We start from the raw sequence: 114,076 nt of genomic DNA on the forward strand, positions 1-114,076 counted from the left end.
GAATTAGCTTCCAGACAAATAGAAGCACAAATTCATAAACCAATTACAGTAGAAAATCTTGGGATAAACGGCCTTACTACAGATCGTCTCGCTAAAAAAGTTCAATCAGAAGATGTAAAGCAAAAAATTAGAGCTGCAAATATAATTACGATTAATATTGGAGGAAATAATTTATTTCGCTTAAATCGTGATGTCGGTGTTATAGATGGTATTAAAATGTTAAATAAAGAAAAAGCTCATTTTGAAGCGGATATAAAAACTATTGTAAAGACAGTTCGAGATCAAAATCCGAACGCTTTACTCATTCTCTCAGAACTCTATAACCCGTTACAACTCGATGACTCCATCGCAAGTTATGCAGACATGTTTTTAGACGGATGGAATGAATCCGTTTATTCCATTTCAAAAGCAAATCAACCGTCTATCGTTTTACCAATTCGTAAATTAATATCGAATGATAAAAAAGATTTACTATTTGACCAAGTGCACCCAAATGATAACGGCTATGCGATTATTGCTAATACATTTACAAAGCAAGTGTTATCCTACAAATATTAAAGCTGCTGTGAAACAATTCTATTTTTATACCATGTCTTTTTTGTTACAATGAAAGTGGAAGGGGGCCTTTATATGGAATCACGCGAGTGGGAACGTATTGTTGATCATCTTCTTTCGCTAGTGCCTCTTTTTTATCGCAAATTTATGCTTCCTGGAGAATTTTCTTCTCAAAGACATATGCCGCCATCACATACACAAGTATTACTACTTTTGCATGAAAATGGCACATTAGCAGTTTCCGAAATCGGCAAGCGGCTAGCGATTTCAAGGCCTAACATGACACCTCTATTAAACAAACTTATTCAAGAGGAACTAATAGAGCGTCATTATAGCGAAAAAGATCGACGGGTCATTTTAATTTCTCTAACAGCTGAAGGGAAATTATTAGTAAATCAGTATCAGCAATTCATTTTAGACAAACTAAAAGAAAATTTCCAAACATTATCTGAGGAAGAGCGCGAAAAGCTCATTCAATCTCTTCAAACCATTCAAAATTTAATTTTGAAAACAAACGCATAAAGCTGCTTCTAAATAGAAGCAGCTTTATGATTCATAATAATTACCGTAGTATACATTTGAATATGGCCATGTCGTTAAATATGGTTTTTGATCTTGCGTCGATTGTTGTGGTGGTATTTGTGGCAATTGCTGAAATTGTTGCTGTTGATACACTCCAACTTGCTGTCTCAGATCGTTTACCGGATAATAATTTATATATGGGTATACTTGAGGTACATAGTAATAATACATCCATTCTCTCCCCCTTTTTCTTAAACATATTCAAAGGAGAAAATGAATGTGCCATTCTTTATATTTGTACAAGTGGTTCTCTCACTTTTTTCTTTCTGTTCTTCAAACGTAACTTACGATTCTTTTCATATAAATAATGCACAACGAAATATGAAACTACACCGAATACAACTCCTAAAATTGTCATTCCAATTAATACATATACTTCACTCTGTAATAAGCTCTTTAACATCGTAAAAATGTGACTTGAAAACAAGTCCGATATCGTAAATGGTTCATGATGTATTTGTTGTACATGAAATGGATAAATCATTTTCCCTAGCGCATACGCAAGCGGAAATAAAAACACTGGGAGAAACGATATTTTCCCAATAATATTGCCAATAACTGCAGCAGGAAATGATCCTTTTGCTAATCGAACGATTGGATAAAATATTACATATACGAGCGATGCTGTATAAATTACTAACATTTCTAAACCAAAACCAATAGCAAAACCTAACGACACTTTCTTTGCTCCTTCTGGCGATCGAAGCAACTTATAATATTGAAACTTTAATATTCTCCACATCCGCTGAAAAAACGAATATGTTTGCTTAGTTGTTTTCACTCTCATCATCTCTTTAACTATATTTTATATGTAGTATGTCCTTACACGCACTGAATAACAAATTTAGTTTTCTCTTTCTATTATAAATGATATAAAAATGATTAACCAAATATACATCCGACATTTTAATATAAAAAACCTTCCTTTTAGGAAGGTTCTTCTACATTATTAAATAAACTTACTAATAATGCTTTTTGAGCATGTAATCGATTACCAGCTTGCTCAAAAACGATAGACTGTGGTCCATCAATAATTTCTCCTGTTACTTCTTCTTCACGATGAGCAGGTAAACAGTGTAAGAAACGATATGTTTGCTTTGCATGCATAACAAGTTCTTTATTGATTTGATAAGGTTGAAATAAAGTATATTTCTCTTCTTCTCCATCTTGCCCCATACTCATCCAAACATCAGTATAAATAAAATCTGCTTCCTGTACCGCTAATTCAGGATTATGCAAAATTTCAATTTCAGCGCCTGTTTCTTTAGCAATCGCTAACGCTTTTTTAACAATTTCCTCATTCGGTTCATACCCTACGGGTGTTGCCACAGTCATATTCATTCCGACTTTTGCACTCGCTAACAGTAACGAATGACACACATTATTCCCATCACCTACAAAAGCCAATTTAATTCCTTTAAATGTATTCACTTCTTCATATATCGTCATTAAATCTGCTAATGCTTGACAAGGATGATGATCATCCGTTAATCCATTAATAACAGGAATGCTCGATTCTTTTGCCAACTCTTCTACATCCGCGTGTGAGAATGTACGTATCATAATCCCATCAATATAATGAGACAGTACTTTCGCAGTATCAGAAACGGTCTCTCCTCTTCCGATTTGCATCTCCTTCCCACTTAAAAACATTCCATGTCCTCCGAGCTGTACCATTCCTGCTTCAAAAGATACACGAGTACGAGTTGAATGTTTATCAAAGATAAGCCCTAATATTTTACCTTGTAATAAAGGCTCTTGCTTATTCTTTTTTAAATATATAGCGAACTCAATTAAAGAAATAATTTCTTCTTTCGTTAATTCTTCTAGTGTTAAAAGATCTTTCGTATTTAATTTCGGTACTTGTACAGTTGACATGAAATTTCCCCCTTATATGATTGATACGTTTTTTGTACAAACTACTTTTTTTATCATATATACTGCCTGTTCTAACTCTTCATTCGTTACAATGAGTGGCGGTAATAGTCTTATGACATTCGGCCCTGCTTGTAATACGAGTAGCCCGTCTTTTTCAAGTTGTTCTATAAAATTTGAAACTTCATGCTTATATTCGATTCCAATCATAAGCCCCTTGCCACGAATATTTTGAATACATTCGACATGACATAACTCTTCTTGCAATCTCTTTAATACGTATTCGCCCTTTTCCTGTACGTCTTTTAAAAAGGATGGTTCCTTGCTTACCTGTAACACTTCTTTCGCAGCAGTCATCGCAATATAATTCCCTCCAAAAGTTGAACCGTGTGATCCCGCATTAAAAGAAGAGCCCAGTTCTTTCCTACCAATTACTGCTCCAACGGGAATACCATTTCCAAGAGCCTTAGCGATAGTAACGATATCAGGTTTTATTCCCATTTGTTCGTAAGCGAATAGTGTTCCGGTTCTTCCTATACCCGTTTGTACTTCGTCTATAATAAATAGAGAACCGTACTTATTACATAATATTTCGATTTCTTTCAAAAAAAACGAATCAGCTAGTATGACTCCGCCCTCTCCTTGAACAACTTCTATCATTACTGCCGCAACTTCTTCATTCATTACTTCCTCTAATGCTTGTATATCGTTAAAAGGGATATGTAAAAAAGACGGAAGTAGTGGACCAAACCCTTCTTTCACCTTATCTTGACCTGTTGCACTCATCGTTCCAAATGTTCTACCGTGAAAAGACTGCTCACATGTTACGACTAGAGATTTTCCAGTATGCTTACGAGCTAGCTTTAAAGCTGCTTCATTCGCCTCTGCCCCGCTATTACAAAAAAACACATAATCTAATGCTGTATTTTCTGTTACTAACGATGCAACCTCTTCTTGTAAGGAGTTTGTAAATAAATTCGATATATGCCATATGTCTCCAAGTTGCTTTTCAACCGCCTTTACAACAGTAGGATGACAATGTCCTAAATTACATACTCCAATACCGGAAGTGAAATCTACATATTGCTTACCATGTTTATCAATAACTTTCGTTCCATTCCCCTTTACAAACTCAACGTTTCTTCTTCCATACGTTTGAAAAAGATGACTCGTCATACAATACTCACGCCTTTCGTTACCGTCGTTCCGATACACTCGCCTGTGACCTCAGTAAAATCCTTTGTACCATTCACAATACTTACCTTTTGTACTCCCATTTTTAATGATGTAAGTGCCGCCTGTACTTTCGGAATCATCCCGCCTGTAATAACACCTTTTTCTATAAAAGTTGCAATCTCAGACTCATCTGTTTTCTTTACCAATTTCCCTTCATGTAATATCCCATCTACATCTGTAATGAAAATAAGTTCTTTTGCGGATAGCGCATCCGCAATCCCAGCTGCAGCAGTATCCGCATTTATGTTATACACCTCATTACCATTTATTCCGATTGGGGCAATAACAGGAATATAATTCATATCTATTAATTTTTTTAATAAGGTTGTTTCTACATAACTTACCTCTCCTACATATCCTATTTCTTCGCTGACAGGTTGAACTTGAAGTAAATTACCATCACACCCTGAAAGCCCTACGGCCAGTAAATTATTCTTTTGTAAATTCATTACAAACTTTTTATTTGTACTACCACATAGCACCATTTGAACAACATCCCTCACTTCTTTTGGTGTTACTCGTAATCCATCTCTTTTTTCCACTTTGATATGACACTCTTTTAATTTGGCATCAATTTCTGGGCCACCACCATGGACAATCACTACCTTATACTTCTGTTGCAATTTCTTTATACAACCAAAAAACACATGATTTAATTGATCCAACATGCTACCGCCGCATTTAATTACGATATAATCACTCATCTTCTCTCTCCTTATGTACGATAACAAGCGTTTATTTTTACATAATCATAACTTAAGTCGCATCCCCAAGCTGATCCGGTCTCTTTTCCTACATGTAAATACACATCAATAATAATTTCATGTTCTTTTAATTTCTTTTTCATTTCCTCTTCAGAAAATATTTGAGGTTCACTATTTTTTAGCACAACGATAGATTGAAGAGTAATATCAATTGTATTTGGATTAATCGTTACTTCACTTTGTCCAATACTGCTAATAATTCGCCCCCAATTTGGGTCTTCACCGTGTATTGCGGTTTTCACAAGACTTGAACCAACTATTTGCTTTGCAATTTTCTTTGCCTCTTCACTCGCTTTAGCCCCTAGCACATTTACTTCTATTAACTTCGTAGCACCTTCACCATCTTGTGCAATTTTTTTTGCTAAATCTTCACATACCTTCTGTAAAGTAAATACGAAAGTTTCCCAATCTGTGTGTTCCATATTGATTGGTTTCGTTTCCGACAATCCACTTGCCATAACGATGACCATATCATTTGTAGAAGTATCTCCATCTACCGTAATTTGGTTAAATGTATGATTCGTAATTTGTGATAATGCTGTTTGCAATACTTCATGCTCTATATTGGCATCTGTTGTAATAAAACTAAGCATCGTTGCCATATTCGGATGAATCATTCCTGAACCTTTAGCAACACCAGCGATAGTCACTTCTTTTCCATCAATAATCATCTCATAACAAGTTTCTTTCGTTATAAGATCCGTCGTTAAAATTGCTTCACAAAAAGAATGAGCTTCACTTACTTCTTTTGTCGGTATAAGAGATGTAACTCCCTTGCGAATGCTATCCATCGGTAATAGTACTCCAATTACACCAGTTGAAGCGACCGCAACGTAATTTTCTTTCATCCCAAAATGTTCTGCCCCTAATGCGCGCATCTCGTAAGCGTCTTGCAAACCTTTCATTCCTGTACAAGCATTTGCATTTCCGCTATTAACGATAATTGCTTGTAATTTCCCTTCAGTTGCTATACTATCTTTCGTTACTTGCAGGGGTGCTGCTTGTATTTGATTTGTTGTATAAACAGCGGCGCACGATGCTGGTACGTCACAAACGATTGCACCTAAATCCTTTTTCTCCTTTTTCAAACCATTGCTAGTACCGATTGCCGAAAAGCCTTTCGGCGTTACAATTGAACCACTTTCTAATTTTGTAATAGACGCTACTTTAATCATCATGTCCCCCTTATGGATAAAGCGGCATATGCTGTAAACCTGTTGTCTCTTCCAATCCCGCTAATACATTTGCGTTTTGAATCGCTTGCCCAGCCGCACCTTTCATCATATTGTCTATAACAGAAACGACCGTAACTCTTTCTGTTCTTTCATCGTAAGCTACCCCAATATCACAATAATTTGAGCCCCTTACTTCTTTCAGACTTGGAAATTCTCCATGAGAGCGAACTCGAACGAAAGCTGAGTATTCATACGTTTCTTCATACAATTTTTGAAGCTGCTCTATTTTCATTTCCTTTTTCACTTTCGCATAAAGTGTAATCATAATCCCCCGTGATATCGGTATTAAATGTGTACTAAACGTGATTGGCTTCATTTCACTATTCCACTCTGCAAGCATTTGCTCAATCTCAGGAATATGCTGATGCTGATTAACTTTATAAATGTGTAAGTTATCATATAACTCAGGAAAGTGAGCCATTGTTGTTGGCGTTTTGCCCGCTCCAGATACTCCTGATTTCGCATCAATAATAATGGAATCTTCTTCAATTATGCCGCTACGCATTAACGGCGCTATCGCTAATAATACAGCTGTAGCAAAACATCCTGGGTTTGCAATTAAATCTGCATTTTGAACCTCAGACCTTTTCCATTCACTTAGCCCATATACTGCTTTCCTAAGAATTTCTTCTTGTGCAGCTGGCCTTTTATACCACAGTTCATATGATGAGGGATCTATCATACGAAAGTCTCCAGATAGGTCAATTACTTTTAAACCTACCTGTAATAATTTTGGAGTTAATTCTGCCGATACACCTGCTGGGGTTGCTAAAAATACAATTTCTGCTTCCTTCTCTATTTCCTCCACATCAATTTCTTGTAACGTATGGACAAGGATATTTCGAAAATGTGGATATACATTCGCTATACACTCACCAACTTGCGAAAAAGAATGGAGAGATGATATCGAAAAATACGGATGCTGCTCTAATAACCGAATTAATTCAATACCTCCATATCCAGTTGCTCCAATAATTGCGACTTTCATAAGTTCCTCCTCATATTGATTCTTTAGATTAAGTATGATTATAATATTGTATATTTATAGAGTCAATTAAATATTTATAAATTTTTAAAACTAAAAAAACTTAATTTTACTAGAAAAACAATATACTCAACCGAATTTTTATACAAGAATAGTGCATGGTAGTTTTTTCATTTCACTTCAAGTACAATAAAACAATACATACGTACATACAGGCGGGGAAAAATATGAACGAAAAGTTAATTGAGAAAATGATTATAAAAAGTTTTCAGCAATATCAATGCAATCCTGTATCAAAAGAGGATCAGGAAATGTTAGTAAAACATATTCAAGTGATTATTCATTCGAATAATGAAATTGACGTATACGAGGCAATTGAGGATACCGTTTACGATTATGTGACTGGAAAATAAAAAAAATAGGAGATTTCCATATGGAAATCTCCTATTTTTTACTTAATGATTTTCCTGCTACACGTTCAAATAAACCAGGGAATAACGCATAGAGCTTAGGCCCCATTCCCATCCACTTCGGCAAATTCACTTCACGTTTTTTCGTTTGCATCGCCTTTACGATTTGTTCTGCTACATATGTTGGTTTTAACATGTAACGTCCCATATTTTTTACATATGTACCAGATTGATCAGCTATTTCAAAAAAGTTCGTATCTATCGGTCCTGGGTTAATTGCTGTTACATAAATATCTGTATTCGATAATTCCATGCGCAAACTATTCGTAAACCCTAATACGGCATGTTTCGTTGCTGCATACGCACTCGATTTCGGAGTTGCAATTTTCCCAGCAAGTGAAGCTATATTAATTATATGTCCTTCATTTCTTTTTACCATATAAGGTAATACCGCTTTCGTACAAGCTACTAGTCCAAATACATTTACTTGGAACATATCCTTTACTTCATCCATTGATGCCTCTTCAAACGTTTTAAAAATACCAAAACCCGCATTGTTTACCAATATATCAATACGTCCCACTTCTTGTAATACCTTTGAAAAAACAGATTGTACTTTCGTCTCTTCACTTACGTCTAATACATAATAATAGCAAGGCGTATTATAAGTTTTTTTTATTTTGTCTGCTAACGCTTGTAGTTTCTCCTCTGTTCGAGCCATTAATACTGGAGTCGCTCCCTGCTCTGCAACTTGCATTGCAACTTGCTCTCCAATTCCACTAGAAGCGCCTGTAATGACGATTACTTTTTCTTGTAAGCGTCCTGTCATTGCTGTCACCTACTTTGCATAATAAATCAATTGTTGCGAAGATTCATCAATCATCACTTGTTGATTATATGCTAAAAAGTCTAATTGTCCAACAGTTTCGGAGATAGTAAGCGGCAATTGTTCTTTATATAATACTGGAAATAGCTTCACACATACTTCAAATGCTGTCATCGGTTTTTCCTTTAATAACTCAAGTACTTTAAATGCACGTGTTTCTTGCTTTTGTAACCTCGTTTCAATAAGTTGTTTCACATTTAGAACATCTTCCCCATGCCCTGATAAAATACGTGAAATATTCATTTCACTTAAACGTTTTAACGTTTGATTGTATTGTAGCAATGGACGTGCTCTTTCCGTTTGCCCTTCATATGGTGGTTCTAATATTGGATTTGAAGAAATATGACTAATGAGAGCATCCCCACCAATTAATATCCCATCGGATTCTCTATATAAAGAAATATGAGTAGAAGCATGACCTGGGGTTTCAATTACTGTAAACCCAGGTAAAGAATCAATACGATCCCCCTCTCTCACAGTATGTGTTAACGATCTATTACAAGAATATTTAAGTGTCCTTGTCGTCAATAATGCCTCGTCATTCAAAAATGCTGCTGGAACACCGAACTGCAAGGCTGTCTCTCTAAAAAACTCATGATACCGCTTTAAAAACTCTGGATTTTGCGTGATCCACGGCTCATTCCAAGGGTGTCCAATAATATTCGTTTTCTCAGAAAATATATTTAAAAGTCCACAATGATCCGCATGATGATGCGTAATCACTACCGTTTCAATATCTTCTATCGTATAACCTAATGCACCTAATTGACTTTCTAACGCATTTTTTGCCTCTTCTGTATTCGTCCCTGTATCAATTAATGTTAATGTCTCCCCCTCAACTAAAAACACATTCACAGTCTCAACTGCAAATGGCACAGGAATCTCCATTCGGTGAATCGCCGTCATGCTTAGCCCCCCTGACTCTTTCCGGTTCAAAAATGAATACCTCTTCAGTTTACAACTTCTACATAAATTTGTCATTATTTTCAGATAAAAAGAGGTGTTTTCTATAAAAAACCGAATGTATGTACATTTATAAGTATTTCTAACCAAGTTTAAAGGAGGAACATCATGTCTATTCAAAACATATCCTTTCTCGGTGCAGGCTCTATTGCCGAAGCGATTATTGGTGGATTGTTACACGCAAATGTAGTTAAAGGAGAACAAATTACCGTAAGTAATCGTTCTAACGAGACAAGGTTACAAGAGCTACATACAAAATATGGTGTCAAAGGTACGCATAACAAAAAAGAACTACTTGCTAATACAAATATTCTTTTTCTAGCAATGAAACCAAAGGATGTTGCAGAAGCGCTTACCCCTCTTAAAGAATATATAAATAAGGATTTGCTTATTATTTCGTTATTAGCAGGTGTTTCTACTCACTCGATTAGAAACCTACTTCAAAAAAACGTTCCGATCATTCGTGCAATGCCAAATACATCTGCCGCTATTTTAAAATCAGCTACCGCTATTTCGCCTTCAAAACATACAACAGCGGAACATATTCAAACTGCAAAATCTTTATTTGAAACGGTCGGTCTCGTCTCTGTTGTAGAGGAAGAAGATATGCATGCTGTCACTGCATTGTCTGGAAGTGGACCAGCTTATATTTATTACGTAGTAGAGGCGATGGAAGATGCCGCAAAAAAAATTGGTTTAAAAGAAGATGTTGCAAAATCGCTTATTCTTCAGACGATGATTGGTGCTGCTGAAATGCTAAAAGCAAGCGAAAAACACCCTTCTATTTTGCGAAAGGAAATTACATCTCCTGGCGGAACTACCGAAGCAGGCATTGAAGTATTACAGGAAAATAAATTTCAACAAGCACTCGTTTCTTGTATTACACAGGCAACGAAACGATCACATGATCTTGGAAAAACATTGGAACAACTCACAAAAGAAAAATAAAAATGGAGCTCAATCTTACTTGAGCTCCATTTTTTATCATCATATACTTTTAGTTATTACTCTTTCCAAAAATCTCTTCTTGTAGACGACGACCTGTCGGTGTTGCTGCAAGCCCGCCTTCAGCTGTTTCACGAAGTGCTACTGGCATCGTTTGTCCGATTCTAAACATTGCCTCAATCACTTCATCACATGGAATTGTACTCGTTACACCAGCTAATGATAAATCCGCTGAAATCATCGCATTTGAAGCACCCGCTGCATTACGCTTTACACAAGGTACTTCTACAAGTCCTGCAACAGGATCGCACACTAAACCAAGCATATTCTTTAATGAAATTGCCATCGCTGTAGCTGCTTGATCTGGTGTTCCACCAGCCATCTCAACTGCTGCTGCCGCTGCCATTCCACTTGCTGAACCAACTTCTGCTTGGCATCCTCCTGCCGCACCAGAAATACAAGCATTATTCGCAACTACCATACCGAAAGCTCCTGCTGTAAATAAAAATTCAATCATTTCTTCACGTGTAGGTTGTAATTTTTCTTTCAGTGCAAACAGTACACCTGGCACTGTTCCAGCAGAACCTGCTGTTGGTGTTGCACAAATAATCCCCATCGCCGCGTTTACTTCATTTGTTGCAACAGCTTTACTCACTGCGTCCAAAATCGTATCTCCAGATAAGCCTTTTCCGCTCTTCATATACGCTTGAACTTTTACAGCATCACCGCCAGTTAAACCAGTTGGTGATTTCACGCCGCGAATACCACGTTCTACTGCTTGTTCCATCACGACTAAGTTCTTTTCCATACCAGCAATTACTTCTTCACGTGAAATATGTCTTGTTTCCATTTCACATTGAATCATAATTTCTGCGATTTTTACATTTTGTTCTTTAGCTTGCGCCACTAGTTCCGCTGCGTTCCGAAACATGGTGTGTCCCCCCTGCAATTAATCCATAATAGTTACTTGACAAATATTTTGTTGCCCTTTTATTTCTTCAATCACTTCATCTGCTAACAATTCATCTGTTTCAATGACCATAAGCGCTCTTCTTCCTTTTTCTTTACGAGAAACGCTCATTGTACTAATGTTAATCTCGTGTTTCGCAAGAATGGAAGCTACAGCTGCGATAGCACCAAAGCGATCGTTATTTACAATAAGTAGTGCTGGACTCGTGCCTGTTAATTGAAGATCGAATCCGTTTAATTCTACAACTTCAATTTTACCGCCACCAATTGAGCAAGCAACAACTTCAATTTCCTCTTCACCTTTATACAGACGAATTTTCGCTGTATTTGGATGCGGAGCATTTGCATCTTCTTCAATGAATTCCACTTCAATCCCGCGTTCTTTTGCAATATCTAACGCACTTGGAATACGTAAATCATCTGTTTCAAATCCAAGTATTCCACCGATTAGCGCTACATCCGTACCGTGACCACGGTATGTTTTTGCAAATGAACCATATAATGAAATGCTAACTCTCTCTGGCTCATGACGAAACAGCTGACGAGCAACTTGCCCCATTCTTGCCGCGCCTGCTGTATGTGAACTTGATGGACCAATCATAACCGGACCAATAATATCAAACACTGAGCGGTACTTCATCATAACTCCCCCTAAACCTCTATGAAAAAAATTTATTCTACTATTTTATTAAGCTGCCACATTTGTTGCTGTTCCAGTTCTACCACGAATTTGTTCCGCTATACGAATTGGATAGTTTTTGAATAAAATGAACCAATATCCTGAAATAATACCAGATACCATAATACATAAGAAATATAGCATTACTTTCATTTAAAACGATATAAGATAACCAGCAATAAATCCTGGTAGCAATCCAAAGTTTAACACAGAAGCCATTGCAAGCATAGCATAAACAGGTGATATAACCATTGTTAATACAACTAAATTTGCACCCGCTACTCAACCTAGACTACCTGCTGATGTTCTGAACTCTTTTAAAGAGTGGTATACCAATTAAATCCCCACCAACTTATTATTAAAAAAGCTTCTACTAAAGCACTTGCAACAGCTACACTAGCTAATCATACCGTTTAGCTAAAAAGTAAAAAAGACTTAGTACAAATAATGATATCTTTCCTATTATAATCTCCATATTACTCTCTCATGTTTTAGTCAACTTCACTTGTTACGACAATGACTAATATGCATGTGACTTATAATAAATTGTAATCTGCCCTCATTATAGCTTGTTTTTTATAAAACGCTTACTTTTGTTGAATTTTAAAAGTTCTGAATAAAAGTCCCTTTCTGCTATTTGTATTACTTGTATGTCATCTGACTTATATAACAGTTTTTCTAAATAATCATTATTACGTATTTTTATCCTATATATTCAAACCATTCTAAGTTTCTGTATCATCCAAGTTTAAGTATAAAATAATAACAGTTTTATTTTTAAAATTTTTTAGACATAAAAAAATGGTAACCTAATGTTACCATTTTTCCAAAAATCATTATTTTTCTACTGGAAATGATTTTAAATCTGTCGCTATTTCTGTATTAGGAAATAACTCTCGTGCCTCTTTCAATAATTCCTTATATGTATCTCCTTGATAACGAGAACTAATGTGAGTTAATATTAATCGTTTCGCATTTGCATGAAGTGCAATGCTCGCAGCTTGCTTAGATGTGGAATGAAAATAATCATGCGCTTGTTGTTCATCGTCTGCCGCAAAAGTTGCTTCATGAACAAGTACATCAGCATTTTGTGCTAGCTCTCTACTCGCTTCGCAATATCGTGTATCACCTAAAATGGTAATAATTCTTCCCTTTTGAGGCGGACCGATAAAATCTTTTCCATTTAGTATCGTACCATTCTCTAATTCAACTACTTCTCCATCTTTTAAACGCTTAAAGATTGGCCCTGGTTTCACTCCCATTTCGAGCAATTTATCGACTAAAAGAACACCTTGTATATCTTTCTCTACAATACGATATCCAAAACATTCAATGCCATGTGACAATTTTTTCGTTTCTACATAAAACTCATTATCTTCAAACACAGTACCTTCTTCTGTTATCTCAACGATTTCAAGTGGATATTTCACATGTGTCGTACTTACTGATAATGCCACTTCAATAAATTGTTTAATTCCTTTTGGTCCGTACACTGTTAATTTTGTTGTTCCACCTTGAAACGAACGGCTACCCAATAAACCCGGCAATCCAAAAATATGATCGCCATGTAAATGCGTAATAAATATTTTTTCAATGCGGCGTGGACGTACAGACGTATGTAGTATTTGATGTTGCGTCGCCTCGCCACAGTCAAATAACCAAGTCTGTCCTCGTTCTTCTAACAACTGCAAAGCAATTGCTGAAACATTCCTTCCTTTTGAAGGAACACCTGCACCAGTTCCTAAAAATACAAATTCCACTTTCTTTCCTCCAGCTCTTTATATAATCTATCTTTCATCTTACGGAATGTTATTTCAAATGGCAAATTGAATTTACATAACCAATCATCTAGACAACTATATAACACGAACGTTATACTCAAAAAATTTAGCTATCGTTCGTGTTTTGTGGTAAAATGATTGTACTACATTTTAAGGGAGCGTTTTATTATGAAAGAAGTATTTCGTTTACAAACTGATTTTTCATCTTCATTTGATCGCTGGGTAAGTTCTTTCGTGTCTGATCACCCAGCACAATTAGAATGGACGACTTTAAAAGAATTAATCCATGAATATACAACATCACATACAAATGAGACATTACCAACATATATTTCTTCAGCTTTAACATATTACGCACAACGCGTTTCAACAACAAATAACTCAGAAATTGTTATTTTTGAAAATCCTACAATCTCATAATCTATTATAAAAAGCACTGTAATGAGTGCTTTTTATTTATGTTCATTATTTTTTATTTTTCCAACTTATTCTCAAAAAATACAACTTATTTCATACTATATACCCTTCATAAATCTATTTGATTTTTCAAAAAAACAGATTAAAAAGATATTGACACTACGATTTTACAGTGCTAACATTCAACATGTAATTGAATATGGTCTCTGTTAGGTGAGGCTCCTGTATAGAGAAACGCTGCTGCCCAAAAATGTCGAGAGACGCCAATGGGTCAACAGGAAAGGTCGGAATGAAGGCCTTTTTTAACGTAGCTGGTTTCAGTACCTATGCTATACAGTGCTAAAACTCAACGAGGGAGAGGTGCATGTATTTTGTCATACACAAAAACTGTTTTTAGCTATGTTTACTAACAGGCTTTCGTGTGGACGTTTTTTAACTGTGAATTCAGACCTTTACTCGTTGTGAGTAAAGGTCTTTTTTATGTCTTTATGCACCTGACTATGAAACAAACATAGCATATTCAGAAACTATTAAATTGGACGGAGGTGAGGAACAGTGGCAAGTGATGATTCGGCCCAGATACCCATATGTTTTACGTTCATATTTCATCATGTAGGTAGGAAAGAAGCTGTTCCTCCTAATTTTAAATAGTCGAGTAACAGATTGTTTCCTCCTTCATGACAAAGGAGGAACTACCGATGTTAAATTTACAAAGACAAGAAGCAAAGCATGCTTACGATCAAGATAGCATGCAAACAAATAACAAAGTATTAGTGGAAGTTGCAACACAAGATATAAACTCTGCATTAAAACTTCTAGAAACTACAGAAAATGGACTCTCTAAACAAGAAGCGTCCCGTAGACTTTCTTTATATGGTCCGAACGAAATTGCTCATAATAAAACATTGCCGTGGTACATTCAATTTCTGCTGGCATTTAAAAATCCATTTATTTTTGTTTTATTAGCTCTTGGAGCGCTCTCTTTTTTCACAGATGACATGCAAGGAACAATTGTCGTATCTGTAATGGTACTTCTAAGTTCAACGATTCGCTTTTTACAAGAATTCCGCTCTCAAAAAGCCGCGGATAAATTAAAGGCTATGGTTCGAACAACCGCGAGCGCCTTTAGAATAGATGGATTTGTACACGAAACAAAAAACGTAACGAATTTAAATCGAAATTATACAATAGAAATTCCAATTGAAGAACTTGTACCTGGCGATATTATTTCACTTTCAGCCGGTGACATCGTTCCAGCTGATGTGCGTATTTTATCGGCTAAAGATTTATTTGTTAATCAGTCTTCATTAACCGGGGAAGCACTTCCTGTAGAAAAATACGAAAACTGCTACCATACAGAAAACAAGAATATCTTACCAAAAAATATGAAAAAAAATTTCAATCCACTCGATATGGAAAACCTTTGCTTTATGGGTACGAATATTGTAAGTGGTAGCGCAAAAGCGGTTGTCGTTTCAACAAGTACCGATACGTATTTCGGCTCTTTAGCGAATAAAGTAATCGGGAAGCGCGCAGAAACAAGCTTTGATAAAGGTGTAAACAAAGTAAGCTGGCTCTTAATTACATTCATGCTTATTATGGCGCCCATTGTCCTTCTCATTAATGGATTCACAAAAGGTGATTGGCAAGAAGCTTTCTTCTTCGCTATCGCTATTGCAGTTGGTCTTACACCTGAAATGTTACCAATGATTGTAACTGCTAATTTAGCTAAAGGTGCTGTGAACATGTCTAAGCAAAAAGTTATTGTAAAACAGCTAAATTCTATTCAAAACTTAGGCGCGGTGAACATTCTTTGTACAGATAAAACTGGGACATTGACAGAGGATAAAGTTGTTCTTGTTAGACATTTAGATCCTACTGGTAATACATGCGATCGTGTATTACAGTTTGCATATTTAAATAGCTTCTATCAAACCGGATTGAAAAATTTAATAGATAAAGCTGTTATTGAGCATACAGAAGAAAAACAAAAGTTCGACCCTTCAAGGTTTCAAAAACTAGATGAAATTCCATTTGATTTTGCCCGCCGTCGCATGTCCGTCATCGTCAAAGACATCTCAGGTGAACATACAATGGTTTGTAAAGGTGCCGTAGAAGAAATTTTATCCATTTGTAACTACACTGAATCAAACGGAAAGATTGTTCAACTGACCGAGGAAATGCGCTCAAATGTCAAACAACTAAGTGAGACATTGAATGGCGAAGGTATGCGTGTAATTGCTGTAGCTTATAAAAAAGATAGAAAAATAAATGATAAAGAGTACACAGTAAAAGATGAAACTAATATGATTCTCGCTGGATATATTGGCTTTTTAGATCCACCGAAACCATCTGCAGCTGTTGCTATTCAAGCATTACAGAAACATGGTGTACAAGTAAAAATTTTAACTGGTGATAATGAAATTGTTACAAAAAAAGTTTGTAAAGAAGTTGGATTGGATATTGGTGAGCCTATCCTTGGCTACGAGATTGATTCTTTACCAGATAAAGCATTAGCAAAACTAGCCGAAGAAACAACAGTGTTCGCAAAACTAAATCAAATGCAAAAATCTCGCATTATTCGTGCCTTACAGGGGAACGGTCATACAGTAGGTTATATGGGGGATGGTATTAACGATGCCGTAGCACTACGGGATGCTGACGTTGGAATATCTGTTGATACTGCAACTGATATCGCAAAAGAGTCTTCCGATATTATTCTACTTGAAAAAAGTTTAACTATATTAGAAGCGGGTATTTTAGAAGGACGCACTACGTTCGGAAATATTTTAAAATATATTAAAATGACGGCTAGCTCTAACTTTGGAAATGTATTTAGTGTGTTAGTGGCAAGTGCTTTCATTCCCTTTTTACCGATGCTTGCCATTCACCTTTTAATTCAAAACTTGCTTTACGATATTTCACAGCTGTCTATTCCATGGGACAAAATGGATAAAGAATTTTTAGAAAAACCGAGAAAATGGGATACTGCAAACTTACGGAACTTCATTATTTGTATCGGTCCAATTAGTTCCATATTTGATATTATCACATACGTAGTCATGTGGAATGTCTTCGGTGCAAATACACCTAGCGAACAATCATTATTCCAATCTGGTTGGTTTGTCGTTGGACTGCTCACACAAACTTTAATCGTTCACACGATAAGAACACAGAAGATTCCATTCATTCAAAGTACTGCATCAGCACCGGTACTTTTATTAACCGCTTGTATTATGGCAATCGGAATTTATATTCCATTCTCACCGCTTGGTGCGGCCGTTGGTTTACAAGCATTACCACTTAGCTATTTCCCTTGGCTAGTAGGAATACTATTAGGCTATGCTTTCTTAACACAATTCCTGAAAAAAGTTTATATTAAAAAGTTTCATAGCTGGTTATAAAGTGAAACTTTAATCAGTGGGGGTCTTACTGCCCGCAAATAGCGGGATAAAAACGAGAATGAGTGGTACTCCCCACTCATTCTTAAAAACATCACACGTACTTATATGTATGGAGGTGACCATGATGGTATGGTATGACATTGTATTAAGATTATTTATCGCAATTATTATAGGTGCTTGCATCGGAATGGAAAGGCAATGGAGACACCGGATGGCCGGTTTACGGACAAATGCTCTCGTATCACTTGGTGCCTGTATATTTGTTTTATTATCCGTCATGCTTGATCATGATGCTAGCCCCTCACGTATTGCTGCTCAAGTTGTTAGTGGGATTGGCTTTTTAGGAGGCGGTGTGATTATCCGTGACGGTTTTAGTATTAGAGGATTAAATACTGCGGCTACTTTATGGTGTGCTACTGCTGTCGGTACTCTTACAGGCGCTGGTTTTCTCCTTGCAGCTATATTAGGTGCAGCCGGCGTTTTACTAGCAAATATACTACTTCGCCCGATCGCTCTCTTTATGAATAAAAAATCAAAAGAAGAATCACCTGAACAAACAAACTACTTCCTTTCTCTTACTTGTTCCGAAGAAAATGAAGCACATATTCGTTTTTTACTCATGCACATGGTAAGTACAGAAGGTCTCGGTTTAAAAGAGTTATATAGTGAAGATGTAGATTCTAAGCAAAAAGTCTGTATACAGGCTACATTACATTGCAAGACAAATGCGGCTATCTTAATTGAAAAAATAGTAAGTAGAATGTTATTAGAATCTGGCGTTACTGCTGCTGGGTGGAGGACTTCTTTAGATTTAGAAGCAAGTTAAATATGAAAGGTGTCATGCTATTTACTACTTCATGACACCTTCTACATAAACTTATTTTCTAACTTTTGTTGAAACGACTTCTCTTGCTTACGTAGTAGTTGACTACCTCGTTGTAAAAGCGGTGTTCCATACTTATCATTAATTTGATCAATGACAGCAAGTAGCGGTTCTTTTTTCGCATCCTCTTCAAATGAAAACAAATCTAATTGTTTCACCGATTCTGTCTTCCACTCTATTTCAGTAGCTGTAACACCTAATAAACGAACGGAATCACCGTCCCAATGTTGCTTCCATAAACGGGATGCTGCTTGAAAAATATCGCGTTCTTCCCAAATTGCATTTTTCAATTGCTTACTCCGTGTTACCGTTCGCCTATCATGGTATTTAATCATAATTTGAATATTATAGCTGACAAGAGTTCGCTTTTGTAATCTTTTACTCACTGATTTTGATAAACGTTCTAACATATCAAGTAACTCTTTCTCTTCATCCATATCCTTTGAAAAGGTCGTCGAATTACCGACACTTTTATGCTGTCCCATTTGACTCGGATCAACTTCTCTATTATCCATACCTTTTGCACGCCTTTGTAAATCAACACCGTGCTTTCCAATTTTAGCGCGAATGATATGCTCGTCTCCCTTTGCCAATTGTTCAATTGTCTGTATATGAATATCATTTAATTTTTCAGCTGTTTTCTCACCAATTCCATGCATGGCTCCAACTGGAAGTGGCCAAATCAATTCTGGAATATCACGTTTTCGAAGTACAGTAATACCAAGTGGCTTTTTCATATCTGAAGCGGTCTTTGCTAGAAAAAGATTTGGAGCAATTCCAATACTACACGGAAGCTGTAACTCTGTTAACAACGCTTGTTGAATCATCTTTGCTATTTCAAGAGGCGAACCGAGTGCATAGCAATCTGTAATATCTAAATATCCTTCATCTATAGAGACTGGTTGTATCTTTTCTGTAAAACGGGAAAGGATTTGAAACATTTGAAATGAAGCTTCACGATATAATGTAAAATTTGGATGCCTTACAACTAATTGTGGGCATAACCTTTTCGCTTCCCAAAGAGGCATCGTCGTACGTATTCCATATTCTCTCGCCTCATAACTACACGTTATAATAATTCCTTTTCTCTCTTTTTCATTTCCAGCAACCGCTAATGGCTTTCCTTGTAATGATGAATCATGAGCAATTTCAACAGATGCGAAAAAACAATTCATATCCACATGTAAAATAACACGGCCATTTTTCGGATACATTTCTCGCATAGTACTCCCCCCTCAAAAGAACATTCGTTCCTTCATTATACCAAATTCATGTACAATATAATAATTACTTATTCTTTTTATCCTTATTTTTGCTATACTTAATACGAAATATGGATATTATTGTAAAACGAGTGACTTATTATGAAATCTAATAGTAAACTTAACTCTACCTTTCTCATTATTATATTAATCCTCTTAATTAATTACTTACTACTCCCCATTTTTAATATTAATACAGCTGGACTCCTCCCTCGTTTACTAAGTATCGTAACAACTTATATACTGCCATGGATTTTCTTATATTGGTTTATCCGCCTAGTGAAAGCAGTTGAATCAAAATAAAAAAGACGTGTAAACCATAATTGGTTCACACGTCTTTTTTATTTTATTACTTCGCTACTTCTTCAATAATTGCAACAACTAATTCTGCTGTTTTCACTAATTCTTCAACAGGAATCTTCTCGTTTGTTGTATGAATTTCTTCATAACCAACCGCTAAGTTAACTGTTGGAATACCGTGTCCTGCAATTACGTTTGCATCACTTCCGCCACCACTTTGGTGAAGAGAAGGTGTGCGACCAATTTTTTCAGCTGCACGTTTTGCAACTTCTACAACGTGGTCGCCATCAGCAAATTTAAATCCTGGGTACATAACGTTTATTTCAACGTCTGCTTGACCACCCATATCTTTTGCAGTTGTTTCAAATGCTTCTTTCATTTTCGCAACTTGTTCTTCCATTTTCTCGTTGATTAAAGAACGAGCCTCTGCAAAGATTTGTACATGATCACAAACGATATTTGTTTGTGTACCACCTTCAAAACGTCCAATATTTGCAGTCGTTTCAGAATCAATACGACCAAGTGGCATCTTCGCAATTGCTTTCGCTGCGATCGTAATTGCAGATACACCTTTTTCTGGTGCTACACCAGCATGAGCTGTTTTCCCGCGAATAATTGCGTTCACTTTCGCTTGTGTTGGAGCTGCAACAACGATTTCACCAACTTTTCCATCGCTATCTAATGCGTAACCATATTTCGCTGTAATGCGCTCACGGTCTAATGCTTTTGCACCAACAAGTCCAGATTCTTCTCCAACTGTAATAATAAATTCAATTTTACCATGAGGAATATTTTTCTCTTTTAACACACGAATTGCTTCAAACATTGACGCTAATCCTGCTTTATCATCCGCACCTAAAATTGTAGTACCATCTGATACGATATATCCATCTTTAATAGAAGGCTTAATTCCATTACCAGGAACTACTGTATCCATATGAGAAGTAAAGTAAATTGTATCCACGCCATCTTTTGTTGCTGGTAAAGTACAAATTAAGTTACCTGCACCATGACCAGTTACAGACATTGTGTCATCTTCAAATACTTCTACACCTAAATCCGTAAATTTCTTTGTTAATACTTTGCAGATTTCTGCTTCAAATTTCGTTTCAGAATCTACTTGTACTAATTCCATAAATTCATTTACTAAACGTTCTTGATTAATCATAAGACTGCGCCTCCTGCACTACCATTATGTATGTAACACTACTAATTATAACAGAATTTCGCAAAAGTTTCGAAATACAAGACAAAAAACAGACGGTTTATATGTCTAGATAACCATCTGCTTTCGATTACTCATTTAACAATACCCAGCGCATATGATCTTCCCACACTCCATTTACCATTAACATCTTCCTAGATACACCCTCATACTGGAAGCCTATTTTCGTCACTACTTGTATAGATGCTAAATTACGCGGCATAATTGGTGCTTCTATACGATGTAAATGAAATTCCTCAAAAGCAACTGCAATTGCTTTTCTAAGCGCTTCTGTCGTATAACCTTTATTTAACTCTTCCTTATCTAATTTATAACTGAGTACACAAGATTGATAAATACCACGAACGATTAAATTAAATGAAATACAGCCAATTATTTTCGTGTCATCACCTTTTTTAAAAATCCATAGCCTAATGATCTTACCTTCTGTAAACTCTTTTCTATCCTTTTGTAGCTTTTTCTTTTGATAATCTAACGTAAAAAAATCCTCCGGTCTATACTCTTCCCAAGCTTTTAAAAATTCACGATTTCTGTCGTAATATTGAAGAATTTTTTCAGCATACGACTCATCGATTTCCCTTAAATGTAAGCGGCCTGTCTCATATATTTTCATCATCGTATCTCCATTCCTCAGCTTGCAAAACAAAAACTCACAATCTATCTTTTAATATATTCTCTATGCATACTTAAATTTCCTGTTATATTTTGCAACCCCTTCCCGAAATTTGTCCTTTCTCTCCCCTTGTCCACAGTTTCATTTCTCGTTACAATGAAGGTGTACTGATTTGCAAGGAGGTTTAACGATGCATAAAAAAGCTCAAAAAGTTATGGTTTATATCATGCTAATTTCTATGCTTGTAACAACATTACTTGCTGGCGCAAGTATGTTTTGGTAAAAAGGGCGATGTGTTCGTCCTTTTTTTACGTTTTACACATAATAAAATAAACCATCTCGACATCGAGATGGTTTATTTTATATAAAGCACAACCGCTACAATACTAAAGGAAAATGCCATTACTAACGCTATCACAAAACTCGTGTACTGTTTGTGTTGAAACGCCCCAATAACAAAAGTAAGATTAAGTAATGCCATCAATACAATCGCTACAACGTAAGAGCATATATTAAAAGTTGCCAATATGAATGTAATCACAAATAGAAAGCCAATAAAAAACTGCATATACGAAATTTTTGGATTCAAGTACATATGAGCAACCCCTTTACCTATTTTTATCCCGCATTAACGGGGAATAACCTCGCACTGATTAAAGTTTCACTTTATCTTTCTATATTTTCATTAACGCATGGTTATGTACACATGTCAAGACAACTTATGATAAAAGAAAAAGCCAACCTTTGCGTTGGCTTTTTCATATGCAATGGCACCTTTTTCTTTTGCCAATTGCTGAAATGTTTTTTTCGACTTCACAATCCACACTTTTGTTCCAATTGGAATGCGATCAAATAAATATTCCACATCGTTTTTCTTCATTCTTATACATCCTTGTGAAATATACTTTCCAATTGAACTTGGTTGGTTTGTTCCATGTATTCCATATTTACTCCCATCAGTTCCTCTTGCATTAAACCCAATCCACCTTGATCCAAGTGGATTTTTTGGTGAACCACCTGGAATATCTTTTGCAATATAGTACGGATCCTTCGCTTTCATTACAATATCAAAAGTTCCTTCTGGGGTTAATTCATTCGTTTTTCCTGTCGCTACGGGAAAAATCTTTTGAATTTTCCCATCGTCAATGTAAGCTAGTTTATTCGTCGCTTTATTTACAATAATGAAAGGATCTCCGGCACGTGGATTATCACCAAGAGGCCAAATCGGCGATAAAGAAAGACATAATATGAAAGAGAGAAGATACGGCATAAATAATTCCTACCTTCTATATAAGTTCTTTTATATTATCCTTTCCCTTAAAGCGACTTTTAATGAGTAAATATTGCTCCATTTCATATACAAGTTGAACAAGTTTTGCACGTATTTCAAATTCTTCACGTGTGACTGGTAACGGCATTTCTCTAAACAATTCTCTCATTTCTTGAAGCTGCCTTAAGGAAATAACACCTGTACTTTCAGGGCTAATTGCATTCCCAATATTTTCAACAACATCGGCAATCATATCAGCTTGTTCATATGTCCACGATAAAGAGGCTGCCAATGGTATCATTCGCTCTAAAATTTCGAATTGTTGCATGCGCATATTAAAGTAACGATAGTAATAATCATCTTCGCGCATAAATGCATTCTCAAGCTTCTTAAAAGATAAATCTCTTGCTTCATTTAGCATATTCTCGGTTTCAATGAGTTCTGCCCCGCTCCAACTACTTTCTCGATTTCGTAAATACACAACCATTTCAAACAATATCGTTTTAAAATTACTTTCTATTTTATTCCGATACTCTCTTAGCTTATTTTCACTACTTGGCATATACATGTTCACTAATAACGCCACACTAATTCCTATCGTTAATATAGCAATTTCATTTCCAACTATAAGCCATGTAATGTGTTTCAATGAATATAGATGCATAACAATAACTGAACTCGTGACGATGCCTTCTTGAATTTTCAACATAACTGCAGTCGGAATAAATGTAAGTAATAATACGCTAATTGCAAGTGGGGTATAGCCAATTGTTTCAAAAATGCAAAATGCGAATACCATTGATAATACACAAGCTAAAAATCGATGTACCGATACTTGAAGTGATTTACGCTTCGTATTTTGTACACATAATATAACTAAAATACCTGCTGAACTATAAAATTCTAACCCTAATAACTGAGCAATAAAAACTGCCGCTCCTGTCCCTATTGCTGTTTTTACTGTACGGTATCCAATTTTAAACATATCATTACTCCTATATGTATAAACGTATTTACAGTTAGTATAAAAAAAGGATGACACAATGTCATCCTTTTCTACTTATTATTCACATAACCTTTTCATATTACAATATTTTTTGTAAAAATTGTTGCGCACGTTCACTTTTTGGTGCTGCAAAAAATTGTGCTGGCGGACTGTCTTCTACAAGGTTTCCTCCGTCTAAGAAAAGAACGCGATCTGCCACCTCTTTTGCAAATCCCATTTCATGCGTAACAATCGCCATCGTCATTCCTGTCGTTACCAATGATTTCATAACTTCTAGCACTTCTTTCACCATCTCTGGGTCTAGCGCTGATGTTGGTTCATCGAACAGCATAACTTCCGGTTCCATCGCTAAAGCTCTCGCTATCGCTACACGTTGCTTTTGTCCCCCTGAAAGGCGATTCGGATACGTATCTTTTTTATTTAACAAGCCTACTTTTTCTAAAAGTTTCTCGGCTTTCTTTTCAGCCTCTTGTTTCGTTACTCCTTTTACATTGATAGGAGCATACGTAATATTTTCTAATACAGTCATATGAGGGAATAGGTGAAAATGCTGAAATACCATTCCTACATTTTCACGAACGTGCATTATATTCGTTTTCGGATTCGTTACTTCTTCCGTTCCAATCCAAATGCGACCATTTGTCGGTGCTTCTAACACATTCATACAGCGTAAAAATGTTGATTTCCCTGATCCGGACGGTCCGATAATTGCAACTACTTCCCCTTTTTCAATCGTTGTTGTAATGCCTTTTAATACTTCGTTTTTCCCGAATGATTTATGAAGGTTTTCAATTTTAATCACTTTTTTTCATTCTCCCTTCAATTGCCTTCCCGACTAATGTAAGAATAATGACTAGCGTATAGTAGATCAGACCAACAAATAGTAGCGGCTCAAGATATTTAAACGTTTCACCGCCTACAATGTAAGCGCGGCGCATTAAATCCGTCGCACCTATTACTGTGACTACAGCCGACTCTTTCGTAAGCGTCGCAAACTCGTTTACAAGTGCCGGTAATATATTTTTTAAAGCTTGGGGAAAAATAATATTTCGCATCATTTTTCCATATGGAATTCCTAAAGCCATCGCTGCTTCAGTTTGTCCTTTATCAACCGCTTGAATGCCGGCACGGATGACTTCTGACATATATGCACCTGAATTCAAACTAAATGCTAGTACAGCCGCTAAAAAGGCCGGTATCTCATAACCAATTATTTGCGGGACACCAAAATAAATAATCATTAATTGCAATACAAGTGGTGTACCACGGAAAATTGATGTATAAAGATCTGCCGCTATATTTAATGCTCGTATTCTAGCAATCTTACAAAGTGCTAATAACGTTCCTAAAATAAATCCTGCTAAAGCTGATACTGCTACAATTTTCAAAGTAACTTCTAGCCCTTTTAATATATACGGTATCGAAGGCGTAATCGCCGAAAAATCCAAGTTCATTCTTTTCATTCCCTTCACAGAAAAGTGAAAGGCAGCTTATTTTCCGCTGCCAAACCACTTCTTCACTAATTTATCCATTTCTCCGTTTTCTTGCATTTTTTTAATCACTTTATTAAATTCAGCTGTTTTATCACTGTTTTTCGGAAGGGCAATTGCTGCTCCTACTTCTTCTGGCGCTTCTTTAATTTCAATTCCTTGTAAATCTTTCATTTTCTCTAAATAATTTTTCGCTACTGTATCTTCTAAAATCGCCGCATCAAAACGACCCGCTTTAATTTCTTGTACAATTTCTGGTATACGGTCACGTCCCTCAGCTTTGAAATCAACTTGTTTTTTAAATTCCGCCGCCTTCTCTTCTTGAATAGATCCTGTTTGTACCCCTACTTTTTTCCCTTTTAAATCTTCTACTGATTTAATGTTAGAATCCTTTTTAGAAACAATCATGTTTTTCGCAACAAAATATATATCTGTAAAATCTACATTATTTTTACGCTCTGCCGTTGGCGTCATACCTGCCATTACAAAATCAACTTTTCCTGAGCTAAGAGACGCTAATAAACCACCAAAATCCATATCTTTCACTTTCACTTCATACCCAAGTTCTTTTCCGATATACTTTGCAATATCAATGTCAAAGCCAATAATTTCATCACTCTTTGAAGCTTCTACATATTCATAAGGTTTATAGTCTGCTGAAGTTCCCATTACAAGTACTTTCTTATTTCCGTTTTCTTCTTTTACGTCCCCATTACTACACGCACTAAACATACTTACAATTAAAATAAGTGCAAACGATATCGATAATAACTTCTTCATCTTTCTTCCCCCTAATAATGTATATTTAAAAGTTTAATAGAATATTTATTCGATGTTTGTATTGTATCAGCAGTTTTATTTTTATGCAATATATAAAATAAAAATAAATAAAATAACATTAAATAACGCATTCTCAATGCATAAAAAACTGCATAACAAAACAAGATGATGTATATTCCATCGTTTTGTATAATTAATAAAAAAAGCGGTACACCCACTTAATCGTGGGCGTACCGCCTTTTCACTTATTTATAGTTCTTCACAATTCTCTTCAAAATACGATTGTAATTTCGCAATAACTTGCATCGGTTCATGACCTTCAATTTCATGACGTTCTACCATCGTTACAATTTTTCCATCTTTTAATAAAGCAAATGATGGAGAAGAAGGTGGATACCCTTCAAAATATTCACGAGCTCTTGCTGTTGCTTCTTTATCTTGACCTGCAAACACCGTTACAAGATGGTTAGGACGTTTATCATAATGTACGGAATGCGCAGCAGCAGGGCGAGCAATACCACCTGCACAACCACATACAGAGTTTACCATTACAAGTGTTGTACCATTTCTTTTAAACGCTTCTTCAACTGCTTCTGGTGTCGTTAATTCTGTATATCCAGCAGAAACGATCTCTTCACGCGCTTGACGAACAACATCATTCATAAAAAAGTTAAAATTAATCAATCTTTTCCCTCCTCTAAATCTACCTATTTGTATCTTACCAGTTAATGTTTATGAAATACAAGTAAGTTTACTTGTATTTAAGCATAGAAAAGGTGTTAGAGCTCTTGCTCTAACACCTTTTCTCAATGACCACGATGTTTTTGCTTTGCTTTTTGTACTTTTATAAAACGTTTTCTCTGCTTTTCAGCTTCCCGTTTCTCTTTAGATTGCACTTTCTGTTCTTGTTTATGCAGTTCATAAGATAAACTAATTGCTTCTTGTGCCTTTGTAAAACGTTTTACATTTACTTCTTTTGCCGCTTCTCGTATGATACGTTTTATATTTTTTGGACGCTGTTTTTCTTTAACGTCCACACCACATTTTGCAACGTGCTGGAAATATGCTAACATTGGACCATTCACAAATATAAGTACTTCCTCGTCTGAAGGTTCCATTCCAAAAATATACCTCGCTCCATACAATTTCCCTTTTTCTTTATGCGTAATAATTCCTACAAAAAATTGACCGTCGTGATATACTGTCAAATCCATTGACAGCCCCTCCTTTAATAAAATTAGAAATATTGGACATCCCGGAGGGGAAGGTTACTGACATGAAATCATGCGTCTGGACTACCGACCAGAGCTGTGTTTTTATATTTCTTTCATTATTATATATTCATTTCCATAATTTTCATATATTCAACAATCATTTTTTTATGCGATCCAACAATATAGTCAGGTAGCTCCGTTACTGGAAAGAATTTAAGCTGAACCGCCTCTTCTTTATTCATAACAAAATGTCCTTCGTATTCATCCGTATAATAGGCTGTCGTTACAGATTGAAATTCATCACCGTTTGCTAATTTTGTAAAGTAGTTCGCTCCAGAAAACACATTGATTAATCGTAAGTTCTTTACTTCTATACCTGTCTCTTCATATACTTCACGGTAAGCTGTTTCTTCTGGTGATTCACCAAGCTCCATGAGCCCGCCAGGCAGCCCCCATTTTCCATACGGTTCTGTTCGTTGTTGCAATAATACATCTCCATGTTCATTTATAACGAGTACAACAGCACCAACTAAAATTAAAGGGCGATGACCAACTATTTTTCGTAATTCTTCTACATATCCCATCGTATCGCCTCCTTTTTCGTTGTCCACACTATTGTATCATATGTATGAAACGACAAAATGCGTATATTTTTCATTTTTTTAACAAAATATTTATTTTATGTGCTTCATCTACTGTAGCTAACATAATAGATTCGACTTCTGTACTCTCCTCTAGAAATTCTCTCGCCCACGCTTCTGTTTTTCCTAATAAAGCAAGAACATCTTTCTGAATCCTCCCATCCTTTACTAATACAAAAGAAACTGGAGATTTTTTTCCCGCCACTTTAAGATCAAGTCGCGAAACTGCTTCATATTCTGGATATCTAAATATAGAAACGACACCGTTCGCTTCCCATAATGCTAATTTGATTGTTTGAATATCGCTCACATTTCGCATACGAAGTTCCGAAAATAAATATTCCACGGTAATTCTCGCTTTTTTCAAATTGCTAAAATCAATGGAACCATTGTGTATAAGAATGATAGGTGCTGGCTCTAAAAAACGTCTCCATCTATCCCATTTCAGCATTAAAACTGAGCTTATAATATGAAGTACAACGAGTATGAACGTTGTAATCATCGAACCGAGTAACCCTACTTTTTCATCAGACAATGCGTTAGAAATATTCCCACCAAGCAATAGCACTAATACAACATCTAAAAAACGAAGTTGTGCGATAGATCTTTGCCCCATCGCTTTCGTAACTAATATTAAAAATACGTATGCTATTATAGCCCGTACAACCCATTCCATATTTGAAAGGTGCCGTGCCCCTTCAAAAATATGCATATGCATCATTCGCACCCCATCTCAAACTGCTAGTCTGTTTTAGTTTGCAACGTTTAAGAGCATATATGTAAAAAAGCTAGTTCGTTTTTACACGAACTAGCTTTTTTACTTAACTGAAAACATATATTTTTTATACGTTTTCCGTACCGATAATATGAGACCCATCATAATCATATTCGAGAACAAGGAACTTCCCCCATACGATAAGAAAGGCAATGCAATCCCTTTTACAGGCATTAATCCAACGATCATACCGATGTTTTGGAATATTTGAACCGTTAATATCCCAATTGATCCAGCACATAATAATGTACCGAATAAATTATCAGCAGAATAACCAATAATAATTGTTCTATATAGTAGTAATAGGAACAAGAACACAACTAACGCTGCTACGATAAATCCACCTTCTTCGGCAATTGTAGCGAAAATAAAGTCAGTATGCTTCTCAGGGATATAGACGTTCCCTTCGCCAAATCCTTTCCCTTCCATACCGCCACTACCTACAGCTAAAATCGATTGCTGCGTTTGATAACCTTGATCTGTATGTTCAAATGGATCTAACCAACCTAAAATACGTGATTGTTGGTGAGGTTTTAGTAAAGTAACTAACTTATTAAAGAAGAAATCCTCATACCTTACGTAAATAAATATTAACGTAGTTAATATGGTGACTGGAATAACTGTACATAACGCTATCAATTTCTTCTGAATACCTGACATAAATAAAATACATGCAATGGCAGCAGCATATAAGAACACCATCCCTGTATCCGGTTGGCTATATACAACAGCCATAGGCGGGAGGGATACTAGCACAATTTTACCTACTAATTTTAAGTCCGTTTGGAATGTCCTTGCCATATACTGTGCATTATGTTTCACTGCTATACTTGCTACTACGAGAAGCAATGAAATTTTGAAAAACTCAGACGGCTGAATTTGTCCAACTAGCGGAAATACAAACCATCTTTTTGCACCTAATTTTTCAGGTGTGAAAGTGGAAACTGGTAGTATTTTCAAAAGAATAAGTGAAGCAAATCCAACGATATAAAGTGGCCAAGACAATTTTTGTAATTGATCTAGGTCAATGCTTGCAACAAGCAATAACAATACAACCCCAATTATGTAGTTCAAACCCTGTTTCATCGCAAAGTTTGCCTCTCCATATTGGCCAGTTTGCTGACTGCTATATATAGCAGCTATACTCGTAACACATAGTGCACACAAAATTAAAATTAATTTTACATCTAAACTTTTTAGAAACTCGGTACTTCTTTTCATGACATCCTCCTGAAACATTGTTACAGCAAAATAAAAAACCAGGAGTCAACATTCTTCATGTTTTGACGACTGATTACACATTATCTATAAAACACTTATATAGAATAACTCTCTTTTTCATACAATACAATATATTATACTACAGTTTCGTCAGTAAGATTTGCCAAAAAAATTATTCTTTTCTTATTTTATATCCATATACCATATATCAGCAATGTATTTTCATAAATTCCTAATACATAATCGTTCATTGTAAGATTACTGGGAAAGATATTATACATATAGTAGGTTGTAGATGAAGAAATAAGATGATAAAAAGCTCGCATAAGCGAGCTTTTTATTAATATACAGATGTATTATTTTCTGACGTATTTTCTAAAATTTCTTTTACACGTCCTAAGAACTTACCACAAATTAAGCCATCTAGTACACGGTGATCAAGTGATAAACATAAGTTAACCATGTCACGAGCACCGAACATACCGTTATCCATAATTACTGGGCGTTTTACAATTGATTCAACTTGTAAAATAGCCGCTTGAGGGTAATTAATAATACCCATAGATTGAACAGAACCAAATGATCCTGTGTTATTAATTGTAAATGTTCCACCTTGCATTTCGTCCGCTTTTAACGATTTCGTACGTACTTTTCCTGCAAGCTCTGTAATTTCACGAGCGATACCTTTAATCGTCTTCTCATCCGCGTGTTTAATTACTGGTACAAATAGTTCTTCCTCTGTTGCAACAGCGATAGAAAGGTTAATATCTTTCTTCTGAACGATTTTATCGCCAGCCCACATAGAATTGATTTGAGGATACTCTTTTAACGCTTGTGCTACTGCTTTTACGAAGAAAGCAAAGAACGTTAAGTTAAAGCCTTCGCGCTTCTTAAAGTCACCTTTAATTGAATTACGGTATGACACAAGGTTTGTCACATCTACTTCAATCATCATCCAAGCGTGTGGCGCCTCATGTTTACTACGTAACATATTCGCTGCAATTGCTTTACGCACACCTGTTACTGGAATTTCGATATCGCCAGGCATTGTCGGTACAGAAACTGGTTTCGCAGCTTCTACTTTTTGCGCTACTGGCGCTGCTTTTGATGCTTCTGGGCGCGCTTCTACTACTGCTACAGCTTCCTCTTTTTTCGCACCTACTTGCGGAATGTTTCCAGATTCCACTAGTTTTAAAATATCTTTACGAGTGATACGACCATTTGCTCCCGTACCTTCTACTAAATCTAAATCAACGTTATGCTCGCCCGCAAGTTTTAATACCGCTGGTGAAAAACGTGGTTTTCCATCAGTTGGTTGTTTTACTTTCGGCGCTTTTTCAGGCGTAGTTACTTCTGCCTTTGGTTCTTCTTTTGTTTTTTCTTCTACAGCTGTTGCTGCTACTTCATCCGCGCCTTCTACTTGAATGACACAAACTACTTCACCTACAGCTAACGTATCACCTTCACCAGCGATTAACTCTTTCACAATACCAGTGAAAGAAGATGGTACTTCTGCATTTACTTTGTCAGTCATTACTTCTGCAAGCGGATCATACTTATTTACGTGATCGCCAACATTAACGAGCCATTTACTAATTGTGCCCTCTGTAACGCTCTCCCCGAGCTGAGGCATTGTAATATTTTCTACAGCCATGTATAGTCCCCCCGATTAAAATTCCGCAAGTTCACGCATTGCTTTTTCAACTTTATCTGGATTTACCATAAAGAATTTTTCCATTGTTGGTGCATATGGCATTGCTGGAACATCTGGGCCTGCAAGACGTGCAACTGGTGCATCTAAATCAAACAGACAATTTTCAGCGATAATTGCCGCCACTTCACTCATAATGCTTCCTTCTTTATTATCTTCTGTTACAAGAAGAACTTTACCTGTTTTAGAAGCAGCTTCTATGATTGCTTCTTTATCTAATGGATACACAGTACGTAAATCAAGAATGTGTGCAGAAATGCCATCTTGCGCTAACTTCTCAGCTGCTTGAAGAGCAAAGTGAACACATAATCCGTAAGTGATAACAGTAATATCATCACCTTCACGTTTTACATCTGCTTTTCCGATTGGTAATACGTAGTCATCTTCTGGCACTTCACCTTTAATTAAGCGATAGGCACGCTTATGCTCAAAGAATAGTACCGGATCTTCATCACGAATTGCAGCTTTTAATAAGCCTTTTGCATCATATGGTGTAGAAGGGATAACAATTTTTAAACCTGGTTGGTTTGCAAACATCGCTTCTACAGATTGTGAATGATACAATGCACCGTGAACCCCCCCGCCAAATGGCGCACGAATTGTAACTGGACAAGTCCAATCGTTGTTAGAACGATAACGAATTTTTGCTGCCTCAGAAACAATTTGGTTTACTGCTGGCATGATGAAATCAGCAAACTGCATTTCAGCGATTGGGCGCATACCATACATTGCCGCACCAATTGCTACCCCAGCAATTGCAGATTCTGCAAGCGGTGCATCAAGTGCACGATCTTCACCAAATTGATCGTATAAACCGTGTGTCGCTTTAAACACGCCACCTTTTTTACCAACATCTTCTCCTAAAACGAATACTTTCTCATCGCGTTCCATTTCTTCGCGCATTGCTAATGTAATAGCATCAATATAAGACATTACAGCCATGAAACGTTCCCCCCTATTCTGCGTATACGTGCTTCAATGCATCTTCAGGTGCTGCATACGGAGCATTTTCTGCATATTCTGTTGCTTCATTTACGATATGCATAATTTCGTCTAACATTTGTTTTTCAAATTCCTCAGTTAACACGCCAGCTTCTTTTAAATAAGCTGCAAATGTTATAATTGAATCTTTTTTCTTTGCTTCTTCTACTTCTTCTTTATCACGATAAACACGATCATCATCGTCACTAGAATGTGCTGTTAAACGATATGATACTGTTTCAATTAAAGTTGGACCTTCACCACGTCGACCGCGGTCTGCTGCTTCTTTTACAGCTTTATATACTGCAAGCGGATCGTTTCCGTCTATTGTATATCCAGGCATACCGTAACCAATTGCACGATCTGATACGTTTTTACATGCTAATTGTTTTTCAACCGGAATAGAGATTGCATATTTGTTATTTTCACACATGAAAATAACAGGTAGTTTGTGTACACCAGCAAAGTTTGCCCCTTCATGGAAGTCACCTTGGTTTGAAGAACCTTCTCCAAATGTAACGAACGTTACTAAATCTTTCTTCTCCATTTTTCCAGCTAACGCAATACCAACTGCATGTGGTACTTGTGTTGTTACTGGAGATGAACCTGTCACAATACGATTTTTCTTTTGACCGAAGTGACCAGGCATTTGACGACCACCAGAGTTTGGATCTCCAGCTTTCGCGAAAGCTGACAACATAAGCTCTTTAGCTGTCATACCAAACGCTAGTACAACACCCATATCACGGTAGTATGGTAATGCATAATCTTTCTCTCTATCAAGAGCGAACGCTGCTCCAACTTGTGCAGCCTCTTGTCCTTGACAAGAAATTACGAATGGAATTTTACCTGCACGGTTTAATAACCACATACGTTCGTCAATTTTACGTGCAAGTAACATCGTACGGAACATTTCTAATACTTGCTCATCACTTAAGCCAAGCTCTTCATGGCGCTTTTCTTTTACTTCTGCCATTTTTCATAACCTCCTAAATCCACATTTTTATGCGTGTAACGCTCTTCCATCTACAGCAAGTGCTGCTTCACCAATCGCCTCAGATAATGATGGATGCGGATGAATTGTATGTGCTACTTCCCAAGGTGTTGCATCAAGTACTCTTGCAAGACCAGCTTCAGAAATCATATCTGTTACGTGTGGTCCAATCATATGAACACCAAGAATGTCATTTGTTTCTTCATCAACTACAAGCTTTACAAAACCATCAGATTCTCCGTATACAAGCGCTTTTCCGATTGCGCGGAATGAGAACTTACCTACTTTTAACTTATAGCCTTTTTCTTTCGCTTCTTGTTCTGTTAAACCGACAGAAGCAACTTCTGGACTGCTATATACGCATTTTGATACCATAGAGTAATCAATTGGCGTAACTTCTTTCCCTGCAATATGTTCTACTGCAACAATTCCTTCGTGAGAAGCAACGTGAGCAAGTTGTAAGCCACCGATTACATCTCCAATTGCGTAAATATGAGATTCTTTCGTTTGATAAAACTCATTTGTTTGAATGTATCCTTTTTCCACAACGATATCCGTATTCTCTAAACCAATATTTTGCGTATTGGCTTGTCTTCCTACAGATACAAGCATTTTTTCTGCTTTAAATTCTTTATTCTCACCGTTATGTTCAGCTTGAATTGTTACTCCATTATCTTTTACCAATGTTTCTGGTAATACTTTTGCACCAGTCACCACTTTAATACCTTTTTTCTTGAACAGACGTTGCATTTCTTTTGAAACGTCCTGATCTTCTAGTGGTAAAATCGTTTTCGCATACTCTAACACTGTAACTTCTACACCGAAGTCAGCAAGCATAGATGCCCACTCAATACCAATTACACCGCCACCAACGATAATGATCGAACTAGGAAGCGTTTCCATTTTTAGGGCATGATCTGAAGACATTACATACTCTCCGTCTAACTCTAAACCTGGTAATGAATTTGGACGAGAACCCGTTGCAACAAGTACATTTTTTGGAATTAACATTTCATTCTCTTCTCCACTTGCAAGTTCAACTGAAATTGTCCCTGGCATCGGAGAAAAAATAGACGGGCCAAGAATACGGCCAATACCTTCAAACACATCAATTTTACCTTGTTTCATTAAATGTTGAACACCTTTATGAAGCTGCGTTACAATCTTCTCTTTACGCTCTTGTACTTTTGCAAAGTTTAGTTCTACATTACTTGCAATAACTCCGAACTCTTCGCTTTTTTTAGCAGTTGCGTATACTTCCGCACTACGTAAAAGAGCTTTACTAGGAATACATCCTTTATGCAAACAAGTACCACCAAGATTTTCTTTTTCAACAAGTGCTGTTTTTAATCCTAGTTGTGATGCGCGAATTGCAGCAACATATCCACCTGTACCGCCGCCAACGATGACTAAATCATATTCTCTTGCCATTATCTCAACCCCTAGCTACTGTTTGTTTTTCTCTTACCACATACTCTTTCGGCGCTTCTTCTTCACGTAATACACGAAGTGCTCCTTCTGCTAACGCTTCTAACTCATCTTCCCCTGGATGTACGATAACATCTGCAATCCAATCCACTCGTTCTTTTATTTCATCAACAAGTATTTTACTGTATGCAAGTCCACCAGTTAATACGATTGCATCGATTTTTCCGTGAAGTACAGCACTAGCTCCGCCAATCTCTTTCGCAACTTGATATGCCATTGCTTTATAAATAAGAGTTGCTTCAGGATCGCCTTTTTCAACCATTTGTTCTACTTTAATTGCATCATTTGTACCGATAAGACTTACAAGTCCACCTTGTCCGACAAGTTTTTTAACCATTTCGTCTCGGTAATACTCACCAGAGAAACACATCTCAACTAATTGTCCTACTGGTACTGTACCAGCACGCTCTGGACTAAATGGTCCTTCTCCGTTTAAGCCATTATTAACATCGATAACTTTTCCTTTTTTATGAGCACCAACTGTAATACCGCCGCCCATATGTGTAACTAATAAATTTAAATCCTCGTATTTGTGGTTTAATTCTACAGCCACTTTACGAGCAACTGCTTTTTGGTTTAATGCATGGAAAATACTTTTACGTTCCATACCAGCAATACCGCTTATACGAGCAATCGGTTCCATTTCATCTACAACGACAGGATCCACAATGAATGCTGGAATATTTAATCCAGAAGCGATTTCATATGCTAAAATGCCTCCAAGATTTGAAGCGTGATGACCGCTAAATCCATTTTTCAAATCTTCTAACATTGCATCGTTTACTGTGTATGTTCCGCCTTCTATTGGACGAAGTAATCCACCACGCCCACAAACAGCGTTCAATTTTGAAATGTTAATACCGTGAGAATGTAAAACTTCTAATATTGTTTCTTTTCGAAACTCATATTGGTCGATAATTCGTTTATATTTCCCAATCTTTTCTTCATCATGACGAATTGTTTCTTCTAAAACAGGTCTTTCATTATCAAAAACACCAATTTTTGTGGATGTACTACCCGGGTTAATAACAAGAATTCGATTTAAGGACAATGTTGCTACCTCCACTAATAAATTCAAAAGGACGTGGAAACCTCATAAGAGGTAACCACACCTTTTGTAAAAGTTATATATGAATGATTAGCGACGGCTAATAATGTCGTGACCGTTGCGTAAGTATGTGCTACGAGAGTTTTTCAAGCTTGCAATGCGCTCTTCAGCTAAACGATCTGCTGCTACATAAGTTGCTATGCCATCGCGTTTTGAAATTTCGATTACTTTTGCAATTGTGTCATAAATTGACTCAACACGTTTTAGCGCACGTTCTCTATTATATCCATATAATTCGTCTGCTACGTTAATTACGCCACCTGCATTAATTACATAGTCTGGTGCGTATACAATACCCATTTCATGAATGATGTCGCCGTGACGATCTTCTTTTAATTGGTTATTTGCAGAACCCGCGATTACTTTTGCTTTAAGTTGTGGAATAGTTTCATCATTAACTGTTGCGCCTAATGCACATGGTGCGTAAATATCACATTCAACACCGTAAATTTCATTTGGCTCAACTGCTGTTGCACCGAATTCTTCTACTGCACGTTGTACAGCTTCTTTATTAATATCTGTAACAATTAATTTTGCTCCTTCAGCGTGTAAATGTTTGCATAGATGATATGCTACGTTACCAACACCTTGAACAGAAATTACTTTTCCTTCTAGATTATCTGTACCGAACGCTTCTTTCGCAGCTGCTTTCATACCACGGTATACACCATATGCAGTTACTGGAGATGGGTTTCCAGAAGAACCGAATGAAGGTGAAATACCTGTTACAAAGTCAGTTTCTTCATGGATAATATCCATATCATCTACTGTAGTACCAACATCTTCAGCTGTAATGTAACGTCCGTTTAATCCTTGAATATAGCGTCCTAATGCACGGAACATCGCTTCACTCTTATCTTTACGTGGGTCACCGATAATTACTGTTTTCGCTCCACCTAGGTTTAAACCAGCTGCTGCGTTTTTGTATGTCATCCCTTTTGCAAGACGCAATGCATCTTCAATCGCCGCTTCTTCAGAATCATATGTCCACATTCTTGTTCCACCAAGAGCCGGTCCAAGTGTTGTATCATGAATTGCAATAATTGCTTTTAAACCTGATTCTTTATCTTGACAAAATACTACTTGCTCATAATCATATTTTTCTAAGTATTCGAAGATTTCTAATGTCATTGTCGTTTCCCCCTAATGTTTTACCCTTTTTGGTTTATTTTGAAGCAGTCGTAACTGCCAATGCTAATGAATATACTTTTGTTTCTGCTGAATCAGCACGAGATGTTAAAACTATCGGTGCTTTTGCGCCAGCAATCATCGCTCCTACTTTTGCATCTGCAAAGTAAACGAGTGATTTATAGAGCACATTTCCAGCTTCAATCGTTGGGACGAGTAAAATGTCTGCCTTACCTGCTACATCACTTACTATGCCTTTATGCTCTGCTGCGATTTGTGATACTGCATTATCTAAAGCAAGTGGTCCATCAACGATACAATTTTTAATTTGTCCGCGGCGATTCATTTGTGTTAACATCGCTGCATCAATTGTCGCCTGCATCGCTGGATTCACAACCTCTACTGCTGCAATTGGTGCCACTTTTGGCAACTCGATTCCTATTGCCCGGGCAACTTCTACAGTATTTTGTATAATAGCAGTTTTTTGTGTTACATCAGGTGCGATGTTCATCGCTGCATCTGTAACGAAAATAAGACGATCGTAATTTGGAACTTCAAATGCTGCTACATGTGAAAGCACGCTACCTTTACGTAACCCCCACTCTTTATTTAACACAGCCTTTAAAATATTCGCTGTTGGGATGTTGCCCTTCATAAGCACATCTGCTTCACCGTTTCTCACAGATTTAACAGAAAGCTCTGCAGCCTCAGCACTTGACGCTGCTGCAATCACTTCAATGTGGTCTGAAGTTTGTAAACCATGTTCTTGTAGCATCCCCATTATTTTTTCTTGATTTCCATATAGACGAAATTGAGCTAGCTGTAATTTAATCGCTTTCGCTACAGCTTCAATTACTTCATGATCTTCAGCTACTGCTACAGCTACAGTTTTTTTAGGCTGTCCTGCTGCTTGATCAATTAAGTGTTCTAACTTCATATTTTGTAATCAACCCTTTCCGTCGTCCCTCGTTTATTTATAAAGCAAATACCGTGCCAACTTTTTAAAGTGGTCTTACCAATAATGAAAACGCATTCAAAATGCAGTAAAATCAATACTTTGCAAAATAACGAAACATTCTGTCTTAATTTGTCGCTTTTTATATACCATGCAATAAATTGCACGGTACGCAATTTATTGCATGCTATTTTTTGCACACTCATACTTTTCTAGCTTGTAATATAGATTTCGAACTGAAATTCCTAATGCTTTTGCAGTTTTCGTTTTATTCCCATCAAATTTCTCTAGATATCCACGAATAATATTCCCTTCAAACTCTGTCACTAAATGTTCAAGTGGCTTTTCTTCTAATTCAGGTAATAAGTTATTTTGAGCTAACTCCGCCTGCTCTTCTTTATGCAAAGGGGGTAAATGCTGTACATCAATATATATCTCGTTATAATTCATAAAGATAATCGCTCGTCCTAAAATATTTTCAAGTTCCCTTACATTCCCTGGCCATTCATATGATTGTAGATAGGAAATAGCCGAATCAGTGAGCCCCTCTACATTCCGACCATAATCTTGGTTTATTTTTTGTATCAATCGTTCAGCAATTGCCGGTATATCTCCTTTTCGCTGACGAAGAGACGGAATTTGAATTGGAATTTTATTTAATCGATAATATAAATCCTCTCTAAACTCTCCTTCTAGAATAGCCTTTTCTAAATTCACATGTGTCGCTGCAATTACCCGAACATTAATAGGTATCGCTTTCGTTCCACCAACTTTTACAATTTCTTTTTCTTGCAACACGCGAAGGAGTTTCGCTTGCGTATTTGCAGACAACTCACCTATTTCATCTAAAAAGATACTACCGTTATTCGCTTCCTCAAAGAATCCGCGTTTCCCCCCTCTTTTCGCTCCAGAAAACGCACCCTCCTCATAACCGAATAATTCACTTTCTAACAACGTCTCCGAAATCGCCGCACAGTTTACACGGACGAACTTATTATATTTTCGATTACTTCCATTATGGATCGCATGTGCAAATAATTCTTTACCCGTCCCAGATTCTCCGCGTAACAATACTGTTGCCGGTGTATTCGCCCCAAGTTTCGCCTGCTCGATAGCTGCAGTTGTTTCATCTGAATTTCCGACAATATCATCAAATGAATATTTTGCTTCTAATGTACGAATAATCTGTCTCGCTCTATTCAACTCATTTGTTAACTTTTGAATTTCTGATACGTCACGAATTACACCGACGCTTCCTTTTAATATCCCATCAACAATAACGGGTGCTACGTTTACAATTACATCGCGCTTCTTTTGCCCAATCTTCATATGTATTCCGCGTACCGCCCTACGCGTTCGAAGTACTTTCATATGCATACTTTCACCTTCTACAATATCAGTTGTAGCCGGTTGTCCAAGAATATCTTCTTCTGTTAAACCCGTTAACTTCGTATAAGCAGGGTTTATAACTAATCCTCTTCCTTTCTCATCGACAACCGAAATTGCTTCTTCAGATGAGTTGATAATTGCCTCGAGTAACGTTTGAATTTCTTTTAAATCTGTAACTTCTTCCGCTAAATCTACAACTTCTGTAATATCTTTAAAAATCGCAAATGCCCCTTGAACCTCTCCTCCTTCTTTTAATATTGGAATACGTGTTGTAATAATTTTCTTTTCATTTTCTAACGTCAGTTCATAATTTACTTCTATTTGTTTCGTACGTATAATGCGAAGCAGCTTACTAGTTGGAATAACTTCTAAAATATATTTCCCTATCGCGTCTTCTTTTTTATATCCGATAATACGCTCTGCACTTTTATTAAAAAGACGGACTTGTCCCTCTTTATCAATTACAATCATACCGTCATGTGTAGAATTTAAAATTAATTCTCCTTGTTGCGTCTGTTCCTCTAACTGTCCAATTAAACCTTCCTTCTCATGCGCTAATTTTGTAACAATTTTCGCAATATCACCTGGAATGAGAAGAGTATCTTTATGCTTTTTCTCTAGTAAAACTTTATGTAAACCATCGTCACCTGTCATATCAAATATGACATCGATATGCATAGAAAGAAACGGAGTTACACTCTCTCCAATCACAATCCCATTTTCCTTAGCAATTTGTAATCCTTGCGCAGTCGGATTTATATCAATAACTCCTATAATTTGAAATATATTCGAACTTTGTAACAGATTCAGCAGTGTACTTCCACCTTCACCTGCACCAACAATTAAAACCTTTTGTTTCATACATTACACTTCCTCTCGAAGTATCTCTGCAAAATTTTTCACACCTTTATCTTACTCGCTCAGCCCCCTCTTGACAAACCCCCTTCTCATATAACATCATTGGAATATACTAAATAATCTGAAAAGGAGCGTTATGTATGCAGCGTTACCTTGCTCTATTATTAGCACTCATCCCTATTTCATTAGCTGTATTCGGCATTAAGTTAATGAGAGATACTGTGTTTGGGATTTTATTCCCCCCAATTTCTATACTATGGTTACAGTTTTTTATTGGCGCTCTCTGCTTCGCACTCGGGTTTTACATCTTTGGTGGCTTCGTCTTACACCGAGACCGTAAACGCAATAAAGTTCAAGCTCGCTTTAGAAGATAAAGTAAAACTTTAATCACTAGGGTTTTATCCATTTCTAACTGATGATGAGTCCTACAACAAAGAGCTTGATAAATAAAAAATGAGACCTTTATATTAGGTCTCATTTTTTTATCGGCAATAAAGTTCTTGCTGTTTCAGGATAATCGGTAATAATCGCCGAAATATTCATATCAAAATATTTACGCATAAGAGTTTCTTCATTTATTGTATAGGGGCGAACCTCTACACCACTTTCCATTGTTAGTATAGCTATGGCATCTTGAAGGTAACGATAATTAGGATGTACTGCTGTTGCGCCCATTTTTTTTGCATATGCCCACGGACTATGCAAACCTTCACGATATAAAATAGCTGTTTGAATATCCGGAGCCATCATATGACATTTTTTCATACTGTAGTGATTAAACGAAGAAAATACAACACGATCTTCTAGACTAAACTTACGTACAAGTGTTATAACCTCTTCTTCTAAACCTCTGTATGGGATTTTATTATTTTTAAATTCAATATTGAGTAGCAATTTCGTTTTGGCGAGCCATTCTAATACTTCTTCTAGAAGAGGTATTTTACAAAAACCTACTTTATCACCGAATTTATAACTCGCATCCAACTTACATAAATCCTCATATAAATAATTTCGAACCGCACCTTTTCCATTTGTTGTCCGATCCACTGTTTCATCATGAATGACGACAACCTTTCCATCTTTCGTTAGTTGAACATCAAGCTCAATTCCGTCCGCTCTAAAAGCCTCCGCCGCTTCAAATGAAACCATTGTATTTTCCGGATACGTTCCCGCTGCACCACGATGTGCAAATATAAGAGTCATCCTCACTCCCCCAATCTTATGCTATACTATACGAAAAAGGAGGTACTTCTATGAGACCATTACAAATTTCTCCAGACACTGCAGTTCGCTTATCAAAAGCATTAGGTGTGCCGCTCGAACAGCTCATGCATATGCCACAACACATTTTAATTCAAAAGCTAGTTGAATTAGAAAAACAAAATAAAGACGAAGAATAATATGGTCCTGTTTTGCAGGACTTTTTAATTTATCCTTACTACATATACTATCACAAGTACATCTTCCATACAGTGAAACTTCCACCAGATAAGTTATCTTGTCTTATTCTCCTACTGATCCCACAACTAATCGCTTTCTTACAAGCATTCTTTGAACAAAAAAATGAAAGAGCGTTGCCTCATGGCACCGCTCTTTCATTTCTCTATTGGAAATATATTAAACCTTTATCATTTATCCACTTTATGATTTATCGTTGTCTTATTATGCTCTGTTTTCACCCATGTATGTTGTTGCTTCCATTTAATTAGACCAACAATTTGAGCATAAACAAACGTATATGCGTAATAAAAGATAGAAAAACTCATTTGGATAAGTTTATACTTTCTATTTGTATCTACCTTAACTGCATAATACATACAAACAACAAATTGATACAGGAATAATATTAAAGAAAGAATACTCGCACCTAAAATCATCGCAACTAAACGTTTCCCTATTGCAGGGATATCTTGATATGATTGCGTCGCAACAACATATCCTAAAGCAATTAAAATACCTATCAAGGTTATTGTCATTTGAACTGCACGAGTCATTCCGAATAGATAAAACAACTGGTCAATAATTCTTATTTTCCCTTTTTCAGTAAACAGTTTTTTTACCATAGGTTTAAAGTTTGTAAATGCAACATACCAATGCCCTTGAGACCAACGCGTACGTTGTTTAATACTAATTTTAAAGTTATCTGGTTTTTCATCGTATACTCGAACAAAGTGATTCCATAATACTCTTCCATTATCTTTAACAATTTCCATCTCTAATTCTAAATCCTCTGTTAGCGAATCAAAACGGAAACCACCATGTTTCATTAAGTACTCCATTTTAACAATGAACCCAGTTCCACCAATAGCATTCGGTAATCCCAGACGATATTTTGCCAGCTGGAAGAAACGATTTGTTAAGTAATAGCTCATAGCATAACCAAGCGATAAATTAGTCGCTGAGTTTTTTGAATCTAAATAAATTTGAATCGCTTCTGGCTTATCTTTAGCAATGTACTGTGAATTTAACTCTTGTAAAACATTCGAATCGACATGATTATCAGCATCTAAAATCATTAAACAGTCATATTTTTCAGTCAGTTTATCAAATCCTAAATGACGTAACGCATATTGTAAACCTGCTGGTTTCCCTACGCCTTCACGAGGAAATAGCTGTTCACTTGTATTAACATATTTCATTCCCTTTTCTTCACAAATAGCACCTGTTCTATCCGTACTATTATCATTTACAACATAAATATCATACAAATCATCTCGGTATTGAATTTTTCTTAAATTATCAATAGTTGAACCAATTACTTTCTCTTCATTATGTGCTGCAACTAATATTAAAAACTTTGTCTTATCTTCAATTATTTCATAATCACGTTTCGCTTTACCAAATCCAAAAAAGGAAATGATTACATAGTATACCGTATTAATATTAACATATACTGTAATGATAAAAAACAATGCTAATAACACGGTAACTACTTTTCCGCTCAAAAATTCCATGTCCATCCTCCTAAAATCTTTCCAATATACACCATTATAGACTCTTAAATAATAATAATCTAGTTCGTTTCGTATTTCAAATAGTTTTTCTTACATAACGATGAAGATTAGTATCGTAAATAATCATAAAATACAGTGGAATTTTAGTCAGCTTTTTTTATCTATCTCCACTGACTATTATCCTCTATTAATTAAGCTTTTATTGTAATCTACCTTTCGCTAACCACCAAATCCCACTTACTAACATTACGTCTAAGCAAACTGTAAATAAAAATAAATGTTTAGCGAAATCCCCTTCTCCACTTCCAACAAATGGGACCACATAAGAAATCATGCCAATTATAGCTACCGCTGTAAATATGTCAGGAATAAGCCGCTCACTATGCGTCTTAGCTCTTCTGTATTCTAGCAAAATTCCTAGTCCATATAAAACGTATAAAAGAACAATCCATATGAATCCATTTGGATGATATTGCTCTTTCACATGACTCCATAAAGAAAATGTCTCCACTTGAGTAGCGGGAACTGGATTATCTTTTTTCTCATAATTACCAAGAAAAGCAACCCCATCAACGGACGGTCGGATAGTCCAAGCATATTCAGCTGTTGCCTCTAGTTTACTCCAAAATCTTTGTGGATGCGTCAAATAAAATTTGGCGATATCAGGGAATTTTATTTTATTATATAATTCTTTGTGCAATCTCGGGTCTTCCTGTGGTATCGCTGCATTAGACCAAAAATGAGTTCCTGCATTTACAGCAAGTTCTGGATCAACTCCAAGATCACGTAAATCTTGTTCTGGGTTTGGAGAATCTTTAAGAACCCCATAAAATACTGTTTGATATATATTAATTTTATCAATCCAGGCAGGTGAGCTTTTATAACAAATGAAAGATAAAATTAAAAGTAATGCCGTCATTGATACAATTACACTTCTCCATACTTTATCCTTGCGTATAAACCATAGTCTAATAGTAAGTAATGCTGCTATAAATCCTGCTGGTGTATACTGCGTTTTAGAACAAGCTAGCATTATTGCTGATATATAAAACAAAATAACTAACCAAATAGACGGATGTTTCTGACGCGCAAGTTGTATTCCTAATGCAATTGTTAAAAATAGAAACACATACGTTACAGCTTCACCATACATAGAATTAAAATATACTATGTATCCAATATCTGCAAAAACAACAATTGTTAACGTTACAAGAAAACCATTCACGATTTTATTATTCGTTTTATTCAGTTTGACAATTAGATATAGTGCTAGAAGAAAAATCATAATATATTCGACCGCTAGAACTCGTATATCAAACCAAGGTCCTGGTAATATTTTACCAATCCATAAAGCTGGAACCATGAGAAACAACTGCGAAGAAACATAATCACCTGCAGCTGGATTCACATAAGCATATAAATGATGGATAAATGAAAAGTATTTATCTACCCTCGCTTCATTTGGATCTGGATAAGCCAATCCAATTTGAATCATAATACGTTCAAAGTCACCATTGTCAGCGAGACCAACAATAGGCTTAATAAGTAATAAACCAATCATTACTATTGCCGCAACAACAACTGCTATAACTTCCCATTTTAACCACTTTGTCTGCATTTTCTGTCTCCTTTATAGATGTATAATTATTATGTCATCGTTTTTTGTCAGACAAGCATAAAATTAACACAGTCCTTTCCCCTCTTTCTAACTAAAAACCATGACTTCTTTTAGCGTGTTTTTTGATGAAAACCTGGAGATATTAAAAGTCAACATATTCATAATATACATATCTCTATAATCACCAGAGCATTCAAAATATAAAAACTAACCAAATTCTACATCATCACCCTAAAACTGTCAATTTTACATTTAGAACACCAGAACAACAATCTACTCGCTATAATTCTATTTTCTTTCAACAATAAATTACCTAATCCTATACATAAAACCCCATCTTATTACAAGATAGGGTTTAACAACTAATCTAAACTATTTTTTTATTATTGAAAATCGTAAACAATTTATACAATCCTAAAGAAGCCGGAATATTCATAAATGCAAAAGCCTCATAAGTATAATGAGGTGCCGTTTCCCATAGTAACAAGAAAGTAAGTATTCCTAGTATACTAACCATTGAGATCCGTATAACCTCTGATTCAGCTTCATCTTTCTGCTTATAAAAAATAACTGCTGCTAAAACAGCTAGATAGATAAATAACTTAAAAATATACGAATATATGGTAACCATTTTATACTTCGTTTCTTTATAGTTCGATACAAAATTTGTGACCGTTTCATCTTTCTGCTGGAACCATTCCCCAATACGATACATTGAAAATTGACTCGATACCCATTCTCTAGTTATTTTTTCATTTAAATGTTTTATATAACCCATTACGCCAAGTTCATTAAATCGCTGTACTATAACTTCTTTATTGTGTTCATTCAAGTCCTTCGTATTCTTCATCTTTTCATCATTAATATAATCTGAATCCGCCTGATTCCAGACACCATACGTATCTTTGTTAACGCCCATTTTTATCCAATGGGTGTATGGAATTTTTTCAATTTCATTATCGGTACTGAGATTCAGTTTGGTCGTTATACCTTTAAAACTTATAATGAGAATTAAACAAAATACAACACTACTTAACACCTTCAGAGAATATTTCTTACGAAACTTTAAAATATTTTCAATTAAAATCGCCAACGCTACGGCCAATGCTGTCGGTCTTATAATATAAGTACAAGCTGCAAAAACTCCCAATAAAACCCATAAAATAACCTGCATTCTTTTTGTTTCTGCCGTTTTCAAACACAAATACGTATACATCGTTGCTGAAATGAAAAATATTACTAATGTGTGTGTATAAAAAACTGGCGCCTGCCAATATATAAAAATATTTAGTACAGACAATACAATCGATATGTGAGCAACTTTAAAGTTTGTAATTTTCCTTACAATCAATACATTTAAAATAATACTCCCTGTTATACATGCTATTGGTAATATTTTCATTGCTACATCTACACTTCCGATTAATTTGGCAAAGTACCCTCCTAATAATACAATATGTGTATTATATGGATAAAATAAAAGCTGTCCCATCTCTAAAAAATAATTATCTCCATTAAACACAGAGACAATTCCTTCTTTAAGGATGGCATAATCTCCTACAACAGGGTTAAACGCTATAGAAGTAATAATTATTTCTACTGTCAAAATACCCATTATACCCAAGGCAATCACGACATTTGTATACGTTCTTTTCATTTTATTAATAATCCATTTATAATACATAAAGAAAAGCCCAAATAAAAGAAGTGTCGCTACTATAACAACGCCTACTTTTCGCGCAGTATACTCTTCAGTCGGATAAGGAAATTCTCCACTCATCCAAATTATTTTCGGGATAAAAAATTTACTTACTATCATTGAAAATACAGATAAAAACACCGTCATAACAATGATTGGATAAAATTGATTCACTATTTTTTTACAGACATTCTTTTATTCTCCTATATCTCCAGCATTCCCCAATTAATGATACGTTATCAAAATTGCACTGTCAAACCAACGTATTATATTACCTGTATAATCTGCTTTCTCTTAAGGTTTTTTACATATATTTAAACAACTTCCGCTATCCATTCACTAAATCAACTCACAATTTTGCGAAGACATTAGGTCGAAAAGCTCGATTGGTGAAGATTAATAATAAGTGCAGGATGAACACCATCTACTACCGCTGATTCTTCTTTTTTATCTATTTCAGCACTCGCATGTTTATCTGCTAGATTATCTGCAAGTCCTAACATTTGAAAAGTAACTGCAACAGCAAGAACTCTGATAGTTGTTACTATTCCTAGCCATGTTAATATTTTATTTCCCTTCCCCTTATCTGTGCCTTGTAATCCTTTCATAAAAAACCTCTTCTTATATGTAATATTACTAAAAAGTGGTTTTGTTTTCCATAAAATCAAATAACCCCCTTTCGTTAATTTCAAAAACTTTGACACATTCAAACTTACTACTCCATTTTTTCGTGACAAAATAAAAAGACCAACGAATCATAACATTCATTGGTCTTCGGATGAAAAGTTTATTTGTTTAAAATTAATATTGATTATAGATTTCAAAAACCCGTCAGCTTTGCTAAAAAATAAACCCTTTACTACTTCTACTCTCAGCTAGCCTTATGTTCAAGTCTCAACTTATCCGCAACCATTGCGATAAACTCAGAGTTCGTAGGTTTTGCTTTTGACATGGATACTGTATAACCGAAAGCTTTAAACGTTAATATGTAAGTATTTCTGAAGTTTTCTTTTCGCCCAATAAATACGTTAAATTTCACGCCCTTTATTGGTTTAGTTTTTGCTAATTCATTGGTAACATTACGTTACTAATTGTGTATAACAATATAATACATAAACACAGGGACAAACGTCAATAGAATTAAATGATATCCATGTACTGTTTCACGTGATTCTCTATTCAGCTTCTTGTTTTACCACTATCCCCCTACTCCTATAGTCTAAGTTGGTAAGTATTCGAAGCTTTCCCCTGTCCTACTGCAACAAACAATAGCCTCTGTTCTCTCAATCCTATTATTGCCTTTGACGTTGTATTGCGATTAGCACGTAAATAATCCTGTAACTAGTTATACGATAACTTCACGGGTGCTTTATCCGCTTCTAATTCTTTCATAATATATAGTAACAATAGTTCTGTTTTATCTAAGTTAGTGCGTTTGAATAACCCCAATAATAGACACCTTTCTTCCTTATTATATGTTTTAGTACTTACACAAATGACACCTAGCCTTCGATATAGAACAAATTAATTACTACAACAACAATGACTCCCATTAACTCTAGTGACTCCCCTCCTATTTTTCTAATAGTTTTCTCCCCTAATTATTCCTCTCTGGCACCGTGATAGTTGTGTCTTCTATATCTTAGGAGAAAAATATGCCGTTACTGTGCTGAATTTATTTTCAATAAACTTCATTCCTCTGATACCTAGAAAATTAAATAAGAGAATTTAAATATATATAAAAGTAATATAGAATAAAGATATTCTATATTTTAGTTTAGGAGGGAAAATATGCCGTTAGAACAAATTTTAGTAGATTCAGCAACGAGGGCAGTAGCCACTGAATCTACTAAATATCTATTTGAAATATTAAAATCCAAAATAAACAATGTTTTTGAAAGAAAAAAAATAAAATTTGAACATTACGATGAATTAGCAGAAAAATTTAATAGATACCTGGAAAACAGTGTTAATGAATATAGTACTATCCCAACTATTGCCTTGAAACACCGCAAAGTATATTTAGAACATGTATATCAACCATTAAAAATTCTCTCTTTAGAATTTGATAGTTATGCTAAACCTAATGATGCAGTGTTACTAGATAGTTATAATGACGATTTTTTTAAAAGTCACTCTAAGTTGCTAATAACTGATAGTGCTGGTATGGGCAAATCAACATTCTTAAAGTTTTTATTTTTATCTTCCATTAGACAACAAATTCAAATACCTGTATTTATCGAACTAAGAAGACTAAATATTAACCACAGTGTAATAGATGAAATATATAAAAAGATAAACTTTATATCTGCTGATTTCACAAAAGAACATATTATAGAATTGATAAAAGATGGGGATTTTCTCTTTTTCTTAGATGGCTATGATGAAATACCTGGAAATGATAGGGATAAAGTATCTTCAGATTTAAAACAGTTTATCTCCTATGGTAATAAAAACCGTTTTATTATTACATCTAGACCACACCATGGCCTCCATTTTTCGGATTTTGAAAAATTTGAAATTGTAGGTTTACAAAAGGAAGAATCATTTGAGTTAATAGAGAAATATGATAACGTTTCGGGTTACAAATTACATGAAAATCTTGTAAAAACTATTGATAACGCAAAAGGTCAGTTTGATGAATTTTTAGAAAATCCCTTATATGTTTCTCTTTTGTACCTTACATATAGAAATAAGCATGAACTCCCTTTAACTCAAGCATCTTTCTATCGTCATGTATACGATGCACTTTACTCTGACCATGACTTAACTAAAGAAGATGGTTATAAAAGACAGATATTGAGTGGGCTATCTAAAGATGAATTAGATTCTTTCCTACAACAATTTGCGTTCCAGTGTATAGAAGGTGGTATTAATGACTTTGAAAAAGACCATCTTTTAAATGCACTAAAAGAAGTACTTAAAGATAGTGTACTTGAAAGGAAAATTGAACCTTCTGAAGTCCTTGTGGATATAATACAAAATGTTCCATTACTAATTAAAGAAGGTTCCAGCTACAAATGGATTCACAAATCCTTTATGGAATATTTCGCCGCTAAATATATATCAATTGACCGTGATAAAGTAGAATTTCTAGAGGGGCTTTGGGAAAACCAACTTACTTATTTAGATGATTTCTCTAATTTACTAACTATTTACGCCGATATTGATAAAAAAACATTTAATGATATTTTTGTGAAAAGATTATTAGAAGATTTCATAAATCATGTAGAAGAGGAAGAACATACTGGGAATGTAAAGATATTAAAGCAACTCAATTTCCAAAAAGAGGTGCTTCTTGCAAAAAAAGGAGAAAGGAATAAAGGTGAGAAAGTTTTCAGGGCATTGTCAGACAATAGAAAGAACTTTATGGATAGGTATGGTATATTGCTTGTAAACAAAGAAATTGACTATAGCTTTGGTGGTATGTATTTTGCCATGTCTAATGATGATAAAGATTTGTCATTCGAAGTATCGGTACTACAGGGTGATATAAAATCTTTTTATAATCTAGAAGCCTTACTGAACATTCTTTTCGTAAAAAGATATCCTTTTGTACAATCAAATCTTAAACACATTTTACCTAAAGATATAAACGAAACAGTTTATAGATTTAGATATATTGAAGAAGGTGATTGGAGTACATTACACTTGGCACACAATATACCAGTAACAGGCACTGAAGCTGAGAAATATATCCCATTCATAGCAAGGGCTTTTCTAGATTGTCTAATCCTAAATTATGATGAAGCAAAGAATTATCTAGATGCACTAAAAACAAATCAAAAAAAGAGTATTTTAGGTTTTATGAAAAGAACAGAGAAGAACTAAATCATTATATTTGAAAATACCTTTCTGGCTAAGCGAATTATATTCCATAGTCTCTATAATGAACTTTTTCTCTTGCCCGTTTGCTTTTTTTAAAATTATCATATCCTGCATTTTCAATCTATACATAAGATTTAGCGATTTATATCTAAATTGAAACATCAATAAATAGAAAGTGTGTAGAGAATTTATTTCTACATACTTTCTTCAATTTAAATCTCTATCATACATGTTTAACTATATTACTATTACTTTTATCTTTACTTCCTTAATTAATCCTCGTCAACTTCTTCTACAACCACTTCAAACTCTTCTTCCGTAGCTGCTGTTAAAATTTTTTCTATTCTTTTAACCATTATTTCGTTTCTCTCTTCTTTAAACTGCTTAAGACATACTTCCAGCATTTCAAACATTTCTACAGACTTCGATATTAAAGCAAGATTAGCTAATTGTTCTTCATAATGCACATCATTAGCCCACAAAGTTAATATTTCTGATTCTTCTTCTAAAATTTCAGAGTATCCCTTTATTTCAAATACATTAAATACTTCATATTCTTGACTAACATCATAAATTCTCCATTTCCCTTTACTAAAACACCTTCTAATCCTATTAAGCCCCCTCTGTCCTACTGTAGTTCATCCTCTGATACCACATATATTTTAAAATCAGCAAAACTAAGGAACACAATTTGATTACCATTTTTTACTCGTTGGTAAACAGCTTGTTTCTTTGTAGGTTTGTCTATAAAATCTAAATGTTTTGTTCCATCTTTTTTCATAGCATAATAAATACCTTCACGTTCATTTATAAAATCTAAGGCTTCCTCAAATGTAGAAAACTTTTTAGCGTAGTAAGGACTGTTCATTGCTGTATTGAAGGCCCAATTATCTTGCATTAAGTTCAGTGCATATTGTATTTTTTCTAAAGGATTTTCCTTAAATAAGTTTTTAAAAAAGATAGTCTGTTCTTTAGATAGAAACATATCTTCTCTTTCTAGTATTTCATTTATTATATCTTTCTGTTCCTCAGTAAATTGAAGTAAATCTTTTTCATTAGAAATACTTATATAACCTCTTTTTGCTGTTACAACTGCAAGAACATCATCTTTATCTTCCTCATCTAATATTGTTCGTTGTATAACGTTTCCTTCATCATCTAAATCTTCAATGATTATACGCTTATTTCTTAACTCTGCTGGTATATCACTACCTGAAACGTTTATCCAGCCATTATTCCCAGCTTTCATAATCATATATGGTCTTTTTTCTTTTTTTAAAAACATACATTTCCCCTCATTTCTTCTTATGTAAAAATATTCCCATTTATAAATATAGCATGTGAAATGATATAATTAATAGAACTATGAAGATAAAGGAAGTGAACTATATTGGTAGAGATAAAAGATAGAGATAAACATTACAAAAGACAAAAATTTGTACAGCTAGCATTTTATCTATTCGAAGTATTTTTTCTTATTTTTTGTGTATTAACTATCTGTTCATTCATTGACAAAGGTTCTATGTTTGGCTGGCTAAAAGGAATTTCAGCATATGATTTTCTAGATAAAGTAATTACAATATATACACTTCATACATTAGCAGTATTTGCATACGTAAGATTAAAAATGTCTGCACGTGACGATGCAAATATTTCCATAAGTAACGTGATTTCCCACGCCCTGAATATGTGCAAATATGAGGTTTTTCCTAAGGAGATATTTGAACATTGTGAAGTACTTATGAATACTAAAAAAGGTCAAACCAGTATGTTAAATGGTGGGGACATAAAAAGAATAGAATACATTGTCGAACAAACCGAACTATTTGCAAATAAAACTATTTCACTGGCAACCTATGAATATAGATTGGAAAACTTAAGAATCAGATTAAATCATGCAACACAAACTAATAATCTAGCTTGGACAAACTCATTTCTTCTCAATTGGCTTAATGATAAATAAATTCCTATCTTTGCGAGTTTCCTAGACCTACTGCAAAAAAAATTCAGGAAACTGAGATATACAAAAGTCAAAAACTTAAACCACCCTTACCAGTGTAAAAGCGTTCTATTCCACATTAGTCTCTCACTAAAACTTGCTAAACCTCGTTAAAATATGGAACAAATATTAGGAGAAATGAAATAACATTGTAACAATGTACTGTACACTTTACATACTTATATAAATGGAAACAATAAGACACGGCAAGAGGAATTACTAGGATATTACTATAAAATAAAAAATAGACGTACAGCAATTCGACCCTTGCCGTACGTCTTTCCGTTCATTTTGCCGATAGAATCTTTTTAGATTTAACGGCATGAGGTCATAACATGATTTTGAGAAGTTTCTACTATATAAAATGAAAAAGACTGTCACAACCAGGCCCTCTTCTAATCTCTCACTATAACCACGAGTTAGCGTGATACATACATCTAGTGAAACTATTCATTTCGGTGGCTACGTCCATTAAACAAGCCAATTCAGTTGTTTTAAACTCAGTACCCTTAATTACAAATTGATTCTGTTGCTTATCGTACTCTAAGTTAACCCAGCCAGTATGCACTTCAGCATTTAAATCAAATACAAAGCCTTCTTTTTCTGTATATCTAACGTTGGCAAACCCTTCATTCTTCAATAGTCTCTCGATAGCCGGAATATTCATTGTTAAATTCGCCAATATAGACTAAAATAAGTGTGTGTGTTGGTGGAAAGTCTATATTGGCTTTCCTCCTTTTTTATTTACCGTGTTTTTCTATTAGTTCCTGCATTGCTTCATGTACTTTCTGATAATCGCTAGCACATGGGTATGAAGGCGACCTTCTACCAGAAACCTTGCCATCATAAACCATTTGAACCTTATATACCTCTACTGCAATACCGTCCCAAATTTCACTGCCGTATGACACTTTATATTCAGTGTTCGCTGGGTGGGCTTTCTGTCCTGTAGTAGCAGGAACTAATAAGGATTCGATTGGGTGGAATACTTTAGCCATTTTTCAACCTCCTTCCTATAGAACCTATAGACATTATAGAACTTATAAGAAAGGTAGTCAAATCATAATTACACAGGTGATTTTTATTAACATTAAATTAACAGACAATGACGAGTCTGGAAAAATTATAAAAAAATTATGTAGATGTCGGATGGGGCCTATACAGCCCCCCGGCCCCCTGGGTACGGTATTGCGGTTTTCAAGTTGCGAAATGCGTGCGAAATGGCACTTTTATATGCACCTGGGAAGGGCCTATATACCTAGTCCCACCTATCACTCTATAACACATCGAACGGAACACGCTGTTCGAATCGCTTCGTATCGTCACATACACATACACAATGCACCAACCATGCACCATCACATAGTGACATCACTTACTACAACGTACACCACTACAAGTACCACTGCTGCACACATACCTATAGCTATCACCTTACCCATACCTTTACTACATACCGGTGTCATATACTAACATATTCGACACCGTCAATCCCACATGATAAGATAGCACCATCAGTCGGTGTCATAATTCAGTACCATAAGTGCCCCGCAAAAAGGAGACGTTTATATATGAAATATGGTTACGCACGTGTTAGTACAGTTCACCAGGATTTAGAATCACAATTACAGACTTTAAACAGCGAGGGCTGTAAAGTTATTTATTCAGAAAAATATACTGGAAAGAATACGAACCGACCGGAATTCACAGCATTATTAGAAGTTTTAACAGAAGGTGACACGCTAGCTGTAACTAAACTAGACAGACTAGCACGTAACACTAAAGAAGGTATTGAGATTGTAGAAATGTTATTCGAAAGAGGTGTCAAGGTTCACGTTTTAAACGTTGGGCTACTAGAGAATACGACAATGGGCCGTTTCTTCCTACAAACAATGTTAGCGGTGGCAGAAATGGAAAGAAACTTAATCCTGGAACGTACTGCTGAAGGAAAAGAAATTGCAAGACAGAACCCGGACTATAAAGAAGGCAGACCTAACAAATACACGACAAAACAAATGAATCACGCTATCCAACTATTAGAAACTCACAGCTACACACAAGTAGTAGAAAAAACAGGTATCAGTAAATCAACCTTAATAAGAGAAGTAAAAAAAAGAAAAGCATCTGCACAATAGAAGCAGGTGTTTTTTTGCACAAACTTACTTTTATATAGTAAAAAATCAAAACCACTTCCCAGGCACAACATGCCCTACCAGGTTAAAGGGCATTCGCATTGTTACGGGATTCTATTCAGAATAATATTTTTAATACTGCCCAAACAATCCCGCTTTCATGTATTAGCTTCGTCAAGATTCGCTATACTTCGTTAAATATAACGTCCCCCCCTCTTCCAAGTTACGGCCAATCAACTTCTACTTTCATATCTGTTAATAGCATTCGTGCAGCCCACACAATAGCTTCAACGTCTTGGATATAAGCATCTTTTGGCCTATAATGTCTTGGCCCTAATGCCATTCCTTCACGTTCCAAGTAAGCAAGGCGTATCATTAATTCTAACGCCAAAATATCGTCACCTTCAATAGAACCTTGGAAAACAGTCACACTTCGATGTTCCCCGTCTTTTAATTCGTTTAATACTCCTGTAATTTTAAGCACCTGCAATCACTCTCCGTACTATAAATTTTTAGATAACTTTAGTATAAACTCATTACAGAAATAACAGCACTCTATAAATCCTTACACAGCTGCTACGAACAAAAAAAGAGACAGCCCTATTAAAGGCTGCCCCGAATTTTCGCACTAAAATCTAACATTTTCTTAATGTAGTAGTCCCCTGACTCTTCCGGTATAGACTCTATTGGTGTCGCTTCTAGTTTTCGTAGTGCTTCACGCCTAGCTTTATTTGTTTTTGCTAATTCAATAGCTTCTTTCGTTTCCCAAGGCTTCATTAGTTCTTCGCTTTCTACAAATACAACTTCTTCTTTCATCTTATAACCTCTCCTCTTTCCTGTTTATTAGAATGGAATTACTTTAATAGAACTTTTGATTACACATATTAAACGTAACAAAATATCATTCCAGACCCTACAAAGGGTATTCCTTATAATTTTAAAATTAACCGTGAATAACAGAGGGACCCAGCTGTAAATTTACGTGTGACCTATTTAAACAAAAAAGAAGCCCCGGACAGAACGGTAAAGACAACCGAACTATCTAGGGCTTGTACTTTATTAAAAATTTTTAAGGAAATTGGAAATCCAGATTACTTATTAGGCAAGTAAGCAATATCTTCTGGTGTATCTACACGCTTTAGAAATCTTTCAACCTCTTCAGCTGTTACACCTAAATAAACATCTTCATGATACGCCTTATCTTGATGACGTTTAGCAGACAGCAAAGGCAAGTAAGTTAAAGGCTTAGTTTGTCCACCTTCTCGCATTACTTCAGCAAGCTTTAAATCTACTGTATAGTACTCATGAAGCAACTTAGCTTCTTCTTGCAGTACTTCTAAGTATTTACGTTTCGCAACGGATAAACGATGATACACCGCTTTAGCATTCGAATCTCTTTCCTTATTGAAAGGTTCAACTAATGCCTTTGAGTCCAACGCCATACTAGTTACATAACGTTTACGAACATTAGCCATTACAACTAATTCTTCCTGTAATTCTCTGATTTCAGTGCTTAGTTTATCTACTAGAGTAGTGAGTTTCTCTGCTTCTTTTTCCTCGCCACTAACGTACTTCATTTCTAACGCTTTCGGCAATTCAACTTCACGCACATATTTAACTTCCAACGTCTTCTCTTGTAATGATGTTTCTGCTAGCTTAATCTTCTTATCAATGTTCGCCAATCCATCGTAAAACGATTTATGAAACGACTCTACTCGTCCTCTAATACTTCCTGTTTTGGCTTTTGTACTCGTTGATACAGTGCTTGACATATTAACTCACCTCTTTCCTTTTCGTCTTCAGAATCGACTAATACAATGTATGGAAATGCTTCTACAAGTTCCCTTGCTTCTTGCAGCGGTACATTCTCTGCTACGCTTCTATTAAATTTAATTCCTCTATATTCATATTCCTGTACTCTAATCTGTCCATTCTCTATTGGATGTCCAGGAATGACTAGTGTTACTTTCTTTTCATGCTGTTCGTAATACTCTTTGATATAATCAATCCGTGATTTTGACATATCTCTCGTCCTTTCTATCGGCTTTTAGTTTAGTTAAAATAGTTTAGTTACTTTTTCTTTTTTCTTCGCCATATTATGAACTAACATTAATTCAGCCGTTTCTAATCCGTACTCTTGAAACAAACTTAATAATTTCATCTTCTGCGACTTCGAGAAACTATCACCGTGAATATGGTATGCAATGTTCTCCTTAGTACATAACAACTCATGACTAAGCCGCGAGTATGATGTGTCGTAAATCTTACACAAGGCCTTCAATGTAGGTGAATCTAAAAAACGAATTAAGAATTCTTTTTCATTCATCTGTTTAACCCCCTCCCTTACTATTACTACTACTTGTGTAGCATTTCTGTAGTATATATAGCGTTACAAAGGGCTTGTGTACTACATGCCGCTATTCATTGTGTAGTTAATAGACATAAAAAAAGAGGTACTACTAGTGGACAACAAACCACTAATAACACCTCAAAACATGTATAACAATTAAACTAATCAATACGTTTAAGCGGCCCAGGCCGTTGCCAGCTTTTTAATTCCGCTATCCAGAAACCTTTTAACTTGCGTACGATATTTAATATCCAGCATTCCACCAATTTCATCTAATGTTTTAACATCTTCCATGATATATAGCTTTGCAACTTCTAATTCTTCACCTGTTAAAACTTCTTCAAGAAAAAGTTTAGTTGTTAAATCCTTCTCAAATTCCACGCTTCCCAATTTCAATGGTACCGCTTTGCCTTCTTCTATATCCTCTAAGTTCGCTTCTACTGATTTCGCAATATGAAAAAAATTTTTCCCTACTGGGGAATCTGAGACAAGTCCCTCTGCACGTAAATAGTCTATTATAACGGACCTGATAGCATTTTTAATGTGTTCATATAAATAGTACTCGCTTATCCAAGAATAATCCTCTACAGCCTCCCAGGCACGTTCCTGGGCTATTGAGTATAAATCACTGTAGCTTATCCTTGTAGACTTACCGAATTTCTTAAAGATTGTAGCTGCTTGTATCCTTGCTAAATTATCAATTAATGAATGTGAAGTTTGATAAAATGCTTCAAAAGGTTCGCCCGGTTCAATACCATAAGTCCTTTTAGCGTAAACTTCCCACTGTTTTTCTAACTCAAATATCCTATTACAATGTCTATAACGGATTACCCTACGTCTCTTTGTCTCCTGTACTCTTTGAATCTTTGTAGATTCTATCTTTTTTACTAATACCACAGTCATTTTTCAATCTCTCCTAATTTTTTAATTAAGTGTTACAAATCGAGGTTAATTTTCGAATTTAATTACATATCTTACTAACGGAAATAATACCTCTACACTTAATTAACGTAAGAGAAAGACAATACAGACGGTGTTAGAAATAAATTATGGGCCGAATTTATATTTTTATAATTGAGTGTTACAAATCGAGGCTAACTTTCGAATATAATTACATATCAATCAAATGGGAATAATACCATACACTCCCCAGAGACTAAGAGATAGAGACAGTATAGACGTGTTAATTAATTACGTTTTAATATATTTTGTACTCTAGTTTTATGAATCATTTTCATTTCTTCATCTAAAGCCGTTGCAACTGCTACAGTGCTAGTTAATCCCTTTTCTTTGTATCTTCTAGCAATTGATTGATAAACTTCAATATCCTCCAATTCGCTAAATTGAAGCCCCCATGCATCAACCACAAGTACACTCGATACTACAGGAAATCCCTCATTAACCATAGCTTGAACGCATTCTCCTTTATATTGAAAATAGCCAAGTGTGTCTTCACTTAATGTACGATATGCCCTTATAGCAACCACAATATTTTCCCCCTCTAAGTATTGTCAGCTTATCATGTAATATCGTCCCTACGTGATAAGCTGAATGCACTCCCTAGAACCGAACCGTAACGCTAACGCCCCTTACATTATTAATCTTCATAAATAAGCTGCATGTTTCCATTACTTAACTTCACTAATTTAAAGAACCCATGATTTTCAGCTTTTCTAACTGCGGACTGTATCTGAAATTCAGGTGCTTCAGGATGCTTTTCAATAATCTCTTTAATGATTTCCTCATACGTGTATGTGCCTTTATACGCATAAGACATAAACATTAACACTATGGCTAATTCAGTGTTAGACAAATCGTATTTATGATAATTTTCCATTAACTCTCTAGGTATTGGCGTAGATTCTCCGCCTTCTAACGCACTTTCTTCATGTAACTCTTTTGCCAACTCTAATTCGGATAATAATTTACTGGAAAGTAAGTAAACGTCAATCATACCTTTTCCTAAATCCGTGATATAAGTTTCTTTTTCATACAAACTATTTAGGACATCTTTCACTTTCTTTTTAGAAAGGCCTGTACGCTTACTAATCATATCCACTCTTATTTTCACATTAGAATTTTTAGAAGTATGTACAACATAACAGAGATACACATACACTAATAGTTCATCTATATCTATACGTCCTCTTTCAAAATCAATAAAAGGTACAACTGGTACTGGAAAGGTTTTTCCTTTAGTGAATTGAAAAACCATCGTATCACCTGTTTCATCATCAATCATTCCCTTGGTACCATGTAAGATATGTTCTACAAAGAATAATAATAGCGTTTTTTTAGCATTCTTCCCCAGTCTTTCTTCCAAAAAAATCCCCTCAGTTAACTCGCCAGTAATCTTAACATCCTTAACTGTCACTAACTTTCTCCCCCTTTAAGCATTGTCACCTCATTCTACCATTAATTCCCTCCTAATCTATCAGGTTATTTTTTAACCTATCAGTGTACTTCCTATATCAATTCTCTTGACTCGGACTATCTGTACATGTCGAAAAATTTAGGGAAGGAATTGTACCGCTAATCTTATTTATATCGCCTTAAAAATAAAAAAGGAAACATGGATTATCTCCACATTTCCTTTTTCAAGTTTCTATATGTTCATTAACAGTTGTTTAACAACTTCAAAAGTTGCACCAGACCCTAATACAGCAGAAATAATAACTTCAAAATTAACATGAAAGTACATCTCTGTTGTATCCGAATCTTTCTTGTAAAAGAACTTAAACATATACAGCACTCCTATTCAGATGTTTTAAAGGTTACCGAAACCGTCTCCTGAATGGTCGCTGATTGAATGAACTCCGTTTGCAATACCTGTTGTATACGTAATAAAACAAAATCTAAACGGTCTAATAATGACTCACATTCTATATTATTATCTCTCATCCCCTCAATACAAACAAGTGTTTCCATGTAAATTTTTACTATAATCCTAACTTTTATTTCATAATCTTCTTATCCAATCCTCCTTTTTCTTTTTCAACTCCTCTTTAGTGGCTGATTCATTACCATCAACATTTCCGATTGGATTATATAAGTTAATAGCATATAGTTCATAAATTTTTCGGTCTTTCCTATCACAATAAAAAACATCAACGGAATGAAACACATGATAGAACCTCTTTGTAGTACTACTTTTACCAGCCATATGTTTAGTAAGCCTCTTCCTTAAATTCAAAGACTCTCCAATATAAACAATTTCCCCACTTGAATCTCTCATAAAATAAAATCCTGAATTCAAATTTACTTTATGAATTTCTGATACAGGGATACTCAAAGAACTCTTAGGAATATCAATCTTTATCAAAATTATTCCCCCTCATTTCTAATCTAACTTTCTTTATAACCTAATCCTATGATATACTAATAATAAATCGGGGAATCACTCCCCTTCTATGTACTTATTTTTATTTATCTATTCATTTTGGCGTTTAGTCTTTTGAGACTAGACGTCCCTTTTTTATTTTCCCCTCTAATTCAGCATCTCGTACTAGCTTATTTGCTAATTTTCTTGCTTCATTTTTTAATTCTAGTTCTTATAATTCTTCCAATTCCTTTTCATTAAGTGTTCTTTCCTTCTTCATTTTTCGTAACTCTTTAAGACGTACTCTTACCCCACGTACTGTATCTTTATATGCCATCTAATTTCCATCTCCTTTAATTAGTTTAGTTCTTAATATATATTTATCGTTTAAGCCCCATTTCCCTCTATCGTAGCTAGCGGTAGTCACTTCAAGCGTCTTCTAGCCGTCGTTAGTGGTAGTAATTTCTTTTAAATCTTTTAAAAATCTATTGATTTTTGGTTTTTGGGGTTTCATACTGGACATTTCTTCTGGACACTTGCAATGACGTTTGGACATAGTAACCCCTTTGAAAAATTACGAGGTTAAAACGTCCAAACAATACTGGCATATTTCCCATTGTAGCCAATTGAGATGGTTGCATCGACGACGAACGGTTATAGCTTGTAAGAAAACTACTATACCGTCCGTATATAGCTTATCGGCTTTATATTACGCCGTACGGTGCGTGTCCACGCCCTACACCGTTCTCTTTCGAGTAATTTCGCTACATAACCCGCATATCCCCGCAATAAAGCACGAGAATAGCCGTGAGACAGGTTGCACAATCGCCGCTTACGAGTAACTGGTTAACTCCAGTCGTACAATTGTGTCCTGTTTGACCCTCCATTACTTTTAAACACTCTTTACCACTAACGTCTTGGTTATCATCGTTATTAGGGCTTGTATAAACCCCTTAGGCTTGTTTTATGCAAAGCTTGTGTCCTTTACTTCGCTTACGTCAGACAGTTGAATGCAACGACAACTGTTATCCGAGGGTATTCTCTGCATTGGCTACCCTGAACCCCGTTTATTGTAGGGCACACTTCACAGCGTTCCTTCGTGGGCACGGTATCCACGTTCGGAATTACCGCACACCAACGCTTTTAATTACCTAAAAAGGACAATAGGAAACCAAACCCCTTGCTATCCATTTTTCAAAAATGGTATAATACAAGTGCTGAATGTACGGAATATCCGTTATTTAATTGTTGTTGAATACACAAAATTTCCGTTATTTAGTTTTGAATTTAAACTTAACTTTTGGTCGCCTACTGCAATAGGCGGCTTTTCTCTTTGCTTTAAACTTTCAAGTGATTTAAGGGTGAATGTTTTTGATACTTCTTACCTATTTCTGAATCTGTAAAATCTAAATAAGCTTTTTGAGTTACCTCTACGCTAGAATGACCTAAAATACGTGATAATGAGGCCCAGTCTCCACCATTTAGAACATAATACTTGGCAAAATTATTACGTAGTTGGTGCGGGTGTATTGATACCCCCACTCTTTTCCCCGCTTCACGTAAAGATTTTTCAAAGTTTCGCACTTCTAATTGCGTTCCTCGAATTGTAGGGAACATATAATCACTATTTGAATAACGGTCTCGATACAATAACCACCGTTTTAAATCATTGGCCATTTTAAATGAGAAGTACGTGTAACGTTGCTGCTTATTTTTCGAGTTCTCAATTAAAATTGCTTTATGCTTAAAATCAATCTTTTCAGGACATAACTCTAAACACTCTGATATTCTCATTCCTGTATCCAGTAGCAAACGAGTAACAATCCAATTACGATAACCATGAAACGTAGTCACATCAAAAACTCTTAATACGCGTATGATTTCGTCTTCCGTCAACAAAGGTTTTTGCTTACGTTTCGGTTTAATGTTTTGAATGCTTTCAACAGGATTTATTTTAATTTCTCGTTCTACTTGGAATAAAAAATTAAAAAACACTTTGATATTACGTAAATAGTTAGCAATCGTTGTATCGCTTAGTGGCTTTTTGTAATCCGTCCGGTTATGCGGGCGATTAATATCATTAGCTATTGTTGTAGAAGCCACGGTGTACTTTCCACGTTCCTTTAAATACTTAATATACTGCCCAATGTGTACGGCCTTTACCTTTCCCGCTTCCTCCACTTGATACGTCTCTCTCATGTACAATAAAAATAAATTTAGAGTCTGGTCATAGCTTTTCAGCGTTTTAGTCGATAAGTTTTTACTTGAACAATACAACATAAAATTATCTAACTGTAATTCAAATTCAGTCAAAACAAAAAACACCGCCTCTCATTAGTTTGATTTACAAACCAATAAAAGACGGTGTTTATTAAAATGCATTAACATTATTTGTTGGTACGAAAAGAAGTTTGTTGGTAACTTTACATTACCGCTAAACAATCAAAAACACTGTTATATCAACATTTACGAAGCCTTATGTTCAAGTCTCAACTTATCCGCAACCATTGCGATAAACTCAGAATTCGTAGGTTTTGCTTTTGACATGGATACTGTATAACCAAATAAGGACGAAATAGAATCAATATTTCCACGGCTCCACGCTACTTCAATCGCGTGACGGATTGCACGCTCGACACGGCTCGCTGTTGTATTATATTTCTTTGCAATATCTGGATATAATACTTTCGTAATAGACCCTAGTAATTCGATATCATTGTACACCATAGAAATCGCTTCTCGTAAGTACATGTACCCTTTAATATGAGCAGGTACACCAATTTCATGAATAATACTCGTAATACTTGCATCTAAGTTTTTCGGTTTTCCATCTATTGTTGTTGCTGATCGGAAAGATGGTAATGGACGTTTAATAGTAGCATTTGCCTTGCCACTCACTTGACGAATATGACTAGTTAAATTCTCCATATCAAATGGTTTTAATATGAAATATGAAGCACCTAGGTCAACTGCTTTTTTCGTCACATCTTCTTGTCCAAATGCTGTTAACATAATTACGCTAGGCTGTCTTAACCTTTCAATATGTCGCATTTTCTCTAGTACAGCTAAACCATCTAAATGTGGCATAATAATGTCTAAAACGAGTACATCAGGCTGCTTATCTGTTAATAAGTTTAAACACTCTTGACCATTATAAGCAGTACCGATTACTTCCATATCATCTTGAGCAGCTACATAACTCTCTAGCATTGATACTAATTCTTTATTATCATCCACAAGACATACTTTAATTTTCTCCACAGCTTTTCCTCCCTTACCGAATCGATTCTCCGACATGTGTATCCTTCTAGGCTACATGAATTGTTCGACAATTGTGTGAAAATTCCCTTTTAAAGTTTGTTACTTTCCGATAAAATCACAAAAAAATATGTTTATCGTTCATTTATTCCCTTTCGCAACACATTCCATCATAGAAATACAACGAAACGTTCAACCCTTTGCTTATATTTTACAACAAAAAACATCTCTTGCGGAGCTTTTACAAAATTTCAACGAATTTTTCAATAGAAAAGCGAGCTAATGAATAAATTAGCTCGCTTTTTTTTCTTGATCATAAATATTAATTCCAGCCTCATGTAACATCCATTCAATATGAACACCGTACCCTGATGTTGGATCATTGACAAATACATGTGTAACGGCTCCGATTACTTTCCCGTTTTGTACAATTGGACTTCCACTCATCCCTTGTACGATACCACCTGTTTTTGCTAATAAACGCTTATCTGTTACTTTTATTACCATACCTTTTGTAGCTGGAAATTTTTGCGGTACCGTACTAACAACTTCAATATCAAATGCTTCTACTTTATCTTGATCAATAACTGTTAATATTTTTGCCGGTCCTTCTTTTACTTGATGAGATAATGCGATAGGCATTGCTTTATCCATTACGCCGTTTGTCATATTTGTATTTAATTTTCCAAAAATACCATACGGACTATTTATTGTAATATTGCCAATCACTTCACGATCTGGTGAGAACCTTGCTAACTTCTCTCCTGGATTCCCATGACTACCTCTTTCAATCGATGTAACTGTCGAACGCATAATTTGTCCATCTTCAACTTGAATCGGCTTTTTCGTATCATTATCAGAAATGACATGACCCAGTGCTCCGTATTTCATAGAATCTGGATGAACAAATGTCATTGTTCCGATTCCAGCTGCCGAATCACGAATATATAAGCCAATACGATAAGACGATTCCCCACTGTCTTTTTGTGGTGTTAATTTCGTGCGAATGTATTTTCCATCTCTTAACAAAACAAGGTTAAGTGGTTCACCTGTTTCACCACTACTATGAATAAATGGTGCGACATCACTCATTCTTTCAATTGTTTTACCATTAATTTCAGTAATCATATCTCCAATTTGCACACCAGCTGTTTCACCAGGAGATATTTTACCTTTTTCAGTTTGAATTAAATGATGGCCTACAACAAGTACACCTTTTGTGTTTAATTTCACACCAATTGATTGTCCACCTGGAATAACTTTAAAATCTTTTAATACTTTCACATTTACTTTTTTTACTGGAAAACCAGCGATTTGGAACACCATGTCCGCTTCACCATTTTGATGAGAATTTACCATAAGTCCTTGTTTTTGTTCATTCGAACTCACTGTAAATACATGGCTATTTGTAGATGAAGCTTTAAAAACTGGTAATGAAGCTATTTCTGATTGTTGTCCTTCAAAAACAACAAGTTGCTTCGGGGATGAAATAAACGTCCGAAGCGGCTTAAAACATCCAATAAAAACTAAAGAAACAAGGAGACAAAGACCTATTATTTTTCGAAATCTTTCTAATTTCAATTTGTTCACTCTCCTCGCTCCTACCCCACATTCAGCCTCTTGGCTTCACTTTTTAATCTCTCCTTGCAGTGCTTTATTTATAACCGGAAGAATTAAGAAATCTTCATTTGAGAAAAAAAGCTATCCATTACTGGATAGCCTCTGCTGTCTGTTTAAAATGATGCGCTTGCGTAAGTAACTCTTTCGCATGTTCTGTCGTTAAATCTGTAATTTCCACACCAGAAATCATTCGAGCTATTTCTGTTACTTTATCCTCCATAGTTAAAACGGTAACTGATGTAATTGTCCGATCATTCGCTACCTGTTTTCGAATAAATAAATGCGAATCCGCCATTGAAGCTACTTGAGGTAAGTGCGTAATACAAAGCACTTGTGAGTTTACTGATACACGATAAATTTTTTCCGCAATAGCCTGTGCAACTCGACCACTCACACCAGTATCCACTTCATCAAAAATAACAGATGCAATACCTTGATGTTTAGAAAAAATACTTTTTAAAGCTAAAATAATACGAGATAACTCTCCACCAGAAGCGACCTTTGAAAGTGGTTTTAACGGTTCACCGGGATTCGTTGAAATATAAAACTCCACGTGATCATAGCCGTCCGCCGTAAGGTGCACCGGTGCGCCTTCCACAAGAGGTTCTTCTGCATTTCCTTCTCTCTTCATGATTCTCACTTCAAATTTCGTTTTTTCCATATATAGTTCTTTTAATTCTTGATGAATAGCATTTGTAAGATGCTCTGCAAGTTCATGACGCATATTACTTAACAACGTTGCTTCTTTCAGAATAACACTTTCTAATTCCTTTAACTGCTTCTTCGTCGCTTCAATATGAACGTCTTTATTTTCAATCGTAAAAATTTCTTGCTCAATTTTATCAGCATACGCTAAAATCTCTTCTACATTATTTCCATATTTTCTCTTTAGCATACGAATTTCATTTAAACGTGTTTCAATTTCATCTAGACGATTCGGATCATATTCCATCATATCGAGATTTTCTCTAAGTTGATACGCAACTTCTTCTAATAAGTAATAGCTATTTGCAATTGAATCATGATTTTCTTGATATACTTCATCTAAATGTGTAATACTCTCCATTTGTCCCATTGCACTTCTTACATTATCTAATCCTTGTCCGTCAGCACTTAACGAACGATATGCATCACCTAACGCTTTATAAATCTTTTCAAAATTAGAAATTTGCAATCGTTCCTCAGTTAATTCATTTTCTTCATCCATCTTTAAATCAGCCTTACGGATTTCTTCATGCTGAAATTGAATTAAATCTAAGCGATGTGCCATTTGTTGTTCATTTTCACTTAACGATTTCAATTGTTTTTTTAATTTCTCATAGTCAGCGTAAACAGTTTGATATATATCCAACTGTTTAACAATACGCTCCCCATCAAAATGATCGAGCATAAACAGATGTCGCTCTTCATTCATTAAGTCTTGCGTTTCGTGCTGTCCATGAATATCAACAAGCGTTTTGCCAATCTCTTTTAATATACTAAGGGTAACAAGTTTCCCATTTACACGACATACACTTTTTCCGTTTGCAGCAATATCACGCTTCAAAATAATCATGCCGTCTTCTATTTCTATATCTAACTCTTCTGCCTTTTCAATACATGGATGCTTGTCGTCTTCCACATAAAATAACCCTTCTATCTCAGCTTTTTCTGTTCCGTATCGAACAAATTCCGCTGAACCACGGCCACCTACAAGTAAACTAATCGCATCAATAATAATCGATTTTCCAGCTCCTGTTTCACCGCTTAAAACTGTTAAACCTTTTTGAAAAGAAATATTTAATGCCTCAATAATAGCAAAGTTTCTAATCGATAATTCCGATAACAATGCCCCATTCACCTCGTTATAAACTAATCCCCTACTAAGGGCTTTTCTCAGTTCTTTATTCAAATAGTCATACTATATGTTTGTATGTACTCTTCTAACCCGCTCCATTGTACCAAACATTCGTTTTACGGGTCAATCCACCTATTTTCTAATTTTATTCAAACAAAATATTATATTACAATTAAAAATTCACATTTTTAACCGCTAAAAAAATCCTGTTCACTTTCCACTTTACAGAGGAAAGCAAACAAGATTTTTTTGTTACAACATATTTAAGAAACGATCAGAGACAACACCTGTATCCTCAGGTGTACGGCAAATAATTAAGCAAGTATCATCACCACAGATGGTTCCGATGATCTCATCCCACTCTAAATGATCAATAAGTGCTCCAAGTGAATGAGCGTTACCAGGCAATGTTTTTAGCACAAGCATATGTCCTGCCGTGTCTAATTTTACAAATGAATCCACTAGATTTCGTTTTAATTTTTGTAACGGGTTAAACCGTTGATCTGCTGGCAAGCTATATTTATAGCGACCATCATGTAATGGCACCTTCACTAAGTGCAGTTCTTTAATATCGCGCGATACTGTTGCTTGCGTTACATTAAATCCCTCATTACGTAAAATATCAACTAATTCATCTTGTGTTTCGATTTCTTTGTTCGCAATAATTTCCCTGATTTTAATATGGCGCTGACCTTTATTCATACATTTGCACCTCACACTATCTCTTACCATAGTTTAAACATTGGTATACTTCACTTATTTATGTTAACTTATAATTCGTTACTTGTACACAATTGTTTTTACAATCATTATACAATTACAGCAAAAAGAGGAACAACATATGTTATTCCCCTTTTCCTTTTTGTTTTAGAACGTCATGCGCTTCTGTAACAACTTGCTCAATAGAAATTGGAGAATGATTTTTGCCACTCTCATCACGTTCACCATGCCATTTTAAATGAATTAAGAATTCAATATTACCATCTCCACCCGTAATCGGTGAGAATGTTAAACCTTCTACATCATAGCCTTCTTTTAAAGCAAAATCGACAATCATTTCCACGACAGCTTCATGCACTTTTCTATCACGAACAATGCCTTTTTTCCCAACTTGCTCTCTTCCAGCTTCAAACTGCGGTTTAATTAACGCTGCTACATCACCGTTAAGCATAAGCATTGTTTTTAAAACTGGCAGTATTAGTTTTAATGATATAAATGAAACATCTATACTAGCAAATTGTGGTAAACCACGCTCTAAGTCTGCTGGTGTCACGTAACGGAAATTTGTACGTTCCATTACGACAACACGCTCATCTTGACGCAATTTCCACGCCAATTGATTATATCCTACATCTAATGCATAAGATAGTTTCGCTCCATTTTGAAGCGCACAATCTGTAAAGCCACCAGTTGATGAACCAATATCTATCATAACTTTATCTTGTAAATCTAGATGAAATGTCTCCAGTGCCTTTTCAAGTTTATAACCACCACGGCTTACATACGGCATAACTTGTCCCTTTACCGTAATCTCTGTATCTTGTGGGATCTTCTCTCCTGGCTTATCGAGTCTCATCTCATTCGCATATACGAGTCCAGCCATAATAGCACGTTTCGCTTTCTCACGTGTTTCTATAAGCCCTCGCTCTACTAATAGTACATCTACTCTTTCTTTTTTTGCACTCATTTGTTACGCCCTTTTTTGTTTTGATGGAATCATTGTATGAATACGGTCTACAACAGCATCTGTCGTTAAACCAATTTCTTCTAATAATTTTGTTACACTACCGTGCTCTATGAAACGATCTGGAATACCCATTCTTTCAATTAATGCACTATGGTATCCGTTCTCAGATGCAAATTCAACTACTCCAGTTCCAAAACCACCGATTAAACAAGCTTCTTCAATCGTTAAAATCGGTATATTTTTTCCTAAGAGATCATGTAAATACGCTTCATCCATTGGTTTAATAAAGCGAGCGTTCACTACTTTCACTGAAACTCCAGCCTTTTCAAGACGCTCTGCTGCTTCCATTGCCATTGGAATTGTCGTACCAAATGTTAAAATAGCTGCCTGCGTACCTTCTTTTAACGTTTCCCATGTGCCGATTGGAATTGCCTTTAATTCTTCGTCCATATGAACGCCAAGACCATTACCACGTGCATAACGTAAAGCGATTGGTCCATCTTCATATTGCATCGCCGTATACACTAAATGTTGCCCTTCATTTTCATCTTTTGGCATCATTATTACCATATTCGGTAAATGACGTAAAAACGAGATATCAAATACACCTTGATGTGTTTCACCGTCTGCTCCTACTAATCCAGAGCGATCTATTCCGATGAAAACATTTAAATTTTGACGACATATATCATGAACAACTTGGTCATATGCTCTTTGTAAAAACGTTGAATAAATTGCTAAGAATGGTTTCATCCCTTGCGTTGCCATACCTGCTGCCATTGTTGTAGCATGCTGTTCTGCAATACCTACATCGATCATACGATTCGGGAATTCCTTTTGGAATTTCTCAAGTTTCGATCCAACAGGCATTGCAGGCGTAATTGCAACAATACGCTCATCTTCTCTCGCCAACTTAAGTACTGTTTCACTAACAACAGCACTCCATGCTGGTGCAACTTCCTTCGGTTTAACGAAGTCACCTGACTCAATTTTATACGGGCCTGTTCCATGCCAAGTTCCAATTACGTCACTCTCAGCTGGTTTATAACCTTTTCCTTTTTTCGTAATCACATGAACAAGTACTGGACCTTTTGTTTTCTTTGCATATTGCAACGTTTCGAATAACTTTTCATAATCGTGCCCATCGACTGGACCTAAATATGTAAAGCCTAACTCTTCGAAAAAGACGCCTGATACTAGTAAATATTTAAGACTATCTTTTATTTTCTCTGCTGTTGCAGCCACTTTTCCACCGACTGCTGGGATTTTTTTCAATATATACTCTAGTTCATCTTTTACCCAATGGTATTTTCCTGCGGTACGTAAACGACCAAGTACATTATGAAGCGCACCAACGTTTGGTGCAATTGACATTTCATTGTCATTCAAAATAACAATCATGTCTGTTTTTTCATGCCCAATATGGTTCAATGCCTCTAAGGCCATTCCACCTGTTAAAGCACCATCTCCAATGATTGGTATAACATATTCTTTCGTTTTCTTTAAATCACGTGCTAAAGCCATTCCCATTGCAGCAGATAGTGATGTCGAGCTATGACCTGTTTCCCATACATCGTGCTCACTCTCACAACGTTTTGGAAAACCACATAGACCTTGATATTGCCTTAATGTACCGAATTCCTTCGCACGTCCTGTTAAAATTTTATGTACATAGGATTGATGTCCTACATCCCATAAAAATTTATCTTTCGGACTATCAAATAATTTATGCAGAGCAATTGTGAGTTCTACTACACCTAAGTTAGGTGCAATATGTCCACCTGTTTGAGAGAGCTCTTCAATTAAAAATTTACGAATATCCTCACTCAATCCCTCTAGTTCACTGATAGACATATCTTTCAAAAAACTAGGGTTTTGAATTTGCGTTAGATCCACATGGATCACTCACTTTCATTTCATAATCTGTCAACATGTCAAATATTATAAAAAACATTTACACAACACAAGAAATTTTCTTTTCTATCCTTTATCTTACCCTGCTATCAACTAGTCTATTGTGCCCTAATCCTATTATAAACCATATTTCTTTATGCGTTGAAAAAAATAGCCGCTAACACGAAGTGATAACGGCAATGTAATCTACATATATTTTTGCCAATAACAAGAAAAGAAAAACCTTTTCCTACATTTATATCATAAAATGATGAATGACTCAACAAATGAAAACGCTGTTATATTAGTTATTACGTTTTGCAATCAAATCGCAAATAGATAGTAAATATTCATCTTGTAATTGCAAGGAGCTAATCGCATCTTTTGCTTTTGCAATTGTTTCTTCTAAAATATTCTTTGCTCTATCTACAGTAAATAACGTCGTATATGTGCTCTTTTCGTTGGAAACATCACTACCAATCGGTTTTCCAATCTCTTCTTCGGTTCCTTCTACATCTAAAATATCATCTCGAATTTGGAAAGCTAGGCCAATATTTTTTGCAAACTCAAGTAACTTTTCTTCCTGCTCTTTTGTAGCATTAGAAAGTATCGCTCCTGCAAGTACAGCGAATTCAAGTAGTTTCCCGGTCTTATGCTTATGAATATACTCTAACTCATCAATCGTAAGTTGTTTCCCTTCAGCTTCCATATCCGCCACTTGTCCGCCAACCATTCCTTCCGGCCCAGCTGCTTTTGCAAGCTCAAGTACAAGTCTTACTTTTTTTTCAGCAGAGATTTCTTTTTGCTCATATGCCATAACAATTTGAAAAGCATACGTCAACAAACCATCTCCTGCTAAAACTGCCATTGCTTCACCAAATACTTTATGATTCGTGGGCTTTCCTCTTCTTAAATCATCATCATCCATACAAGGTAAATCATCATGAACTAACGAGTATGTATGTATCATTTCAAGAGCACAAGCTGCACCTACTCCAAGATTTCTTTCTTTCCCAAACGCTTGTAATGTTGCAAATAAAAGTAACGGGCGGAGACGTTTTCCACCCGCTTCCAAAGAATATGCCATCGCTTCCCGAAGTACATTTGGACATTGTAATTCATTTGCATAGCTTACAAGCTTCTCTTCTACGAAAGTTTTACTTTCTTTCAAAAAAGTATCAAAAGCGATTGTCACTATGCTTCATCTCCTAAAGCAGTAAACGGTTCAAGCTCTCCATCTTCTCCAAGAATAACTGCCATTTGTTCTTGTACGTTCTTCAACTTCTCATCGCAAAGCTTAGATAATTCCATACCCTCTTTAAAATAAGAAATCGCTTCTTCTAAAGGTACATCACCTTGCTCTAGCTTAGATACGAGATGCTCAAGTTGCGAAATTGCCTCTTCAAAACTCACTTTATTTTCCATTATTCAATTCACGCTCCTCTATGCCTGATACGCTACAATCTAGTATTCCATCTTGTAATTGAACTGAAACAGCATCTCCAAGGCTGACATCTTTCACACTTTTTAACACTTGCTTCTCTTCATCATATACAAGCCCGTACCCTCTCATCATTACTTTAAGCGGACTTAATGCTTCAAGTTTTTGAGCAGCTCTTACAAAGGCAAATTCTTTCGTTTGAAATAATGTTTGCATTTCACGTTGTAATTGCTTTTGCAACGTTTCAATCGCTACCTTTGTTTGTATAATTTTTTGAGACGGGTGGTGCTTCTCTAAATAAAATGAAAGCTGTTTTAACTGATTCACCTTTTTATCAATGTAGCGCTCTTTCGCTAAAACAAGCTGTTCTAACGCTCTATCTAATTGCTCTTCCTTTTGTTCATATACTTGTCTTGGATAACGGAATGCATAAGATTTTTGCAATACTTGTAATTTTTCTTCTTTTTTATGTACTAACTCTCTCATTGCTCTTTGCAATCTTAGAGTTCTTTGTAATACCTTTTCTTGTAACTCTATAACGTTCGGTGCTGCTAGTTCAGCTGCTGCAGTCGGTGTTGGTGCACGTAAATCGGCAACAAAATCTGCGATTGTAAAATCTGTTTCATGCCCTACTGCTGAAATAATAGGAATTTCGCTCTTAAAGATTGCTCTTGCAACCACTTCCTCATTGAAAGCCCATAATTCCTCAATAGAACCTCCCCCGCGCCCAACAATTAATACATCTATATCTCCCATTTCATTCGCTGTACGAATCGCTTGTACAATCGAGGGAGCTGCTGACTCCCCCTGTACAAGTACTGGAAATACAATAACCTTCCCAATTGGATAACGACGTTTAATCGTTGTTATGATATCACGAATCGCAGCTCCTGTTGGCGACGTAATTACCCCTATTGTTTTAGCATAAGGAGGGATTATTTTTTTATAAACTTGAGAAAACAATCCTTCTTCCTCTAAACGAACTTTTAATTGTTCGTAAGCCAAATGCAAATTTCCGACTCCGTCAGGTTGCATGTCTTGAATATAAATTTGATAAGAACCACTCGCCTCGTAAACAGAGATTTTCCCTTTTACAAGTACCTTCATCCCATTTTCAGGTCTGAATTTAATATTACGATTATGACCCGCAAACATAACCGCTGCGATTCTGGCATTTTCGTCTTTCAATGTAAAATACATGTGACCACGACTATGATTTTTAAAGTTGGAAATTTCACCTTTTAACCAAACAGACTGTAAATGCGGGTCATATTCTATTTTTGTTTTTATATAGCGTGTTAATGCTGTAACGGTTAAATATTGTTTCTCCATTTCTCTCTCCTCATAGCCGACTCAAATTATTTACAAACGACACCTGCGCGTTTGGCAGATTCAACAGTATTATGAAGAAGCATTGTAATCGTCATTGGACCAACACCCTTTGGCACAGGCGTAATGTAACCCGCAACGTCTAACACGTTGTCAAAGTCAACATCACCACAAAGCTTGCCTGTTTCTAATCGATTCACACCAACGTCAATTACAACCGCGCCTTCTTTCATATAATCAGCTGTTACCATTTTAGGTCGTCCAACAGCTACGATTAAAATATCAGCTAACTTCGATAATTCTTTAATATTTTGCGTCTTAGAATGACAATATGTGACAGTTGCATTTTCATTTAAGAACAATTGCCCCACTGGTTTGCCGACAATATTACTTCTTCCAATTATTACAACATGTTTTCCCGAAATATCAAGATTCGTTTCTTTTACTAATTCTACAATACCATGCGGTGTACATGGAAGGAATGTATCTTGTCCCGTCATCATACGTCCCACGCTGATTGGGTGAAATCCATCTACATCCTTTTCTGGTGAAATTCTTTCAATGATAGCTTTTTCTTCAATATGTTTTGGTAAAGGTAATTGCACTAATATGCCATTAATGCGGTCATCGCCATTTAAGCGATCGATTTCAGCAAGCAAACGTTCCTCAGTAATCGTTTCAGGAAGTTCAATTAGCTCAGAATAAATTCCTACTTGTTCACAGCCTTTTTCTTTTCCTTTTACGTAAGAACGAGATGCTGGATCTTCTCCCACTAAAATCACTGCTAATCCTGGTACAATCCCTTGCTCTTTCAACTTCACAACTTCTTCTGTTAATTGTGCTCGTTTTTTCTCCGCAACTTCATTTCCTTTGATGATTACTGCTACCATTTTAAGATTCCCCCTTAAAGAAATTACAGTGTATCTTTTATATTAGATAAAACGCCGTTAATAAAACGACGAGATTCCTCATCCCCAAATGTTTTAGCAATTTCAATTGCCTCGTTAATTGTTACGTTGTGTGGAATTTCTTCCATGTACTTCATTTCATACACAGCTACACGTAAAATACTGCGATCAACAATACTAATACGCTCAAGCTTCCACTTTTTTAAGTTTTGACGAATTGCTGCGTCAATCTCTTCTTTATTGTCTACAAATCCTACAACAAGTGATTCTAAAAACTCATTTGTTTCTTCACCTTCATCTAGCGTATTTTCCACCGCTACCTTCGGTTCTAATTCACCTGTAATATCCATTTGGTATAATGCTTGCATAGCTCTTTCTCTAGCCGTCCTACGTTTCATTGTAACTCTCCTTTATGCTTCAAGTCTTTCCTTATGCTTTGTTATATTATTATAATTTATAAGCCGTCAATTCACTTACTCTTACAGTTTTCATTGATTTTCCAACCTTATAATACAATGATAATAACACAATTTATCGTTTCACACACGGGTTACAAGGCTGAAAAATAATAAAAAGATTAACTTCAAGTTCCATATCTTATCACAATGTACGTTTTTTGGAAAAACGAAACATTTTCTTTTTCATTTCTTATTTTTTGAAATAGTATAACAATTAGAGGGTTGTAATTTGTGAAGAAATGAAACGATAAAAAAGATGCCTATGTTACTAGGCACCTTTTTCATTCTTACACTGGTTCAATTTCTGTTTTTTGTGTTTCGAATGTTACGCCAACGATGTGAACATTCACTTCTTTTGGCTCAAGTCCTGTCATTGTAAAGAGTGCTTGGCGAATATTGTCTTGAATCTTTTGTGCAACAACCGGAATTGCTACACCAAAATACATTACAACATAAAGGTCAACGATAATATCTTCGTTTGCTAATTCAACCTTTACACCTTTACCATGATTTTTCTTACCTAACTTCTCAACAACATCTGTAGCAAAATTACCACGCATTGCCGCCACACCTTCTACCTCAGCAGCTGCAATACCTGCAATTACTTCAATTACTTCTGGTGCAATTTCTACTTTACCAAGAGTTGTATCTTGACCCATATCTAACATATGTTCAGCCATGAAAAAAACCTCCTTTAATGTATCACTGCGTCACAAGTTCATGCTCTTCCAAAAACTTCGTATTAAACTCACCTTTTACAAAATCAGGATGATCTAACAATTGCAAATGGAACGGGATTGTTGTATGTACGCCTTCAATGACAAACTCACTGAGTGCACGCTTCATTTTTGCAATTGCCTCTTCACGTGTTTTTCCGTGAACAATTAATTTAGCAACCATCGAATCATAGAAAGGTGGGATTGAATATCCCGGATATACAGCTGAATCGACGCGAATACCAAATCCGCCTGGTGGTAAGTACATTTCTACTTTACCTGGAGATGGCATAAATTTTTTGGCAGGGTTTTCCGCATTAATTCGGCATTCAATTGCCCAACCATTAAATTGTACTTCTTCTTGCTGTAACGATAACTTTTCTCCAGAAGCAACAAGAATTTGCTCTTTAATTAAGTCCATTCCTGTCACCATTTCAGTAACCGGATGCTCAACTTGAATTCTCGTATTCATCTCCATGAAATAAAAGCTTTTCGTTTTATATTCATAAATAAACTCAACCGTACCAGCACCTGTATAATCAACCGCTACCGCCGCTTTAACTGCCGCTTCACCCATCTGCTTGCGAACATTTTCATCAAGTGCAGGTGATGGACTTTCTTCTAATAGTTTCTGCAAACGGCGCTGAATTGTACAATCACGCTCTCCTAAATGAATGGCATTTCCGTGTGTATCTGCCATTATTTGAATCTCAACATGGCGGAAATCTTCAACGTACTTTTCTAAGTATACACCAGGGTTCCCAAAAGCGGTACTAGCTTCTTGCTGTGTAATTTGAATTCCTTTTACAAGCTCTTCTTCATGACGTGCAACACGAATACCTTTTCCGCCGCCACCTGCAGTCGCTTTAATAATAACTGGATATCCAATTTGATTTGCAAGCTCGATCGCTTCCTCGGTATTTTTTATAATCCCTTGTGAACCTGGTACAATCGGAACCCCTGCTTTTTCCATTGTATCACGAGCAACGTCTTTTGTGCCCATCTTTGAAATAGCTTCTGGACTTGGACCGATAAAAATTAAGTTACATTCACGGCATAACTCTGCGAAATCTGCATTCTCTGCTAAAAATCCGTATCCCGGATGGATAGCATCGCAGCCCGTTAACTTCGCAACGCTAATAATGTTCGTCAAATTTAAATAACTTTCTTTTGAAACTGTTGGTCCTACACAATACGCCTCATCTGCAATTTGTACGTGAAGTGACTCTTTATCTGCTTCTGAATAAATCGCAACTGTTTCAATATCCATTTCTTTACAAGCACGAATAATTCGTACAGCAATTTCCCCACGATTGGCTATTAATACTTTTTTTATCATCACAAAGACTCCCTTATTACGCTTTCACAAGAAATAGCGGTTGTCCATACTCAACAAGCTGTCCGTTATTAACAAGAACCTCAACAATTTCGCCCTCTACATCAGCGTCAATTTCGTTAAATAACTTCATAGCCTCGACAATACATACGATAGAATCTTTCGATACCCTGTCTCCAACACTTACATATGGAGGTGTATCAGGTGAAGATGAAGAATAGAATGTACCTACCATTGGTGAGGTAATCTTATGTAGGTTTTCATCTTGAACAGCTTTCTTCTCTTCTTGTTTTGGTGCTTCTACTTGCGCTGCCGCTACTGCTGTTTCAACTTCAACAGATGCTACTGGTTGCATAGCTTGTTTCGCTACAGGTGCTTGCATCGCAACAACTTCATTACCACGCTTTTTCATTTTGATTGTTGTACCGTCTTTTTTGTATTCAAATTCATCAATATTAGAGCTATCAATTAATTTAATTAATTCACGAACTTCTTGAATTTTAAACATGTAAAATCCACTCCCATACTCTTGTTTGTCCCGTTTTTACAGATTCTCATCACTAACACTAGATTGACTGTAAAAATACGATGTATTCTATTAGAAAATTTATTTTATTTACTAATAGAAATATTTACTATTTCCATCTTACGATAAATTTTTTAAACATTCCAATTTATATTTCTTTATAATAAATCGAAACTCCTGTAAAAATATTATTCCAATAAAAAATTTATTACCTAGTAATAATACCAAGTTTCACACGAAATTGGCAAGACCACTTCCTAAAAAACATTCCTTACCTTTTCAAAATGCTACACAGTAAACATCTAATTGCCGCTCCACTCTTCACCACATCTACGGTTCATAACATATTTTTACCAAATATTATTTTTTTGTTTACACGCCGTTCATCATTCCTTCATATAAGAATAGTATGTTCAAAGTGTAGAAAATATATTGTATCGAGGTGTGGACATATGATATGGCTCATGCTCTTCTTACCTGCCGTAATGGTTTGGGCATTCGTTCTCTTCATCCACGTCAAATCTGGAAAAAGTAATCATCATCACCATGAACCGCTAATTTTTTATTCACAACGTATTTCTCCATTCCGAGTTGAACATAGTAAAAACACATACAAAGACGAAATAGAAAAAAACTATCGAAAGTGATAGCTTTTTTCTATTATTATTTTTATCTAATTATTTTGAAGTACTCTATGTTCTTATTTACAAACAATGCGATTAGTAAAAATTAATAATCCGTGGGGGAAATCCCCCACGGATTAAAATTCTACTTATTTTGCTGATGGATCAAATTTCACACCTACATCTTTAGAACCGCCTTCACTTCTTACAAGCTGTATAATTTTGTTCGCTTCTTTTTGTGAATGTTTCGCTGCCTTCACTGTTACTCTAATGTCAGTTCCATCAGCTCTTACAAGGGCATCTTTATATCCTCCTTGAGCTTTAATAACTGTTTCAAGTAAACCTTCTTTTGTTTCCATTGTAGCGATTGCATCCATACCATCTTTCGCCTTACTTCTTTCTTCAGCAGTAGCGTTAGAAGACTTTATTACATTTTGTAATTTTTCTCTTTCAGCACTACGCTTATCTTCCATTTGCATACGTAAAGCTGTGAAATTCTCATCACTCGATTGAACTGATACATTCCCCTCTTTTTTACTTGTTTCTTTTTTAGCATTTTCTTTTTTATCTGTCTCTTTATTTGTTGTCTCTTTATTTGTTGTCTCTTTATTTGGTGTTTCCTTGCTTGGAGTTTCTTTTGTTGTTTCTTTATTTGGCGTTTCGTTTGTTACTGCTTTGTCAGTACCTTGTTTTTCTTGTCCAATCTTTTCACCTGTTGCCGGCGATGCTGTATTCATTTTGTCAGGAGTTGTTACGTAATACACAGATAGTACAACAACTAAACTTAACATTGTTAATAACCAAACCGTTTGTTTTTTTAACACTTTATTTCCTCCCTATCAATTTTTCGGTGAAACTGAAACACGATGGGCTGGTACATCTAGCAGCCTTATCACAGCTTCTTTTACCATTGCTTTAACTTGTATATTATCCACTCCTTTTGCTACGACGAGAACACCTCGTACTTTCGGTTTCTCTGTCCGTAAAACAACGGGAGTTTCTTTATCACCTTCACGTATAATGACAGTCTTTTCATCAAGAGACTCGTCCTCTACTTCCCTCTTACCGCCTGTTTTATCTGTTTCACCTGTTGTTTGTGAGCGTTTCACTGTATTTTTTTCTAAAATTTTTTCTTCAGATGAATCTAAATTCACCTTAATCGTTACGTCTTTTACTCCTGCTATTTCTTCTAAAGCAGCTTTTAATTCTTGTTCATACGCTTTTTCATATTTTTCTACATTTGACATACTATCATTACTTTTTTGTCCGAAAGTTGGTACGTCTTTTTCTTGGTTTTGAGTTTTTTGTTCTTTAAATACAGGTACTTCTTCTTTTTTACTTGAAAAGAGACTACTAGAAAACATAAGCAAAATTCCAAGTATGAGTAGGACAAGTAAAAACTTAGGTGTTACCTTTTTCCCCTTCTCGTTGCTTTCTTTTTGATCCCCATTCAATAAGTTTCGAAAAAATGAGAACTTCGAATTTTTATCTTTATTGTCCATTTACTCTACCTGTCCTCCCTTCCGTTTGAACTTGGATTTGTTTATTCTCTAGTTGCCACCTGCTTGAAAAGAAATCTTTCATTTCTACATTCGTTTCTTCTACCTTTTTTGGAGGTTCATTCGTATTAATTTCAATTGGCTTTACTGTTTCAATTGCGTCATTTTTACTGCGTTCTTTTTCTTTCAACGTCACAACAACAGATTGAATATCTTTGGCTGACTTTACTTCTTCTACCCTTTCCGTTGCGACTATTTGTATTTCAGAGACTGTCATACCATACTTTTTCTCAAACTCTTTTCCTACTTCTTTTTTCATTTTGGTAGCCATCTCTTCTAAACTATATGCACGTGTTAGAGCTTGTATTTCTTTTTTCTTCGAATCTATTGAATTTTTTACAGATCCCTCTGCTACATACTTTTCTTCATTAAAATTTGCGATTACTTCATTTACATCTGTTTGCAACAGTTTAAAAAGAGGTGTTAAAATTAATACAACTAATAGTAGACTTACGACGAATTTAACGTATTTTTGCAAATTCGAGTTTGGAAGAATAAGATGAAGCATTGTCGCTAAGAGTAAAAAAACGATAATATTTCTAATCCACTCTGTAACAAATTGCATACTCTTCACCTCCTATCGCATCATAAGCGTAATGTTCCCCGCAGCAATAATAATTGTGATACTTAAAAAGAACATAAATGATACGATAGCTAAGCAAGCAAACACGTAAATGATGCTTCGTCCAATGATATCTAAACATTGAATAATTGCTCCTCCGCCAACTGGTTGCAATACTGCTGCTGCGAATTTATAAATAAACGCGATACAAAAAATTTGAATCGCTGGAAAAGCGACAATTAAACATAAAATAACGAGCCCTATAATTCCGACTGTATTTTTTAATAACCCCGACGCACTAATAACAGTATCCGCTGCCTCTGTAAACATCCTTCCAACTACAGGAATAAAGTTCCCTGTTACAAATTTAGCAGTTTTCACAGCTATCCCATCAGCAACCGCTGTCGCTGTTCCTTGTACAGATAATACTCCTAAAAAAATCGTTAAAAAGATCCCGATAATCCCAACGCTAACGTTTTGCAGAAGCTTGGACAATTTCGTAACTTTATATTGATCACTCATCGTACTTACAATACTTAATATCGTTGCAAGTAATAAAAGTGGTAGAACGATGTAATTCATAAGAAGCCCACTCGTATTCATTAAGAAAATGATAATCGGATGAAAAAACGATACAGATACAACACCGCCTCCAGTTGCTATGAGTGCAAGCAAGATTGGTAATAGCGCTAATATGAAATCTACCATTGTTTGTATCGTTTCTCTTGCATATGTCATAACCACATAAAAACTATTTAAAGCAAAAATAATAAGCACCATATATACAACTGCATCGGCAATTTTACTTACACTACTCTTTGAAAAGGCAGATTGCAGTGATTGCAACAATGCACTAAAAATTGTGAGCATAATGAGTGTTCCAAGTAGCTTTCCATTTGCAGCAAGCTCGTGAAACAAATATTTTAATAAACCTAGCATCCATTCTTTTATAGAGAATTCTTTTTCTCCCTTTACAAACTCCATAAAGCTTCCTTTTTGACTCTCTGGTAAATAACCTCCATATTTTGTAACAAGCCCGTCCCAAAATTGCTTCACATCTTCAATTCCGAGCTTATCCAATTGTTGATCAACGACGTTTGTTTCTACAGGAGAAGCTTGTACAACAACCGGTAAAGAAAAGAAAAGGAAGCAAGCAAATAGCAGCTTAGCTCCAAACTTCCTCAACATTCACTCCCCCTTATCCCGTCGGTAAAAATCCGAGAATAGTTTCAATTACGACTGTCAAAATAGGAATTGCCATAACGAGAATTAAGATTTTACCAGCTAGTTCAATTTTCGAAGCGATTGCACCTTGCCCAGCATCTTTTGTAATTTGCGCTCCAAACTCAGCGATATAAGCAATCCCAATAATTTTCAGTAACGTTTCTACATAGACGTTGCTAACTTTCGCTTCACTCGCTACTCTCTCAATCATTTGTAAAATAGAGTGAATTTGATCGATTAAAATAAGAAACATTACGCTACCTACAAAAACAATAAATAACGATGTAATGCTAGATTTATGCTGATTCAAAACAGCTGCTAAAAACGTAGCAACGAGGCCTAATCCGACAATTTGTATAATTTCGATTCGAACCGCCTCCTTTACTGGAAGAGAAAGACACTTTTAATCTTGTCGAACAACGTATTAATTAAAAATGCAACATGGAATAGAATGACGACAAAACCGACAAGGATAACCCAATTTGCAATATCCTCTCGTTTTAATTCTTTTAATACGGTATGAATGAAAGCTAAAACAATGCCGATTCCGGCGATTTGAAATATTAATCCAACATCAATGGACATCGCCTTTCTCCCTCCTATAGCAGTAAAATTACGATAAGTAGCCCCGCTAGTACCCCTAAGCTCTTAATCATTTTTTCATATTGCAGTTGTAACGCTTTCGCTTCTTCTTCCTCTCTCTCTAAATGTGTAATACATAATCGAATATGTTTTTGTTGTGATTCACGATCATGTTGTCCAAGTGTTTCACCAAATTGCTGCAAGATTTCATACTCGGTTTGTTGAAATGCTGTTAACTTCCAATTCTCTTTCAAACTTTCTATCCAAGCTTCCCTTACTGTTTGTTCCCCGTTTTCTAGTTTTTTGGCGAAACTTTGAAATATCCAATTTAATGGCTTGGGCATTTGTTTAACTAATCGTTCGGCGGCTTCAGATAAAGGTGTGTGTCCATACATAATTTCTGCCTCTAATGATTGGAGTGCCGATTTTAATAGTCTAAGTTGCCGCGGCCTCTCACTATATCTTTTTGCGTATGAAAACCCGAAAAAAGTGCTGACCGCAACGATTAACACTGCACCAATTATTTTCACCATACGCCCCCAGCCTTTCGATTCGGTAGTACTGGTTTTCCATATCTATCTTTCACTTGCATAACTGTTCCTGGGCCTCTTGCTTTTGATAACTCCACAAACCTATCAAATATACCAAGCTCCAGCACTGCCTGTAGCGATGGACGTTTCACAACATCATCATAAGAAAACCCGTGTGCACTTATAAAAAGCTGGACCCCTGCATGCACCGCCTCCATAATTGCTTCACTATCTTCTTTACGTCCAATCTCATCTACGATCAAAACATCTGGACTCATAGAACGAATCATCATCATCATTCCTTCAGCCTTTGGACATGCGTCTAACACATCTACTCGTGTACCAAATTCATACTGAGGGATTCCTTTCACACATCCAGCAATTTCTGACCGCTCATCAACAATCCCCACTTTGCAAGAAGGAATTTTCGACGTACCAACCCCTTGACTCATGCAACGTGCTACATCTCTTAAAAGTGTCGTTTTCCCCGTTTGCGGCGGGCCAATTACCATCGTGTTTAACCATCTTGATTCATATAAATACGGCAAAAGCGGCTCAGCTATTCCTATTTTTTGACGAGCAATACGAATATTAAATGAAGAGACATCACGAATCATTTTCACTGTACTTTTCTCTGTAATGACTTTTCCTGCTAGGCCAATTCTATGTCCTCCTCGAAGTGTCACATACCCACGTTTCAATTCCTCTTCCATCGTATAAATTGAGAATTGACTTAACTTATTCAATAAGTAACTTGCATCTTCTGCTGTAGCGATATAGTCATAAAAAAACACCTCTCCATGCGCAATACACTCTAGCGGTCTTCCAATTCGAATACGAATTTCCTCTAAAGTATTGTATTGCTTACAACTTTCAACTAACTGTTTCATCATTTTTGGTAAAACCTCTAATACTTCTTTCATAGGCTTCTCCCCACTATACTCGACTTACTATTTCAACAATGCGATAAAAATGCAGCCAATTCCAAGTGCCAGAAAAAAGAGTTTCAAGAAAGAAATTTCGCTCGCTACACTCGCTATGCCTATTGTCATTGTTAAAATTAATACGGTCGGTCCAACAAACGCCAACATACCATTTATAAACAATGCTTTCTTCGCATCATTCACGTAAAGCATAAGCAAAGCGGCGAATATTTCCGCGCTACCCGAAAACAACCGAAGTAACCCCATTACGAGCACGGATGTTTCCATTGCCGCTAGCCACTGTTTCATTCTCCCACCTTCTCCCGTAACGGTTACGAATTCTACATTCCAAAAAAGAATATATTTGTACAACCATATGCAGAGGTTGTCTATTTCAGAAGTAAAAACATAATTTTTCTCTAACACCTTTATTTAAATCTGAATATTCGTGTTTTTTAATGGTATATTATGGTATATTTAATTTAAAAGGGGTATAGACGATGCAGCACGTTACTTTATTACCACTTGATTTACGCTATGCAAATGTGCTTTTTGAGCTATCAAGTGAACCACACGTAAAAAATGCATTAGGAATACAGGTAGAAAAAGTCGAAGACACGAAAGCATTTCTTCTTTTTGCAATAGAAGAAGAGCGCCAAAAGAAGTCTTTATCGAGAATGATTGTAAATGAAGAGAATGAAATACTTGGCCTCACCACACTTAAACATATTAATTATGGGAAGAAACAATCTCACATTGGTAGTTGGCTTGGCTATCCATATTGGGGTAAAGGGTATAATGAGGCAGCTAAAAAAGAAATCTTTAAAATCGCTTTTTTAGACTTACAACTTACATACGTATTCACTGGTGCTAAAACGACTAACATTCGCTCGTTAAAAGCACAAGAAAAACTACCTTACATTTCATTGCATGTGAAAAACAAGTTTCCAGGCGAACATGCTGCACTGGAGAAAGAAGTAAAATCACCTTGCGTACTGCATGTCGTATCGCGTAAGAAATTTTTAAATTGGCTGGACGTACAAAATGAGGGGGGAAAATATGAAGGTTTTGAAAATTAGTTTAACAATTGTAGTAGAATTAGCTCTTATTTATCTTTTTTCATTATTGGTCGGTTGGTCATTTATAGAGACCTTTTTCCTTGGCAGTCTAGCAATATTTGCAATTATGTGGTTAATTATTATGAGTAACCATAGAAATAACATTACAGATCACGCAATAAGTAAAACATTAACTGGTGTTGAGACTGGTGAAATAAAACCATTTCAATTCATTTTCACACCATATATAGCGGGTACTCTTTCACTTGTTTTAGTTAGTTTTGTTGTCACCGCAATTTACTATATGCCCTATTTTCTATAAAAAAGCACTCGTGATAATCACGAGTGCTTTTTTACTATGCACGAGAAACGTATTTACCTTCACCAGTGTTGATGATAAGCATTTCGCCTTCGTTAATGAAGATTGGTACTTGTACAACAAGACCAGTTTCTAATGTAGCTGGTTTTGTTACGTTAGAAGCTGTGTCACCTTTAATACCAGGCTCTGTTTCTGTAACTTTTAATTCAACTGTGTTCGGAAGTTCAACACCAAGTACTTCACCTTGGTATGTCATAATAGATACTTCCATGTTTTCTTTTAGGAATTTTAATTCGCGCTCGATTTGGTTTTCACCAAGTTCGATTTGCTCATAAGTTCCGTTATCCATAAATACATGAGCCTCACCGCTCGCGTATAAGTATTGCATACGACGGTTTTCGATGTGTGCTTTTTCTACTTTTTCACCTGCACGGAATGTTTTCTCTTGAACAGAACCTGTGCGAAGGTTACGTAGTTTAGAACGAACGAATGCAGCACCTTTACCTGGCTTTACGTGTTGGAAATCAAGTACTTGCCAAAGGGCATTGTCCACTGAAATTGTTAAACCTGTACGAAAATCGTTTACTGAAATCATGTAAAAAAATCCTCCTGTGTATTACAAAATAATAAGTTCTTTTGGTGATTTCGTAATTACTTCATTACCTTCACTCGTTACAATGATATCATCTTCAATACGTACGCCGCCAATACCTGGAATATAAATACCTGGTTCTACTGTTACAGCCATACCTGGTTCAAGTACTGTATCAGAACGGAACGCTAAACCTGGCGCTTCATGGATTTCAAGGCCGATTCCATGACCAGTAGAGTGTCCAAAGTATTCACCATATCCTTTTTCCGTTATGTAATCACGCGTTAATGCATCTGCCTCGCGGCCTGTTAAACCAGCTTTAATACCGTTTACACCACGTAATTGTGCTTCTAAAACGACATTATAAATTTCTTTTAATTTATCAGATGGTTCACCGACTGCAATTGTACGAGTAATATCAGAACAATACCCTTTGTAATAAGCGCCGAAGTCTAATGTAACGAAATCTCCTGTTTCTATCACTTTTTCAGATGCCACGCCGTGCGGTAATGCCGAACGAAGACCTGAAGCAACGATAATATCAAACGAAGAAGATGTTGCTCCTTGTTTTCTCATGAAAAATTCAAGTTCATTTGACACTTCAATTTCAGATACTCCCGGGCGAATGAATGATAGAATATGCTCAAAGGCAGCATCTGCAATCTGTGCAGCTTCCTTTAATATCTTAATCTCTGAATCAGTCTTTATCAAGCGTAACTTTTCTACAAGCCCAGAAGTCGGGATAAATTCAGCTTCGATCGCCTCATTATGCGTTACGTAAGAGCTATATGTAAGAGTATCCTGCTCAAAGCCAAGCTTTTGAATTCCAAGTTCTTTCACTTGCTTTGCAACTTCATCAATAATTAATCCTGCATGCTGCACGATTTCATATCCAACAGCTTGTTTACTAGCCTGCTCTACATAACGAAAATCCGTAATAAATTGAGCACGCTCTTTTGAAATAAGTACAACTCCAGCTGTTCCAGTGAAGTTAGCCATGTATCTACGACTATGTTCATTTGTTAATAAAATACCGTCGATACCAGCCTCAGCAAATGCGCTTCTTAATCTTTCGATTTTCTCCATGACTTTATGCCTCCCTTAATTTCTCCATTAATGCAAATAACGCTAACTTATAGCCATAAAAACCAAATCCAACAATTTGTCCTGCACAAACAGCCGCCGTCACAGATTCGTGACGGAACGATTCACGCTGGTGAATGTTAGAGATATGTACTTCAATAACAGGAATCGAAATGCTCGCAATTGCATCTCGAATTGCATAGCTATAATGCGTAAATGCTCCAGGATTTAAAATGATCCCTTCATATATATCTTCAGCCTCATGAAGACGATCGATAATCGCACCTTCATGATTCGATTGGAAACATTCTAACTCCACTCCCATTGTTTTTGCTTCTTGCTTCATATCTGCTTCAAGTGTCGCTAACGTGCCCTTTCCATATACATTTACCTCACGAACACCGAGGCGATTTAAGTTAGGACCGTTTACGAGGAGTAACTTTTTCATATTCTTAAAACTCCTTAATATTAAATATCTATACAACATTTTAACATAGGAGTTACTTATTTGAATAGTTCGTCTTCTCTTCTCCTTCTTGCTCCGCTTTATTACTATTTACTGCGTAAGAAACAGAGTATGCAATAAACACACCATACAATATAAAAATACATATTGTCGTCACAATCGTCTCTTTCGGCAAATTGAACGCACTTTTAATAACAGGTGCCATTAAACCCATTCCGAAAAACAGTAACGCCCACCAAAATAGCCCATAAATAATCCCTGGAATGATTCCTTCAAATTTCGCCAAAAACGCTTTATACAAAAAGGAAATCAAGATTGAAAGAAGTCCCATGCAAACAATTCCTGACAGATTGCCCCATATCCCTTCTTTCCAACTCCCAAACGCAAATGGTAACAGTAAATAATTAGGTCCCGCTTCCGTGAATGAAAATATATGAAGGAAATACCATATTCCTCCCCAAAAAATTCCACCAAACAAACCGATTTGCACATAATTCCTTGTTCCTAATTGTTCTTGACTCACATCAACACCTCCGCTCAATAGTATGCCCGAAACTATTTTGAAGCATGTTTAAATACTGCGAAATTTGTCTATAAAAAGAATAAGAAATGTCCGACTCTCGTAACATTTTCTCTTGTCATATACTTGTATTTGTCGATAAAATAAAGGAAACTCGGTGATTGTCTTATTTCAAAACGACAGAACCCAGTATGACAATTGCCTCTTTTTCTACATAAGAGAGAAACAAATACAGGTTGGTGTTAACATGGCAGAAGAGTCAAAACAAATATATGGCGGGCAAGCAGTCATAGAAGGAGTTATGTTTGGCGGTAGAGAATATACTGTTACAGCGGTTCGTCGTAAAGATAAATCGATTGAATTTTATCGATTACCACGCGTTCGTAATAAAGCATTATCTATCCTAAAAAAAATTCCATTTTTACGAGGTATTGCCGCCATTGTGGACGCAAGTGCGAATGGAGCAAAGCATTTAAACTTCGCTTCAGAACGATTTGATGTCCACCCAGAAGATGATGAACAAATTGCAAATAAAAAAGAAGAACAATCAAAATTAACGATGGTATTAGGAGTTGCAGCAGTTGGCGTTTTATCTTTCATATTCGGTAAAGTCATTTTCACAGCAGTTCCTGCACTATTAGCTGAATTAACGAGACCGATTTTCCCATCTCATACAGGGCAAATCATTGTCGAAAGTGTCATTAAGCTCATGCTACTATTGAGCTATATATACTTTATTTCTTTAACCCCACTTATTAAACGGGTATTTCAGTATCACGGTGCAGAGCATAAAGTAATTAATGCTTATGAGAATAATCTTCCTATGACTGTAGAAAACGTCCAAAAGCAAACCCGCCTCCATTATAGATGTGGTAGTAGCTTTATTATATTTACAGTCATTATTGGAATGTTTGTTTATTTCCTCGTTCCTACAGATCCACTTTGGGCACGAGTAATAAACCGAATTTTATTAATTCCAGTCGTTCTCGGCATTTCGTTTGAAGTACTACAATTTACGAATCGATTGCGAGACATTCCTGTATTACGCATACTTGGATATCCCGGATTATGGCTGCAACTATTAACAACGAAAGAACCAACAGATGATCAAGTGGAAGTAGCTATTGCATCGTTTGAAGAATTATTACGTTTAGAAAACAAACAATAATTATTTAAAAATGGTGTTCAACTCCTCTCCTCATCGTTAATATACTAATTTTAATATATGTTTTTAGGAGGTGTTCCTTATGAACGGTCGTTCGTTTACTTTCGCTATATTTGTGCTTATAATCGGATTAGCAATATTCGGCCTTGTTTCATCTGTAATTACAAATCCAATGGGTGTATTAAGAAATATCGGGTATATGTTACTTGTTGTCGGTATCTTTTACTTGCTATACAAGATGTTTACTAATTCCAGTGGTTCTGCAAATTCGCAAAGCTCATATAAGCGCGCTGCAAAACAATCGAACCGCAAACATGGGAAACAAAATGTAGCACCCCTAAGCAATTCATTCTTGAAACGAAATACTTCTGATGACAAGGGCAAAAAGGGTAATTCTCCATCGTTGAAACGAAAAAGAAAACAATCTCATTTAACTGTCATTGAAGGTAAAAAGAACAAAAAGAAAGACCGTGCTTCCTTTTAGGAAATACGGTCTTTCTTTATACTTTCAAGCACTTCTTTCAAAGTTTTATCTATCATACTTTCAATTCGAAGGTGATGATTTTCAAATGGTAAATTTCTTGTCACATCATTTGGAACAACGACGCATTTTAATCCTGCCGCAACCGCTGCTTTCAATCCATTTAATGAGTCTTCAAATACAACAGCTTCTGATGGTTCAATTCCTAATTCCTCTATTGCAATTCGATAAAGTGCTGGATCTGGTTTTACCTTTTCAACATCTTCTCTCGTTTTAATTACTTCAAAATAATCTCGAATCTGTAGATCTTCTAAAAAACGAACAACCCATTCTCTAGATGAACTAGAAGCTAATGCGATTTTCAATCCCATTTCTTTCGCTTCTTCTAAATATTCTTTTACCCCATCACGCGCTTCTGGTATTTTCATTTTCTCTTTATGTAAAGTCGTCACCTTTTCTTTTAGTGCACGCTCGTTAAACTTTTCTTTTAATTGTTCCTTTAAATATGCATAAAGTACATTATCTGTCGTTCCAATACATTTCGCAAATTCCTCTAAAGGTAACTCTCCGCCGTACTCACGAACAGCATCTCTGAAAGAGTGAAACCATATTGTTTCTGTGTCCACAATTAATCCATCAAAATCAAAAATAATTGCTTTCATAATTCTCCCGTCCTTTTCGATTGAAATAAAAAAGGAAACGCCATCCGTTCCCCTTAATTACTTTTCTCTTCATTTGCTTTTTGAACACCACGAAGTGTTTCTACTCGAACCTCATCTTGTTCAAAATATTGTACTAAATCACCGATACGGTCAATTGCTTCCCAACTTAAATGATGTTCAATCCCTTCAACATCATTGTAAATCTTGCTTTCATCCAAACCAATAATACGCATAAACTGCTCTAGCAAGTCATGACGATATACGAGACGTTCTCCGATTTTTTTACCTTTTGATGTTAATACAAGCCCTCTATATTTTTCATAAATTAGATATTCATCTTTGTCTAATTTTTGCACCATTTTTGTTACAGAGGATGGATGTACACTAAGCGCTTCAGCAATATCAGATACGCGGGCATAACCCTTTTCATCAATCAACAAATAAATTTGTTCAATATAATCTTCCATACTAGGGGTAGGCATCGGTTTCCTCCATCCAATTTCATTTTGCTTATTCCGAACGAAGCAATCAATAAAATGATACACCAGAAAGAATAACGTGACAAGGTAGAAACGAGCCTAAATCTGCAAAAGAGAAAAGAACCCGCATTCAAATACAAGTTCCTTTCATGTGAAATATTGAATTTCTGCGTCAGGAAAAAAGTGACGAATATATCCTCGAATCGTTTCCTCCAATACTTCTGCATCATCTTTTTTATAGACGTATTTCCCAATACCGTATCGTCCCCATTTATATTTCCGCTTCTCTTCGTCCATTTCAAGTTTCGTATTCGGATAACGCGCTTGAATGACCTTTTTTGCCGGCTTCGTAAAGCGATGCTGAATTAATTCAAACGTTAAATTTGGTATCACCATATCTTTCAAGGCATTGTATAATCTCTCAAACAATTCACGATACCCCTCTTCCCATCCTTCATGCATATAAAGTGGCGCAACTATAAAGCCAAGTGGATAATTAGCCCCTGCCACTTTACGAGCAGCCTCAATTCTCTCTTCGAACGGCGATGTCCCCGGTTCAAAATTTTTAATCACATAACGTGAATTAATGCTAAATCGAAAACGCGTTTTCCCATTATGCTTTGCATCTAATAAATGATCAACGTGCGAATATTTCGTAACGAAACGTAAACGCCCATGCTCACTTTCTCCCATAAATTCGATCGTTCGCTTTAAAGCATGCGTTAAATGATCAATTCCAACGATATCTGATGTACACGCCGCTTCAAATCTTGTTATTTCTGGTGCCCTTTCATCCATATATTGCTGTGCCTTCTCAAATATTTCATCTAGATTCACATATACACGAACGTAAGGTTTACTACCAAGCGTCGTTTGCAAATAACAATAATGGCAATGTCCCATACACCCTGTTGCAAGCGGAATTGCATATTCAGCTGACGGCTTTGACGTATCAAACTTTAATGTCTTCCTCACCCCAACGACAAGCGTTGCCTTTGCATTGCGATACTTTTGCAAATCATTTTCACCTGGCAAATTTCTAATTTGATTATGGGATGTCGTTTCACGAATTTCTAATCCCATCTTCGTAAACTTCTCATACAGCTCTTTTCCAAGTGGATATTCGAGTGCCTTCGGTTCAAAGTAAACAAGTTTTGGCATAAACGGTTTCATATACTTCCCTCCTCTCGTTAGTATGGAGAACACGGAAAAATTAAAACGCATTAAAGTTTTCCACTTCAGTAACTTGCGTTGCAAGTTACTGAATGTTATAATTTGGATAACAGCTACCTTGCAAGGCAAGTTACCTGAATAAAAGGTGGGGAAATCATGCATAGCCAAATGTTAAAAGGTGTACTCGAAGGTTGCATCCTATACATCATTTCGCAAGAAGAAGTGTATGGATATGAGCTGAGTACAAAATTAAATAAATACGGCTTTACATTTGTCAGCGAAGGAAGCATATATCCGTTATTGTTACGTATGCAAAAAGAGAGGCTAATTGAAGGAACATTAAAAGCTTCCTCACTCGGTCCAAAGCGAAAATATTATCATGTAACCGATAAAGGAATAGAACAGCTTGAAGAATTTAAACAAAGCTGGGGAATGGTTTCGACAACGGTGAACAACTTATTACAGGGAGAGTGATAGGGATGAATGCGCAAGACATGATTGAATTGAACAACAAAAAACGCGAACTTCTAACATTTGAAAACGAAGCTTCTTATGGCGATATGCTAGTATATCTTCGGTTATCTAACGTACCTGAACAACAAGTAGAAGAACTATTATTAGAAATATTAGATCATCTCATCGAAGCACAAAGAGAAAATAAAAATGCTTATGATATTTTCGGCAATGACTTACAATCTTATTGTGATGAACTCATATCGGCTTTACCAGCTCAAACAAAGTTAGAAAAAACTTCTTTAATCGGTTTTGTTATTAGCTTACTTCTTGCTATACAGTTTGGAATGGATGCACTTGTTTCGACTTTCATTTTAATCTTCAGGAAAAATATCGAACAATTAAGCCCAGCTTTTAGCATCCCTGGAACCACTTTGTTCGTTTCACTTATTATACTAGGCATACTTTTCATTTTATATTTATTAAAGCGCTATTCCTTTGATCAAAAGATGAATTGGAAAAGAAGGATTCTATTTGGATTTGCATTTGCTACTCCATTTTGTTCAGCTGTATTTTTAAATGTCTATTTTAAAAAACAACCTTATCTCATTTACCACCTAACCTTTTGGCAAAACGCCTTAATTGCTATCTTATTTTTCATTTTATATAAATTACTATACAAAAAATCAAATTTTTAACAGCCTTTCAAAAGGCTGTTTTTCTTCTGTCTAATTTTACAAATTGAAAAATTTCATAAAGAAAATAAGAAAAATGCAAAATAATTAAAGTTAATTGTTGACGTGATGCTTTTATTATCGGTATCATAAATCTTCGTGAGCAATTATTTTTCGTTATACGATTTTTTTATTATTACTGAATTTTTGAGAGGAGAAATTAGATGTCAGTTAAGAAGAAAACGCAAGTACGCACCGGCAAAATGGTACGTGAACTAATGTTAGCAGACGAAGATGTAAATGCTTCGCTAATTATGGTATACAGTGAAAACGGTGTAAACGCAGAAATTAAAATCGAGGGCTTAACGCCGAAATGTAACGAAGAATTATTTTTGAGCGGAAACGTGGATTGGAACAAGAGTGTTATTTATAAAATTGTTGATTTCACTGGAAACGCTGAAGTTGGTAAAGTTACATTATCAGCGATGAACAAAAACAATGTTTCTCTAGAAATAGAACGCGTTATGTGGAGTAAAGAAAATAAAGAGGCTGCTGGTCAAGAAGAAACACCGGTAGAAGCCACACCGAAAAAAGAAGTAGTTGTAGAAGCTCCAAAAGCAGTTACACCTGCTCCTAAACCTATTACGCGTGTAGAAACACCTGCTATGGCCCCTAAGCCTACTCCGGTACCGACGCCGAAGCCAGTAAGCGTAGAAGCAGCTGTAGAACTAACTACTCCAGCACCTGTGAAAAAAGTAGTCCCGACTTCAGTTACAAAGCAAGAGACAGTACCGGTTGCTCCAGCAAAACCGAAACAACCTGCTTTGACTGAAACAAATTCAAAACTACAAGAAAATTATGTGAAACTCGTGAAAAAGACAATTGAAGTTTGTCAAGATTACGAGCTTGGCATCGACATAGATGATTCTATTGAAGGCTTAAAAGAAGAACTACAAAGCCAAGGTATTAGCGTTACATTTGACAAAGAAATTATGGACGTTGTAAATCGCCTTCGTTCTTTACAAGATAAAGGAATCAAAGTAGAAAAAGTACTTAATTTACTATAAAAAAATAAGAGATGGCAATTGCCATCTCTTATTTTTTATAATTCCATTCCTTACTTTCATACTTTTCTTTTGCTAACGTTTGAACTTCATGTAACTGTTCTTCTGTTAATTCATATGGCACAAGCTCTATATCCAATCCTTTTTCAAACCCAACCTCGAACGCTTTAATTAACTGTTCGATCGTAAATGTACGGTCTGTCAATTTATTAATTGCTACCGCTTTAGAAGAAAACATACTTTTCATACGTTCTTTCACACGTTCATTTGGGAATAAAAATAGGTCGTATAGTTCGTCTAAATCTATTTCTAACGGAATCGATCCGTGCTGTAAAATAACACCTTTTTGACGTGTTTGAGCACTACCTGCGATTTTTCTTCCTTCAACTACAATTTCATACCAAGATGGCGCATCAAAACATACTCCTGAACGCGGATTTTTTAAATTCTCACGATCCGCCTCTGTTTTCGGAACTGCATAATACGCTTCTAATCCTAATGCCTTAAAACCGTCCAATAAGCCTTGCGAAATAATGCGGTATGCTTCCGTAACTGTTTTTGGCATATTTGGATGATCTTCAGACACAATAACACTGTACGTTAATTCTTTGTCATGTAGTACACCCCTGCCGCCTGTTTGACGACGAACGAACCCATATTTCTTTTCGTTAACTACATCCATATTTATATCTTTTTCAACACGCTGGAAATACCCGACTGTTAATGTTGGTACTTCCCATTCATAAAAACGAATTGTTGGTTGCATCTTCTTTTCACTTTGCCAATTTAATAAACATTCGTCTAACGCCATATTAAACGCTGGTGAACATTGACCAGAGTTAATATAACACCATTTTTCTTTTCCCATCCTACACCTCATATAACCAATTATTTTTCACATTCTCTAGTCTACCAAATTCGACAAAATTTGTGAAAGAATACGAAATTTCTCCTTATATACAAATGAATCTGTTGCATAAATACATATGGGCATTATAATATTGAAAGTAGGATAAGAAAAAAGGGAGCGATAGAACCGTGTCAACAACTTGGATTATTTTATTAGCCGTAATCGTAGCGTTCATCGGTTACACTGTATGGATGTATTTCTATCAGAAAAAATTAATTAAAACTCTTACAGAAGAAGAATTTCGCGCTGGCTACCGTAAAGCACAGCTTATCGATATTCGCGAAGCAGACGAATATAACGCAGGGCACATTTTAGGTGCACGTAACATTCCGTTATCACAAATTCGCCTTCGTCATAAAGAACTTCGCCAAGATCAACCTGTTTACTTATACTGCCAAAGCGGATTCCGTACAGGCCGTGCAGCTCAATACTTAAAAAAACAAGGTTACAAAGATTTCTACCAATTACAAGGTGGATTTAAATCTTGGACAGGTAAAATTAAAAAGAAATAACATACAAAAACTAGCTGCATGCTGCAGTTAGTTTTTTATTTCATATTGTTTGCAATGTAATATAGATTCTTTTTTATTACATCTGCATCGTTCTCTTCTACATTACGATATAATAACTGATATTCAATCCCCTTTTCTTTCCATAGAAGCGTAGCAAATTCCTCTCCTCTCTCGAAGTCATCTTTATTTTTAAAATAAGCAGACGCTCCATTATTCAATTTCATTTGTTCTTGAAATCGCTTTTCTTCTACAAAATCCGGAAAACTGTAAGGGAAATTTGCAACAGTTAGCTCAATATACTCATGTCTACCTTGCTCCTGTTGTTTATATTTAATCGTTAAGACAGCATTCTTCTTTTCAATCGTTCTTACTTCACCCAACACATCACTCGTAATGTCATACGGTAAAAAGGTAGGAACTTTAAATTTCGCCGGAAAATATTTTGGAAGTTCTTTTAACGGAATCGGATCCGTAACGCGATCTGTAGCCCCACCTGTTGTTCCCACAAATGTTTTTTCTTCTTGCATCGTTTGCTGAAATGAACATGAGCTAAGTAATACACTAGAAAACACGAAACAAATGATTCCTTTTTTCAATTTGTTTCCGCCCTTTCATACCGCCCTCTTAACGAACAAAGCGTTTATATGTTGTTCATATTCGCTTGAATGCCACACTCCACCTTTGAAAACTTTCCTCGTTATTCTCACACATTTTGACAAAACTGCTTTCAAACAAACAGAAAGACTTCGCTATTCTTACGCCCAAACGAAATGGTTACGCGAATAACAGAAGTCCTATTTATAACATAGATTGTGAAAAGCTTTTCAGGTCAAGATTTTTTCATTCTACTTATTTTCCCTTTATAATAAGTAAAGAGGTGATGCATATGGCCAATATAAAACAAATCGCTAAAACTGCTGGTGTATCTATATCAACCGTTTCCCGTGTCTTAAATAATCACCCTTACGTAAAAGAAGACAAACGGAAACGAGTTCTAGAGGCGGTTGAAGAATTAAACTACGCAAAAAATATAAATGCTATTCATTTAATAAAGGGGAAAACATATACAATCGGGGTTATGCTCCCTTTCATTAATGTCCCTTACTTCAGTACCATTATTGAAGGAATCGGAAACGAAGCGTTAGCAGCTGGATATCACATTAATTTATGCCAAACAAATTACGATAGTATTGAAGAAATTCGTGTTCTTGAAATGATGAAAATGAAACAATTTGACGGGATGATTATTTGTTCTCGAACGAGTTCATGGGAACAAATCGAACCTTTCGCAAAATTCGCCCCTATTATTTCATGTGAAAAAATGAACCACCCCCTCATTTCATCTGTCTACGTAGATCATTATGAAGGATTCCGGCTCGGTACTGCATATTTACTAAGTAAAGGCCATGAAAAAATTGGAATTTGTTTAGCAAGAAAAACGAGTGTAAATTCTATGGAACGTGAAAAAGCGTTTGCTGATACACTTCATAACGAAGGTCAAACGTTACATCCTGAATGGATTTTTCATCAATGCTATACAATGCAGGACGGAGCACAAATACTCCACCGTATTTTACATATGAAAAATCGTCCAACTGCTATTTTCACAGCGAATGACCAAGTAGCTGCCGGTTTATTAACAGAGGCAAAGAAACACGGTGTTCGCGTCCCTGAAGATCTCGCTATTTTAGGATTCGATAACCATGAAATTTCAAAGGCGTTAGAAATTTCGACTATTGAACACCCTGGTCTTACGATGGGATCACGTGCTTTTACCTTATTCCATAAACAGATGCAGGACGAACAAATAACCGGGAACTCAGAAGAACTTCCATTTCATTTAATTGAGCGAAAAACAGTCTGAAAAGGAGCGTTAACTATAGCACTCTTTTTCAGCTTTTCACCTATTGACTTTGTGTTTTTTATCTCATATAATAAACCTAACGAACGGTAGGTAGGGGATGAAAATGACAGCAAATCGCATTAAAGCTGTAGCACTTTCTCATTTCGCACGCTACGGCTATGAAGGAACTTCATTGGCAAATATTGCCCAAGAAGTTGGGATTAAAAAACCATCGATTTACGCACACTTTAAAGGAAAAGAAGAGCTATATTTCATATGCTTAGAATCTGCTCTTCAAAAAGATTTGCAGAGCTTCACAGGCGATATCGAAAGCTTTTCCAATTCGTCCACTGAAGAATTGCTATTAAAATTATTAAAAGGCTACGCAAAACGATTTGGTGAAAGTGAAGAATCAATGTTTTGGTTACGAACTTCTTATTTTCCGCCTGATGCATTTCGCGAACAAATTATTAATAAAGCAAATGTACACATTGAAAACGTCGGAAAACTTTTATTCCCGGTATTTAAAAGAGCAAGCGAACAAGATGAGCTGCATAACATTGAAGTAAAAGACGCCTTAGAGGCTTTTCTATGCTTACTCGACGGTCTTATGGTTGAACTACTATACGCAGGTTTAAATCGTTTTGAGACACGTTTAGACGCTTCTTGGAAAGTATTTTGGCGCGGACTTTCAAACTGACGGATTGCTCCTTTGCAATGCGTCGTTTTTAAGCCCTTTACCTAACGACTGGTAGGAAGGAGAAATGACATATGGCATGGATTTATGTAATCATCGCTGGTATTATTGAAATCTTTTGGGTGATTGGACTAAAAAAAGCGGAGGCACCACTTGAGTGGGCTGGTGTTGCGCTATTAATTACAATTAGTTTCGTCTTATTATTTAGAGCTTATAAAGATTTACCTGTCGGCACTGTATACGCAGTCTTCACAGGAATCGGAGCGGGCGGAATCGTTCTTACAGAAATTTTCATCTTCGGAGAACCGTTCTCTATCGTAAAAATTTTATTAATCGGTTTAATCTTCTTCGGAGTAATTGGTTTAAAACGAGTAACAGAAGAAAAAGAAACGAAGGAGGCCGCATAAAATGGCTTGGGTATTTTTAATTCTAGCTGGTATTTGTGAAATTATTGGTGTACTCTTTATGAAAGTAGCCACTGAAAAGAAAGGCTGGGCACCAAAAGTTATTTTAATCGCTAACTTCGGCGTAAGCTTCTTCTTCTTATCCCTTGCGATGGACACATTACCGATGGGAACTGCTTACGCGATTTGGACTGGAATCGGAACTGCCGGAAGTGCACTTCTAGGCATTCTTATTTTCCGAGAATCAGCGGATTGGCGTCGTCTTGCCTTCTTAAGCTGCATTCTATGCGGCGCTGTTGGCTTAAAACTATTAAGCTAACGTGAGGTGAATGTCATGTGGAGAGAAAAAGGAAAACAAATGTTAGCATGGATCACACTCGTGATCGCCATTCTACTGCAAGTAAGTTTTCATATAATAGAATGGTTGTTTCATAAAGTATTATCCATTCTTGCATTCCTTCCGAACATGACACTTGAAATTTTATCTATCGTTTGGTCCATTATCGCCTCCATTGCAATCGTAATTATATGGAGTATCGCCAAGCTATATAATAAGTTATTTAAAAAGGACAGTTACTCTGAAAAAGAGTAACTGTCCTTTTTTATATAGATTCAGACTTTCTATAGAAGTTTGATGTGATAAGACAAAGCAGACCAACTACGACAACACTCATACCAATTCCTTTATGCAAACTAGGAAATAGCATTGGTATATCCGAATAAAAGTTTGCTAATATGCAACCAATTGAAACTAAAAGTATTCCTATTCTATATAACCATTTCCTTTTGTTCATCATTCTCCCTCCTAAAATTTTTCATACACTCCTTCCTTTTGGACATACTACCTAAAAAAGGAGTGGATCCTATGCAAAATTCTATACATAAACAGATCCTATTTTTATTTTTCCTCTTTCTCATTCTCATTATCGTTTTCAGCTTTATATTACATACTCCAAAAGATGTTGTACCGAATAGCCTCTCTGTTTATAAACTCTTACTTTCATATTGTCGATATTGAAGAAGGTGCCTTTTATGAGGCACCTTTTAAAATTCTCTCTTCTCATACAATTTCATTGAAACGAAGGCAGATACTATGAACATGCATATTGAACTAACGAATAATAAACTGTTATATAGTTGGATTTGTTCCAGGTTGATTTCAAAGAACATAGTACAAATGGCTGTCGGTGCTATTAGCATGAAAAGCGTAATAAAAATAGCTTTTTTATATGCTAGCCAAAATGATATCGGTAAAGCCAAGCTTAAATATATTAAAATAAAGCTAATACTAGCAACCATTGTCGTTTCAATAAATTCAAATAGGTTAACCCCATTCTTCATTCCCATCGTGAAACAACCGACTATTACACTTATAAAAAGAATAATAATTGCTACTATATATTTCGCATACACAATTTGTTTTCTCAATATTGGTAAACTATTTACTATCACTTCACTCTCATTTTTACTATCTGCTTCAAATGTTTTTACTGTTGCCCCAATTGTAATAATTACTGACATAATTATGAACAGATTTTCCGTATCTGTTAAGGCCATATAAAAGAAAATAGGATACAGTATGTACCAAATTAAAAATTTCCATTGAATGATGAAATCTTTTAAAATTAATTGCTTAATCATGTATTACACCTCCTAACATGAAAATGCCACTTCTATAACTCTGCCTCTTGAAACATTTTCATTGAGAGTAACATTGATATGACTATACTTACTAACACTCCGATACCAAGAACACTCATCGCTACTGTAGCATCCTCAGAGTGAAGTACTTTTAACATAATTGTTTTATCACCAAAAACATTACACATAAGGCCAATCATACCTATTAAAGGAAAAATCATAATTACATACAAGACAGTAGTAGCTTTATTTCCTCCGATGTAATTAGTAGGTATCATTATCACACAATAAATCAAAGTTGCTACTATTGCTGAAAACATTGCATATCCAGGAATGACTATATCTCTGTCCAACAAAATATTTCCTAATATTACGACTATAAAAGTTGTACTCAAACCGACTATAATAAATAATGTAGTTGAAATATATTTAGCTATAACTATCTCTTTTCTCGTTATAGGCAAACTCACTAATACTTTTTCTGTTTTACTTTTTTCTTCATAATAAAAAGAAATATATATAATCATACTACATGTCATAAATAATCCTATTGCAATCCCCATCGGTTCTACAGAATTCCTAAAAATCGATAAAACGGGTATTAAAAAATAGAAAGGAATCATCTTCTTCTGTAAGAAAAACTCCTTCAAAATTAACTGTTGCATATGAATTCTCCTCTCTATAAATCACGGGCTCCATAAATTTTAATTGTTAGAAACATAGAAGCGATATAAATACTAACTAATGTAATGAATCCAACTATAAATACACCAATATGCATAGGATTCATAATCCACTCAATGAATGAAGGTGCTATTCCATTGATCTCATCACTAATAAATATCCAAAGTATCCCTCCGACTCCTATTGAGGCTGCTGATACTATACTTCTTACTACCTTCGACTTTGTACCATAATAACTAGGGAAAAACGTGACAACCAAAAATACGGCGTAAACAGCTCCATTTATTACTTCATACCACGGAATTTCAATGTATAGATTAGGATGATATGCACCGATATCACCGATGACCACAATGCCTCTTATAAGAAAAACAACTAACATCGTAGAGAGCATGCCACCTACAATAAATATTGCACAGGAAATATATCTAGCAATTATGATATCCTTTCGACTTAACGGTAAACTATTTATTACAATGTCACTTTTATTCCTTTCATCCATATAGATTAGCGTCATAACGGAGGAAAGGGTTATAAATAGACAACTCATCGGAAATAACAATTCACTCCCGGGCTCAAGTAAAAAGAACATAAGGGGCATAATAAGATTCACTAACCAAGTTACCCGAAAAAAGAACAAATCTTTATAGATGAGCTGACGCATAGGCACCTCTCCCTTTCGCAGTGTAAACGATAATATCATCTAATGTAGGCTTTTCTAGTACAACCTCATTTCCAAACCAATCGATAATTACTTGTTTATCCTTCGCTAAACCTTCAAAACCAAATTTATTTTTTCGTAATCCAACAAATAGCTCTTTTCCTTCTCGATCCAATAAATCATTACTTCCCTTTACGATTACGTAGCTCTCCATTAATTCATCTTTCTCACCAGTAAATATAATTTCCCCATCGTTGATAAAAGTAATATAATCTGCGATGCGCTCTAAGTCTGTTGTAATGTGCGTTGAGAATAATACAGATACTTCATCTTCCATTACAATTTCTTGCAATATATCAAGCAATTCACTTCGAACAACTGGGTCCAATCCTGCTGTTGGTTCATCCATAATAATAAACTCTGCATGATGCGAAAGCGCGATGGCAATCGCAAATTTCATTTTCATCCCTTTAGATAACTCTTTAATTTTTTTATACTTTGGAACTTGTAATCTCTCCATATACGATTGATACTGACATTCGTCCCACTTTTTATATAGCGGTGCAATAATACGCTTCATTTGTTCACACGTTAAATCTTCGTAGTAATGATTTTCATCATATACAAAGCCGATATTTTGTTTTATTTCCTTTTCTGCTTTCTTATTGTCCTTGCCAAAAATTTGTATATCGCCGCTCTCTTTTCTAATTAAATTCATAATCATTTTGATCGTCGTACTTTTCCCAGCACCATTCGGTCCGACAAATCCCATAATATATCCACGTGGCAGCGTAAAACTTATATTTTTCACTGCAAAATCTTGATATCTTTTACAAACGTTTTTTAGCTCTAACATTCCTTATTCCCCCTCATATAAACACGCAATCATCTGCTGTAAATCTTCAAGTGAAAGCTGCAACACTTTACTTTCTCTCACAATTTCTTCAGCCTTACTTTCCAATAAACGTAAGCGCTGTTCTTTTAATAGTTCATTGTTTTTACGTGAAACATAAGTCCCCTTCCCAGCAACAGTTTCTATATATCCTTCTTTTTCAAGTTCCTCGTACGCACGCTTCGTTGTAATTACACTAATTTGTAATTCCTTCGCTAAGCTACGAATAGACGGCAGTTGGTCTCCCCCCTTTAAACCACCATTTAAAATAAGCTGGCTTAATTGTTTCCTTATTTGTACATAAATAGGGTCTTGGGAAGAATTCGAAATAATAATATTCATGTTTTCCTCCAGTGTGTATATACTGTATATATCTTATATATACAGTATATACACACCATCCTATTTTTGGCAAGAAAAAAAGACCAACATTTTCCTGTTGGTCTTTCGTATATGTATCACTTTTCAAAGCGATCTAACATTTCGTCTCTCATTCCGAAACTAACAACCGCAATTCCTACATACATAAACAGAAGGAATGCCGGATGAACTGTATTGTACCAGCTGCTATCAACAATTAAATAAATCGTTAACGCCACAACAAGAACAAACGCTAAAATAAACATATAAAAGTGTCTTGTACTACCCATGATAAACTCCTCTCTACTCTCTGCACCATTCAACAGTATATTTTATCGAATAATTCGATATGACTCAAGGTTAACTTTCTTTTATGTAATCAAGTTCTACCTTTACAATGTCCTCACATGCTATTGAAATGATTGTTCCTTGTTTATCAATCGCCGTCACTTCTCTATTATCCATTACACGATGTGCTACTCTTTCTAACACTTTTCCTTGGTCTCGATAGCAAAATTCTTTTACATCTTTAATTGTTTCTCCATTTTCTAAATGGTATACCATTCTATAACATCGATATCCCACACTTTCACCCCCGCCTTGCTCGTTTTTTCACATATACATAAAAATGAGTAATTTTTGCCTCATCACATCTTCTTAATTTCAATAAAATTCTAACAAAAATAAATACTTTTATCAAACCGACTTTTTCAACAAAACTACCTATAAAACTACATCTTTACACAATTATGAAACAAAAAATATAAAGTTTTAACATTTTCTTCACTATTTCTGCATAAAGTGAAACTTTAATCAGTAGGGATTTTTGTTCATCCCCACTGATTATTAGCCTTCACCAATCGGGCATTTACGGACAGTTTATCTCCCACCTGGCTTCTTTGCACCAGCTAAGTTTTGAGTTGGGAGTTTTACTGTCCACAAATAGCGGGACAAATTCTCCAAACAAAAAAAGAACCCGCATGTAGCGAGTTCTTTTTTATTCTAATCAAACTTGTACAGGAGCAAGCTTTTCATAACGTAAAACAGGTTTACGAGCAGCCATCGTTTCGTCTAAACGTTTAATAACTGTAGTGTGCGGTGCTTCTTGTACAACTTCTGGATTTTCTTCTACTTCTTTAGCGATTTGAATCATCTTATCAATGAAACCATCTAACGTTTCTTTTGATTCTGTTTCTGTCGGTTCAATCATAATACATTCTTCCACATTTAATGGGAAGTAAATTGTTGGTGGGTGGTAACCGAAATCAAGCAGACGTTTTGCAATATCTAATGTACGTACACCAAGTTTCTTTTGACGACGACCTGATAATACAAATTCATGCTTACAATGTCTATCGAACGGAAGATCATAGAACGGCGCTAATCTTCTCATCATATAATTCGCATTTAATACAGCATACTCAGTTACTGCACGTAGTCCATCTGGACCCATAGAACGAATGTATGTGTATGCACGAACGTTAATACCGAAGTTACCATAGAATGGTTTCACACGCCCAATTGCTTCTGGACGATCGTAATTGAAGTGGTAGCCATTTTCCGTTTTCTCTAAAATTGGTTTTGGTAAGTACGGAATTAAATCCGCTTTCACACCTACTGGACCAGAACCTGGACCACCACCGCCATGCGGACCTGTAAATGTTTTATGAAGGTTTAAATGCACAACGTCAAATCCCATATCTCCTGGGCGCGCTTGGCTTAATACCGCATTTAAGTTTGCACCATCATAGTATAATTTACCGCCTGCATTATGGACGATTTCAGCCATTTCTAAAATATTTTCTTCGAATAGACCTAATGTATTGGGATTTGTTAACATAAGTGCTGCTGTTTCTTCGTTTACAACACGTTTTAAATCTTCTAAGTCAACAAGACCATGTTCATTCGATTTTACTGTAATTGTTTCAAAACCAGCTACAGTTGCAGATGCTGGATTCGTTCCGTGAGCAGAGTCAGGAACAATTACTTTCGTACGGTTAAAGTCACCATTTGCTTCATGGTAGGCACGAATTAACATTAAACCTGTCCATTCTCCGTGTGCACCTGCTGCTGGTTGTAATGTAACAGTATCCATACCTGTAATTTCAATTAAATGCTCTTGTAAGTCGTACATTAATTCCATTGCACCTTGTACTGTCTTTTCATCTTGAAGTGGATGAATATTTGCAAATCCTGCAAAACGAGCTACATTCTCATTAATTTTCGGATTATATTTCATCGTACAAGATCCAAGTGGATAGAATCCAGAATCCACGCCGTGGTTACGGTTTGAAAGTGCTGTATAGTGGCGCATAATGTCAAGTTCAGATACTTCTGGTAGCTCTGCATCTTCTACTCGAATATAATCGCTCTCAAATACATCTTCTAGTTTCACTTCTTCTACATCTAATTTGGGTAAGCTATATCCTACGCGTCCTTCTTTAGTCACTTCAAAAATAAGTGCTTGGTCTTGGTTCTTCATTGGATAGCCCCCATTTCGTTTACAAGTGTGTCAATTTCCTCTTTTGTACGAAGCTCAGTTACTGCTAACAGCATATGATTTTCTAATTCTTTATAATCACGGCCTAGATCATAACCACCGATAATATTCTTTTGTAGTAATGCGTCGTTTACTTCTTTCACTGGACGTTTGCAATCTACAACGAATTCATTGAAGAATGGTCCAGCAAATGTAGCTGTGAAGCCTTTCGCTTCGAATTGACGTTTTGCATATTGTGCTTTAGAAATATTTTGACGTGCCATTTCTTTCACACCTTGTTTTCCAAGTGCCGTCATTGCAACAGAAGCTGCTAATGCATTTAACGCTTGGTTTGAACAAATGTTAGATGTCGCTTTGTCACGACGAATATGCTGTTCACGTGCTTGTAGCGTTAATACAAATCCACGTTTACCATCTGAATCTACCGTTTGTCCGACAAGACGTCCTGGAATTTTACGCATAAATGCTTTCGTTGTTGCAAAGTAACCACAGTGTGGTCCACCAAACTGTGTTGGAATACCGAATGGTTGTGCATCACCGATTACAATGTCAGCACCGAATTTCCCTGGTGGTGTTAATGCGCCTAATGATAACGGATTTGAAGAAACGATAAATAATGATTTTTGTTGATGAACGATTTTTTCAATATCAGCTAACTTTTCAACTTGTCCGAAGAAGTTTGGATATTGAACGATTACACAAGCAACTGTATCGTCTACTTCGCTTTGTAATACGTCTAAATCTGTTACACCATCTTTATGATTAATTTCAACAACTTCTAGATGTTGACCTTTTGCATAAGTTTCAAGTACTGCTCTTGATTCTGGGTGCACTGCACTAGATACAAGAATTTTCTTTTTACGAGTATGGCCAGCCGCTAACATTGCCGCTTCAGCTAAAGCTGTACCTCCGTCATACATAGAAGAGTTTGCTACATCCATTCCTGTTAATTCACAAATCATTGTTTGGAATTCAAAGATTGCTTGTAATTCCCCTTGTGAAATTTCTGGTTGGTATGGCGTGTAAGCAGTATAAAACTCTGAACGAGAAATAACATGATCAACAATTACTGGAGCATAATGATCGTATACGCCTGCTCCTAAGAAAGAAGCATATTCTTTTAAATTAGCATTTTTACCAGCCATTTGAGATAGCTCTTTTAAAAGCTCTGGCTCTGATTTTGCTTCTTTAATTTTTAAATCCCCTTTAAAACGAACACTCTCTGGAATATCAGAGAATAATTCGTCGATCGTTTGAACGCCGATCGTTTGTAACATTTCTTTTTTGTCTTCTTCTGTCATTGGAAGATAACGATGCAACATGAAATCTACCCCTCTCCCCGTTACTTTGAACGTTTATAAAATGGTGTTGGAACAACTACTGCTTTGACGCGTTTATTACGAATTTCAATTTCTACTTCTGTATCAACTGCTGCGTATTTTACATCAATTAGTGCTAAACCAATGCTTTTCTTTAACGTTGGAGATTGTGTACCACTCGTTACTTCCCCGATTTTTTCTTCTCCTACAAATACAGGGTAATGCGTACGAGGAATACCGCGTTCGATCACTTCGATGCCGACTAATTTACGAGATGCACCGTTTTCTTTTTGCTCTTTTAACGTTTCTTTTCCAAAGAAATCTGCTTCTTTGTTTGGTTTTACCGCAAAGCCAATTCCTGCTTCAATCGGTGTAATATCTTTTGATAATTCTTGTCCGTATAACGGAAGTGTTGCTTCAAAGCGAAGTGTATCACGAGCACCTAAACCACATGCTTTTAAGCCCTCTTCTGCTCCAACTTCAAGAAGTTTCTCCCAAAGTTTTGCAGCATCTTCACTCTTACAGTAAATTTCGAATCCGTCTTCACCTGTGTAACCTGTACGAGATACAAGTGCAGGAATTCCATCTACAAGAATATCGTTTTTAAATTTAAAGAACTTAATTTCTTTCAAATCTTCTGACACAACTTTTTGTAAAATGCCTTCTGCTTTTGGTCCTTGAATTGCAAGCTGCGCAACTTCACTAGAAACATTGACTACTTTCGCATCGCCAATTACATGACTTGCTAACCATTCGTAATCTTTCTCGATATTTGATGCATTGATTACTAATAAATAGTCTTCTTCACCACGTTTGTAGATTAATAAATCATCTACTGTACCACCATTTTCGTAGCACATAGCTGTATATTGTGCGCCTCCTACCTTTAAGGTAGATACGTCATTTGTAACAACACGTTGTAAAAATGCTAAACTATCTACACCTTTTACCTCAACTTCTCCCATATGAGACACATCGAACAAACCTGCCGCTGTACGTACAGCTTCGTGTTCTTCTTTAATGCTTGAAAATTGAACTGGTAATTCCCAGCCACCAAAGTCGATTGTTTTCCCACCATACTTCGCGTATACATCAAATAACGGTGTACGTTGTAATGTAATCATGCTCTTTCCCCCTTATGCTCTGACAAATCAATAAAAGTTGCTTCCCATATCTAAACATTTTCATTCTGAAAAGATAGGATATACGGAATCTCACTATATTTTTTTATGAAAGCGTAAATAAAAAAGTACTTTCTTGGATAAAATACGAAAGATTCCACACATTTCACACCATTATCCTAACATCATTCGCTATATTTCATCAATATTCTAGCATAAAAAATAATTTAGAATTTTTCATTCTTAATCTTACTAAATACAACTTTTGAGATTTAATGCTTATTATTGTCTATCATATAGCCTTTAATAACGATAACAAAGCCTTCTTTCAAGGCGAATCATTATACATGTAAAAAATAATTACTTTAACTTATAAAAGGTGGGAGAGTCGTAATGAATGTTGATATTTCCGTAGATCGGACGTGGCAAAACAATTTTTTAAATAGAATTGAAGAAGATGGTCCTTGGACAAACTGGGATTTATACCATTTAGCTTATGAAACAGAAAAATCGTTACTTGTTCCTACTTTCGATGGACTACAAGCACCGAAGCACTTATCCCATTTCACACCGCTTCCTCATCAATTAGAAGTCGCTCAAAATGTTATTGAACAAATGAACGGTAAAGCGATACTAGCCGACGAAGTAGGGCTTGGAAAAACAATTGAAGCTGGACTTATTTTAAAAGAATATATGGTGCGTGGGCTTGTGAAAAAAGTACTCATACTCGTCCCAGCCTCTCTCGTGTCACAATGGGCATACGAACTAAATACAAAGTTTTTCATTCCAGCTGTAGCTCAAAAGAAAAGCTACTCGTGGGAGCAAGCTGACGTGATCGTATCATCAATTGATACTGCAAAACGTTCACCACATCGCGATATCGTTTTGAACTTAGAATATGATCTTATTATTATCGATGAAGCACATAAACTAAAAAATAATAAAACAAAAAACTATGAATTTGCACAGCGATTAAAAAAGAAGTTTTGTTTATTACTAACAGCTACTCCTGTTCAAAACAAGATTGATGAAATTTTCAACCTTGTTTCTTTATTAAAACCAGGACATTTGGGCAATCAATCCAACTTTGAAGAATACTACGCTTCAAAAAATCGTTCAGCCGAATCAGATGAAGACTTAAAAGCTCTCATTAACAAAGTAATGGTCCGAAATAGACGTCATAATACCGGAATTGATTGGCCGAAGAGGCATGTACGTACAATTTTTGTAGAGTTTAATAAAGAAGAGCAAGCTTTATATAATGCAATTGAACACTGGGGAGGACGAGATGCCTTCACATCTGCTTTCTCATCCTTAACATTAAAGCGCGAGGCATGTAGTAGCCGTGAAGCTGTGTACTATTCATTAAAAAAGCATGTAGAAAAACGTCAGAAAGAAAATGAACAATATATAAAAGATCCATATATTGATGTGCTAATGGACAATATTAATCATATTCCATTCAACTCAAAAGCAAATAAAGCTCTTGAGCTTATAAAAGAAATTGACGATAAAGTCGTCATCTTCACGGAATATCGAGCGTCACAAATGTACTTACAATGGTTTTTACAGCAGCACGGCATTTCTTCCGTTCCGTTCCGCGGTGGATTTAAACGCGGGAAAAAAGATTGGATGAAGGAACTTTTCCAAAAACACGCGCAAGTATTAATTGCAACGGAAGCTGGCGGAGAAGGAATTAACTTACAGTTTTGTAGCCATATGATCAATTATGATTTGCCATGGAACCCAATGCGTCTTGAACAAAGAATTGGACGTATTCACCGTCTTGGTCAAAAAAATGATGTTCATATTTATAACTTAGCTACAAAGCATACTGTTGAAGAACACATTTTGAAACTGTTATATGAAAAAATAAATTTATTTGAGCGTGTTATCGGTGAACTCGATGAAATTTTAACAAGAATTAATATGAAAAACATCGATGCGCATATTCAAGAAATTTTTGCGCAATCAAAAAGCGAAGGAGAAATTCGAATTAAGATGGAAAACTTAACATCTATTATCGACTTTGCGAAGCGAAATGAAGCTGAGGTGCAAGGCTATGCAGCAACATGAAATCCATAATTACTTAAACAATTTCTTTGAGGCGAATAACTGCGAAATTTTAGGACGTTCCCCTCACCTATTAGATGTGCAGTTAACAATTGAGATGGATAAATTATTAATGAACCGCCCTTTCTATTGGCACTATCTTGAAAAAACAGGAGGCGTACCGAATCCGATGCGCCTTACTCTTATTACAAATCCAGAAAATGAAGAAAACGATGGCGAACTTATTCACTACGGTTCACCACGACTACATCAAATTTTCCAGACAACGAAAGAATTAGGCTCTTACATACGTTTATATGAGGAAATAAAGCATAACGGGGCAACGCATACACCGCTCCATCCTTGGCTCGGTGTAAATATAAAAGTGTCTTATCAATGTGATCGAAAAAAAGACATCCTTCATTCCATTGGTATTCATCTCATCTCTGGAACAATGATGGCAAATTTTCATGAAACATTAACTAACATTAAACTTACACCGAAAATACCTGACTTTTGTTTTACGCTCTCTCCTATCATTAAGCCTCAAAGCGGCTTACAACGTATAGAGGACGCTTTAAAAAATATAATTGCAGAAGATGATCATGCGTGGGCGAAAGAAGCGAGGGTACGTTGGAATCACGATTTAGATCTTTTAAATCGTTTTTATGAAGATAGTGATGAACTTCCTGAAAGCTATGAAATTGAAAAACAAGCCTTGCAAGAACAATATGAACCACGTATTACAGTGCAAATTATTAACGGTGGCCTCTTTTATGTTACCGCTAATCATTTTCTATCTTAAAAAAGCTCCTTCCGTTTTTAGAAGGAGCTTTTTTTATTTATTTTCTATCCTACTCGCTATCGTCACTACGCTCTTGCTGTTTTTTCTGTGCCATACGTTTCTGCTGTGCACGATCCTTTGCGCTCACATGATTTGCATCAGTTGGAAGGTTTTCTTTCGAACGTCCAATTCCATTGCTCATCTTTCCCACTCCTTTTTACATTTTTCAAAACACATGTTTATTTTCAGCTAGAGTTACAATCCTTATACAAAAAAATAAGAGCAGCCATTGGCTACTCTTACTCACTCACATATTTTTGAAACATATCATGGATGCCTTTATTTACGAGGTTCGAGATCTGTTCGTCAGATTTATTCGGATAACGATCGCGCAATCTGATAGATGCCTTCACCATTAAATTTTCTAATACAGAACGGCCACCTTCTCCATAAATAATTTCAGCATACTTAACAAGCCTTCCATCCTCTACTGTTGCTGGATTATGATTGAAGAAAAATTTACTCATTGTTTCCACCTCTCTCTTTGATAACGTTTACATTTATATATTTTATTTATGTTATTTATTTCACAATATTGTATGCACGTATATTTAATTAGTTTCATTATAAAGCAACATATCGATAGTACATATGTGATTTTCCGTCCATTTTGTGAACAAACCAAAAATGAAAGCGTTTCCTTTATTATATACTAAAAAAACTTACTACGCTAGGGGCAATTTTTTCAATCTACTAATCCCTCAAAAATTGATATATTTTTTCTTTTCCAATCAAACCTTATACAATTTTCAGAAATTATATTATAAAATATATGTATGACTTAAGGAGGATTTGTATGAATCAAAATAAAAAAGCTATATTAGATCTTGTCTTTTATCTCGTAATCCCATTCCTCATTTGGAAATTTGCAAAACCTTATATTGATCCTTATTACGCGATGTTAATTTCCTCTGTTCCGGGGATTATTTATACACTGTATACCTTTAAAAAAGAAAAGCAGTTTAACGTGACAGGATTCTTTATTTTAATTACACTCATTTCTAATACGACGGTAGATTTATTATCTGGATCAGCTGAACGAATGTTGTGGAACGATGCGTATTATCACATCGTACTCGGTATTATCGTCATATGTACAATTTTTATAAAAAAACCACTTATGTTATATTTCGCAGCAGATATTGCAGCACTACAAGGGCATGACCGTGATAAAAGTCGTGAACTGTATCGTGATAGTCGTATATATCCAGCACTACAATATTTAACGCTATTTTTCGGGCTTCAATTTATATTAAAAAGCTTTTTAAAAATTTATTTCATCTCCGTTTTCGGTGTAGATGGCTACGGTGAAATGAGAGCGATTATGACTGCTGTCGGCTGGGGCATTTCAATTTGCATCGGAATAGGGTTCGTATGGGTGAACAATAAAATACATGCGGTTACTGAGGAAAAAGAGTCTGTACAGTAAATGAAAATCCCCTAGTATATAACGCTACTAGGGGATTTTCATTTTGCTAGGCATATGACTAAAAGTTAACTTGATTTTTTCCTTTTATTTTTTACGTTTCGATAAAATAAAGCTGCACTAAGCGGCATAACACCAAACCATTTATTTAAAAATGGCTCTTTTTCAGAGCGGCGTTGTTCTTTCTTTTGTTTACGATCTTCTTTTGGTGCATCCATATATGACACAAACTGCTGCGTCACAAAGCGAACATAATCATTAGTAGACATATTATCATCACCTCTACTTGATTAGTATGTCCACTTTTTTATTCATTAATCTTTTCCTTTAATTCATTCATAATTTGCTTTACTGACTTATTTGTCGTGTCGATATGAATATGTGCCTCTTCATAATACGCTCGGCGCGATTCGAATTTCGTTACAAATGCCTCTATATCTTTCTTCTGAAATAGTGGACGTGTCGTATCTTCACGAAGCCTTTCTGCAATTACATGCGGATCACAATATAAATACACGACAGTCCCGTTCTCTTTCATCCACTTTCGATTTTCCACTCGCTCAATAATCCCTCCACCAGTTGTAATGATTGCATTATGAACTGGTAGTGAACGTAACATCTCACTTTCATATTCTCGAAAAGTTATTTCGCCTTCTTCTGCAAAAATATTTCGAATTGCCTTCTCTTGCTTCTCTTCGATTTTTTGATCTGTATCTACAACATCCATTTGAAGTTCTTTACTTAACGCTTTTCCAATTGTTGTTTTCCCAGCTCCCATATAGCCGGTTATGTATATAGATTTCATTTTCTGTCCTCTCAATCGTCATGTATTAATTGTTATTATAACGAAAGATGCTACTTTGTTTAATAAAAAAACGTTTTGTTCTTCTTATACTAAGAAGAACAAAACGTAACATACTCGCTTTTACCTATAAGTACCTCTTCTCACCCACTGCGTTGCAATCCATTTCTCGCCTTTCGTTACAGGCGCCCCTCCGTGTAACGTAAGCTCATTTAGTGATTGATCTTGATAAAAATACTCAAAGTATACTGCCATTCCCTTTCTAGGGTGTACAGAAAGATTTAATTTCGGGAAGAACGTTTCTCCGCCTTCTTCTACATCATTTAAGTACATTACAAGCGTGCTAATACGATTATTAGCAGCTGATCTACTATGTTCCGCAAAATAATCATAGTGCGCTTTATATTGTTGATCCACTTCATAATTTAAAATGTGCAATCCTTCTCCATGCGTCACCGGAACATTCATGATAGATGAAATACGTTTTTCAATCTTCGAAGTAAGTTCATTCTCTTCCAAAAATGCGCCGCTACTTGTTCGGATATCATTTACATCACGTGCTGAACCAATTGTAGAACGTTTTATTTTATTTTTAGACATTTCAATTAATTCGTTGCATTCTTCGTCACTTATTACATTTCCTAATACGACGATAAGAGGTTCTTCGAATTTCGAAATAATTTGTATTTCCCTATCTTCTGTCATAATCGTATTTCCTTTATGATCAAAAATAGTTTGTTCTTTATTTTCACCTATTTGATTGTTATTTGTCATTTCCCTATTCTCCCTAAAAAAAATGATTGGATAGCATGAATATATCATATTCTTTCTACCTTTCTCTTTTTTGAGAAAATTTAAACTTTTGATCGTTATATTTATCCATTTCCCAAAAGAAATTGAAGCTCTTCACAATGGAAATTCATGGTTTTACTCAGCATACTTTACCTGTCATCCTTCTATCCAATCAAATATTTTCTCATCATTTTTTCTATACCGAAAGCTCACCGTATAGAAAATTCTTTGTTTTGTCTCGCACTGCAAAGAAACGAGAATCATATCATTTTCAAATTCGTACTTTCCACTCACTTTTCCCTTTGTATATGGAAAGAAAAAGGTACCATCTCTTTCTGTTTTCTGTAAGTCTACTTTTATATCTGCAATAGCTCGATTAATCAACTCTTCCACTAAAAATTTTTGCTCTATTTCAGTATAAAATTTTTTATCAGAAAGCAACATATTCGTTTCGTATACAAAAAAAGAGGTTAATAAAATTAAAAAAATGATTGTTGCTGGCATTGTAAATCCATCTTGTTTTTTCATTCCTTTATTT

At 35.7% G+C, this 114,076-nt stretch carries 138 protein-coding genes, 2 pseudogenes and 1 riboswitch (2 of these 141 running past the window's edge); of the genes and pseudogenes, 32 read left to right on the forward strand and 108 right to left on the reverse strand.

The features are described 5' to 3' along the window. Together G9F74_RS02410 and G9F74_RS02415 are read left to right on the forward strand one after the other, a co-directional pair. Window positions 1–558, forward strand: the 3' portion of a protein-coding gene (locus G9F74_RS02410) for a GDSL-type esterase/lipase family protein (RefSeq protein WP_000755809.1). Its footprint begins 222 nt before the window's first position; 558 of the gene's 780 nt are visible here — the last part of the coding sequence; the start codon falls outside the window, past its left edge; it ends in the stop codon at window positions 556–558. Between the two features lie 72 nt (window positions 559–630). After that, window positions 631–1,077 carry a MarR family winged helix-turn-helix transcriptional regulator gene (locus tag G9F74_RS02415; protein WP_000445820.1) on the forward strand — a complete coding sequence of 149 codons (447 nt, stop codon included), beginning with the start codon at window positions 631–633 and terminating at the stop codon, window positions 1,075–1,077. Window positions 1,078–1,101: 24 nt separating this feature from the next. On the opposite strand, the gene G9F74_RS02420 is transcribed toward G9F74_RS02415, so the two are convergent. From G9F74_RS02420 to argC, 7 genes are all read right to left on the reverse strand, one after another. Next, window positions 1,102–1,308 (reverse strand): hypothetical protein, encoded by a 207-nt coding sequence (locus G9F74_RS02420; protein ID WP_000291937.1) that lies wholly within the window; start codon window positions 1,306–1,308, stop codon window positions 1,102–1,104. Window positions 1,309–1,366: 58 nt separating this feature from the next. Then, the gene (locus G9F74_RS02425; RefSeq protein ID WP_002044856.1) at window positions 1,367–1,927 is read right to left on the reverse strand and encodes a DUF2062 domain-containing protein; all 561 of its coding nucleotides are present in this window, start codon (window positions 1,925–1,927) and stop codon (window positions 1,367–1,369) included. Between the two features lie 137 nt (window positions 1,928–2,064). Beyond that, a complete protein-coding gene (gene argF, locus G9F74_RS02430; RefSeq protein WP_016109071.1) occupies window positions 2,065–3,015 on the reverse strand; it encodes an ornithine carbamoyltransferase in 951 nt (316 codons plus the stop codon). A gap of 12 nt (window positions 3,016–3,027) precedes the next feature. Next, window positions 3,028–4,188 carry an acetylornithine transaminase gene (locus G9F74_RS02435; protein WP_000200530.1) on the reverse strand — a complete coding sequence of 387 codons (1,161 nt, stop codon included), beginning with the start codon at window positions 4,186–4,188 and terminating at the stop codon, window positions 3,028–3,030. Beyond that, window positions 4,185–4,952, reverse strand: coding sequence for an acetylglutamate kinase (argB, locus tag G9F74_RS02440; RefSeq protein ID WP_016109072.1), 768 nt, complete (start codon window positions 4,950–4,952; stop codon window positions 4,185–4,187). The genes G9F74_RS02435 and argB overlap by 4 nt, the downstream gene beginning before the upstream one ends. 11 nt (window positions 4,953–4,963) lie before the next feature. After that, the gene (argJ, locus tag G9F74_RS02445; protein ID WP_000598406.1) at window positions 4,964–6,187 is read right to left on the reverse strand and encodes a bifunctional glutamate N-acetyltransferase/amino-acid acetyltransferase ArgJ; all 1,224 of its coding nucleotides are present in this window, start codon (window positions 6,185–6,187) and stop codon (window positions 4,964–4,966) included. A 10-nt stretch (window positions 6,188–6,197) separates the two neighbouring features. Next, window positions 6,198–7,235, reverse strand: a complete 1,038-nt coding sequence (argC, locus tag G9F74_RS02450; protein ID WP_016109073.1) for an N-acetyl-gamma-glutamyl-phosphate reductase — start codon at window positions 7,233–7,235, stop codon at window positions 6,198–6,200. Window positions 7,236–7,459: 224 nt separating this feature from the next. Between argC and G9F74_RS02455 the strand changes: the two genes are divergently transcribed. Next, complete coding sequence (locus G9F74_RS02455) at window positions 7,460–7,645, forward strand: YqzH family protein (RefSeq protein ID WP_001003215.1); 186 nt, start codon at window positions 7,460–7,462, stop codon at window positions 7,643–7,645. Between the two features lie 31 nt (window positions 7,646–7,676). On the opposite strand, the gene G9F74_RS02460 is transcribed toward G9F74_RS02455, so the two are convergent. Both G9F74_RS02460 and G9F74_RS02465 read right to left on the reverse strand, forming a co-directional pair. Further along, complete coding sequence (locus tag G9F74_RS02460; protein ID WP_000147787.1) at window positions 7,677–8,471, reverse strand: SDR family oxidoreductase; 795 nt, start codon at window positions 8,469–8,471, stop codon at window positions 7,677–7,679. A gap of 9 nt (window positions 8,472–8,480) precedes the next feature. Beyond that, a complete protein-coding gene (locus G9F74_RS02465) occupies window positions 8,481–9,434 on the reverse strand; it encodes an MBL fold metallo-hydrolase (protein WP_000125110.1) in 954 nt (317 codons plus the stop codon). Window positions 9,435–9,599: 165 nt separating this feature from the next. Between G9F74_RS02465 and proI the strand changes: the two genes are divergently transcribed. Next, window positions 9,600–10,439 carry a pyrroline-5-carboxylate reductase ProI gene (gene proI / locus G9F74_RS02470; RefSeq protein ID WP_000027276.1) on the forward strand — a complete coding sequence of 280 codons (840 nt, stop codon included), beginning with the start codon at window positions 9,600–9,602 and terminating at the stop codon, window positions 10,437–10,439. A 49-nt stretch (window positions 10,440–10,488) separates the two neighbouring features. On the opposite strand, the gene sdaAA is transcribed toward proI, so the two are convergent. From sdaAA to rnz, 4 genes are all read right to left on the reverse strand, one after another. Beyond that, window positions 10,489–11,367, reverse strand: a complete 879-nt coding sequence (sdaAA, locus tag G9F74_RS02475) for an L-serine ammonia-lyase, iron-sulfur-dependent, subunit alpha (protein ID WP_000489451.1) — start codon at window positions 11,365–11,367, stop codon at window positions 10,489–10,491. 18 nt (window positions 11,368–11,385) lie between these two features. Beyond that, window positions 11,386–12,045, reverse strand: coding sequence for an L-serine ammonia-lyase, iron-sulfur-dependent subunit beta (gene sdaAB / locus G9F74_RS02480; RefSeq protein WP_000877455.1), 660 nt, complete (start codon window positions 12,043–12,045; stop codon window positions 11,386–11,388). A gap of 48 nt (window positions 12,046–12,093) precedes the next feature. Next, window positions 12,094–12,237 carry a hypothetical protein gene (locus G9F74_RS29850; protein WP_033668556.1) on the reverse strand — a complete coding sequence of 48 codons (144 nt, stop codon included), beginning with the start codon at window positions 12,235–12,237 and terminating at the stop codon, window positions 12,094–12,096. A 683-nt stretch (window positions 12,238–12,920) separates the two neighbouring features. Continuing rightward, complete coding sequence (rnz, locus tag G9F74_RS02490; protein ID WP_000397436.1) at window positions 12,921–13,844, reverse strand: ribonuclease Z; 924 nt, start codon at window positions 13,842–13,844, stop codon at window positions 12,921–12,923. Window positions 13,845–14,033: 189 nt separating this feature from the next. On the opposite strand from rnz, the gene G9F74_RS02495 reads away from it, so the two are divergent. The 3 genes from G9F74_RS02495 to G9F74_RS02505 all read left to right on the forward strand — a co-directional run bounded on the left by G9F74_RS02495 (window position 14,034) and on the right by G9F74_RS02505 (window position 18,512). Beyond that, entirely contained in the window at window positions 14,034–14,285 is a 252-nt protein-coding gene (locus tag G9F74_RS02495; RefSeq protein ID WP_000665711.1) for a DUF3932 family protein, read from the forward strand. Window positions 14,286–14,480: 195 nt separating this feature from the next. Further along, window positions 14,481–14,648, forward strand: a riboswitch (M-box (ykoK) riboswitch). Between the two features lie 332 nt (window positions 14,649–14,980). After that, the gene (gene mgtA, locus G9F74_RS02500) at window positions 14,981–17,686 is read left to right on the forward strand and encodes a magnesium-translocating P-type ATPase (protein ID WP_016109074.1); all 2,706 of its coding nucleotides are present in this window, start codon (window positions 14,981–14,983) and stop codon (window positions 17,684–17,686) included. A 124-nt stretch (window positions 17,687–17,810) separates the two neighbouring features. Next, on the forward strand, window positions 17,811–18,512 hold the full coding sequence (locus tag G9F74_RS02505) for an MgtC/SapB family protein (protein WP_016109075.1): 702 nt from the start codon (window positions 17,811–17,813) through the stop codon (window positions 18,510–18,512). Window positions 18,513–18,553: 41 nt separating this feature from the next. Here G9F74_RS02505 and G9F74_RS02510 read toward each other — a convergent pair whose 3' ends face one another. Next, window positions 18,554–19,792: a DNA polymerase IV gene (locus tag G9F74_RS02510; RefSeq protein WP_016109076.1), complete on the reverse strand. Its 1,239-nt coding sequence runs from the start codon at window positions 19,790–19,792 to the stop codon at window positions 18,554–18,556. A gap of 141 nt (window positions 19,793–19,933) precedes the next feature. On the opposite strand from G9F74_RS02510, the gene G9F74_RS02515 reads away from it, so the two are divergent. After that, the gene (locus tag G9F74_RS02515; protein WP_002093303.1) at window positions 19,934–20,134 is read left to right on the forward strand and encodes a hypothetical protein; all 201 of its coding nucleotides are present in this window, start codon (window positions 19,934–19,936) and stop codon (window positions 20,132–20,134) included. Window positions 20,135–20,180: 46 nt separating this feature from the next. On the opposite strand, the gene G9F74_RS02520 is transcribed toward G9F74_RS02515, so the two are convergent. Next, window positions 20,181–21,299, reverse strand: a complete 1,119-nt coding sequence (locus G9F74_RS02520; protein ID WP_000609821.1) for a tripeptidase T — start codon at window positions 21,297–21,299, stop codon at window positions 20,181–20,183. 127 nt (window positions 21,300–21,426) lie between these two features. Then, window positions 21,427–21,972 carry a GNAT family N-acetyltransferase gene (locus G9F74_RS02525; protein WP_002044843.1) on the reverse strand — a complete coding sequence of 182 codons (546 nt, stop codon included), beginning with the start codon at window positions 21,970–21,972 and terminating at the stop codon, window positions 21,427–21,429. A 187-nt stretch (window positions 21,973–22,159) separates the two neighbouring features. On the opposite strand from G9F74_RS02525, the gene prli42 reads away from it, so the two are divergent. Beyond that, complete coding sequence (gene prli42, locus G9F74_RS02530; protein WP_000549039.1) at window positions 22,160–22,252, forward strand: stressosome-associated protein Prli42; 93 nt, start codon at window positions 22,160–22,162, stop codon at window positions 22,250–22,252. Between the two features lie 72 nt (window positions 22,253–22,324). On the opposite strand, the gene G9F74_RS02535 is transcribed toward prli42, so the two are convergent. The 19 genes from G9F74_RS02535 to G9F74_RS02625 all read right to left on the reverse strand — a co-directional run bounded on the left by G9F74_RS02535 (window position 22,325) and on the right by G9F74_RS02625 (window position 40,981). Next, window positions 22,325–22,564: a DUF3894 domain-containing protein gene (locus G9F74_RS02535; protein ID WP_000281158.1), complete on the reverse strand. Its 240-nt coding sequence runs from the start codon at window positions 22,562–22,564 to the stop codon at window positions 22,325–22,327. 114 nt (window positions 22,565–22,678) lie between these two features. Next, the gene (locus G9F74_RS02540) at window positions 22,679–23,239 is read right to left on the reverse strand and encodes a L,D-transpeptidase (protein ID WP_001146537.1); all 561 of its coding nucleotides are present in this window, start codon (window positions 23,237–23,239) and stop codon (window positions 22,679–22,681) included. 16 nt (window positions 23,240–23,255) lie between these two features. Continuing rightward, window positions 23,256–24,224: an aromatic acid exporter family protein gene (locus G9F74_RS02545; RefSeq protein WP_000472694.1), complete on the reverse strand. Its 969-nt coding sequence runs from the start codon at window positions 24,222–24,224 to the stop codon at window positions 23,256–23,258. A 100-nt stretch (window positions 24,225–24,324) separates the two neighbouring features. Next, window positions 24,325–25,047: an amino acid ABC transporter ATP-binding protein gene (locus G9F74_RS02550; RefSeq protein WP_000590222.1), complete on the reverse strand. Its 723-nt coding sequence runs from the start codon at window positions 25,045–25,047 to the stop codon at window positions 24,325–24,327. After that, a complete protein-coding gene (locus tag G9F74_RS02555; RefSeq protein ID WP_001046918.1) occupies window positions 25,040–25,699 on the reverse strand; it encodes an amino acid ABC transporter permease in 660 nt (219 codons plus the stop codon). The genes G9F74_RS02550 and G9F74_RS02555 overlap by 8 nt, the downstream gene beginning before the upstream one ends. Before the next feature lie 36 nt (window positions 25,700–25,735). Further along, window positions 25,736–26,515 (reverse strand): transporter substrate-binding domain-containing protein, encoded by a 780-nt coding sequence (locus tag G9F74_RS02560; RefSeq protein ID WP_000735467.1) that lies wholly within the window; start codon window positions 26,513–26,515, stop codon window positions 25,736–25,738. Between the two features lie 249 nt (window positions 26,516–26,764). After that, window positions 26,765–27,178, reverse strand: coding sequence for a BrxA/BrxB family bacilliredoxin (locus tag G9F74_RS02565; RefSeq protein ID WP_001979317.1), 414 nt, complete (start codon window positions 27,176–27,178; stop codon window positions 26,765–26,767). A 143-nt stretch (window positions 27,179–27,321) separates the two neighbouring features. Beyond that, window positions 27,322–27,729: a YjdF family protein gene (locus tag G9F74_RS02570; RefSeq protein ID WP_002044836.1), complete on the reverse strand. Its 408-nt coding sequence runs from the start codon at window positions 27,727–27,729 to the stop codon at window positions 27,322–27,324. A 119-nt stretch (window positions 27,730–27,848) separates the two neighbouring features. Further along, complete coding sequence (locus tag G9F74_RS02575) at window positions 27,849–28,313, reverse strand: NUDIX hydrolase (protein WP_000542539.1); 465 nt, start codon at window positions 28,311–28,313, stop codon at window positions 27,849–27,851. A gap of 70 nt (window positions 28,314–28,383) precedes the next feature. Then, complete coding sequence (locus G9F74_RS02580) at window positions 28,384–29,088, reverse strand: DUF421 domain-containing protein (protein ID WP_000550952.1); 705 nt, start codon at window positions 29,086–29,088, stop codon at window positions 28,384–28,386. A 99-nt stretch (window positions 29,089–29,187) separates the two neighbouring features. Continuing rightward, a complete protein-coding gene (locus tag G9F74_RS02585) occupies window positions 29,188–30,366 on the reverse strand; it encodes an FtsW/RodA/SpoVE family cell cycle protein (protein WP_000831187.1) in 1,179 nt (392 codons plus the stop codon). A gap of 340 nt (window positions 30,367–30,706) precedes the next feature. Further along, window positions 30,707–32,020: a dihydrolipoamide acetyltransferase family protein gene (locus G9F74_RS02590; RefSeq protein ID WP_000257669.1), complete on the reverse strand. Its 1,314-nt coding sequence runs from the start codon at window positions 32,018–32,020 to the stop codon at window positions 30,707–30,709. 15 nt (window positions 32,021–32,035) lie between these two features. Continuing rightward, on the reverse strand, window positions 32,036–33,019 hold the full coding sequence (gene bfmBAB / locus G9F74_RS02595) for a 3-methyl-2-oxobutanoate dehydrogenase subunit beta (RefSeq protein ID WP_000290072.1): 984 nt from the start codon (window positions 33,017–33,019) through the stop codon (window positions 32,036–32,038). 13 nt (window positions 33,020–33,032) lie between these two features. Next, window positions 33,033–34,034: a 3-methyl-2-oxobutanoate dehydrogenase subunit alpha gene (gene bfmBAA / locus G9F74_RS02600; protein ID WP_000852549.1), complete on the reverse strand. Its 1,002-nt coding sequence runs from the start codon at window positions 34,032–34,034 to the stop codon at window positions 33,033–33,035. Window positions 34,035–34,061: 27 nt separating this feature from the next. After that, window positions 34,062–35,483, reverse strand: coding sequence for a dihydrolipoyl dehydrogenase (lpdA, locus tag G9F74_RS02605; protein ID WP_000090439.1), 1,422 nt, complete (start codon window positions 35,481–35,483; stop codon window positions 34,062–34,064). A 4-nt stretch (window positions 35,484–35,487) separates the two neighbouring features. Continuing rightward, window positions 35,488–36,591, reverse strand: coding sequence for a butyrate kinase (gene buk, locus G9F74_RS02610; protein WP_000056190.1), 1,104 nt, complete (start codon window positions 36,589–36,591; stop codon window positions 35,488–35,490). Between the two features lie 87 nt (window positions 36,592–36,678). After that, window positions 36,679–37,779: a leucine dehydrogenase gene (locus tag G9F74_RS02615; RefSeq protein ID WP_000171363.1), complete on the reverse strand. Its 1,101-nt coding sequence runs from the start codon at window positions 37,777–37,779 to the stop codon at window positions 36,679–36,681. 34 nt (window positions 37,780–37,813) lie between these two features. Beyond that, entirely contained in the window at window positions 37,814–38,713 is a 900-nt protein-coding gene (gene yqiS / locus G9F74_RS02620; protein ID WP_000763063.1) for a phosphate butyryltransferase, read from the reverse strand. A gap of 195 nt (window positions 38,714–38,908) precedes the next feature. Next, window positions 38,909–40,981, reverse strand: coding sequence for a sigma-54 interaction domain-containing protein (locus G9F74_RS02625; RefSeq protein ID WP_000811004.1), 2,073 nt, complete (start codon window positions 40,979–40,981; stop codon window positions 38,909–38,911). 137 nt (window positions 40,982–41,118) lie between these two features. Here G9F74_RS02625 and G9F74_RS02630 point away from each other — a divergent pair, with 137 nt between their 5' ends. Beyond that, the gene (locus G9F74_RS02630; RefSeq protein WP_001190186.1) at window positions 41,119–41,352 is read left to right on the forward strand and encodes a DUF2627 domain-containing protein; all 234 of its coding nucleotides are present in this window, start codon (window positions 41,119–41,121) and stop codon (window positions 41,350–41,352) included. Between the two features lie 100 nt (window positions 41,353–41,452). On the opposite strand, the gene G9F74_RS02635 is transcribed toward G9F74_RS02630, so the two are convergent. Continuing rightward, on the reverse strand, window positions 41,453–42,181 hold the full coding sequence (locus G9F74_RS02635; RefSeq protein ID WP_000172598.1) for a glycerophosphodiester phosphodiesterase: 729 nt from the start codon (window positions 42,179–42,181) through the stop codon (window positions 41,453–41,455). Between the two features lie 50 nt (window positions 42,182–42,231). Between G9F74_RS02635 and G9F74_RS02640 the strand changes: the two genes are divergently transcribed. Beyond that, window positions 42,232–42,378, forward strand: a complete 147-nt coding sequence (locus tag G9F74_RS02640) for a YycC family protein (protein WP_001247671.1) — start codon at window positions 42,232–42,234, stop codon at window positions 42,376–42,378. 228 nt (window positions 42,379–42,606) lie between these two features. On the opposite strand, the gene G9F74_RS02645 is transcribed toward G9F74_RS02640, so the two are convergent. The 6 genes and pseudogenes from G9F74_RS02645 to G9F74_RS29955 all read right to left on the reverse strand — a co-directional run bounded on the left by G9F74_RS02645 (window position 42,607) and on the right by G9F74_RS29955 (window position 48,698). Then, complete coding sequence (locus tag G9F74_RS02645) at window positions 42,607–43,932, reverse strand: glycosyltransferase family 2 protein (RefSeq protein ID WP_000395075.1); 1,326 nt, start codon at window positions 43,930–43,932, stop codon at window positions 42,607–42,609. Between the two features lie 199 nt (window positions 43,933–44,131). Beyond that, on the reverse strand, window positions 44,132–45,550 hold the full coding sequence (gene wsfD, locus G9F74_RS02650) for a glycan biosynthesis hexose transferase WsfD (RefSeq protein WP_016109077.1): 1,419 nt from the start codon (window positions 45,548–45,550) through the stop codon (window positions 44,132–44,134). Window positions 45,551–45,917: 367 nt separating this feature from the next. Next, a complete protein-coding gene (locus G9F74_RS02655; RefSeq protein ID WP_050570026.1) occupies window positions 45,918–47,396 on the reverse strand; it encodes a glycosyltransferase family protein in 1,479 nt (492 codons plus the stop codon). 221 nt (window positions 47,397–47,617) lie between these two features. Then, complete coding sequence (locus G9F74_RS30505) at window positions 47,618–47,917, reverse strand: hypothetical protein (RefSeq protein ID WP_229181206.1); 300 nt, start codon at window positions 47,915–47,917, stop codon at window positions 47,618–47,620. Between the two features lie 203 nt (window positions 47,918–48,120). After that, window positions 48,121–48,219: pseudogene (locus G9F74_RS29950) on the reverse strand (sporulation initiation factor Spo0A C-terminal domain-containing protein); the annotation flags it as partial. 242 nt (window positions 48,220–48,461) lie between these two features. Then, window positions 48,462–48,698 (reverse strand): annotated as a pseudogene (locus tag G9F74_RS29955) (GntR family transcriptional regulator). A gap of 342 nt (window positions 48,699–49,040) precedes the next feature. Here G9F74_RS29955 and G9F74_RS02670 point away from each other — a divergent pair. After that, window positions 49,041–51,080, forward strand: a complete 2,040-nt coding sequence (locus G9F74_RS02670) for an NACHT domain-containing protein (RefSeq protein WP_001127761.1) — start codon at window positions 49,041–49,043, stop codon at window positions 51,078–51,080. 269 nt (window positions 51,081–51,349) lie between these two features. Here the strand turns inward: G9F74_RS02670 and G9F74_RS02675 are convergent, their stop codons facing one another. Both G9F74_RS02675 and G9F74_RS02680 read right to left on the reverse strand, forming a co-directional pair. Beyond that, on the reverse strand, window positions 51,350–51,544 hold the full coding sequence (locus G9F74_RS02675) for a hypothetical protein (protein WP_002044818.1): 195 nt from the start codon (window positions 51,542–51,544) through the stop codon (window positions 51,350–51,352). A gap of 161 nt (window positions 51,545–51,705) precedes the next feature. Next, the gene (locus G9F74_RS02680; protein WP_000478856.1) at window positions 51,706–52,362 is read right to left on the reverse strand and encodes a hypothetical protein; all 657 of its coding nucleotides are present in this window, start codon (window positions 52,360–52,362) and stop codon (window positions 51,706–51,708) included. 105 nt (window positions 52,363–52,467) lie between these two features. On the opposite strand from G9F74_RS02680, the gene G9F74_RS02685 reads away from it, so the two are divergent. After that, window positions 52,468–53,040 (forward strand): hypothetical protein, encoded by a 573-nt coding sequence (locus tag G9F74_RS02685; protein ID WP_000229341.1) that lies wholly within the window; start codon window positions 52,468–52,470, stop codon window positions 53,038–53,040. A 442-nt stretch (window positions 53,041–53,482) separates the two neighbouring features. Here the strand turns inward: G9F74_RS02685 and G9F74_RS02690 are convergent, their stop codons facing one another. Further along, window positions 53,483–53,743: a hypothetical protein gene (locus G9F74_RS02690; RefSeq protein ID WP_001024961.1), complete on the reverse strand. Its 261-nt coding sequence runs from the start codon at window positions 53,741–53,743 to the stop codon at window positions 53,483–53,485. 73 nt (window positions 53,744–53,816) lie between these two features. Then, window positions 53,817–54,074: a hypothetical protein gene (locus G9F74_RS02695; protein ID WP_001141087.1), complete on the reverse strand. Its 258-nt coding sequence runs from the start codon at window positions 54,072–54,074 to the stop codon at window positions 53,817–53,819. A gap of 573 nt (window positions 54,075–54,647) precedes the next feature. Here G9F74_RS02695 and G9F74_RS02700 point away from each other — a divergent pair. Continuing rightward, a complete protein-coding gene (locus tag G9F74_RS02700; RefSeq protein WP_000873664.1) occupies window positions 54,648–55,211 on the forward strand; it encodes a recombinase family protein in 564 nt (187 codons plus the stop codon). A 220-nt stretch (window positions 55,212–55,431) separates the two neighbouring features. On the opposite strand, the gene G9F74_RS02705 is transcribed toward G9F74_RS02700, so the two are convergent. The 26 genes from G9F74_RS02705 to accB all read right to left on the reverse strand — a co-directional run bounded on the left by G9F74_RS02705 (window position 55,432) and on the right by accB (window position 77,868). After that, the gene (locus G9F74_RS02705; protein WP_000913096.1) at window positions 55,432–55,692 is read right to left on the reverse strand and encodes a hypothetical protein; all 261 of its coding nucleotides are present in this window, start codon (window positions 55,690–55,692) and stop codon (window positions 55,432–55,434) included. Window positions 55,693–55,811: 119 nt separating this feature from the next. Next, the gene (locus G9F74_RS02710) at window positions 55,812–56,024 is read right to left on the reverse strand and encodes a hypothetical protein (RefSeq protein ID WP_000657154.1); all 213 of its coding nucleotides are present in this window, start codon (window positions 56,022–56,024) and stop codon (window positions 55,812–55,814) included. A gap of 275 nt (window positions 56,025–56,299) precedes the next feature. Then, a complete protein-coding gene (locus tag G9F74_RS02715) occupies window positions 56,300–56,980 on the reverse strand; it encodes a hypothetical protein (protein WP_016109082.1) in 681 nt (226 codons plus the stop codon). Beyond that, window positions 56,920–57,231: a hypothetical protein gene (locus tag G9F74_RS02720; protein ID WP_000047048.1), complete on the reverse strand. Its 312-nt coding sequence runs from the start codon at window positions 57,229–57,231 to the stop codon at window positions 56,920–56,922. The genes G9F74_RS02715 and G9F74_RS02720 overlap by 61 nt, the downstream gene beginning before the upstream one ends. Before the next feature lie 33 nt (window positions 57,232–57,264). Beyond that, window positions 57,265–57,534: a hypothetical protein gene (locus G9F74_RS02725; RefSeq protein ID WP_001002994.1), complete on the reverse strand. Its 270-nt coding sequence runs from the start codon at window positions 57,532–57,534 to the stop codon at window positions 57,265–57,267. A 198-nt stretch (window positions 57,535–57,732) separates the two neighbouring features. Continuing rightward, window positions 57,733–58,461, reverse strand: a complete 729-nt coding sequence (locus G9F74_RS02730) for a sigma-70 RNA polymerase sigma factor region 4 domain-containing protein (protein ID WP_000219382.1) — start codon at window positions 58,459–58,461, stop codon at window positions 57,733–57,735. 284 nt (window positions 58,462–58,745) lie between these two features. Then, complete coding sequence (locus G9F74_RS02735) at window positions 58,746–59,045, reverse strand: hypothetical protein (protein ID WP_000225772.1); 300 nt, start codon at window positions 59,043–59,045, stop codon at window positions 58,746–58,748. A gap of 110 nt (window positions 59,046–59,155) precedes the next feature. Continuing rightward, complete coding sequence (locus tag G9F74_RS02740) at window positions 59,156–59,932, reverse strand: hypothetical protein (RefSeq protein WP_000216286.1); 777 nt, start codon at window positions 59,930–59,932, stop codon at window positions 59,156–59,158. A gap of 231 nt (window positions 59,933–60,163) precedes the next feature. Then, window positions 60,164–60,301, reverse strand: coding sequence for a hypothetical protein (locus tag G9F74_RS02745; RefSeq protein WP_000472095.1), 138 nt, complete (start codon window positions 60,299–60,301; stop codon window positions 60,164–60,166). Between the two features lie 11 nt (window positions 60,302–60,312). Beyond that, entirely contained in the window at window positions 60,313–60,486 is a 174-nt protein-coding gene (locus tag G9F74_RS02750) for a hypothetical protein (RefSeq protein WP_002044807.1), read from the reverse strand. A 31-nt stretch (window positions 60,487–60,517) separates the two neighbouring features. Further along, window positions 60,518–60,880, reverse strand: coding sequence for a GIY-YIG nuclease family protein (locus G9F74_RS02755; protein ID WP_000590030.1), 363 nt, complete (start codon window positions 60,878–60,880; stop codon window positions 60,518–60,520). 1,335 nt (window positions 60,881–62,215) lie between these two features. Then, window positions 62,216–63,190, reverse strand: a complete 975-nt coding sequence (locus tag G9F74_RS02765; RefSeq protein WP_016109083.1) for a tyrosine-type recombinase/integrase — start codon at window positions 63,188–63,190, stop codon at window positions 62,216–62,218. A 153-nt stretch (window positions 63,191–63,343) separates the two neighbouring features. Then, the gene (spo0A, locus tag G9F74_RS02770; RefSeq protein ID WP_000411416.1) at window positions 63,344–64,138 is read right to left on the reverse strand and encodes a sporulation transcription factor Spo0A; all 795 of its coding nucleotides are present in this window, start codon (window positions 64,136–64,138) and stop codon (window positions 63,344–63,346) included. A gap of 288 nt (window positions 64,139–64,426) precedes the next feature. Beyond that, window positions 64,427–65,725 (reverse strand): SpoIVB peptidase, encoded by a 1,299-nt coding sequence (spoIVB, locus tag G9F74_RS02775; RefSeq protein WP_002048975.1) that lies wholly within the window; start codon window positions 65,723–65,725, stop codon window positions 64,427–64,429. Between the two features lie 118 nt (window positions 65,726–65,843). Further along, a complete protein-coding gene (recN, locus tag G9F74_RS02780; RefSeq protein WP_000947740.1) occupies window positions 65,844–67,583 on the reverse strand; it encodes a DNA repair protein RecN in 1,740 nt (579 codons plus the stop codon). Between the two features lie 261 nt (window positions 67,584–67,844). Continuing rightward, a complete protein-coding gene (gene argR, locus G9F74_RS02785) occupies window positions 67,845–68,294 on the reverse strand; it encodes an arginine repressor ArgR (RefSeq protein WP_001032581.1) in 450 nt (149 codons plus the stop codon). A 142-nt stretch (window positions 68,295–68,436) separates the two neighbouring features. Beyond that, window positions 68,437–69,279, reverse strand: a complete 843-nt coding sequence (locus tag G9F74_RS02790; protein ID WP_001274740.1) for a TlyA family RNA methyltransferase — start codon at window positions 69,277–69,279, stop codon at window positions 68,437–68,439. A 3-nt stretch (window positions 69,280–69,282) separates the two neighbouring features. After that, window positions 69,283–71,175, reverse strand: a complete 1,893-nt coding sequence (dxs, locus tag G9F74_RS02795; RefSeq protein ID WP_000366442.1) for a 1-deoxy-D-xylulose-5-phosphate synthase — start codon at window positions 71,173–71,175, stop codon at window positions 69,283–69,285. Window positions 71,176–71,476: 301 nt separating this feature from the next. Beyond that, on the reverse strand, window positions 71,477–72,367 hold the full coding sequence (ispA, locus tag G9F74_RS02800) for a (2E,6E)-farnesyl diphosphate synthase (RefSeq protein WP_000150368.1): 891 nt from the start codon (window positions 72,365–72,367) through the stop codon (window positions 71,477–71,479). After that, window positions 72,367–72,597, reverse strand: coding sequence for an exodeoxyribonuclease VII small subunit (gene xseB, locus G9F74_RS02805; RefSeq protein ID WP_000428977.1), 231 nt, complete (start codon window positions 72,595–72,597; stop codon window positions 72,367–72,369). Before xseB ends, ispA begins: the two co-directional genes overlap by 1 nt. Continuing rightward, a complete protein-coding gene (gene xseA, locus G9F74_RS02810; protein WP_016109084.1) occupies window positions 72,587–73,945 on the reverse strand; it encodes an exodeoxyribonuclease VII large subunit in 1,359 nt (452 codons plus the stop codon). The genes xseB and xseA overlap by 11 nt, the downstream gene beginning before the upstream one ends. Window positions 73,946–73,971: 26 nt before the next feature. Further along, window positions 73,972–74,832, reverse strand: a complete 861-nt coding sequence (folD, locus tag G9F74_RS02815) for a bifunctional methylenetetrahydrofolate dehydrogenase/methenyltetrahydrofolate cyclohydrolase FolD (protein ID WP_000226729.1) — start codon at window positions 74,830–74,832, stop codon at window positions 73,972–73,974. 23 nt (window positions 74,833–74,855) lie between these two features. Beyond that, a complete protein-coding gene (nusB, locus tag G9F74_RS02820) occupies window positions 74,856–75,248 on the reverse strand; it encodes a N utilization substance protein NusB (RefSeq protein ID WP_000830246.1) in 393 nt (130 codons plus the stop codon). Between the two features lie 347 nt (window positions 75,249–75,595). Further along, window positions 75,596–75,988: an Asp23/Gls24 family envelope stress response protein gene (locus G9F74_RS02825; protein ID WP_000807630.1), complete on the reverse strand. Its 393-nt coding sequence runs from the start codon at window positions 75,986–75,988 to the stop codon at window positions 75,596–75,598. 22 nt (window positions 75,989–76,010) lie between these two features. Next, window positions 76,011–77,363, reverse strand: a complete 1,353-nt coding sequence (gene accC / locus G9F74_RS02830) for an acetyl-CoA carboxylase biotin carboxylase subunit (protein WP_000592880.1) — start codon at window positions 77,361–77,363, stop codon at window positions 76,011–76,013. 16 nt (window positions 77,364–77,379) lie between these two features. Further along, window positions 77,380–77,868, reverse strand: coding sequence for an acetyl-CoA carboxylase biotin carboxyl carrier protein (gene accB, locus G9F74_RS02835; protein ID WP_000472855.1), 489 nt, complete (start codon window positions 77,866–77,868; stop codon window positions 77,380–77,382). A gap of 470 nt (window positions 77,869–78,338) precedes the next feature. Here accB and G9F74_RS02840 point away from each other — a divergent pair, with 470 nt between their 5' ends. After that, a complete protein-coding gene (locus G9F74_RS02840; RefSeq protein WP_000638007.1) occupies window positions 78,339–78,533 on the forward strand; it encodes a hypothetical protein in 195 nt (64 codons plus the stop codon). A gap of 125 nt (window positions 78,534–78,658) precedes the next feature. Here G9F74_RS02840 and G9F74_RS02845 read toward each other — a convergent pair whose 3' ends face one another. Genes G9F74_RS02845 through G9F74_RS02885 form a run of 9 tightly spaced genes read right to left on the reverse strand, consistent with a single transcriptional unit; the run spans window position 78,659 to window position 84,198 of the window. Further along, window positions 78,659–79,333: a SpoIIIAH-like family protein gene (locus tag G9F74_RS02845; protein ID WP_000914721.1), complete on the reverse strand. Its 675-nt coding sequence runs from the start codon at window positions 79,331–79,333 to the stop codon at window positions 78,659–78,661. A 15-nt stretch (window positions 79,334–79,348) separates the two neighbouring features. Beyond that, a complete protein-coding gene (gene spoIIIAG / locus G9F74_RS02850) occupies window positions 79,349–80,011 on the reverse strand; it encodes a stage III sporulation protein AG (RefSeq protein ID WP_000368888.1) in 663 nt (220 codons plus the stop codon). Next, window positions 80,001–80,633, reverse strand: coding sequence for a stage III sporulation protein AF (spoIIIAF, locus tag G9F74_RS02855; RefSeq protein WP_001161043.1), 633 nt, complete (start codon window positions 80,631–80,633; stop codon window positions 80,001–80,003). Before spoIIIAF ends, spoIIIAG begins: the two co-directional genes overlap by 11 nt. A 12-nt stretch (window positions 80,634–80,645) precedes the next feature. Continuing rightward, a complete protein-coding gene (gene spoIIIAE, locus G9F74_RS02860) occupies window positions 80,646–81,818 on the reverse strand; it encodes a stage III sporulation protein AE (protein ID WP_000944633.1) in 1,173 nt (390 codons plus the stop codon). A gap of 10 nt (window positions 81,819–81,828) precedes the next feature. Then, complete coding sequence (gene spoIIIAD / locus G9F74_RS02865; RefSeq protein ID WP_077393170.1) at window positions 81,829–82,212, reverse strand: stage III sporulation protein AD; 384 nt, start codon at window positions 82,210–82,212, stop codon at window positions 81,829–81,831. 23 nt (window positions 82,213–82,235) lie between these two features. Then, entirely contained in the window at window positions 82,236–82,439 is a 204-nt protein-coding gene (gene spoIIIAC / locus G9F74_RS02870) for a stage III sporulation protein AC (RefSeq protein ID WP_000020914.1), read from the reverse strand. A 14-nt stretch (window positions 82,440–82,453) separates the two neighbouring features. Then, window positions 82,454–82,969: a stage III sporulation protein SpoIIIAB gene (gene spoIIIAB / locus G9F74_RS02875; protein WP_015000953.1), complete on the reverse strand. Its 516-nt coding sequence runs from the start codon at window positions 82,967–82,969 to the stop codon at window positions 82,454–82,456. After that, window positions 82,963–83,889: a stage III sporulation protein AA gene (spoIIIAA, locus tag G9F74_RS02880; RefSeq protein WP_016109085.1), complete on the reverse strand. Its 927-nt coding sequence runs from the start codon at window positions 83,887–83,889 to the stop codon at window positions 82,963–82,965. Before spoIIIAA ends, spoIIIAB begins: the two co-directional genes overlap by 7 nt. A gap of 27 nt (window positions 83,890–83,916) precedes the next feature. Further along, a complete protein-coding gene (locus G9F74_RS02885; RefSeq protein WP_000816054.1) occupies window positions 83,917–84,198 on the reverse strand; it encodes a YqhV family protein in 282 nt (93 codons plus the stop codon). Between the two features lie 191 nt (window positions 84,199–84,389). Here G9F74_RS02885 and G9F74_RS02890 point away from each other — a divergent pair, with 191 nt between their 5' ends. Then, entirely contained in the window at window positions 84,390–84,968 is a 579-nt protein-coding gene (locus tag G9F74_RS02890) for a GNAT family N-acetyltransferase (protein ID WP_001164998.1), read from the forward strand. After that, entirely contained in the window at window positions 84,949–85,269 is a 321-nt protein-coding gene (locus tag G9F74_RS02895; protein ID WP_000866179.1) for a hypothetical protein, read from the forward strand. The genes G9F74_RS02890 and G9F74_RS02895 overlap by 20 nt, the downstream gene beginning before the upstream one ends. 34 nt (window positions 85,270–85,303) lie before the next feature. On the opposite strand, the gene efp is transcribed toward G9F74_RS02895, so the two are convergent. Genes efp through G9F74_RS02915 form a run of 4 tightly spaced genes read right to left on the reverse strand, consistent with a single transcriptional unit; the run spans window position 85,304 to window position 87,930 of the window. Continuing rightward, window positions 85,304–85,861 (reverse strand): elongation factor P, encoded by a 558-nt coding sequence (gene efp, locus G9F74_RS02900; RefSeq protein ID WP_000626519.1) that lies wholly within the window; start codon window positions 85,859–85,861, stop codon window positions 85,304–85,306. A 21-nt stretch (window positions 85,862–85,882) separates the two neighbouring features. Further along, a complete protein-coding gene (pepQ, locus tag G9F74_RS02905; RefSeq protein ID WP_000411034.1) occupies window positions 85,883–86,944 on the reverse strand; it encodes a Xaa-Pro dipeptidase in 1,062 nt (353 codons plus the stop codon). 4 nt (window positions 86,945–86,948) lie between these two features. Then, complete coding sequence (gene aroQ / locus G9F74_RS02910; protein WP_000735144.1) at window positions 86,949–87,389, reverse strand: type II 3-dehydroquinate dehydratase; 441 nt, start codon at window positions 87,387–87,389, stop codon at window positions 86,949–86,951. Between the two features lie 52 nt (window positions 87,390–87,441). After that, window positions 87,442–87,930, reverse strand: a complete 489-nt coding sequence (locus G9F74_RS02915) for a YqhR family membrane protein (RefSeq protein ID WP_000076902.1) — start codon at window positions 87,928–87,930, stop codon at window positions 87,442–87,444. 244 nt (window positions 87,931–88,174) lie between these two features. On the opposite strand from G9F74_RS02915, the gene G9F74_RS02920 reads away from it, so the two are divergent. Together G9F74_RS02920 and G9F74_RS02925 are read left to right on the forward strand one after the other, a co-directional pair. Further along, window positions 88,175–89,095: a DUF1385 domain-containing protein gene (locus tag G9F74_RS02920; RefSeq protein WP_000797102.1), complete on the forward strand. Its 921-nt coding sequence runs from the start codon at window positions 88,175–88,177 to the stop codon at window positions 89,093–89,095. Window positions 89,096–89,174: 79 nt separating this feature from the next. After that, complete coding sequence (locus tag G9F74_RS02925; RefSeq protein ID WP_001014465.1) at window positions 89,175–89,576, forward strand: SA1362 family protein; 402 nt, start codon at window positions 89,175–89,177, stop codon at window positions 89,574–89,576. Here the strand turns inward: G9F74_RS02925 and G9F74_RS02930 are convergent. The 3 genes from G9F74_RS02930 to splB all read right to left on the reverse strand — a co-directional run bounded on the left by G9F74_RS02930 (window position 89,573) and on the right by splB (window position 91,887). Further along, window positions 89,573–90,235, reverse strand: a complete 663-nt coding sequence (locus tag G9F74_RS02930; RefSeq protein WP_000643926.1) for an HAD family hydrolase — start codon at window positions 90,233–90,235, stop codon at window positions 89,573–89,575. The two genes, G9F74_RS02925 and G9F74_RS02930, sit on opposite strands and share 4 nt — an antisense overlap. A 53-nt stretch (window positions 90,236–90,288) precedes the next feature. Further along, complete coding sequence (mntR, locus tag G9F74_RS02935) at window positions 90,289–90,717, reverse strand: transcriptional regulator MntR (protein ID WP_001143071.1); 429 nt, start codon at window positions 90,715–90,717, stop codon at window positions 90,289–90,291. A gap of 144 nt (window positions 90,718–90,861) precedes the next feature. Then, entirely contained in the window at window positions 90,862–91,887 is a 1,026-nt protein-coding gene (gene splB, locus G9F74_RS02940; RefSeq protein ID WP_000802126.1) for a spore photoproduct lyase, read from the reverse strand. 156 nt (window positions 91,888–92,043) lie between these two features. On the opposite strand from splB, the gene G9F74_RS02945 reads away from it, so the two are divergent. From G9F74_RS02945 to G9F74_RS02955, 3 genes are all read left to right on the forward strand, one after another. Further along, window positions 92,044–92,361 carry a PadR family transcriptional regulator gene (locus G9F74_RS02945; protein ID WP_000556090.1) on the forward strand — a complete coding sequence of 106 codons (318 nt, stop codon included), beginning with the start codon at window positions 92,044–92,046 and terminating at the stop codon, window positions 92,359–92,361. A 5-nt stretch (window positions 92,362–92,366) separates the two neighbouring features. After that, window positions 92,367–93,038, forward strand: coding sequence for a DUF1129 family protein (locus G9F74_RS02950; protein WP_000993577.1), 672 nt, complete (start codon window positions 92,367–92,369; stop codon window positions 93,036–93,038). A gap of 200 nt (window positions 93,039–93,238) precedes the next feature. Further along, a complete protein-coding gene (locus G9F74_RS02955; protein WP_000111890.1) occupies window positions 93,239–94,081 on the forward strand; it encodes a hypothetical protein in 843 nt (280 codons plus the stop codon). Window positions 94,082–94,109: 28 nt separating this feature from the next. Here G9F74_RS02955 and G9F74_RS02960 read toward each other — a convergent pair whose 3' ends face one another. Next, window positions 94,110–94,946, reverse strand: coding sequence for a lipoate--protein ligase family protein (locus tag G9F74_RS02960; protein WP_000514088.1), 837 nt, complete (start codon window positions 94,944–94,946; stop codon window positions 94,110–94,112). Window positions 94,947–95,116: 170 nt separating this feature from the next. Here G9F74_RS02960 and G9F74_RS02965 point away from each other — a divergent pair, with 170 nt between their 5' ends. Then, entirely contained in the window at window positions 95,117–95,500 is a 384-nt protein-coding gene (locus G9F74_RS02965; RefSeq protein ID WP_000108653.1) for a rhodanese-like domain-containing protein, read from the forward strand. Window positions 95,501–95,535: 35 nt separating this feature from the next. On the opposite strand, the gene G9F74_RS02970 is transcribed toward G9F74_RS02965, so the two are convergent. Further along, the gene (locus G9F74_RS02970; RefSeq protein WP_002048959.1) at window positions 95,536–96,072 is read right to left on the reverse strand and encodes a hypothetical protein; all 537 of its coding nucleotides are present in this window, start codon (window positions 96,070–96,072) and stop codon (window positions 95,536–95,538) included. Between the two features lie 314 nt (window positions 96,073–96,386). On the opposite strand from G9F74_RS02970, the gene G9F74_RS02975 reads away from it, so the two are divergent. The 5 genes from G9F74_RS02975 to G9F74_RS02995 all read left to right on the forward strand — a co-directional run bounded on the left by G9F74_RS02975 (window position 96,387) and on the right by G9F74_RS02995 (window position 99,036). Beyond that, on the forward strand, window positions 96,387–97,364 hold the full coding sequence (locus tag G9F74_RS02975) for a LacI family DNA-binding transcriptional regulator (protein WP_001273954.1): 978 nt from the start codon (window positions 96,387–96,389) through the stop codon (window positions 97,362–97,364). 97 nt (window positions 97,365–97,461) lie between these two features. Then, window positions 97,462–98,043 carry a TetR/AcrR family transcriptional regulator gene (locus G9F74_RS02980; RefSeq protein ID WP_002005730.1) on the forward strand — a complete coding sequence of 194 codons (582 nt, stop codon included), beginning with the start codon at window positions 97,462–97,464 and terminating at the stop codon, window positions 98,041–98,043. Window positions 98,044–98,114: 71 nt separating this feature from the next. Beyond that, complete coding sequence (locus tag G9F74_RS02985) at window positions 98,115–98,447, forward strand: DMT family transporter (protein WP_016109086.1); 333 nt, start codon at window positions 98,115–98,117, stop codon at window positions 98,445–98,447. 1 nt (window position 98,448) lies between these two features. Continuing rightward, window positions 98,449–98,763, forward strand: a complete 315-nt coding sequence (locus G9F74_RS02990; RefSeq protein WP_000312621.1) for a DMT family transporter — start codon at window positions 98,449–98,451, stop codon at window positions 98,761–98,763. 15 nt (window positions 98,764–98,778) lie between these two features. After that, complete coding sequence (locus tag G9F74_RS02995) at window positions 98,779–99,036, forward strand: DUF3975 family protein (RefSeq protein WP_000267969.1); 258 nt, start codon at window positions 98,779–98,781, stop codon at window positions 99,034–99,036. A 10-nt stretch (window positions 99,037–99,046) separates the two neighbouring features. On the opposite strand, the gene G9F74_RS03000 is transcribed toward G9F74_RS02995, so the two are convergent. From G9F74_RS03000 to gcvT, 11 genes are all read right to left on the reverse strand, one after another. After that, window positions 99,047–99,238 carry a hypothetical protein gene (locus G9F74_RS03000; RefSeq protein ID WP_001042435.1) on the reverse strand — a complete coding sequence of 64 codons (192 nt, stop codon included), beginning with the start codon at window positions 99,236–99,238 and terminating at the stop codon, window positions 99,047–99,049. A gap of 250 nt (window positions 99,239–99,488) precedes the next feature. Further along, the gene (locus G9F74_RS03005; RefSeq protein WP_016109087.1) at window positions 99,489–100,085 is read right to left on the reverse strand and encodes an ABC-2 transporter permease; all 597 of its coding nucleotides are present in this window, start codon (window positions 100,083–100,085) and stop codon (window positions 99,489–99,491) included. Between the two features lie 32 nt (window positions 100,086–100,117). After that, entirely contained in the window at window positions 100,118–100,750 is a 633-nt protein-coding gene (locus G9F74_RS03010; protein WP_001186575.1) for an ABC-2 transporter permease, read from the reverse strand. Window positions 100,751–100,764: 14 nt separating this feature from the next. Next, on the reverse strand, window positions 100,765–101,433 hold the full coding sequence (locus G9F74_RS03015) for an ABC-2 transporter permease (protein WP_016109088.1): 669 nt from the start codon (window positions 101,431–101,433) through the stop codon (window positions 100,765–100,767). Next, window positions 101,414–102,286 (reverse strand): ABC transporter ATP-binding protein, encoded by an 873-nt coding sequence (locus G9F74_RS03020; RefSeq protein WP_000891283.1) that lies wholly within the window; start codon window positions 102,284–102,286, stop codon window positions 101,414–101,416. The genes G9F74_RS03015 and G9F74_RS03020 overlap by 20 nt, the downstream gene beginning before the upstream one ends. Window positions 102,287–102,289: 3 nt before the next feature. After that, window positions 102,290–102,664 carry a GntR family transcriptional regulator gene (locus tag G9F74_RS03025; protein WP_001021357.1) on the reverse strand — a complete coding sequence of 125 codons (375 nt, stop codon included), beginning with the start codon at window positions 102,662–102,664 and terminating at the stop codon, window positions 102,290–102,292. Window positions 102,665–102,780: 116 nt separating this feature from the next. Continuing rightward, window positions 102,781–102,972 carry a hypothetical protein gene (locus G9F74_RS03030; protein WP_000535934.1) on the reverse strand — a complete coding sequence of 64 codons (192 nt, stop codon included), beginning with the start codon at window positions 102,970–102,972 and terminating at the stop codon, window positions 102,781–102,783. Window positions 102,973–103,042: 70 nt separating this feature from the next. Then, window positions 103,043–103,246 carry a DUF3929 family protein gene (locus G9F74_RS03035; RefSeq protein ID WP_002039587.1) on the reverse strand — a complete coding sequence of 68 codons (204 nt, stop codon included), beginning with the start codon at window positions 103,244–103,246 and terminating at the stop codon, window positions 103,043–103,045. Window positions 103,247–103,688: 442 nt separating this feature from the next. Beyond that, complete coding sequence (gcvPB, locus tag G9F74_RS03040) at window positions 103,689–105,164, reverse strand: aminomethyl-transferring glycine dehydrogenase subunit 2 (RefSeq protein WP_000795710.1); 1,476 nt, start codon at window positions 105,162–105,164, stop codon at window positions 103,689–103,691. Then, the gene (gene gcvPA, locus G9F74_RS03045) at window positions 105,161–106,504 is read right to left on the reverse strand and encodes an aminomethyl-transferring glycine dehydrogenase subunit 1 (protein ID WP_000903224.1); all 1,344 of its coding nucleotides are present in this window, start codon (window positions 106,502–106,504) and stop codon (window positions 105,161–105,163) included. Before gcvPA ends, gcvPB begins: the two co-directional genes overlap by 4 nt. A 20-nt stretch (window positions 106,505–106,524) precedes the next feature. After that, window positions 106,525–107,625, reverse strand: a complete 1,101-nt coding sequence (gene gcvT / locus G9F74_RS03050; RefSeq protein ID WP_000631761.1) for a glycine cleavage system aminomethyltransferase GcvT — start codon at window positions 107,623–107,625, stop codon at window positions 106,525–106,527. A gap of 390 nt (window positions 107,626–108,015) precedes the next feature. On the opposite strand from gcvT, the gene G9F74_RS03055 reads away from it, so the two are divergent. Continuing rightward, window positions 108,016–109,698 carry a DEAD/DEAH box helicase gene (locus G9F74_RS03055; protein ID WP_001100044.1) on the forward strand — a complete coding sequence of 561 codons (1,683 nt, stop codon included), beginning with the start codon at window positions 108,016–108,018 and terminating at the stop codon, window positions 109,696–109,698. Next, entirely contained in the window at window positions 109,685–110,479 is a 795-nt protein-coding gene (locus G9F74_RS03060; RefSeq protein ID WP_001183954.1) for a YqhG family protein, read from the forward strand. Before G9F74_RS03055 ends, G9F74_RS03060 begins: the two co-directional genes overlap by 14 nt. 49 nt (window positions 110,480–110,528) lie before the next feature. On the opposite strand, the gene G9F74_RS29960 is transcribed toward G9F74_RS03060, so the two are convergent. Then, on the reverse strand, window positions 110,529–110,660 hold the full coding sequence (locus G9F74_RS29960; protein WP_000064664.1) for a hypothetical protein: 132 nt from the start codon (window positions 110,658–110,660) through the stop codon (window positions 110,529–110,531). 97 nt (window positions 110,661–110,757) lie between these two features. Then, complete coding sequence (locus tag G9F74_RS03065) at window positions 110,758–110,985, reverse strand: hypothetical protein (RefSeq protein WP_000032702.1); 228 nt, start codon at window positions 110,983–110,985, stop codon at window positions 110,758–110,760. Window positions 110,986–111,057: 72 nt separating this feature from the next. On the opposite strand from G9F74_RS03065, the gene G9F74_RS03070 reads away from it, so the two are divergent. Together G9F74_RS03070 and G9F74_RS03075 are read left to right on the forward strand one after the other, a co-directional pair. Next, window positions 111,058–111,174, forward strand: coding sequence for a GTP pyrophosphokinase (locus tag G9F74_RS03070; RefSeq protein WP_073990725.1), 117 nt, complete (start codon window positions 111,058–111,060; stop codon window positions 111,172–111,174). Window positions 111,175–111,314: 140 nt separating this feature from the next. Further along, window positions 111,315–111,947 (forward strand): VC0807 family protein, encoded by a 633-nt coding sequence (locus G9F74_RS03075; protein WP_001073100.1) that lies wholly within the window; start codon window positions 111,315–111,317, stop codon window positions 111,945–111,947. 65 nt (window positions 111,948–112,012) lie between these two features. Here the strand turns inward: G9F74_RS03075 and G9F74_RS03080 are convergent, their stop codons facing one another. From G9F74_RS03080 to comGF, 5 genes are all read right to left on the reverse strand, one after another. Beyond that, window positions 112,013–112,213, reverse strand: a complete 201-nt coding sequence (locus tag G9F74_RS03080) for a YqzE family protein (RefSeq protein WP_000106086.1) — start codon at window positions 112,211–112,213, stop codon at window positions 112,013–112,015. A gap of 38 nt (window positions 112,214–112,251) precedes the next feature. Continuing rightward, window positions 112,252–112,749 (reverse strand): shikimate kinase, encoded by a 498-nt coding sequence (locus G9F74_RS03085; RefSeq protein WP_000836652.1) that lies wholly within the window; start codon window positions 112,747–112,749, stop codon window positions 112,252–112,254. A gap of 120 nt (window positions 112,750–112,869) precedes the next feature. Then, window positions 112,870–113,520 carry a 2OG-Fe(II) oxygenase gene (locus G9F74_RS03090; RefSeq protein ID WP_000183875.1) on the reverse strand — a complete coding sequence of 217 codons (651 nt, stop codon included), beginning with the start codon at window positions 113,518–113,520 and terminating at the stop codon, window positions 112,870–112,872. A gap of 174 nt (window positions 113,521–113,694) precedes the next feature. Continuing rightward, entirely contained in the window at window positions 113,695–114,066 is a 372-nt protein-coding gene (gene comGG / locus G9F74_RS03095) for a competence type IV pilus minor pilin ComGG (protein ID WP_000743703.1), read from the reverse strand. Then, a protein-coding gene (comGF, locus tag G9F74_RS03100; protein WP_016109089.1) for a competence type IV pilus minor pilin ComGF crosses the window boundary here: on the reverse strand, window positions 114,063–114,076 show its 3' end. It continues 460 nt past the right edge of the window; 14 of the gene's 474 nt are visible here — the last part of the coding sequence; its start codon lies off the right edge, out of view; it ends in the stop codon at window positions 114,063–114,065. Before comGF ends, comGG begins: the two co-directional genes overlap by 4 nt.

It is taken from the genome of Bacillus sp. EKM202B (assembly GCF_011066025.1).
GTDB lineage: Bacteria > Bacillota > Bacilli > Bacillales > Bacillaceae_G > Bacillus_A > Bacillus_A toyonensis.

Coding starts and splice junctions, on each gene's coding strand:
- folD (WP_000226729.1), bottom strand. CDS start 74,832: ATGGTAGCAGTAATCATCAAAGGAAATGAAGTTGCGGAGAAAAAACGA.
- aroQ (WP_000735144.1), bottom strand. CDS start 87,389: ATGAAAAAGTTACTCCTCGTAAACGGTCCTAACTTAAATCGCCTCGGT.
- G9F74_RS02415 (WP_000445820.1), top strand. CDS start 631: ATGGAATCACGCGAGTGGGAACGTATTGTTGATCATCTTCTTTCGCTA.
- lpdA (WP_000090439.1), bottom strand. CDS start 35,483: ATGGCAAGAGAATATGATTTAGTCATCGTTGGCGGCGGTACAGGTGGA.
- G9F74_RS02690 (WP_001024961.1), bottom strand. CDS start 53,743: ATGAATATTCCGGCTATCGAGAGACTATTGAAGAATGAAGGGTTTGCC.
- G9F74_RS03020 (WP_000891283.1), bottom strand. CDS start 102,286: ATGTTAGAGCTAAAAAACGTTTGTAAAAGATATCAAGATTTTGCAGTG.
- G9F74_RS03025 (WP_001021357.1), bottom strand. CDS start 102,664: ATGAATATTATTATTTCGAATTCTTCCCAAGACCCTATTTATGTACAA.
- gcvT (WP_000631761.1), bottom strand. CDS start 107,625: ATGATTACATTACAACGTACACCGTTATTTGATGTATACGCGAAGTAT.
- G9F74_RS02555 (WP_001046918.1), bottom strand. CDS start 25,699: ATGAACTTGGATTTTTCGGCGATTACGCCTTCGATACCGTATATATTA.
- G9F74_RS02635 (WP_000172598.1), bottom strand. CDS start 42,181: ATGACTCTTATATTTGCACATCGTGGTGCAGCGGGAACGTATCCGGAA.
- argR (WP_001032581.1), bottom strand. CDS start 68,294: ATGAATAAAGGTCAGCGCCATATTAAAATCAGGGAAATTATTGCGAAC.
- G9F74_RS02930 (WP_000643926.1), bottom strand. CDS start 90,235: ATGAAAGCAATTATTTTTGATTTTGATGGATTAATTGTGGACACAGAA.
- argC (WP_016109073.1), bottom strand. CDS start 7,235: ATGAAAGTCGCAATTATTGGAGCAACTGGATATGGAGGTATTGAATTA.
- G9F74_RS02985 (WP_016109086.1), top strand. CDS start 98,115: ATGGCATGGATTTATGTAATCATCGCTGGTATTATTGAAATCTTTTGG.
- G9F74_RS02575 (WP_000542539.1), bottom strand. CDS start 28,313: ATGGGATATGTAGAAGAATTACGAAAAATAGTTGGTCATCGCCCTTTA.
- spoIIIAC (WP_000020914.1), bottom strand. CDS start 82,439: ATGTCCATTGATGTTGGATTAATATTTCAAATCGCCGGAATCGGCATT.
- G9F74_RS02670 (WP_001127761.1), top strand. CDS start 49,041: ATGCCGTTAGAACAAATTTTAGTAGATTCAGCAACGAGGGCAGTAGCC.
- G9F74_RS02525 (WP_002044843.1), bottom strand. CDS start 21,972: ATGATGAAAATATATGAGACAGGCCGCTTACATTTAAGGGAAATCGAT.
- G9F74_RS02570 (WP_002044836.1), bottom strand. CDS start 27,729: ATGGATTTGACAGTATATCACGACGGTCAATTTTTTGTAGGAATTATT.
- accB (WP_000472855.1), bottom strand. CDS start 77,868: ATGTTTAAAATTCAAGAAGTTCGTGAATTAATTAAATTAATTGATAGC.
- G9F74_RS02630 (WP_001190186.1), top strand. CDS start 41,119: ATGCAGCGTTACCTTGCTCTATTATTAGCACTCATCCCTATTTCATTA.
- spoIIIAF (WP_001161043.1), bottom strand. CDS start 80,633: ATGCAATTTGTTACAGAGTGGATTAGAAATATTATCGTTTTTTTACTC.
- G9F74_RS03085 (WP_000836652.1), bottom strand. CDS start 112,749: ATGAAATCTATATACATAACCGGCTATATGGGAGCTGGGAAAACAACA.
- G9F74_RS29960 (WP_000064664.1), bottom strand. CDS start 110,660: ATGAGCAATGGAATTGGACGTTCGAAAGAAAACCTTCCAACTGATGCA.
- spoIIIAB (WP_015000953.1), bottom strand. CDS start 82,969: ATGGTGAAAATAATTGGTGCAGTGTTAATCGTTGCGGTCAGCACTTTT.
- accC (WP_000592880.1), bottom strand. CDS start 77,363: ATGATAAAAAAAGTATTAATAGCCAATCGTGGGGAAATTGCTGTACGA.
- G9F74_RS03035 (WP_002039587.1), bottom strand. CDS start 103,246: ATGGTATACCATTTAGAAAATGGAGAAACAATTAAAGATGTAAAAGAA.
- G9F74_RS02750 (WP_002044807.1), bottom strand. CDS start 60,486: ATGGAAACACTTGTTTGTATTGAGGGGATGAGAGATAATAATATAGAA.
- mgtA (WP_016109074.1), top strand. CDS start 14,981: ATGTTAAATTTACAAAGACAAGAAGCAAAGCATGCTTACGATCAAGAT.
- G9F74_RS02975 (WP_001273954.1), top strand. CDS start 96,387: ATGGCCAATATAAAACAAATCGCTAAAACTGCTGGTGTATCTATATCA.
- pepQ (WP_000411034.1), bottom strand. CDS start 86,944: ATGGAGAAAATCGAAAGATTAAGAAGCGCATTTGCTGAGGCTGGTATC.
- G9F74_RS02960 (WP_000514088.1), bottom strand. CDS start 94,946: ATGGGAAAAGAAAAATGGTGTTATATTAACTCTGGTCAATGTTCACCA.
- xseB (WP_000428977.1), bottom strand. CDS start 72,597: ATGGAAAATAAAGTGAGTTTTGAAGAGGCAATTTCGCAACTTGAGCAT.
- G9F74_RS02920 (WP_000797102.1), top strand. CDS start 88,175: ATGGCAGAAGAGTCAAAACAAATATATGGCGGGCAAGCAGTCATAGAA.
- G9F74_RS02715 (WP_016109082.1), bottom strand. CDS start 56,980: ATGTCAAGCACTGTATCAACGAGTACAAAAGCCAAAACAGGAAGTATT.
- G9F74_RS02520 (WP_000609821.1), bottom strand. CDS start 21,299: ATGATTAATCAAGAACGTTTAGTAAATGAATTTATGGAATTAGTACAA.
- G9F74_RS02885 (WP_000816054.1), bottom strand. CDS start 84,198: ATGAAACAGTGGCTAGCGGCAATGGAAACATCCGTGCTCGTAATGGGG.
- comGG (WP_000743703.1), bottom strand. CDS start 114,066: ATGAAAAAACAAGATGGATTTACAATGCCAGCAACAATCATTTTTTTA.
- G9F74_RS02495 (WP_000665711.1), top strand. CDS start 14,034: ATGAAAGAAGTATTTCGTTTACAAACTGATTTTTCATCTTCATTTGAT.
- spoIIIAG (WP_000368888.1), bottom strand. CDS start 80,011: ATGGACAATAAAGATAAAAATTCGAAGTTCTCATTTTTTCGAAACTTA.
- G9F74_RS02460 (WP_000147787.1), bottom strand. CDS start 8,471: ATGACAGGACGCTTACAAGAAAAAGTAATCGTCATTACAGGCGCTTCT.
- G9F74_RS02995 (WP_000267969.1), top strand. CDS start 98,779: ATGTGGAGAGAAAAAGGAAAACAAATGTTAGCATGGATCACACTCGTG.
- G9F74_RS02680 (WP_000478856.1), bottom strand. CDS start 52,362: ATGTTTTTAAAAAAAGAAAAAAGACCATATATGATTATGAAAGCTGGG.
- gcvPB (WP_000795710.1), bottom strand. CDS start 105,164: ATGAAGAACCAAGACCAAGCACTTATTTTTGAAGTGACTAAAGAAGGA.
- G9F74_RS02625 (WP_000811004.1), bottom strand. CDS start 40,981: ATGAAACAAAAGGTTTTAATTGTTGGTGCAGGTGAAGGTGGAAGTACA.
- G9F74_RS02700 (WP_000873664.1), top strand. CDS start 54,648: ATGAAATATGGTTACGCACGTGTTAGTACAGTTCACCAGGATTTAGAA.
- G9F74_RS03030 (WP_000535934.1), bottom strand. CDS start 102,972: ATGGGTAGTACAAGACACTTTTATATGTTTATTTTAGCGTTTGTTCTT.
- G9F74_RS02725 (WP_001002994.1), bottom strand. CDS start 57,534: ATGAATGAAAAAGAATTCTTAATTCGTTTTTTAGATTCACCTACATTG.
- G9F74_RS03055 (WP_001100044.1), top strand. CDS start 108,016: ATGAATGTTGATATTTCCGTAGATCGGACGTGGCAAAACAATTTTTTA.
- argF (WP_016109071.1), bottom strand. CDS start 3,015: ATGTCAACTGTACAAGTACCGAAATTAAATACGAAAGATCTTTTAACA.
- G9F74_RS02695 (WP_001141087.1), bottom strand. CDS start 54,074: ATGGCTAAAGTATTCCACCCAATCGAATCCTTATTAGTTCCTGCTACT.
- G9F74_RS02655 (WP_050570026.1), bottom strand. CDS start 47,396: ATGACGGTGTTTTTATCTGTATTTTCAATGATAGTAAGTAAATTTTTT.
- G9F74_RS02565 (WP_001979317.1), bottom strand. CDS start 27,178: ATGAATGATGTTGTTCGTCAAGCGCGTGAAGAGATCGTTTCTGCTGGA.
- G9F74_RS02710 (WP_000657154.1), bottom strand. CDS start 56,024: ATGAAAGAAGAAGTTGTATTTGTAGAAAGCGAAGAACTAATGAAGCCT.
- splB (WP_000802126.1), bottom strand. CDS start 91,887: ATGAAACCGTTTATGCCAAAACTTGTTTACTTTGAACCGAAGGCACTC.
- G9F74_RS02950 (WP_000993577.1), top strand. CDS start 92,367: ATGAATGCGCAAGACATGATTGAATTGAACAACAAAAAACGCGAACTT.
- mntR (WP_001143071.1), bottom strand. CDS start 90,717: ATGCCTACCCCTAGTATGGAAGATTATATTGAACAAATTTATTTGTTG.
- G9F74_RS03010 (WP_001186575.1), bottom strand. CDS start 100,750: ATGCAACAGTTAATTTTGAAGGAGTTTTTCTTACAGAAGAAGATGATT.
- G9F74_RS02980 (WP_002005730.1), top strand. CDS start 97,462: ATGAAAATGACAGCAAATCGCATTAAAGCTGTAGCACTTTCTCATTTC.
- G9F74_RS02420 (WP_000291937.1), bottom strand. CDS start 1,308: ATGTATTATTACTATGTACCTCAAGTATACCCATATATAAATTATTAT.
- G9F74_RS02585 (WP_000831187.1), bottom strand. CDS start 30,366: ATGAAAAGAAGTACCGAGTTTCTAAAAAGTTTAGATGTAAAATTAATT.
- G9F74_RS03080 (WP_000106086.1), bottom strand. CDS start 112,213: ATGTCTACTAATGATTATGTTCGCTTTGTGACGCAGCAGTTTGTGTCA.
- proI (WP_000027276.1), top strand. CDS start 9,600: ATGTCTATTCAAAACATATCCTTTCTCGGTGCAGGCTCTATTGCCGAA.
- G9F74_RS02895 (WP_000866179.1), top strand. CDS start 84,949: ATGAAGGTTTTGAAAATTAGTTTAACAATTGTAGTAGAATTAGCTCTT.
- nusB (WP_000830246.1), bottom strand. CDS start 75,248: ATGAAACGTAGGACGGCTAGAGAAAGAGCTATGCAAGCATTATACCAA.
- G9F74_RS02825 (WP_000807630.1), bottom strand. CDS start 75,988: ATGGCTGAACATATGTTAGATATGGGTCAAGATACAACTCTTGGTAAA.
- G9F74_RS02615 (WP_000171363.1), bottom strand. CDS start 37,779: ATGACATTAGAAATCTTCGAATACTTAGAAAAATATGATTATGAGCAA.
- G9F74_RS02540 (WP_001146537.1), bottom strand. CDS start 23,239: ATGCCGTATCTTCTCTCTTTCATATTATGTCTTTCTTTATCGCCGATT.
- G9F74_RS02720 (WP_000047048.1), bottom strand. CDS start 57,231: ATGTCAAAATCACGGATTGATTATATCAAAGAGTATTACGAACAGCAT.
- G9F74_RS02505 (WP_016109075.1), top strand. CDS start 17,811: ATGGTATGGTATGACATTGTATTAAGATTATTTATCGCAATTATTATA.
- G9F74_RS02745 (WP_000472095.1), bottom strand. CDS start 60,301: ATGTTTAAGTTCTTTTACAAGAAAGATTCGGATACAACAGAGATGTAC.
- argB (WP_016109072.1), bottom strand. CDS start 4,952: ATGAGTGATTATATCGTAATTAAATGCGGCGGTAGCATGTTGGATCAA.
- G9F74_RS02840 (WP_000638007.1), top strand. CDS start 78,339: ATGATATGGCTCATGCTCTTCTTACCTGCCGTAATGGTTTGGGCATTC.
- G9F74_RS02425 (WP_002044856.1), bottom strand. CDS start 1,927: ATGATGAGAGTGAAAACAACTAAGCAAACATATTCGTTTTTTCAGCGG.
- bfmBAB (WP_000290072.1), bottom strand. CDS start 33,019: ATGGCTGTAATGTCTTATATTGATGCTATTACATTAGCAATGCGCGAA.
- prli42 (WP_000549039.1), top strand. CDS start 22,160: ATGCATAAAAAAGCTCAAAAAGTTATGGTTTATATCATGCTAATTTCT.
- G9F74_RS02790 (WP_001274740.1), bottom strand. CDS start 69,279: ATGAGTGCAAAAAAAGAAAGAGTAGATGTACTATTAGTAGAGCGAGGG.
- G9F74_RS02545 (WP_000472694.1), bottom strand. CDS start 24,224: ATGTTTAAAATTGGATACCGTACAGTAAAAACAGCAATAGGGACAGGA.
- wsfD (WP_016109077.1), bottom strand. CDS start 45,550: ATGCAGACAAAGTGGTTAAAATGGGAAGTTATAGCAGTTGTTGTTGCG.
- sdaAA (WP_000489451.1), bottom strand. CDS start 11,367: ATGTTTCGGAACGCAGCGGAACTAGTGGCGCAAGCTAAAGAACAAAAT.
- G9F74_RS03060 (WP_001183954.1), top strand. CDS start 109,685: ATGCAGCAACATGAAATCCATAATTACTTAAACAATTTCTTTGAGGCG.
- G9F74_RS03005 (WP_016109087.1), bottom strand. CDS start 100,085: ATGATTAAGCAATTAATTTTAAAAGATTTCATCATTCAATGGAAATTT.
- G9F74_RS03070 (WP_073990725.1), top strand. CDS start 111,058: ATGCACGTATATTTAATTAGTTTCATTATAAAGCAACATATCGATAGT.
- G9F74_RS02455 (WP_001003215.1), top strand. CDS start 7,460: ATGAACGAAAAGTTAATTGAGAAAATGATTATAAAAAGTTTTCAGCAA.
- G9F74_RS02645 (WP_000395075.1), bottom strand. CDS start 43,932: ATGGAATTTTTGAGCGGAAAAGTAGTTACCGTGTTATTAGCATTGTTT.
- G9F74_RS02590 (WP_000257669.1), bottom strand. CDS start 32,020: ATGGCTGTAGAAAATATTACAATGCCTCAGCTCGGGGAGAGCGTTACA.
- G9F74_RS02640 (WP_001247671.1), top strand. CDS start 42,232: ATGAGACCATTACAAATTTCTCCAGACACTGCAGTTCGCTTATCAAAA.
- G9F74_RS03000 (WP_001042435.1), bottom strand. CDS start 99,238: ATGAACAAAAGGAAATGGTTATATAGAATAGGAATACTTTTAGTTTCA.
- G9F74_RS29850 (WP_033668556.1), bottom strand. CDS start 12,237: ATGAAAGTAATGCTATATTTCTTATGTATTATGGTATCTGGTATTATT.
- G9F74_RS02990 (WP_000312621.1), top strand. CDS start 98,449: ATGGCTTGGGTATTTTTAATTCTAGCTGGTATTTGTGAAATTATTGGT.
- G9F74_RS02945 (WP_000556090.1), top strand. CDS start 92,044: ATGCATAGCCAAATGTTAAAAGGTGTACTCGAAGGTTGCATCCTATAC.
- G9F74_RS03015 (WP_016109088.1), bottom strand. CDS start 101,433: ATGCGTCAGCTCATCTATAAAGATTTGTTCTTTTTTCGGGTAACTTGG.
- G9F74_RS02515 (WP_002093303.1), top strand. CDS start 19,934: ATGAAATCTAATAGTAAACTTAACTCTACCTTTCTCATTATTATATTA.
- spoIIIAE (WP_000944633.1), bottom strand. CDS start 81,818: ATGTTGAGGAAGTTTGGAGCTAAGCTGCTATTTGCTTGCTTCCTTTTC.
- spoIIIAA (WP_016109085.1), bottom strand. CDS start 83,889: ATGAAAGAAGTATTAGAGGTTTTACCAAAAATGATGAAACAGTTAGTT.
- G9F74_RS03090 (WP_000183875.1), bottom strand. CDS start 113,520: ATGACAAATAACAATCAAATAGGTGAAAATAAAGAACAAACTATTTTT.
- G9F74_RS02435 (WP_000200530.1), bottom strand. CDS start 4,188: ATGACGAGTCATCTTTTTCAAACGTATGGAAGAAGAAACGTTGAGTTT.
- sdaAB (WP_000877455.1), bottom strand. CDS start 12,045: ATGAAGTACCGCTCAGTGTTTGATATTATTGGTCCGGTTATGATTGGT.
- G9F74_RS02465 (WP_000125110.1), bottom strand. CDS start 9,434: ATGACGGCGATTCACCGAATGGAGATTCCTGTGCCATTTGCAGTTGAG.
- xseA (WP_016109084.1), bottom strand. CDS start 73,945: ATGGAGAAACAATATTTAACCGTTACAGCATTAACACGCTATATAAAA.
- G9F74_RS02535 (WP_000281158.1), bottom strand. CDS start 22,564: ATGTACTTGAATCCAAAAATTTCGTATATGCAGTTTTTTATTGGCTTT.
- gcvPA (WP_000903224.1), bottom strand. CDS start 106,504: ATGTTGCATCGTTATCTTCCAATGACAGAAGAAGACAAAAAAGAAATG.
- G9F74_RS02730 (WP_000219382.1), bottom strand. CDS start 58,461: ATGACTGTGGTATTAGTAAAAAAGATAGAATCTACAAAGATTCAAAGA.
- G9F74_RS02925 (WP_001014465.1), top strand. CDS start 89,175: ATGAACGGTCGTTCGTTTACTTTCGCTATATTTGTGCTTATAATCGGA.
- bfmBAA (WP_000852549.1), bottom strand. CDS start 34,034: ATGGCAGAAGTAAAAGAAAAGCGCCATGAAGAGCTTGGCTTAAGTGAT.
- G9F74_RS02510 (WP_016109076.1), bottom strand. CDS start 19,792: ATGCGAGAAATGTATCCGAAAAATGGCCGTGTTATTTTACATGTGGAT.
- G9F74_RS02580 (WP_000550952.1), bottom strand. CDS start 29,088: ATGCATATGCATATTTTTGAAGGGGCACGGCACCTTTCAAATATGGAA.
- G9F74_RS02955 (WP_000111890.1), top strand. CDS start 93,239: ATGTCAGTTAAGAAGAAAACGCAAGTACGCACCGGCAAAATGGTACGT.
- G9F74_RS03065 (WP_000032702.1), bottom strand. CDS start 110,985: ATGAGTAAATTTTTCTTCAATCATAATCCAGCAACAGTAGAGGATGGA.
- G9F74_RS02560 (WP_000735467.1), bottom strand. CDS start 26,515: ATGAAGAAGTTATTATCGATATCGTTTGCACTTATTTTAATTGTAAGT.
- G9F74_RS03075 (WP_001073100.1), top strand. CDS start 111,315: ATGAATCAAAATAAAAAAGCTATATTAGATCTTGTCTTTTATCTCGTA.
- G9F74_RS02890 (WP_001164998.1), top strand. CDS start 84,390: ATGCAGCACGTTACTTTATTACCACTTGATTTACGCTATGCAAATGTG.
- argJ (WP_000598406.1), bottom strand. CDS start 6,187: ATGATTAAAGTAGCGTCTATTACAAAATTAGAAAGTGGTTCAATTGTA.
- efp (WP_000626519.1), bottom strand. CDS start 85,861: ATGATTTCAGTAAACGATTTTCGTACAGGTTTAACAATTTCAGTGGAC.
- yqiS (WP_000763063.1), bottom strand. CDS start 38,713: ATGAAGTTAGAACACTTAATTGATCAAGCAGCAGGACAGCCTAAAAAA.